Genomic DNA, 113,986 nt, shown 5'->3' with positions numbered 1-113,986 from the left:
CGGCTGGTCGGGGTCTACATGGCCGGGGGTAATACCGGGTTGGTAACTCCGGAAGACACCCGCTTCCCCTACAATCTGATCATCCGCAAGGAAGACAGCCGGGGGGCAAAAAACGGCGACGCGGTTTTGGCCGAGGTCACCTCCTTTGCCGCCGGGCAGCGCAACCTGGACGGCGTCATCCTTGAAGTGCTGGGCAACCCCAAGGATATCCAGGTGCAGACCGAGATGGTCATCCGCAAGTTCGACCTGCCTCATGCCTTTACCGAGGAGGTAACCACCCAGGTGGAGGGGCTGGACCCGGAGGTGAAAATGTCCGCCTCCCGCACCGACCTGCGGGGCGTGGTCCATGTGACCATCGATGGGGAAACGGCCCGCGATTTTGATGATGCCGTGGCCATCGAGCCGCTGAATAACGGCTTTCGCCTCTACGTCTCCATCGCCGATGTCAGCCATTATGTGCGGCCGCAAACCCCGGTGGATGTGGAGGCCTACCAGCGCGGCACCAGCGTCTATTTCCCCACCCGAGTCATCCCCATGCTGCCGGAGCGGCTGTCCAACAACCTCTGCAGCCTGGTGCCCAACGAGGACCGCTACACCTTCACCGCGGTGCTCGATTTCGACGAGCACGGCAACCGGCGGGCCAAGCGCTTCATGAAAACCATCATCCGCAGCAAATATCGCCTTACCTACACCATTGTCAAACAGATCCTGGTGGACAAGGATGCGGCGATGCGCAACCAATACGGTGACATGGTGGCGGATCTGGAACGCATGGGTAAGCTGGCCCTGAGCCTGGAAAAGCAGCGGATCAAGCGGGGAAGCATCGGCTTTGAACTCCCGGAACCCTTGGTGGTGCTGGGCGAGGACAACACCGTGCAGACCATCAAGCGGAGCGAGCGCAACCAAGCCCACAAGCTCATCGAGGAATTCATGCTCGCGGCCAACGAAGCGGTGGCCGAGGCCCTGGAGCAAGGCAAGATCGACAGCCTCTACCGGATCCACGAACCGCCCGACCCGCTCAAGGTGGCGGAATTCACCGAGTTTGCCCAAAGCATGGGGCTTGCGGTCGAGGACGGCGGCGGCTCGCCCCAGTGGTTCGGCAAGGTGCTGGCCATGGCGGCAGGCACCCCCCAGGAATACATCATCAGCAATCTTTTGCTGCGCACCATGCAGCAGGCCCGCTACTCCCCCCACAATCTCGGCCATTTCGGCCTGGCCGCCACCCACTACACCCATTTCACCTCCCCCATCCGCAGGTATCCCGACCTCATGGTCCACCGGGCCCTGGCTGCCAGCCTGCAGAAAAAGAGCCCAGCAAAGCCCGGCACCGAACCGGTGTCCAGCGAAGAGGCAGGCGGCTTTCTCTCCAAGCGGGAACGGGTGGCGGTGGAGGCGGACCGGGAGATGGTGGAGCGGCTCCAAGTTCACTTCATGGCCGACAAGATCGACGAAACCTTTGAGGCCATTATCTCCGGGGTCACTGCCTTCGGGTTGTTCGTCGAACTGACCGAGGTCTTTGTCAACGGCGCCGTGCCCATCACCGAGATGCGCGACGATTATTACGAACTGGAGGAGGGCCGCCACCGGCTCATCGGCCAGCGGACCAAAACCGTTTTCCAGATCGGCGATCTGGTGCGGGTGCGCCTTACCAGCGTGGAGATCCCCCGGCGGCGGATCAATTTCAGCGTGGAGGAAAAACTGGCCCGGGCCACGGACATCCTGGCCGCACCGAAGGCAGGCAAGCGCATACAGGGCGAGGCCAAGGGGAGCAAAAAAACCGCCCCAAGAACAAGAAAACGCCCTGTTTCTGGCAAATGAGCGAGGCCCGGCAAGATACAGTGCGGGAGTTGATGGCCCAGGCGGCCATCGTCCTGGTCTCCCCCAAGTTTGCCGAGAATATCGGCTCGGCGGCGAGAATCGCGGCAAACATGGGGATCGGGCAGCTCATTCTCGTCTGCCGGGAAATGCCCGACCGCGACAAGATGCTCCGGCTGGCCACCGCCAAGGCGGCCCCGCTCATCGACAATCTGGAACACCACCAGGAGCTGGGCGAGGCGCTGGCCCCCTTTGGCTGGGTGCTGGGCACCTCGGCCCGCCAGGGCAGGAAGCGAACCACGGTCAACAGCCCCAGACAACTCATGGGTGAAGTCCTGCCCCAGCTTGAAAACAACCGGGTCGCCCTGCTCTTCGGCCCGGAAGACCGGGGGTTGGCCAACGAGGAACTCCGCTACTGCAACCAGATCACCACCATTCCCACCGTGGATTTCTCCTCCCTCAACCTGGCCCAGGCCGTGGCCATCCTCTGCCACGAACTCCATTACAGCGTCCTGGACGCGGTGAGCAGAAGCACCTTTCCCCCATCGGTTCCCAGGCAGGGAAACAAACGGGAATTGGAGGCCCTGTTCACCCATGTGGAAGAGGCGCTCCGGACAACCGGCTTTTTCAAGAACGGGGATGATGATTACTGGATGAAAAGCATTCGCCAGTTTCTGGGGCGGATCGGCTTGAAAGCAAAGGAGATCAAGATCATCCGGGGGGTCTGCCAACAGCTGCTCTGGCGGAACGGCGAGCGCCCCCAGGAGCGACCTTAGCGGTTGCCTTTCCGCCCTACATCAGAACTTGCTATGGCGAGACAATCGTAGGTGAACCGGCCGTTTTGATAGGTAACCTTCCCCCGTTTGGCAACCCGCCATGCGCCAGCTTGGCATACCCCCTCGGCTTCGATCTTCTCCAGCAGTCCAGCTGCAGCCTCCAGGCTCTGCGCCAGGCCAGCGTTTTGGGTGAGCACAAGGTGCTTGACGCCTGGGGCGCCGACCAAGGTTACCGGCTCTACAATCAGGTTCGAGAGGTCCCCGGCAGGTAAGGCCTCCAGGGTTGGCCTGGCCTGAAGCCGGATCATCCTTGCCCGGCTGTCTGGCCCGACGGTTTCCTTGGTCGAAGTAATGAGGTCGAGCAGATGGTCACGGATTTCGTTCAGTTCCTTGGCCGCTCTCAATTTTTCCGCCCCGGGGTAGACGGCCAGCGCCTTTGCCAGCAAAGAAACCTCACGCAGGTAGTGATTGCGCTGATTCTCGGGTACCAAGTACATGGCAATAATAGACACCGGGATGCCATCCGGGGCGCCGTAGTTGATCCCCTGCGGACTCCAGCCGACAACGCAGATCAGGTCTTCGTCGAAAGGCATTCTGGCATCGGGGCAGGCCCACCCCATGCCCAGCGCGGTTTGGCTGGTCTGTTCCTTGGCCAAGATCAACCCGGCCACATCGGTCCCTGCCGGGAGCGACGGGATCGCCTCAATAATGTGGGCGAGAAACTGTAGGGCATCCATCTTATCGTTGTCGGGCAGTTCGATCAAGCGCCCTTCCTGCAAAGCATCCAGCAAGCTATCCATAGTTATTCACCTCCATAGCGATTGAAAAACCACGTTTTCACATAATGGGTCAGAACCGAATAGCACAGCAGGAAACCGGCAATCCACAGCCAATACACAGGGGGGAGCGGCACCATGCTCAAATCTTCGGCGAATGGCGAATAGGGGAGCCACACGGCAACACCCATGATGACCAACGTGGTCAGCGTCATGTGCCAGGAGGCCTGACTGCCGAAAAAGGGAATCCGCTTGGTTCGGATGATATGCACAATCAAGGTCTGGGTCAGCAGAGATTCCACAAACCAGCCGGTCTGGAAGAGCCGGGCCAACCCCTCCTTGGAGGCCGCCGCAACATGGGGGTCGCTGAAGGCGCTGCACCCGAAGAAAAACCACATCAAGGCAAAGGTGGCGTAATCGAAAATGGAACTGATCGGCCCGATAAAGACCATGAACCGCTTGATATTGGTGATGTCCCATTTCAGAGGTTTAGCGATCAATTCGGGGTCCACATTGTCCGTGGGGATACCGGTTTGCGAAAAATCATAGAGCAGGTTGTTGGTCAGGATCTGCACCGGCAGCATCGGCAAGAATGGAAACAGATAACTCGCGCCGATCACGCTGAACATGTTGCCGAAGTTGGAGCTGGCCCCCATTCGGATATATTTGACGATGTTGGCAAAGACCCGCCTGCCCTCGATGATCCCCTCTTCGAGCACCAAGAGGCTTTTTTCCAGCAGAATGATATCCGCGGCTTCCTTGGCCACATCCACCGCGGAATCCACGGAGATACCAACGTCGGCGGCCTTGAGGGCCGGGGCATCGTTGATGCCGTCTCCCATGAAGCCCACCACATGGCCGTTGCCGCGCAATTGCCGGACAATCTGTTCCTTCTGCGCCGGGCTGAGCTTGACGAAGACGTCCACCTCCTCAACCACCCGTTTGAAATCAAGATCTGACAACGCGGCCAGTTCTGCCCCAGTGACAATCTTCTCAACCGTAAAGTTTACGTCCCGGCAGACCTTCCGGGTGACCAAAGCGTTGTCGCCGGTAAGCACCTTGACCTTGACGCCGGCGTCGCGCAACTGGCCGATAGCCTCCAAGGCCGAAGTCTTGGGCGGGTCGTAGAAAGCGATGTAGCCCAAGAGAATCAGGTTGCGCTCGTCCGTGGTGGCAAAGGTCGTTTTTTCCCGGGGAAATTCCTGATAGGCCACCCCCAGCACGCGGAATCCGTCCTTATTGAGGCGATCCACCTCCTCGAAAAGGTTGTCGCGAATCATGGGGATGAGGGGGAAAACCTCATCGCCGATCTGGTAGTGGCCGCAACATTCGTAAATCTCCTCGACCGCACCCTTGCAGATCAAGACATGATCGTTCTCGTAGTCCACCACCACCGACATGCGGCGGCGCTGAAAATCAAAGGGCAACTCGTCCACCAGCCGGCAGTTAGCCTCGGCGTCCAGTACGGCAGAATCAAGCACCGCCCGGTCGATCAGGCTGCGCAGGCCGGTTTGGTAGTAGCTGTTCAAATAGACGTAGTTCAGAACATCTTCGCTGGTATGCCCGGTGATATCCAGGTGCTGCTCGAGAACAACCCGATCCTGGGTGAGGGTGCCGGTTTTATCCGTGCATAGGATATCGATGGCGCCGAGGTTCTGGATGGAGGGAAGACGCTTGACAATAACCTTCTTCCTGGCCATGGCCAGTGCGCCCTTGGCCAGATTCACGGTGACGATCATCGGCAGCATTTCCGGGGTGAGACCCACCGCGATGGACAGGCCGAAGAGCAGGGCCTCGGTCCAATTCCCCTTGGTCATTCCGACAATGAAAAACACGGCGGAGACCATGACCACCATGAATTTGATCATGAGCCAGGTGAAAGAACGCACTCCGTGGTCGAAGCTGGTCTCCTCACGCCGACCGACAAGGCTTTCAGAGATTGCCCCAAAGGCAGTCCGCATCCCGGTGTTGATCACCAAGCCGTGCGCCGTGCCACTGGTGACATTGGTGCCGTAAAAGCAGATATTGGCCAATTCCGTGGCGTTTTGTCCGTGAAACGTTTCAGCGGCAGCGGACTTTTCCACGGCCATGGATTCTCCGGTCAGCGCCGATTCGCTGACAAAAAAATCCTTGGCCGTGAGCAACCGCAGGTCAGCCGGAACGATGGAGCCAGCCTGGAGCAGGACTATGTCGCCGGGAACAATCTCCGAGATGGCGACCTCGGTTTTCTGGCCATCCCGGAGCACGATGCTGCGCGATTGCACCCGCTTGCCCAGCGTCTCCACGGCGCGACCGGAACGGCGGTCCAGGATGTAGGACAGGCCGATACTCAACACGATCATGGCGCTGACGATAAACGTCGATTTGAGTTCGCCGATCGCCCCCGAGATAGCGGCGATCAGGAACAATTGGACGTTCAGGGGGTTGCGCAGACGGCGGAAGATATCCGCCCAAAAACCCAAGCGCTCGGCGTAGGCCAGCTCATTCGGGCCGTATTCGTCCAGACGGCGAGCCGCCTCTTCCGAATCAAGTCCTTGGGCAGTGACACCGAGTCTTGCCGGCGCTTCCTGCGGGGAGAGTACGCAAATCTCGATGAGTCCGCGTTCGTCGTGGTTAACGGCGCGCGTATCTTTGGGGAGGGTTTTGGGGACCCCCTTGAGAAAGGCAGGGATTTTCATGGTTCACCTCATGAAGGCCGCGAGGAAAGCAGGCGGCTGAAGGCGAACCGTCGTTCAGATGAGCATGAGGAGGGAACGATTCGTCAAAACAGCCACGCAACTAAACAGCACGAGCCAGGGTCTTCGTCTTCGTTTTGAGCTACGGCTTGAGTCACAGTCGGACTACTACTGCCATCAGGGCTACTCATAATTCCTCCAAAATTTACCATCAAACAGGCGGACAGCTCCACCATTTACCTGCAACCTAATACCCTTTTATCCGAAATCTAACAATCACAAAAAAAAGACGAGGCAGGTATTTTTCTCCGGAGGGAAAAAGACCTGCTCGCCTTGGCTGGACGAATCGACAAGACCATCAATCAATAGTTAAACCGGTGCTTGAAATTCAGCATCCCTGTGGCCACATAGTCGGTGCCCAGCCCGTACAGGTTGACGTCTTCATAGAGGGGAAGGCCATAGCTGCCATTGAGGCTGAAATTTCCGCCAAAGGCTGAGAGAAACCGCCAACTGGCCACGCCGGTCAGCATCACCGCCCGCCCGCCGCTGTTCTGAACCTTGACCCCGAAGTTTTCATTCTTGCCGGTCTCGGTGGCGTCCAACTCCAACCCCAGCATCAGGTCGTAATTCGGGGTGTAATGCAGCGCCGCACCGAGCTTGGTGACATCGCCGAACTCATAGTCATCCCCGTTTTCTTGGTTGGCCAGATAGCTCGCTTCACCATGCAGCCAGAAATCACCAAACCGGACCGAACCCAGCAGGCCGCCGCCAAGATTGACGCTGCCTGTGCCCAGTTGCAGCCCCGGCTGAGTCCGAAAGGTGGTGTCAAACTCGCCGGTGGGCAGGGTCACATTGCCCATCACACTAAAAAACTTGCTGTAGTAATCGTCCCGCCACAGGTTATAGATCGCCTTCAGCTCAAGATCGGTGATCCCCTTGTGCTTGGTGACTCTCTCGGCGCTGCCGTTACGCATGGTCGAGGTCATGATCTTGTCGAGATCCGAGATCTTGGCGGTGGCCGACAACCGGTCCGTGAAAGCATAGTTGGCCATGAGCATGGGACCGGAGGCCTCCATCTTCTTGGGGATCATACTGACGGTGCTTGGTGTAGCTGCGAGAAACTGGGCCGTCGAGACCTTGTTTGAGCCCATCATCAAATCATCCTTGACCATGCCCATATAGCCGGCGCCCACGCCCACGGAGCCCTTTGGCGGCGGCACCGCCGAGTTGACCCGATTCGGCATGGTCATGCCCATGGGGGAAATCGCCAGCAGCGCCTGGGAAAAGGTCAGTGGTTGCCCGCCATGCTCGGAGATGAATTTCTTTGCCCCGTCCTGATCGGCAAAGGCGATGATATTGGGGATCATGTCCGGCACCATATCGCTGCCGATGACATAGGTGGCCTCGGCAGCCGCAATCTCCTTGCCGCTTGCCCAGTCGTGCACCACCACCGAGGCAAAGGATTCGATCCCGCCGGCATCGGAAACCAGCCGCAGCATATCGGCTCCGCCGCAGGTCTTTTCAACCCGGCCATCCTTGCTCGTAACAATGGCGCTGGTGCCCTGGTATTGATCGATGTACATGCCGCACAGGCGGCAGCCCTCGCGCTCTCCGGCCTGCGCCGTCGAGGCCAGCATGATCGTCGCGGCTAGAACTACTCCATATTTCTTCATTATTGCGCCCCTTCACTTTTTTTGTTTGCGGGTGGAAAAAATTGAAGGGGTCACCCTACCACAATGTGCTACGGGAACACATGCGACAAATTGTCGCAGGCGGAGGCCATGGGGAGGGCGGCAACGAGCAGTCAGGGGCGAAAAAATAAGGAAGTGACCAACGAGGAAAGAAAACAGGGCGGGGCAGTCTATTTGGAGCTATGGATGCACAAACGCCCCTTTTGCAGGGGCGCATTCGAAAACGGCGGTCGGAATGAGGCTCTTCCCGGACAACTCCGGGACAGACAGGAGGCGTTTTGTCTGCCCTTTTATGCCGGGCGACAGGCTATCCCCTTGCGTTCTTGCCTGTAGTACTACCGGCGCACACTGTCCTGCTTTTCCGACCGCCCGGACACGGGGCGGAACAAGTCCGCCCCGAAAAACCGTAAAACTCCGGCAATTAATTCGATCAGATTCCGGTTACCGCGCCAAACCAACTGGTGACGAGGGCGATGGGGCCGCCCGCCGCGATAACTCCGGCAACGAGACAACTTACCGACCAAGCGCCCACCAGGCCAGCGGCCATTGCCCCCAGGCCGACTACCGCGCCCTGCAAGATATCGGTGCCGACTCCGTCTGTTACCAACGCGCTGCTTCTTGTTCTGGTCTTGACCATCTGTCCATTTTTCATATCCGGCCTCCTGAAGTAAAAAAGTGGTGTTCTTACTTTTTACTATAAGGACTTTTAGCGCCTGGTCAAGATATTTTTTCACATAAAATCAAAGAGTTACATGCAAACCGCAAGGGTAAAGATTGACGTGAATATTTAGGGCAGGATATCCATAAACATCCTCTTCAGCTGATCATGACAATGGGAGTTTACAGGACAGGGTGACGACTAGAGACCTTGCAGGGGACAGGTGTCGCAGAGCGGGTTGGATTTCTTGCAGTATTCCTTGCCAAGGCGGACCAGAAGGGCGTGGTACTCGTTGAAGAGCTGCACCTCGGCGGGCAGCTTCCCCAGGAAGAGATCCTGGATATCCTCATACCCTGCGTCTTCACCAATGAGGTCATGCCGGAGCAGGATACGGTAGGTGTAGGCATCCACCACGAACACCGGCTTGCCGGCGGCATAGAGGGTGATGGAGTCGGCGGTTTCCGGGCCGACCCCCTTGACTCCCAGCAGCTTTTCCCGGAGGGTGTGGGTATCCTGATTGAAAAAATCCTCCAGGCTGCCGCTGTCTTCCCGGATGGCGGCAAAGAGGCCCTTAAGACGCTTGGCCTTCTGGTTGTAATACCCGGAAGGCCGAATTTTTTCGGCCAGCACCTCCAGGGGCAGAGCCTCCAAGGCCTCAAAGGAGAGAAGCCCGTCCTGCCGCAAGGCCTCAATGACCATGCTCACATTACGCCAACTGGTATTCTGGGTCAGCACCGCGCCGAGCATGATCTCAAAGGGAGTTTCGCCGGGCCACCAGTGCTGGGGGCCAAAATGGTCGAAAAGACGGGTATGGATGTCCTCAATCCGATTGGTCACGGTTGTTGCGCCCCAAGGCCGTTGCTCAAAATAACTGTTACAGGAAAGACGTGCTCGGCATAAGGAGCCGTAACGGAATAATAAGGAATGTAGCCGCTCTGCTTACGCTGTTGTTCGCGGCGATAGTTCTTTCGTAACGACTCCTGAAAAAATCAGTCGGAACGCATGAAAAGAAAATACACGGCAATGGCGAGGGCCCCAAGGAAGACCCCGGCCACGGGCAACACCTTGCCCAACTGGAGCTGGCCTCCCACCACCAACCCCTCCATGTAGCGGCTGCCGCTGAAGAGCCAGAGGCCGAAGCCAAGACCGGTTATAACCAGAGTGTTCATCGCCTGCTTGTAGAGGTTGTAGCAAATAAAGGCGATGAAGGGGACCAGGAACCAGGTGTTAGTGAAAAGACCCTTGGCGTCTACCTCGCGGAACTGTTGCGGCATATTGGTACTGTTGAGGAAATCGACAATCTGCCCCAGGAATTCGGTCATGCGGTGCGTCCTCCCTCTGTGGTGAATTACTTCTGCAATCGATCCGGCGCGGTGGCCTGCTTGTAGACCTTGATGGCGCAGTAGGAACCGCACATGCTACAGGCGTCGCCCTTGTAAGAACTCCCCTCCTCCCGGAAACGCCGGGCCTTTTCCGGATCGATGGACAGCTCGATCTGGCCTTTCCAATCCAGATTGTTGCGGCACTTGGCCATGGCGATGTCTTTGTCGATGGCGCCGGGCAATCCCTTGGCAATATCCGCGGCATGGGCGGCGATGCGGGAGGCCATGACCCCCTCATGCACATCCTCGGCGCTGGGCAGCTTGAGATGCTCGGCCGGGGTGACGTAGCAGAGAAAATCCGCCCCTGCCGCCCCGGCAATGGCGCCGCCGATGGCGCCGGTGATATGGTCGTAGCCCGGCGCGATGTCCGTGACCAGGGGACCCAAAACATAAAAGGGCGCCCCGTGGCAGAGCTGTTTCTGCAGCAAAATATTGGCCGTGATTTGGTTGAGCGGCATGTGGCCCGGCCCCTCGACCATCACCTGCACCCCGGCCTCCCAGGCGCGCTGGGTCAGCTCGCCCAGGTGGATCAATTCCTGGATCTGGCCCCGGTCGGTGGCATCGGCCAGGCATCCCGGCCGGATGCCGTCGCCCAGGCTCAGGGTGACCTCGTGCTCCTTGAGGATGGCCAGCAGGTCATCAAAATGTTCGTACATGGGGTTTTCTTTGTTGTTGTAGCTCATCCACTCGATGGTGAAGGAGCCGCCCCGGCTGACCACGCCCATGAGCCGCTTGTGGTTGCGGACCCGGTCCATGGTGCTTCGGGTGATCCCGGAGTGGATGGTCATGAAGTCGACGCCGTCCTGGGCCTGCTGCTCGATCACCTTGAACATGTGATCCACCGTGACCTCGCCGATCTTTTTCTTCTGCTTCTCCACCACCTCGGCAATGGACTGATAAATGGGCACGGTGCCCAGGGGGATGGGGCAGCTACCCAGGATCTCGCGGCGGATGGCGTCCAGCTCGCCGCCCATGGAAAGATCCATCACCGTGTCGGCCCCGGCCTTGAGGCAGACGCAAAGCTTTTGCAGCTCCTGGCTCACCTCGGGATAATCCTTGGAGGAGCCGATATTGGCGTTGACCTTGGTGGACAAACCCTTGCCCACACCCATAATCCGCTCGAACTTGTGGTTTTTGTTCTTGGGGATACAGATCGTCCCCTCGGCCACCCCCTGCATCAGGGCCTGAACCGTGAGGTTCTCGTTGGCGGCACAATTTTCAAAAAGAGGGGTAAGCGTGCCCCTGATCGCATCTTCTCGAATACTCATCACAGATTCTCCGGTAACCGGCGGCGCAAGCCGCCTGGTGTTGACAGTAAGAATAAAGGAAGTTTAAGACGCAAAAACATACCAGCGGCCTTTTTAGAATGCAATGTAAATGTATGGGAACCGAGGGGAGAAATGGCTATAACACCCCGTGTTCATGGAGAATTTTGAGGCCGATCCCGATGAGAACCAGGCCGCCGACAATCTCGGCCCGGGAGCCCAACCGCGAGGCCGCGCCAAGCAGACAGCCCAGCCGCAAACCCAGCGCGGTGAGGGCTGCGGCGACGAGGCCGATGATCAGGGCCGGGAGCCAGACGCTGATCTCCAGCACGGCAAAGCTCAAGCCCACGGCCAAGGAATCGATGCTCGTTGCCACCGAGAGGGTGACCAGCATCCGTCCCCGGGTCGGGTCCGTTCCCTCGCCCTCCTCCTTGGCCTCCCGGATCGCTTCCCAGATCATCTTGAGCCCCACAAAGGCGAGGAGGCCAAAGGCAAGCCAGTGGTCAAAGCTCTCGATCAACGCCCGGACCGTAAGCCCGCCCAGCCAGCCGAGGATGTTCATCCCGGCCTGGAAAAAACCGAAATGAAAGGCCAGACGAAATACCTGCCGCCTATCGACCTGGCAGAGGCTGACCCCGGCGGCCAGGGCCACGGCAAAAGCGTCCACGGCCAGGGCCAGGGCGATGAGCAGAATGGTGGAAAATTCCATGGAATGGACTGCGCGCATGAGGGTTATGGGGGGAACGGTTCGGGGTTGCGGTGCCAATTGACCATTTTTCCCAGGGGCTGGCAAGAAAAAAGCCCTCAACAAAAAAAGAGCGGAATTACCGCCAAGGTTTGGTATCATTACGCATAGTCATGGCCTTTCGGCTCTGACTTCGTAAAACAGCACCACCCAAAAAAGAGGTTGTGATGATTAAGATAATGCTGGTCGATGACCACGAGATGGTCAGAACGGGGCTGAAATCCCTGCTGGAAACCCAACCCGATTTTCAGGTGGTCGGCGAGGCGGGAAACGGGATCGAGGCTTTAAGCAGGGTTGGCGAGCTTGCCCCGGATGTGGTGGTGATGGATATCAGCATGCCGCTGATGGACGGCCTTGAGGCGACGAAAAAACTTATCGAACTGCATCCGGATTGCCTGGTCCTCGCCCTGACAGTGCATGAGGACAAACAGTATTTCTTCCAGATGCTCCAGGCCGGAGCCAAGGGCTATCTCACCAAAGAGGCCGCAGCCGACGAACTGGTGGCGGCCATCCGCTCCGTGGCGGCGGGCAATGTCTATCTGCTGCCGGCCCTGGCCCGCTGGCTTCTCGAAGATTACAACGAGCTGGCCAGCCAGGCCCAGGTTTCCTCGAAAGATACGGACCACACCGGCTTGGACGCCCTGACCATGCGGGAGCGGGAGGTGCTGGAGCTGGTGGCCGAAGGCAACACCACCCCACGGATCGGGGAGATTCTTACCTTAAGCCCCAAAACCATCTCCCGGCACCGGGAACGGATCATGAACAAGCTCAATCTGCACTCCACCGCGGAACTGGTGAAATTCGCCATCCGGACCGGCCTGGTGAAAGCGGGCTGAATCTTTAGGACTCCCCCCTTTCGCCATCATCCCCCTCTGTTTCCGGCGCACCCCTTAGGCAACAGCACCTGCCCTTCTGCCCCCGCCCCAGACACCGCTGGCAGCGGTCATCGCTGCACAGCTGACAGGAAAAGCAGTCCGGACAAGGGTGCTTTTGCCCACCGCCCTGCTTCTTTTCCGGGACGTAGACCTTGCCTGTTCCATCGGGGAGATCGACAAATGGCATTCGGGTCTCCTTGCCCTTGCCCGCCGGAAAAACGCGGCCCGCGCCCTCCGTTTAAACGGCAGCACCCTGCGGCTCACCGCTCTCAATGGGCAGGCTCGGGTCCCTGGACCACTCGTTCCAGGAGGCGAAATAGACCCGCAGCCGGGTAAAGCCGGCCAGCTTCAGCGCCACATAGGTATTGGCCGCCCGCGAGCCCTTGAAACAGAAGATGATGATGTCGCTGTCCGGATAGATTTGCTGGCTGGCGCAGAGGGCCCGGATTTCATGGGCGGGCCGAAAGGATGGGATCGCCGCCCTGCTCATGAAACTGTACCATTCAATCCACCGGGCGCCGGGAATCCTCCCCCGCCGGGGGGCAAAATCGAAACCGTAGGGCGAAGAGGTCTGGCCCAGCCATTCGTTGGCATCCCGGTTGTCGAGAAGAATGGTCCGCGGGTCGCCCAGGGCCTTGAGGACATCTTCCCTGGTGGCCATCAGGGCGTGGTTTGGCCGGGGGATAAACCTGCTGGGCACGGGCGGGATATCCGCGGTTTCTTCGGGCAACCCGTACTGCTGCCAGGCCCAGAAGCCGCCGTCCAGAATGCCGCAGTCCCGATGACCGAGATAGCAGGCCAGCCAGTATCCCCGACAGGACGCGCCGTAGCGGGTATCAAAGCTGTCTTCGTAAAAGATAACCTTCCGCTCGTGGGTAACGCCAACGCGGGAGAAACTCGCCGCAAAGGTGCTCTGCAAGGCGGCCAGCCCTTCCGGGCTGCTCTCGCTTAAAAAGGAAAAGATCTCCGGCAGGTTCACCGCCCCGGGGATGTGCCCCTGGGCAAAGGTGTCGGGATCGCGGATATCCACCAGCAGTACCGAGCCCTCTTCAAGGAGCGCCTGGGTTTCATGGAGGGTGTAGAGAATTTTTTCCGTCATGCCTGCCTGCCCTTAAGGTAAAGAAAATAGCCGCGCCGTGTCCTTTGCGCCCCCATTATAAAACCTTCGCGCCTGGACCGCCCGGAAAAATTCTTCGTCCTGCCCTCTCCGTGCCCCCTTTGCCTTTTCCTTTTTTCTCCGTTCTTGTCGAAACACTATTCTTCATCTATATTACAACATGGAGGTGGCACAATGGCTCTTGATCCGCAGATGAAGATTTTACTCGTTGAAGACGCCGGAACCATGCGCAAGATGGAAGCCCGGATTCTCGCCCAGGTTGGCTTTACCAACATCGTCGAGGCGGTGGACGGCAACGACGCCATGGAAAAGCTTGGTGCCGAATCGGACATTGCCCTGGTCATCAGCGACTGGTCCATGCCCAACTGCGACGGCTACCAGCTGTTGCAGTGGATGCGCGGGCAAGATGCCTTCAAGCAACTCCCCTTTCTCATGGCCACCGGCCACGGCGACAAGGCCTATGTGGCCAAGGCCAAGGAAGCCGGAGCCAACGGCGTGGTGGCCAAGCCTTTTACCCCGGACGAACTCAAGGTCCTCATCGATGAGATTTTCGGCCTGAAACAGGCGGTTGCCCCCAAAAAAGAGGAAGGCCCCAAGATCAGCGCCGAGGGCAAGGTCCATCTCAAGATGGCCCATATCCAGATCACCGACCATTTGGCCCTGGGCGTGCTCAAGCACCAGGTGGCCTCGGGCCAGAAGGCCCCGCAGCACTTCAGCCTGGACACCCTCTGTATGCCGGGCTGGAACCCGGTGCAGAACGCCCTGGAAAACGAAGAGGTGGACGGGGCCTTTATCCTGGCGCCCATGGCCATGGACCTGTTCAGCTACGGAGTGCCCATCAAGCTGGTGCTTTTCGCCCACCGCAACGGCAGCATCTGCGTGCGCAACAAGACCGGCAAGTATGTCAAACCGTACCAGCAGTTCTTCAAGCACAAAACCTTCTATATCCCCCACAAGATGTCGGTCCACAACATGCTGGCCCACATGTACTTCACCCAGATGGGCTTGCGGCCTGGGGTGGCGGGCAAGGAAGCGGTCAACGTGCTTTTTGACGTGGTGCCGCCGGTGGCCATGCCGGAATTCTTAAAGGAAAATCCCGAAGCCAGCGGTTTTCTCGTGGCAGAACCCATCGGCTCGCGGGCCATTACCGCAGGCATTGCCGAGCGACAGTTCCTCTCCAGCGAGGTCTGGCAGGATCACCCTTGCTGCGTGGTGGTCTTCCGGGAAGAGATTCTCCGCAAATACCCGGCGGCGGTACAGGAATTCACCACCATGCTGGTGGAAGCCGGCCTCTATATCCGGGATCATGTGGACGAGGCGGCGGAGATCGCCGTGACCTTTCTCGACCCGCAAAAAAAGATCGGCCTCGAACCCGCCCTGCTCCGCAACGTGCTCTCCGACCCCCAGGGAATCACCACGGACAACCTCTATCCGGTGCGCGAGGATCTGGAGGCCATCCAGGATTATATGACTAGCAAGATGGAGATCGGGCGGCGCATCAATTTGGCAGAATTTGTCGACACCCGCTTTGCCGATATCGCCTGCAAGAATCTGCCTGTTGCCGCAGGCACGGAACAGCGCGGCGCGGCCCGAAAGCTGGGCATCGACCAGAACCTTGCCTCCCGCGAGGGCAAATACCTGATCTTCACCCTGGGCAACGAGCGGTACGGCCTCGGCATCCTCGATGTCCGGGAAATCATCGGCCTGATGACCGTCCACGAGCTGCCGCAGATGCCGCCATTTTTCAAGGGGGTCATCAACCTGCGGGACAAGATCATCCCGGTCATGGACATGCGGGGCAAGTTCGGCATGGAGAGCGCGGAGTACGATACCCGCACCTGCATTATCGTGGTGGAGGTTTCCGGCCTCACCGGCTCCCGGCTCATCGGCATCATTGTCGATGCGGTGTCCGAGGTGGTGACCATCAAGGAGCAGGAGGTGGAAGATGCCCCCAAATTCGGCAGCGTGGTTGACAGCCAGTGCCTGCTGGGCATGGCCAAACTCGCCGAGGGCGTAACCATCCTGTTGGACATCGACCGCCTCATGCATATCCAGGAGGCGGTGCTGATCGGCGAAGCCGCTTAAGTAATGAAACCGCAGAGGGTGAGCCCTTCCTTGACCAGGGAAAGGCCGAAAAGGCAAAGCAGGAGGGCAAGGGTCCGGAGGATGTTTCGATAGGCTGCGCTGCTCAAAAACGTCAGCCGCCCGACCACGCAGGCAAGTAGCACCTTGCTCCCCACCAACAGCAGATAAAAACTCCCCAGAAAGGCAAGGGCTGCAGCCGGGCTCTGCCCCCAAGCCTTGAAAATCATGGGGCCGCCCACGCTCAGCCAGAAAAGATAGGGATAGGGACTGAGAACATTGACCAGAATCCCCCGGCGGAACGGGTGCGCTTCCTGCCTGGCCTCGACAACCACCGCCCCCGCCCCAGTGCTACGCAATTCCCCGATGCCCATCCATATCACCAAACCGCCGCCGAGCAGGGCTAGGATGCCGGGCAGCATACTGTGGTGAGCAATTTGCCCCAACCCCAGCAAGACAAGAGCGATGACGGGTAGATCGCTGACCAGTGGGGCCAGAGCCACCCTGATTCCGGCAGCCGTCCCGCGACGCAGGGACTCCGAAACGACCAGGGCCAGGAGTGGGCCAGGGGAAAGCCCGGCGCCAAGCCCGAGCAGGGCACCGGCGGCGAGATAATAAAACACAGGGGGCTCCGACCTACGCCGGACTAAAGACTGAACACGGCGACAGCATCCTGATACTTATCAACAAACTCTTCGATAATTAACCGCATATTGTTTTCAAAATTCGGCACCTCGGGCAGCTCCTCTTTCATGCTCTCGTAGGCCAGCACGTCAAAAAAGAAATCCCCGGCGCTGCCTCCATCGTATTCGGTAAGATGCACCAGATGATTGGCCAGATAGATGATTTTGGCCCCCAGCCTTTTTGACTGGGCCTGGGTCATGTCATGGTGCAGACCAACCGGCACGCAAACCGCCTCCGGCAGACCCCATTTTTCCAGCAGAGCCATACCCACCTCGGCGTGATCCGTATGCAGCAGGTTGCGTTCCACGGCCAGCAGTTCCGCCTGCCCGTCGTTTTCATCCCGGCTGTAGCTCGCCACCTGTAAGGGCCGATCCAGGATCACCTTGCCCACGTCATGGAGCAGACCCGCGGTGTAAATGGCGGAGGTGTCCCTGGCCTTGGCATAGCGGGCAATGATGTTGGCCAGAATGGCCACGGCAAAGGAGTGGCGCCAGAGTTCGCCCCGGCCCAGAGCATAGGCTTCCTGCGGCAACTTGAGCAACCCGACCGAAGCGCTGGTGATGGAGATGATCTTGACCGCGTCCACCCCCATGCGGACGATGATGTCCTTGACCGAGGTGATTTTTTTCATGTGGCCGAAGTAGGCGGAGTTGGCCATGTGCAGCATGTTGGCCGTGAGCCCCGGATCCTGCTCTATCTTTTCCGACAACTTCGGGATAGAACAATCCGGCGCATGGGCCATGGACAGGACGTCCAACGCCACCTCCGGACACGGAGCAATCTTTTCCACATCCCTGACATATTCTGCAGCTACATCCATCATCGCTTTTCCCGGTTCAAAAGGTCTGGGTCGATTCATGGCCCACAACGGGCAAATAAAACACGATACCAACGGGGCGATTATCACATATCCGGACGCAGTTGTAAATGTTTAGGAGCCATTCCGAAAACACTCTCGCCGTTAACCGCAGCAAACCACCATCTTCATGTTTCAGGTATTTATGCACCATGGCTTGCCGCAGCTTGACAGGGCCTTGGGGATGATTATTTTTGACGAAACTTGCCGTTTTCGGTAGCAAAAGAATCATTCCGGGCTGCGGACACAAACGCCTGCAATGCCCCAACGAATCCATTTCAGAGAGAGAAACAATGAGTCCCAAGAAAACCGCCAGCCAGACAGAGACCAAGGAATTTCAGGCCGAAGTAAAAAAAATGCTCGATATCGTGATCCATTCGCTCTACACGGAAAAGGAGATCTTCCTACGCGAATTGATCTCCAACGCCGCGGATGCCCTGGAAAAATTCCGGCACCAGAGCGTGGTGGAGGAGGAGGTTTTCGACAGCCATGTGCCCCTGGAGATCGTCATCGAGTTTGACGAGAAGGCAAACACCCTCACCATCACCGATTCCGGCATCGGCATGGACCGCGGCGAGCTGGAGGCCAACCTGGGCACCATCGCCCATTCCGGCTCCAAAACATTTTTCAGCAAGCTCTCCGAGACAGACCGCAAGGATGTGAACCTCATCGGCCAGTTCGGCGTGGGTTTTTACGCCGCCTTCATGGTCGCCAAGAAGGTCAGCGTCAAATCGCGCTCCTTCCGCATGGATGACATGGGCCATGAGTGGATATCCGACGGCGGCGGCACCTTCACCATCGCCATGTGCCCCGGCATCCGGCGCGGCACCAGCATCGTCCTGGAACTCACCGACGAGGCCAAGGAGTATGCCAACGAGGCTACCATCCGCAGGATTATCAAGCAGTATTCCAGCTTTGTTCCTTTCCCCATCAAGCTCAAGGGCGAGGCAATCAACACGGTGCAGGCCATCTGGACCCTGGGCAAGAGCGAGATCACCGAGGACGCCTACACCGAGTTTTACAAATTCATTGCCAATGCCTATGACGAGCCCCTGGCCCGACTCCATTTTTCCGCGGACGCCCCCCTGGCTATCAAGACCCTGCTCTTCATCCCCAAGGAAAATTTCGAGACCATGGGTTTCGGCCGCATGGAACCGGGGGTCAATCTCTACTGCCAGCGGGTATTGATCGAACAGCACAGCAAAACCATCCTCCCCGAGTGGCTGCGCTTCCTGCGCGGGGTCATCGACAGCGAAGACCTCCCCCTCAATATCTCCCGCCAGGCCTTGCAGGACAGCGCCCTGGTCGCCAAGATCAACAAGGTGGTGACCAAGCGGGTGCTCAAGTTCCTGGAAGAGCTGGCCAAGAGCGAGCCGGAGAAATACATCGAATTCTGGAAAAACTTCGGCATGTTCATCAAGGAAGGGGTGATCTCGGACTTTGCCTACCGCGAGGAGGCAGCCAAACTCCTGCGCTTCGAGTCCTCCAAAACCGAAGACGGCATTTTCACCTCCCTGGCCGAGTACGTGGAGCGCATGCCCGAGGGACAGAAGGAAATCTTCTACATCAACGGCCCCAGTCGCGAAGCCATTGAAAACGGCCCCTACATCGAGGCCTTCAAAAAGCGCAATATCGAGGTGATCTACACCCTGGAGCCCATCGATGATTTCGCCATGAGCCACCTCAGTATGTTTGCCGAGAAAAAACTGGTTTCCGCCGACCGCGGCGATCTCGATCTGCCCGAGGCCCCGGCAGAAACCGAGGCGGACAAGAAAAAAGCCCAGAGCGAGGCCATGGACGCCAAGGACTCCGAATCCCTTACCACATGGATGAAGGAGGTGCTGGGCGAACAGGTGAAAGAGGTCATCGCCTCAAAACGCCTCACCGACAGCCCGGCCATGGTGGTCAATCCCGACGGCTTTGTCACCAGCAGCATGGAACGGATCATGCGCGCCTCCGGCCAGGGGCTGCAGCAGTTCGGCGGCAAGAATCTCGAAATCAACACCACCCACCCCCTGATCAAGGGGCTGGCCGGACTGAAAGACAAGGATGGTGAGGTGGCTGCAAGCGTGGTGGAGCAGATCTTCGACAACGCCATGATCCAAGCCGGACTCATGGTGGAGCCGAGGAACATGGTGGCGCGGAGCTATAGGATTTTGGAGCGGCTGGTGGGAAAATAAACGCAAGCTGAAAAAGAAAAATGGGGCTGAAGAAAAATCTTCAGCCCCATTTTTGTTGTCTTTTCTGGGTGGCATCAGCCACCTTACTCCCTCAGTTATTGTTTTCCCGCTTGTCTTCCAGTGTTTCCCGGACGGCTGGCCGCGCTGCCGCAGGTGCCGTAGTAGTTGCCGCAGATTGCTTCTCACCAAGCCCCTGGCGCAACCCCTGCGTCTTTTCCTGGAACTTCTTGATATACTGCTCCAACACGTCGTCGGATTCGATCACGTAGGGGGTAATCATCACCAAAAGCTCGGTCTTGGCGTTGCTCTTTTTGCCGTACTTAAATAACCAACCCAACCCCGGGATATCGCCCAGCAGAGGAATCTTGCTTTCCACGTTATTGGAGCCTTTCTTGATCAAGCCGCCCATCATGATGGATTGGCCATTCTTCACCGCCAGCTTGGTCTTGAGCTCTCTGGTCGAGATGACCGGCGAATTTATGCTACCCTTATTGGTTGAATCATAAAACGGGTTTGGGACCGCCGTACTCACCTGCTGGTCAACATCGAGGATAATCAGCCCATCGTGGTTGATCCGTGGACGAACCTTCAAAAGAGTCCCCGTGTCCTTATACTGGACAGTGGAGGTCGGAAGATCCGTGGTAGTCTGGGCCAGGGATTGCGAGGTAATAATAGGCACCTGATCGCCCACGTTGACAAAGGCCTCTTCGTTGTTCAGCACCAGAATCTGTGGGGAAGAGAGCAGGGAAACATCTGTTTTAGAGGCTATAGCGTTGAGCAAGCCAACAACATCGTTGGCATTTCTAAAAACTGAATATGAGAAGCCGTATGCCGTGGCCGAAGGGTTGACAACCTTCTCAAAATTTGAGGAAAAAGTCTGGCCATACTTCGTACCATCGATCTTGAGCTGATTGTTTTTCAAGGCCCATTCAATACCGAATTCCCAGGAATCATCCAACGTCACCTCTGCCACCATCACCTCGATCAGCACCTGCGTGGGCAGATTGTCCAACTTTTCCAGCAGCTTGAGTACGCGGAGATAGTCCGCCCTCTCCGCCCGGATCAAAATAATATTGCGGCCATCATCGGCGAGCAGGCTTGGCTCACCGCCAAACTGAAGGCTGGCGAGGTTTTTGCCGCTCCGCTTGCCAGCGCCTGTCCGCGCAGCGCCAGTCGTCTTGCCAAAAGATTCCGACTTGCCAGCGCTCGCTGACGAACCCACCGTATCAGCCCCGGTGTCCGCCTTCAACCCGGAGGATGTCGGCCCGGTCAGGCTCTTGGCCTGGGTGTCCCCGCTGCCGCTGGACAACGTGGACTTGCTCAGCCCTGTGCCGGTTTCCCGCTCAAGACCTGATTTCATCTGCCCGGCAGCCGGAGCAGCTTCCCCCCCGGAGATAAAGGCGTTCACCAGGGCAGCCAGCTCCGAGGCCACCGAGTTGCGCACGTTATAGAAATAGACGGGGTCGCGGCCCTCGGCGGGAACAACATCCAACTCCTTGATCCAGCGGTCGGTGCTGTCCAGCAGTTGCTCGCTCTTGCTGATCAGGAGCAGGGAGTTGACCCGCTCCAGGGCGATGATGGAAACCGCCTCATGCTCCTTGGGGTTTACCGACAGGGCGGTGAGGATTTCCTGCAACTCGTCCCGCAGGGTGAAGAGCGGCGCGTTTTCCACCCGGATCATCCGCACCTTGAGCGCCGCAAGCGGCGAGATATCCAGGCGGGAGAGGACACTGACGATATCCAGCACCTTGCCTTCAAAATCGCGAACAATGAGGGTGTTCTGGCTGGCAAGATTGTCGATGGAGCCGATCTCGGAGAGATACGGCTCCACCAGTTTCTTGGCCTCGTCCGAGGCAAGATGCGCCACCGGAATGATCTGCACCACCAGCCGCGAGGAGGCCTTGAGGGAACCGGACTCGCCCGGCCCGTATATCTGCTGGGGCACCCCGCCCTTGGAGGGATGAATGGAGTAATAATCACCCTCGTTACGCACATCCAGCCCGTTGATATGCAGGATCTTCTGAAAAATTCCGAACAACTGGTCCTTGCCGATTTTCTGGGCGGAGTGAATGTTGACGGTGCCCTTGACCTTGGGATCGACGATGTAATTGATGCCAAGGGTTTCGGAGATAACCTGGATGAACTCGTAGATATCGGCATTGTCAAAGTTGAGCAAAATCCCGTCCGCCGGCTCGGCCTTGTGCGGCTTTACCCCGGCCTGATCCTTTGACCTCTCAGGCGCAGGGGTTGCGGAGACGCTCATATCCTTAATCCGGGTCGGTGGGGTAACGGCTTCCTTGCCCGGTTCCTGGGCCTGCTCTTTTGCCGGACCTCTCACGATCTGGTCGTTGATTTCCTTGAGATCAACCCAGGGCCGGGTGGCCGGGGGACTGCAGCCCTGGCCAAGGACGAGCAGCAGGAGAACAAGCAAGATATGGCTCTGGCGAGGCTTCATGGACGGATTCCCTTTTTTGTTCCGACGGTTATCATCATTCTGGTGGCGGCTCCGGGCGTTTCCGCAGCGGGTGTTTCCGCAGTTCTTCGTCGCTCGGTGGAGGCTGAAGCTGGAGCTTGGGCTTCAGCTGTTTTCGCGGCGCAGGAGCCGGCAACGGTTCCGCCATTTTTGCGGCTGGAGAAGGGGCGAGAATCCGCGGTGCATTCTGCCCTGGCGCCGGAGGAACAGGAGGAGCTGCGGGTATCGTCCCGCTCTGCTCACGGCCTGCCAGGGGTATCGGTTCCTGGCTCCGATCTTTTGCCTTATCATATAATAATTTCGTTATCTTTTGGCCATCCCGACTGAAGGTGATTTTTTCCGGCAGAATCTCCGTGACCTTATAGCCGTTCACCGTATCCCCGACCGTAACCCGCAAAAAGCCCTGTTTCTGCCCCCCACCCCCGCCGGCGGAGTCCGGCTGGCCGCCCAGCGCATAACTGAGCAGCGCCCTCGGGTTGGTGGCGGTGATGATGGAACCGCTGTAATGAATCTTGTCGATGGCCACGTTCGCGGCATTCTGGGCTTGGCCGCTTTTCCCGCCTCCACCGGCAAGGCTGCGCTCGGCATTGAAGATATAGCCCTGATTGAGATCAGGCACGTCGCCGGAGACCATCGGTTGCAAACTCTGCATTTTTCCGGGCAGCGCGGCCTGGGTCGGGCCCTCTTTTTTTCGCGTGGCCGTAAGACTCTGCAGAGGGTCATCCCGCCAGACCGAGACCAATCCCCAGGCCTGAGCCAACAGCACCAGCAGAAGCGCAACCGCCATGGCAAGCCGGGTCGTCATATCGCCTTGTCGACCTCCTTGCCGATTTTGTAGTACCCGCGAACATCCAGGGAAATCTTCAACTCTCCGGGCTTAAATGGCTTGATGGTGAGGCTTTCGATCCGAAAAAACTGCTTGCTGGCGTAGCGGCTGTGCAAAAATCGGCCAAGATCGTTGAGCGCGCCGGACATCCGGATCTTGATGGCGATCTCCCCGTGTTCCTTGCGATCGCCCCCGCCCCCTTCGCCTGCCCGCACCGGCTGGATGAACTCCGGCTCAAGCCCGGCGTTGCTGACCTCCGATTGCAGCATGATCTGCATGGCCGAGGCGACCTTCTCTTCGTTTTCGCCTTGGAAGAGAAAGGATTCCAACTGCTGCTGCCGGCGAGCCAGCAGGGCGACCCGATCCTCCAGCTCCGGCAAGCGCTGGACAGCCTCGCGGTATTGCGCCAGCATGGCCATGCGGTCTGCCAGTTCGGCCTGCCGGGAATCGAGATAGCCCAAGACCCAGCTGCCGAGATTGGCAACCAGCAGCACCGCCGCCACCCCAGCGAGGAGATGCCGCCGGTCGAACCGGTGGATGAACTCCATGATCTGGTTCACGGCAGGGTGATCTCCATCTGAAAATAATTTTTGTTGTTGCGGCGGCTGGTTGACTTGAGGCTCACCTCGCCCAGCCTCTGCAGGCTGGTGGACATCTCGCCCATGTCGTCCGCATACCCGTCGAGATAGAGGATGGCCGCCTCTTTCTTTTCCATCCGGAGCTGCTCAAGATAGGCCGAAGGCGGGAGCGTATTGGTCAGGTTGGTCAAAAGGACAAGAAGGTCGGGGTTTTTGCCGATCTCCTCCAGTCTGGCGATTTCTTTTTGGCTGCGGTTTTCCTTGCTGCCCAGTCCGTTGATCTTTTTCATGGTCGGCTGGAGCTTAGCGATCTCCGCCTCAACCCGGTTGCTGGTGGAGTGGAAGCGGTACTCCTTCATGCCAAGCAGCAGAAACAAAGAAAGCACATTGAGCAGCGCCAACCCGGCAATCAGGACTTTAAAATAATCGGGCCGCCGGTAGGAGGCGGGCAGCAGATTAAAGGCCTTGCCAATGGGCTCGTCGGCCAGCAGGGTGTCGGCATCGGCAAAGCCGCTGGCATCGGAAGCCCCGGGAAAATAGACGGTCTCGCAACCGCTCAGCTCCATGGCCTCGCCAACCGTGGGCAGGGATGGGCAGAGCAAACGCTGACGCAACCGGCCATTGGCAAAGGTCAGGAGGGTGGCCATGGTGCCGGGCAACAGCAAGGCCCATTTTTTCTTGGCCTGGCTGCGGCTTACGTAACGCTGGCTCAAGGGGAACAGGCCGACCAGACTGTGCCCGCCCTGGGCCAACTCCTGCAAATGGGGGGCAATACCCTCTTCCGGCACGGCATAGAGGGTAACGCTTGTTTCCTTATGCCGCCGCTCCGTTTCGTAGCTGGAAAAACAGGTGTCGGCCGGAAACGGCAGGAGCATCTCCAGCTGATAGCCGATGGCCTGCTTGATGCCGGAGCCCTTCACCGGCAGACTGAACTGTTTGCAGAAAAGCAGCTCCTCGGCAACATACACGGTTACGGCTGGACCAGCTTTCTGCTGGGGAAGTAGGCCGACCCTGGTCAGCAGCCGGGTGATCACAACCTCGACCGGATGCGGTTTTGCTTGTGGACCGCCCTCCAGACGGATGGCGCCTTGATCGGTGATGATCACCTCCGCCCCTCTCATGAGTAGCGCTCCTGCCAGGAAAGGATCTGATAGCCATTGGCCAGAATCCGGACCAGGGCATTGATGGTCAGACCGGGGCCTGCCTGCTTATCCCCACTGCCCACCGCAATAGCCTGCCCGGTGGCGGTGATGGTGTAATAGAGGCTTGATCTCCCTTCCTCGTAACGGAGAAACGGCTCAAGCTCGGAAAAACGGGCATCCCCGATAATCTGCCGAGTCATGGCGGCGTTGAGGGTGCCCTGGAGCTGACGGGCATCATGATAGGCCTGGATTCGGGCTTCATCGCCGTTCACGACAAAGCCGAGCATGGTCGGGGTGAGGCTGTTGACATTGATCCCTTTTTCCGGATTATGGACGGTAAAGACCTCCTCCGCCGGAAATTGCCCAGTCAGAAGGTTGGTGCCCCGGAGGAGAAAAAACTCCGCCGGGTCTTCGATTCTGCCGTTTCGCGGGATGTATGGTTCGGGCAGATGCATGTAATATTCCTGTTCAGCGCCGTTGAGCCGCAGCAGATTATCCGGATCCCGCCAGTCCTGCAGCGAGTCGAGGACAACGCTCGCCTGACCTATGGTCAGTTTCCGGTAGCGCAGAAAAAGCTCCAGCAGCCGCGGTTCGCCGGCATTGAGGTCTATCTTGCCGGACTCGTTGGCCGCATGATAGCGAACCTGCCCACCCTTCAGGGGATGGGTGTACTGGCGCCCGGGCACCAGCCGTCCGTATTCGCCTTCCGCCTCCAGGGCAATGGGCTTGTCCATGAGCCGAAACAACGCAATATTGAAACCTGCCTCGGCCAGGATGGCCGCCCGGTCGCGCGCCTTGGCATTGGCGGCCAGGCGTTGCTCGGTGCGCACGTCCAGGCTGAGCTGCGAGGCGAGAAAACTGGCCAACAGCAGCACCATGATGACGACCAACAGGGCAAAGCCCCGGTTATTGTCGGCAATCATCCCCTTGGGCAGGCGGCATTGGGTAATCGATACCATAGTCTTCAGCGCTTTTCAAGCCTCACGGTTTCCAACTGACCGTCTTTACTGCCAATTTTTTTCAAGACGAATTTCTGCCCCAGGACCAATACCTCCCCGGCGAGATCCGTGCCCCGCAGCTGCTGCTCAAGGGCCATGGCCTCCCGCAAATCGGTGGCGCGTCCCTTTTCCAGCCGGAAGATGTTGGCGTTGGACTGGGAAAAATTCTGCAAGACCGCCACATAGGCCAGGCTGAGAATGAGCACCGCGACCAACACCTCCAGCAGGGTAAAACCCAGCTGGGGACAATTACCCAAATCGTGGGGATGCACCCTTCCCATCCCTATTGCCCCCCGCCTGAAAAACTCGGGGTCACGCCGGGCGGCAGGCACTTGGGGGAAAAGGCGAACGCTTCCCCGCCTAAGCTTACGGTCACCCTGCTCTGCGCCGGCTCAAAGGCCAAAGTCACTGGCCGCTCCCCACCATACATCTTTACCATTTCGCTGAAATCGGGCAGATACTTCTCGCCATAGTCGGTGTTGAAATAATCCTTTTTTTCCAGGTAGTAGAGAGCCTGCTCGGCTGCATTGACCCGGTACACCGCGAGCACGGAGCCTGCATCCCGGTGCAGCAGGGGCTGGCGGGTGACGATGCGCAGCACCCCGTCGCCCCCGGAGATCTCCACCCTGCCAAAACGCAGGTCATACCAGGCCCCGTTCACCTGCCGCCGCAGGAGGCTGAGGAGATTCTTTTCCCTGCTCAGGGTCTCCAGGTGTTTGCCCCCCCTGGCGCTGAACGTGATCCCCACATTGAGCACCGAATAGATCATGGTGCTGACCATGCCCAAGAGCACCACGGCGATGAGCAGCTCAAACAGGGTGATCCCGCGCTGGCCACGCAGCTTTTTAGAAAACACCGTCGCCGACATCCTGCCCGTCATTGCTGCACCGGGATGCCGGTGAGCGGATCGATGCGAAACTCCTGAGAGCGGCGGCCGCTGCGGGACACCATCCTGCCCGGCGTTGCCAGCCCGTCCGGGTAAAACACCAGGGTTTCCGGCCGGAGTTCAAACTCCGCACCCGCCGGCATCTCGACCTCTTTTTTTTCCTCCACCGCGCCGCTGAAAGAGAGGCTATGGGATTGCCCATCAAACCGCATCGCCACCGGCCTGCCCTTGCCCACCGCCATAAGCCGGGCATAGCGGGTGCCTGCAACCAGGGCCGCGGTCTGCTGGCGAAAGTTCAGCCGGTCGAGAAACCGGCCGGTGGCCGGAGCCACCACCCCGGCCATGATGCCCAACAGGGCCAAAACCATGATCAGTTCCAGAAGGGAAAACCCCTGCCTGCCAAGGCTTTGCTCTGGTCTCCAAGGGCAGGCCATTGTCAGCCCGCGATATCGTTAATACTTAAAATAACCGAAAGCATGGAGATCACCACGTATCCTGCGACCACGGCGATGAGCAGGATGAAGATCGGCTCCACCATGGCGGTGAGCCGCTTGATCCGCTCCTTGAGTTCCTTTTCAAAATGGTCGGCGATCTGGCCGCACATCTCCCCCACCCTCCCCGATTCCTCGCCGATGGAGAGCAGCTCGGTGGCCAGTTCTGGAAAGAGCTTTTCCGCGCTCAACCGCTCGCCGATGCGGCGGCCTTCCTGGAGGGCGCGGGTGGCCTGGTTGAGCAACCGGCGGTATTCGGCGTTCACCGCCACGCCGCTACCGATCTTGAGCGCTGCGGCCAGATGGACGCCGTTGTTGACCAGGACCTCGATGGTCCGAAAGATGCGGGTGGTCTCCAGGTTGCGGACAAAGGAGGAGAGCACCGGAATCCGCAAGGCCCAGTGGTCCAGCCGGGCCTTGCCGTCCGCGCTTTTGAAATAGCGCCAGGCCGCCACCGGCGGCCCCACCAGCACCAACGCCGTCAACAGGGGGTGGCTGCCGATCCACTTGGCCGTGGCCATGAGCATCACCACATGGCCGGGCAGTTGCTGGCCCATACCCTCGAACAAAACCTCGAACCGGGGCAGGATGGTGGTCAGCAGAATGATGATGGCGAGAAAACCCACGGCCAGAAGGAAAAGCGGATAGATGGAGGCGGAAATCACATACTGCTGGAGTTCCTGAAAGGTCGCCTGGTAGCCGGCGATCTTCATCAGCATGGCGGGCAGGATGCCGCCCTCTTCCCCGGCCCGGACGATGTTGATGTACATGGGAGAAAAATGCGGATAATCGGCTAGGGCCTGGGAAAAGGATTTGCCTTCCTTGATTTTTTGCTCCAGCTCACCGACAAACTGCTGGAAAACGGGCTTATGGCTGTGCCGCTTCATCACCCGCAGCGCCTGGTCCAGGGCCAGGCCGCTTTTGAGCAGCAAGCCGATCTGGTTGGTGAAAAACTCGATATCCGCCCGATGCAATTTTTCCTGACGGAAACGCAAGCGCAAGGCAAAGCCTTGGGGCAGGCTGAAACCGCCTCCTTGACGACGGATGTTCAGGGGCCGCAACCCCTGGTGCATCAACCGTTTGGCCGCGCTTTCCTGATCCGGCGCATCAAGAACCCCGTCCTGGGTCTGGTTGTTGGCGTCCAGGGCTGTGTATTTAAATTGGCTCATCCGGGGATTCCAGGGAAATCCGACAAGAATTTAGAATTTAGTATGTTCATTTCTTTGCTTGCCCAAAGAAACGAACCAAAGAAAGGGCCCCCTGTGTCTCTTGTCCCGCCGTTGGCGGGATGCCCTGTGCTCCTCGATGCTGCCGGGGCTTTGCAAACTCGGCTTCGCCTCAAACAGTGCAAATCCCCTTTTCGGCAGCCTCTCCGGTGCTCGGCTGCGTGCCAATGGGAATCATCCCCCCATTTGTCCTGCCGCGCCTCGCAGAAGGGGGCGGGAAAAGACGCGGGAACTGTTTGAGGGCAAAGCCCGAGTTTTTCCGCGTCCCGCCCTCGTCGAGAAGCAAGGGAAGCCCGCAGGGCCAGGACTGGCTGGGGTGCCCTTTTCTTGTTTCTTCTTTTGGGCACGCAAAAGAAGAAAGAACGAACAACCGCAGAATTATCGCCATCTTCCCCAGAAAATTCGGACAAACCTTTAAATTGCCCCATTTTCAGTTCCCCTACAGACCCTGACCACCTCGCTGAAGGTGGTCAGCCCCTGCCGGACCTTGGCCAGGCCGTCGGTGAACATGGATTGAAACCCCTGTTCCTCGGCGATCTTTCGCAGCTCCATCAGGTCCAACCCCTTGGAAATCCCGCGGTTGACGGCCTCATCAACCACAAGCAGCTCATAGAGGCCGATCCGGCCGGTGTAGCCGGTACCGGAACAGCGGTCGCAGCCCTTGCCCTCGTAAATGGGGAAATCCTCGCCCGTCGGCTGGTAGCCGAACTCGCTGAGCATCCCCTGCTTCTCCTTGCAATGCGGGCAGATACAGCGCACCAGCCGCTGGGCCAGGACGCCGCGCAAGGAAGAGGAGATAAGAAACCGCTCCACCCCCAGGTCGGTCATCCGCACCACCGCTGAGATGGCGTCGTTGGTGTGCAGGGTGGAAAAAACCAGATGGCCGGTGAGCGAGGACTGCACCGCGATCTCGGCGGTTTCCAGGTCGCGGATCTCGCCGATCATGATCACGTCCGGGTCCTGGCGGACAATGGAGCGCAACCCCGAGGCAAAGGTCAACCCGATCTCGGAGCGGACCTGGATCTGGTTGATGCCGTGCAGCTGGTACTCCACCGGGTCTTCCACGGTGATGATCTTGTTGTCGCCGGTGTTGATCTGGTTGAGCGCGCAATAAAGCGAAGTGGTCTTGCCGCTGCCCGTGGGGCCGGTGACCAGGATGATCCCGTCGGGCATGGCGATGAGGCGGCGGAACTCCTCCTCGATCCGGCTGCCCATGCCCAGTTTGGCCAGCTCCAAGATGATGGAGGCCTTTTCCAGGATGCGGATCACCACGCCCTCGCCGAAGATGGTGGGCAGGGTGGAAACCCGCAGGTCGATCTCGCGGCCCGAGACCCGCATGGAGATCTTGCCGTCCTGGGGCAGCCTCCGCTCGGCAATATCGAGCCCGGCCAAGAGCTTGGTCCGGGAGATGATCGCGGGCTGCATGGCATGGGGCGGAATTTCGTAATCGTGGAGGATGCCGTCGATGCGCAGCCGAATCCGCAACCCGTCTGCAAAGGGTTCCAGGTGGATATCGCTGGCCCGGCGCGTCACCGCCGTATCGATCAGGTTGTTGACATACTTGATGACCGGCGCCTCGGAGGCCATGTCCTTGAGCTTATCGATATCCGCCTCGTCGATGAGCATGGCGGCGGCCTCGTTCTCCTGCTGGCCCAGTTGATAATGCTCGCGGATCAGATTTTTGAGCTGGGTCTCGCCGATGACCTGGATGGTAAAGGGCGAACCCAGGGTGATCCGGGCGGAGGCGAGGATATCGGGGTCCAAGGGGTCGCTGGTCAGGAGGAAAGGGCTGGAATCCCCTCTCCGGAAGAGAAGGAAGGGGTGGTCTTTCAAAAAAAGTTGGGAGATGGGCGGGGTGAGAAACTCGTCCGCTTCCTGGGGCACATACACGGCAAGGCCGAGCTGCTGGGCCAGGGCTGCGGCCAAATCCTCCTCGCTGACATAACCCAACGAGAGCAGGATTTCCCCCAGCCTGCGGGAGACGGTTTCCTGATGGGCCAGAGCCCGTTCCAGCTGGGCGGGTTGCAACCTGCCGTTGGTGACCAGCAGCGAACCGATCTTTTCTTTTTTACGAAAGAAGGCGGATTGCATAAGGGCGCAGGGGCCTTTGCCGGGAAAGGCTATTCCCAGCTGCCAATGTCGGCGTTTTCTTTTTCCCCGCCGGGCTGATTGTCCTGCCCGTAGGAATAGATATCCACCTCGCCATGCTCACCGGGGCTGCGGTAATGGTAGGGATTGCCCCACGGATCGTTGGGCACGGCCTTTTTCAGATAGGGTCCGTCCCATTTGTCCAGCCCCGCGCCGGTGCCAGGATTGGCCGCCAGGGCGGTCAACCCTTCCTGCTGGGTCGGGTAGCGGCCTACGTCGAGGCGAAAGGCGTCCATGGCCGACATGAGCATCTCGATCTGGGTCTTGGCCGTCTTCTGTTGGGCCTTGCCCAATTTGCCGAAGAGCTTGGGCCCGACCAGGGAGGCGATCAGCCCAAGAATGACCATGACGATCAACAGTTCCATCAGGGAAAAGCCGCGCTGTTTTTTCAGGTTTTGTTGTTTCATAAGGGTGCTTTCTGTCTGGCGAAGGTTACCCTTGCCCCGGCGCATTTCGGCCCGGAACAAGGCGACGAATCAGGAAAAGACTCCTTTGTGCTTACAATGGCGGGGGCGAATGTGTCAAGAAAAAATGGGGGATTGTACCCAAAGCGCAGAATCTGATTTTTCCAAAGGCAGAAAATCAGATTCTGCGGCGCACTTTGAGAAGACGGCCACCAACAATGGCCAGAAGGCCGCACCCTCCGCTGAACAAAGCGCCCATCTTGGCCGCCCCTTGGATGAGCGGATCGGTGAACGCCTCTCCCGCCACGAACAGAGCCACGGTCAGGCCAAGCCCCCCGATCATCCCGACCAGCAGCAGCTCCTTTTTCCCAACCTGCGCCGGCAGCGGATAACCGAGCTTCTTGCCCAGCAAACCCATGCTGAAGATGCCGCCGGTTTTGCCGATGGCCAGAGAGGCGAAGACCAGCCAGGTAGGAACGCCGATGGCGGCAAACTCCACCCCCGCATTGGCCAGACCGAACATGAACAGCCCGAGATCCACCACCACCTTCCATTCGTGCTCAAAACTGGCAAGGGGGGTGAGATTCCTGGGATCTTCCTCGAAGAGGTGCTTGTGTTCACTGGGGGGGCTCGGCAGGAAGGGGACAATAAAGACCAGGGCCAGGGCCGGGTGGATATGGGCCTTAAACAACCCGAGCCAGCTGAGCCCGCCGCCCAAGAGGAGGTAGGGCCAATAGCTGGCGACCTTGCGTCGCCGTAGCAGGAAGGCAATGGCCATGCCGCTTAAGGTAAGCCCCAGCCATTGCGGGGCAAGGGGATGCAGCGGGTCCGGGTAGAAAATCGCGATGATGCCGAGGCCGATGGCGTCATCGGCTATGGCCAGCAGCAGCAAAAAAGAGATGGCGGGATGGCGCCTGCCGAAAACCAGGCTGGCGACGAGCCAGGCCAGGGCAATGTCGGTGGCGGTGGGAATGCCCCAGCCCCTGCTGAGCGAAGGGGCGCCGATCAGGGTGTTGAGACTCAGGTAGACGAGTACCGGGCCGACCACCCCGCCCATCGTTGCCAGCAGGGGATTTATCGCCTTGCGCAGGGGATGGAGATCCCCGCCCGGCAGGCAGCTCTGGGTGATTTCCGCGGCAGCCATGCCGAAAAAAAGCACCATGAACAATTCATTGGTGAGGAAATGGAAGCTGAGCGGCCCGAGCATGGGCGCCTGATTGAAGCGGTGGTAGCCTTCCGGCGCCAGATTCGCCCAGATCAAGGCGACCACAACCCCGGAAAGCAAGGGGACCGAAAATTCCCGGAGCAGGTTAAAATGTCTTTTCACGAGGCATCCTTTGATGGACTGGCAACAACTAGGACTTTGCTTCAAGCTGGTGCTTCGACAGGGCACTCCTGAGCAAAGTCGAAGAACTCAGCACGAGCGGAAATCAATATGTTAAGAAAATATCCGCTCGCCCTGAGCCCTGTCGAAGGGCCGTTGTTACGAATCCATCAACCATACCAAAAACCTCTCCCCGGTCAAGGGGAATCGCCCTTCACTGAGCCCCGGCCTCGTTGATTCTGGCGATCAGTTCGCCGATGTCCACCGGCTTCATCAGATAATCGAACAACCCCCGCTGCATACCGATGATGCCGCTTTCCGTGGAGCCGTGCCCGGTGAGGATAATCACCTGGATCTTGGCGTCGTGCCGCTTGATCAGGTCCAGAGCGGCGAGGCCGTCCACCCCCGGCATCATCAGATCAAGGAGCACCACATCCGGCCGCCAGTCGGCAGCGAGCACCTCCATCGCTTCCTGGGCCCCACCCACGGCTTTGGCGGCAAAACCCCGCAACTCCAGACGCTCCGCCAGGGTTGTCCCAAAATCAAGCTCATCGTCAACAATCAAAATCCTATGCGCGGTCATCGCTTTCGCCCTCGCTGCCTTCGCTGTAAACCGGAAAGGTGATGATAAAGGTGGTGCCGACCCCGACCTCGCTGTTCACCTCGATCTTGCCGCCCATTTTCTGCACCAGGCCATAGGTGATGGACAGTCCCAGGCCGGTGCCCTTTTTCTCCTCGTTGCCCTTGGTGGTGAAAAACGGCTCAAAGATATTTTTCAGGACATCCGGGGCTATCCCCGGCCCGGTGTCGGAGATGGCCACCATGACCGTCTTCTGATTTTCCCGGCGCGAGGTGATATGGATCTCGCCATCACTGCGGATCGCATCGATGGCGTTGTTGATCACGTTCAAAAACACCTGCTGCAACTGGCCATGGTCCGCCCGGATGACCGGCAGGTTTTCCTGGAGTTGCAGGATAACATGGATGTTGCGGTAGGCTGCGTCTTTTTCCAGAAAACTCAAGACCTCCTGGAGAATCTCATTGAGCTGCACCAGGGTCAGGGAGGTTTCCATCCGCCGGGCAAAACCCAGGAGCCGGTGGGTAATGGTCCTCGCCCGCACCACTGCATTTTGCAGGGAAGCCAGCTGGGCAAGAAACTTCTCCCGGTGGCTAAAGTTCTGATCCAGGCCGACCAGATCCTGCATCAGCCCGGCCTTTTCCCCGATGATCGCCAGCGGGTTGTTGATCTCATGGGCAACGCCCGCAGCCAACCGGCCGATGGAGGCAAGCTTGTTGGAGTGTTCGGTTTCGCTCAAGATCGCGTCCCGCGTTTCATCGGCCTCCCGGAACTTGCCCGCCAGAAAACGGGAGAGCCAAACAACCATCCCGCCCGAGGCAAGAAAACAGAGGGTAAGGGTCAGCAGCAGCCGCCCCTTGAAGGAATGCCAGATCTTCCGCGCCTCGGCCCCCTGCTGGTCAAGGACCAACAGCCAGGGCGTGTTCGGGATTCGGCTCACGGCCCGGTAAAAGCCGCTGTCCCCGCGCATTTCCTCGAAGATGAGGATATCGTTCTGCTTGGGTTTGCGGGCGAGCTGAAAATCCTGCATGGCGCCGCCGTGGTAGCGGGAACCGCTTTGCAGGGTGCCGCTGTCGTTGATGAGAAAGATATCCTCCAGGGCCTCGGTGTCTGCCAAGGCCAGAAAGCGGTCCAGGGTTTCGGTGTCGATGCTCGCCCGGAACACCCAGTGCTGTCCCGAATAGGGGTCCTTCTTGCTGGCGGCCACCACGAAATGGGGAACATTGCGGAAACCGGTAAAAACCTCGCTGACATACATCCGCCGGGTCAGGGCCTTATGAAACCAGAGGCTGTCGCTATAGTCCTTGCCCACCAGGCCGCCGTAAGGGCCGACATAGGCGCTCTGAATGCCGTCCGGCCCGACCACACTCAGATCCACCAACCCCTGATGTTCCTTCTTGAGCTGCCTGAATATCTGCTCCAGCTTCTTGGTGTCGGAGAGATCCTCGAAGGTGTAGGTGTCAATGACCACGGTGATCGCCGCCTCCAGTTTTTCCAGATAGGCGTTGATGGTCGCCCTGGCGCTTTCCGCGTTCCAGCGGGCGTTGGCCTGGGAATCCTCGCGCAGGAGCTGCTGGTACTGGATAAAGTTGAGGCCCGAGGTGATTGAGAGGGGGATCAGGGTGATGGCCAGCATCACGATGAGCAGGCTGTTGCGCATACAACGGTACCGGGCCTTGGGAGAAAGATCCTTGCCGGACAGGCCGCAGAACAGCGGGCAATTGGACTTGCGGGCATGGTTATCACTCATGATGGTGCACTCCTCTCGGTTTCCGGCCGGACAATGGCCCCCGGTCGCAATTGTTTGGCCATAGCCAGATCGATGGCCTGGGCTGCCGGGCCGATGACCCTGTCGATCACCTCGATTTTTTTCCAGACCAGATACTGGTAATGCGCCTCCTCAATGCCGCCGCAGATCACCAGGGAGGCCTCTTCCCGGATGATCAGACTGCACAGCTCATCGCTCCCCGGCCCCGGCAGCAGGACCGTGCGCGGCTCCCCCGAGATCTTGCCCCGGACGATTTTGGCGATGAGCACCTCGGTGGCCAGATCGAAGCGCGGGGCAATATCGTTATTTTGCAGGGTTACCAGGATCTTCATGCCGTCTTACCCAAGCTCATATTCTCTCATCTTCCGCCACAGGGTGGTGCGTCCCCAGCCAAGGGCCTTTGCCGCTCCGGTGCGGCTGCCGCCGGTCTGCATGAGGGCGGTGAGGATATTCTTCTTTTCGATGGCGCTCCAGCTTGCAGCGTTGTCCGGAATCTCCTCCGCCGCCGTCACCGCCGTCTTTTTGCCGGATTGCCGTGGCCCTGCCGCAACCTTTGCACGGGGCATCTTGCCTGCGTCGGCAAGCACATAGGGGGGCAGATGCTCCACCTCGATGACCTCGCCCCGGCAGATATTGACCCCATATTCAATGATATTGCGCAGCTCGCGGACGTTGCCAGGGTAGTGATAGCTACCCAGCAAGCGCAAGGCCTGGGCGGAAAGCCTTTTCACGCCTTTGCCGAAACTGGTGGCAAACATCTGGAGAAAATGATCGATGAGCAACCGCACATCGCCATCCCGCTCGCGGAGCGCAGGCAGATGCACCCGCAGGACATTGAGGCGAAAAAACAGGTCTTCCCGAAACTTCCCTTCCTGAACCAACTGTTTCAGGTCGCGATGGGTGCCGGTTATCAGCCGCACATCGACCCGGACCTTTTTCTGACTACCCAGGGGAAAGAATTCCCGGTCATCGAGAACGGTGAGCAACTTTACCTGGAGCGGCAGGGGCAGATCGCCGATCTCGGTAAGAAAGATGGTGCCGCCCTGGGCAAGCTGGAACATGCCGTGCTTGTCGGCGTGCGCCCCGGTGAACGCCCCGCGCATATGGCCGAAGAGCTCGGATTCGAGCAGGCTCTCGGGCAACGCCCCGCAGTTTACCTTGATGAACGGATATTTGCTGCGTTTGGAGGCCTGGTGGACAGCCTCGGCCAGGATATCCTTGCCGGTGCCGGTCTCCCCGGTGATCAGCACCGACGAGTCGGTGTGGGCAAGAACCGGCAAGAGTTCGAAGATCTCCTGCATCTTCGGGCTGTGGCCGAGCAACCCCTTGGCCGGGCCCATCTCCTTCTTGCGGTCGATCTCCTGAAAGGCGGTGATGTCTTCCAGGACCAGAACCAACGCCTGTTGTCCCTGCCTGGGGTCCACGACCGGGGTGGCGGTGAAACGCATGGGGATCTTCTTCCGGTTCAGGCCGAGGATATCGCCCTCGGCGCTGCAAGGAACTCCGGTCTCCATGGCCTGGCGGAACACCTGGTCGTTTCTGGCAAAACTGCTGTGCAGCACATGGTCGCAGTATATGCCGCGGGCCTCCTCGCCGGAATACCCGGTAAGCGCCTCAAGAAAGCGGTTCATCATAATGATCCGGAGATCCTGGTCGACAAGGGCGATCCCGTGCGGCACCCCATTGAGGATATCAATAAGATCGGGACGGAAGGTCTTGGCTTCTTCGGTTGCGGACATTGATCTCGGACCATTGTCATTCATTTTAGGGACACAGGGCACAGGCCCCAAAGTGTTTCATATTGTCCCCACATGTTTCAGATACAACACCCTGGACCTGAACGTCAATCTTTTTTTTGCAGCCCCGACCATCGTCGTCTTTCCCAACGACACAGGCAAAGCGCCAAAAATTTCCGCCCGTCCGCCCTCCCCAAGGCCAGGGGAAAAGGCACCCCCGCAACGGTGCGGTTTCATCCACACCACCCTTAATGTTCCTTTTTGTTCCACAATGTTCTACCTGCCTGTTTCAGCCGAGGAACACATTCGGCCAACGTTCCGTTTTTACTATAAATTCATGGGTGGCACGATCCTTGTATTGCCACAAGACAACAGCGCACGACCGTTCCAATGCGCGGGAAACATCTCACACTTTGCGGAGGTTGCCATGAAAACATCACTCAACGCCTTTCAGAAATGGATGACTGCCATCACCTTTGCCGAGGCCGGTGAATGGGAAACTGCCAAAAACATGATGCCCGTCACCATTTGGAGCAGGACGATCAACCAATTCCAGAAAATCTTCATGGCGGCGGCCTTTGCCGAAGAGGGTCTCCATGCCGAGGCCATTGCTCTGGCCGAATGCCCCAACCTCCAAGCCCCAAGCGCCGATGATTTCCTCCAATCGCTGGGGTTGGGCGGAATCCGCATGACCTACGGCGTTTTCGCCACAGAGTCCACGCGATAAAGAAAGGCCCGGGGCCGGCCATGCAGACAACAGCGCTCATTGTTTCAAGCGACGCAGGCTTTGCGGAAACGATGAGGGGTCTCCTGCAAGGCTGGGGGATGACGGTTGCCCTGTCCGGAGAATCGACACCGGCACCGCTCCCCGGAACAGAGATTGTGCTGCTCGACATCCGGCAGGCCAGCAACGAGGGACCACACCCGCTCCTGGCCATCAGGGAAAAAATGCCTGCAGCCGAGGTCATTCTCATCAACAGGCCGGATAATATCCCGCTGTCCATCGCCGGGATGCAGGCCGGGGCGGCCGACGAACTCATCGCCCCGTTTGACACCAGCACCCTGAAAAACACCATTTCCGCCGCCCTCCGGCGGAGAAAAAAACGGCAGGGGAAAAAATCACTGTTCCAACGTTTCGGAGACGCCATGGCTGCCGCGACCTTTGCCCAGGCCGGCGAGTTTGACACCGCCCTCTCCATGCTGGACGACGATGAGAATAAAAACCTCCCCCCAGACCGGGAAAAACCATAGGGCAGCCCCACCGCCGCTACCCCCAACCGACCTTGAGGACATTATGGACGACATCAAAATTCTGCTGGTAGACGACGAAGAAGATTTCATCAGAACCTTATCAGAGCGTCTGGATCTGCGGGATCTCGGCAGCAAGACCGCACTCAACGGCGAACAGGCCCTGGGCTATGTGGGCGAGAAAGAGCCCGATGTCATGGTGCTTGACCTGAAGATGCCGGGCATCGACGGCATGGAGGTGCTGCGGCGGGTGCGCAAGATTTACCCCAACATCCAGGTCATTATCCAGACCGGGCACGGCAACGATCTGGACGAGGCAGAGGCGAGACGGCTCGGGGTGTTTGATTATCTGAAAAAACCCGTGGATATCGAGATCCTGGTGGAGCGGATCAAGGCGGCCCATCAGGCAAAAAAGAGCCTGCTGGACAGCTCCGCCACCGCCGCGGCCTTTGCCGAAGCGGGGGAATATGAAACCGCCCAAGATATGCTCAAACAATGATGCATTCGTAAAAGAGGAAAAAGGCCACAGGTCCGCAATACAAACTCAAAGGGTTACAAAGCAACCACCGTTGTAATCGCGCCTTTTTGCGATTTCAACAAACAATAGGGCCAGACAGCAATGCACAAACAGACCGCAGCCATCAACCGCCATTTCATCGTCAGCGGCGCAGGCATCGAGATCCGCCCCCTGGCTGACACCGGCTTATCCGAGGGGTATCCGCCGGAGGGCAGATTCCCAACCCTGCTGGAGGTGGAGCAGGAATACGTACAACGGGTGCTGGCCCATGTGGCGGGCAACAAATCGCGGGCCGCCCAGGTCCTGGGCATAGACCGGGTCTCCCTCTGGCGAAAGCTGAAAAGATTGGAAAGCCTCGCCCCCTCCGCCACGCCCCCGCTTAAGGAATATTCCGACCGGCCATGAAGATGTACACCGCCACCATCCCCGGCAGCGCCCTCAAGGTCCGCTCGCGTGAGTCATATTACGCGCGGCAGAAGCGGCTTTTTGTTGTGGTGGTTATTCTGGTGGCCATCATCCCCCTCCTGTTCATCAGCTGGACAGCCTCCCATTTTTACCAAAAATCATGGCTGGACAAGACCACCGTGGAGCTGACCAGCCTGGCAAACAGTCGCCGGGAGATCATCGACCTCTTCCTCGACAGCCAGGAAAATATCCTGGCCGGGTACGCGGAGCTCTATGACTTTGCCTGGCTGAGCACCCCCGGCAATCTCGAAAAACTTTTTAAAGCCATGAACCACCAGGGGGTCATTGTCGATCTGGGCCTCATCGCCAAGGATGGCAGCCACCGCAACTACACCGGCCCCTTTGTCGAGGATCTCAAGGACAAAAATTACGCCGAGGCCCGCTGGTTCGCGGAGGTCATGCAGAACGGCAGATACATCAGCGATGTGTTCACCGGTTATCGGGGCGTACCCCATTTCATCGTGGCGGTGACCGACCCCACCCGCTCCTGGGTTCTGCGAGCCACGATCAATTCCGAGCTGTTCAACGCCCTGCTGGCCAGCGCCGAGGTCGGGCCGGGAGGGGATGCCTTTATCCTCAATCGCCAGGGCGAGTTGCAGACGCCAAGCCGCCTGGGGCTCACCGCGCTGCCGGCTGACGAAAAGGGGCTTCTCGCCACCACCACAGGCGGCGACCTGACCATCCATCACTCCCAGGGCTCCCTGTACGCCACCACCGGCATGAAAAACAACGCCTGGACCCTGGTGCTGAAAACCGACATCGGAACCTCGCTCGCTGATTTTTACCGGGCCCGGCAGCGCGACCACCTGATCATCGCCTGCGCCGCCCTGCTCATCCTCGGTGTTGCCACCTTCCTGGTGCGCTCCATGATGAACAAGGTGGAAGGCGCGGACCAGCAGCGGATGCTGCTCTACGACCGCATCCGCTACTCGGAAAAAATGGCCCTGATCGGCAGGATGGCGGCCAATGTGGCCCATGAAATCAACAACCCCCTGCAGATCATCGGCGACCAGGCCGGCTGGCTGGACGAACTGCTGAGCGAGGAAAATCCGGCACAGCTGAAAAACACCGAGGAATACCGGACCGCCTTTGCCAAAATCCGGGCCCAGGTCAAGCGGGCCAGCACCATCACCCACCGGCTCCTCGGTTTTTCCCGCAGCACCGATGGCTTGAAATCACCGACCAACATCAACACCCTGGTGGAGGAGACCGTCTCTTTCCTGGAAAAAGAGGCGGCCAATCACCGGATCGCCATCCGCCGCAATCTGGGATCAGGTCTGCCGGAGATCACCACCGACACCACCCAATTGCAGCAGGTGTTTCTCAACATCTTAAACAACGCCTTCGACGCCATCGGCAACGACGGCGCAGTCACCATCAGCACCAGCTTGGGCGACAGGCAACTGGCGGTGGAGTTTGCCGACAGCGGACCGGGGTTGCCGGAAGAGGTTCTGAAAAAAGTTTTCGAGCCCTTCTTCACCACCAAAAAGGCAGGGAGCGGCACTGGGATCGGTCTGGCCATTTCCTACAGCATCGTCGAGCGACTCGGCGGCAGCATCGAGGTGCGAAACGGCAAGCAGGGCGGCTGCGTTTTCCGGGTCAATCTCCCGGTCGCCGCCTAATTACACCGGGAAAAAGGAGAACCGAGATGAACGAATTTTCCATCCTGGTTGTTGATGATGAAGAAGAGTTTGTCGCCACCCTGGTGCAACGGTTGCGCAAGCGGGGCTGGGCCAGCGAAGGGGTGCTGAGCGGCGGCGCGGCCATCGCCCGGGTCGCGGCCAGAGATTTTGCCGTGATCCTGCTGGATATGCGCCTCCCGGACATGGACGGCGGCCAGGTTCTCCAGGAGATAAAAAAGATCCGCCCCCAAAGCCGGGTGGTCATCTTGACCGGCCACGCCTCGGCCAGCGAGGGGGAAGAAGGCATCAAAAACGGGGCCTTCGACTACCTGCTCAAACCGGTGGAATTTGAAACCCTGCTGGAAAAACTTGAGGCAGCCAGGAACCGCGGCCCATAAGGCCAAACATCACGAACACTGTAACCGAGGGGAACCGAGGTGTTTTTATTATTCAATTAAGGAAGGAGGAGTACAATTATGAAGTTCTTCAGTCAATTGCACCAGTTCATGATGATGGGCGCCCGCGCTCAGGCAAAATGGGAACTGGACATCTCAAACACCATCCTGCATGACCGCAAGCGGCTGGCCATTCTCTGTCTGCTGCTCATCCCCATCCTCCTCGGCGGCATAGCCTTTGCCGATGAGATAGTAGGCAAGCTGCCCGGCATGATCGGCGGCAAAACCGCCTACGCCCCGGCCTTCTACACCCCCACCATCTTCTTCGCCTCCATCGGAGTCGGCATCGTCGCCGGCCTGATCACCGGCTGCATCGGCGCGGGCGGTGGCTTCATCATCGCCCCCGCCTTGATGAGCGCCGGGGTCAAGGGCATCCTCGCCGTGGGCACCGACCTGTTCCACATCTTTGCCAAGGCCATCATGGGCAGTGTGCTGCACCGCAAGCTGGGCAATGTTTCCGTGGCCCTGGCCGGGGTTTTCCTGCTCGGTTCCATCGGCGGCGCCACCCTGGGCGGCTGGGTCAACCGTACCCTGTACGAGATGAACCCGGTGCTGAGCGATGCCTTCATCACCACCATCTATGTTCTGATGCTGGGCTTTCTCTGCTCCTACGCGCTGCTTGATTTCTTCCGGCAAACCCGCAAGACCAAACCCGCCAAGGCCGGTTCCAGCAGCACCCCGGTCAACACCTCGGGAATGACCAACCTGGCCCAGACAATCCAAGGCATCAACCTGCCCCCCATGATCCAGTTTGACGAAGGCGTTACCCCGGGCGGACGCAAGATCTCCTGGTTGTTCCTGGTGCTCAGCGGCTTCATCGTCGGGTTGGCCGCGGCCATCATGGGCGTGGGCGGCGGCTTCCTTACCTTCCCCATCTTCGTCTACGTGCTGGGCGTTTCCTCGGCCACCACCGTGGGCACCGACATCTTCCAGATCATCTTCACCGCGGGCTATGCGGGCTTAAGCCAGTATGCAGTCTACGGCTTCATCTTCTACACCCTGGCCATGGGCATGCTCCTGGGTTCCTTGGTCGGCATCCAGGTCGGCTCCCTGATCACCAAGGTAGTCAGCGGCGCCACCATCTGCGGACTTTACGCCATCGCCACCTCCGCGGGTTTTGTCAACCGGGCCTTTGCCCTGCCCTCAAAATTGGCGAGCATGGAGATGATCTCCATGTCCAAGGAAACCGGCAAGCTTCTGGAAACCGTGGGCACCTATATCTTCTTTGTGGTGCTTGGCGCCTTTGCCCTCTGGGTTTTCTACATCTTTTTCACCAATATCCGCACCCTCAAGGGCGAAGGCCCGGTTTTGCATACCACCAAGGAGGTACAAGTATGATTGCCAATAAAAAAGAATTCAGCGGCGGCCTGGTGATGATGGCCGGTTTCTGGGTGGTTTTCGCCATCCTCCTCTCGCCCATTTTCCCAGGACAGGGCAAGAAGGTGAACATGCTGGATTACATGGACAGCATGTACAACTCCATTTCCAAAAAATCGGCCTACTATATTCCTGCGGCCAGGGAAAAGGCCGAAGCCTTCAAGGGAAATACCATTGCCCTGAATATCAAAACCGATGAGAGTCTTTCCGCGGACCGACTGACCACTCTCCTGCAAAAAGCCGGCGCCACCGTGCAGGCCGGGGATAAGGAGATCAAAATCAGCGGCGATCTCGGCGCAATCCTCACCGCGGTTCTCGCGGACGCGGACGCCATGTTCGCCAATGACGGGCAGGCGGTCAGCGCCAAGTACGGCGCCGAGGAAAAGCAGGTGATGTTTGATTGGTACAACGCCTTGAAATCCATGGAAAAAAGTCTGACCAAACAGGAAAAATTCAAGGAATCAAAAATCTTCTATCAGGTGCGGACCAAAACCGTTGAGCCTGCTTACAACTATTACGGGATCGAGGCACAAAGCATCAAGGACAAGGCGGTTCTGGTGATCGCCTCCCTGGTGGGCTATGTGATCTATACCATGTGGTTCGGGTTTTCCATCCTCTTCATGTTTGAAGGCTGGGGACTCAAGCTTGAGCATTAAAGGTCTGGACTGATCCTCTGCCCCCCTCCTTGCCTGGAGGGGGGCTTTTCCCTTAGGCAATTGCCGCAATTTTTTTATTCCCTCGCCGGGCCTGCTTCCATTATGCTGAAAAGCAACGACTTCTCTTCGCAGTCTCCAACGCAGGCGACCATGCCATGACCTTTCTTCTTGACCGGCTGACCTCTTTTTTCCATGGCAAGCCCAGGCTGACGCCCGCCGAATTGCAGGCCGCCTTTCGCGGCCATTACAAGGAATTCCGCGCCCTGCTCACCGCCAACAATAACGCCCTGGAACTGATGGCCGAGATGGAACAGGCCCTCGGGCCGGGCCATCCCTTTGGCATGACCTTTGTCCGGGGCAACTGCACCGCGCTTTCCGTCAATATCTATAAAATGATCCACCACCTAACCAGGCTGGCCGATGGCAGATATGCCGAGCTGGACCAGCCATTCCGGGCCATCACCAAACAGCTCGAACAAATCATCGCCAGCCGTCCCGCCAGCACGGAGGGCGCGGTTATCCTCGCCATGGCGGAGGTGGACGCCAGCATGGTGGACCAGGTGGGGGAAAAAATGGCCAATCTGGGCGAAGTCAAAAACCGGGTCGGACTCAGAACCCCGGATGGCTTTGTCATTACGGCAACCGCGTCCCGGCAATTCATCGAGGCCAATAATCTCCAGGTGGAGATCAATCGCCGTCTGAAAGGACTCGATCTTGACAACCTGGAAGAGCTTTACACGGTCAGCGCGGGGATCCAGGGCCTGATCAGCAATGCGCCGCTGCCTGCGGAACTGGAAGAGGCGATCCTGGCCCACCACCGGCAGCTCGACACCGACCCCCAGGCCGAGCTGCTGGTCGCCTTGCGTTCCAGCGCCTTAGGCGAAGACAGCAGCAATGTCTCCTTTGCCGGCCAGTACCGGACCCAGCTCAATGTCAGCCGCGAATTTGTCGGCCAGGCCTACAAGGAGATCGTGGCCGGCAAGTACAAAAGCCAGGCCATTGTCTACCGGCAACAGCGGGGCTACCGGAATCAGGATGTGCAGATGTGCGTCGGCTGCCTGCGCATGGTGGATGGTGCCATAAGCGGGGTGATGTATTCCCGCGCCCCGGATGATCCGCGCAGCCCGTTTGTCATTATCCAAGCGGCGCCCGGCCTTGCCAGCACGGTGGTGGATGGCAGCGGGGCCAGCGACCTGTTCCGGGTCAGCCGGGCCCAGCCCCACCCCATCCTGCTCCGGCAGACAGCTCAAAAAACTTCGGATTCCCGCCTGACCCTCACCGATGCCCAGGCGGCCGAACTGGCAGCAATGGGGGTACGGTTGGAAGAACATTTCGGCACTCCCCAGGATATCGAATGGTCCATCGACCAATCCGGCCTGCTCTACATCCTGCAATCCCGCCCCCTGGGCCGCCCTGCTCCCGGAGAGGTGCAGGAAACCAGCGAACCCAGCGCAACGGCGGATGGTTTGCCCTCCCCACTCCTGGCCGGAGGGGTGTGCGCCAGCCAGGGGGTCGGTTGCGGCCCGGTGTTCACGGTGCGCTCCAGCCTTGATCTCTTGCGCTTTCCCAAGGGCGCGGTCCTGGTCATCGAAACGCCGTATCCGGACTGGGCCAGCCTCCTCAACCGGGCCGTGGCAGTGGTCAGCGAAACCGGCCAGCAGGCCGCCCACCTTGCCACTGTGGCCCGCGAATTCGGGATACCGGCGATTTTCGGCATGAACCAGGCCTTGGCGACCCTGGAAAATGGCAGCCTGGTCACGGTGGATGCCACCGCAGGCAAGGTCTATGCAGGTCGGATGGAACCCCTGCTGGCCCTGGCCGCGCCCAAACCTAATCTCATGGCCGGCAGCCCGGTGTACAAGATCCTCACCCAGGCCCTGGTTCACATCACCCCGCTCAACCTGACCGACCCCACCTCCCCGTTTTTTAGGGCCGATGGTTGCCGGACTCTGCACGACCTCACCCGCTTCTGCCATGAAAAGGCGGTGGTGGAGATGTTCACCTTTGGCGAACGGTACGGCTTTAACGACAAGGCGGCGAAACAGCTGGTGGTGGAAAATTCGCCGGCCCAGTGGTGGGTGATCGACCTGGACGACGGCTTTACCCCGGATTTCGACCCGGAGAGCCGCTATATCCATCTCGGTCACATCACCTCCGTGCCCATGCAGGCCATTTGGCAGGGGATGACCGCCTTTCCCTGGGCAGGGCCGCCGCCGGTCAGCCTGGGGGGGTTCGGCTCCATCATCTTCCAGTCCACGAGAAACCCCAACCTCGACCCGGCGGTGCGCTCGGCCATGGCCGCCAAAAATTACTTTCTCATCTCCAAAAACTTCTGCAACCTGAGCGTCCGGCTCGGCTACCATTTTGCTCTGGTGGAGGCGAATCTGGGGGAGTTTCTCACGGAAAACTATGTGAGCTTCCAGTTCAAGGGCGGGGCAGCGGACCAGGACCGCCGCCTGCTGCGCATCCGGCTGATCAGCGAGATCCTGGGCGAATTCGGCTTTCGGGTGGAACAGAAGGTGGATGCCATGACCGCCCGGATCGAAAAGAAACCAGGCCCCTATCTCCTGGAACGGTTGAAGATTCTCGGCTACCTGCTGATCCACACCCGCCAGATCGACATGGTCATGGCGGACCAGGGTATGGCCGCAAGCTACCGGCAAAAAATCACGGCCGACCTGCACACCCTGATGGACACCCCAACGGAGGGATGAGATGACCCCGGAACTCAAGATCCTGCTCATTGACGATGAAATCGATTTCGTGGAAACCACGGGCAAGAGGCTGATCCGGAGGGGATACTTGGCAAAAACCGCCCTCACCTGCGCTGCGGGCCTGGAGATTATCGCCTCGGGCTGGCCCGAGGTGGTGGTGCTGGATGTGATGCTGCCGGACCGCGACGGCATGGACTGCCTGCGGGAGATCAAGGAAAAATGGCCGGCCCTGCCCGTCATCCTCTTGACCGGCCACGCCTCCATGGAGGCAGGGCTGCACGGCCTGGAATGCGGGGCCAGCGACTACTGCCTCAAGCCCATTGACCTGGAAACCCTGGTGGAAAAAATCGCCATCGCCCATCGGGAGAGCCGACCGCCTGGGGCCTGAAACAAAAAAAGCCACCCCGCCGCAAGGCAGGGTGGCTTTTTGCATCAGAGCCGATTTTTTCTAAATCAATGCCCGCTGACGGAAAGCACGCCGCTGGCAGCCAAGGTCAAAATAACCGCCTCAGCCATGGCCATAAATGCCATGGCTTTGTCTTTCCTGGCAAACAGCCCTGGGGTGATGACGATGTAGCAGAGAATGGTAACCCCGGACAGGATGGCCACCGGCAGGAAATTCAGAAAATCGCCATAACCGAGAAGGTGCATCCAGGACCAGCCGGTGGGAAGGTGATCCCAGTGGAGAAAATTGGTGTTGATGGCCACCAGATAGTCATGCACCGGCGTACTCCAATAGGTGGAGATCTCGTTCAACGGCACGACCGGCGGCAAAACGCCCAACACATACAAGGCAAAAGCGATGATCATGAGGGCCAGGCCTGCGAACATGCCTTTTTCAAGAATGGCGGCGTACTGCACCTGCTCTTCGGTTGCTTGGGTATTATGATGTGACATGATACAATCCTCCGTGAAATAGCTTAGTGGCCGTTACCAGCTGCATAAGCGGCGCGGCTGCTGTTTTTCCCATCCAAATAACGACATTATTGGGGTGCAAACGGCCTAGCAAAAGTTAAACAGGTTTATGCCCATGGTGCTCAAGCCCTTTTGCACAGCCTTCAGACCGGCAAAGAGGAGAATGACGATAACCATCCAGCGGATAAAGGTCGGCTTGGCAACTTTGAGCAAGCGAACCCCAACAAACGAACCCAGCATGATGCCGATGAGCGAAGGCACAACGATCATGGGAATCAAGCAGCCCTTGTTCAGGTAAATCCAGGCCGCGGAGGTATCGGTGATGGAGAGCAGGAACTTGGAGGTGGCCACGCTGATCTTCAGCGGCGCGCCCATCATGAGATTTAACACCGGCACGTTGGCCCAACCGGCGCCCAGACCGAACATACCCGCCATGAACCCGATGATGATGAAGGTCAGCAGGCCGGGAATGGTGCGATGGATCTTCCAGTTGATCTCTTCCTTGGAGGTCGGCTCATAAAAAACACCGGTGATCCGCAGGGCGGTGGAAAGCGCATCCGCCTGGGGAACAACCGGAACCGTTGATTTCTTGGCCGTGAGCATGATGGCCACGATGCCGAGGATGGTGCCGCCCAAGGCAAGCTGAACAATGTGGGTGGGCAGAGCCAACCCGACCATGGCTCCGACAATGGCCATGGTGGAGGCGATGAGCGCCACCGGCAGGGCCAGACGCAGGCTGGCGAGGTTGGCCTTCAGCAGGCCAGGGCCTGCGGCAAGGGACCCACACAGAGCGACCAACAGACCGGCGCCGCGGACAAAATCAAGGTGGAACGGGAAAAACCCGCCGATGATGGGTACGAACAACACCCCGCCGCCAACGCCGCCAAGCACCGCGATGATGCCCATGACAAAAGTGACAAACAACAAAATCACCGGCCATTTCCACCAGCCCGGATCACCTGCCGCCGGAACCTGGGCCATCTCAACCGCTTCGCTTGCCAGAGCCCAAGCCGGGCTCAACATGATGGCACACATGAGGGAGACGAACAGCATCCCCACCTTCTCCTTGATGTTTCCTTGCATCCTTGTTTCCTCCTTGTCTTAACCTAAAGCCAAAAAAGTAAAAATATATATGAAAAATGAACCAGCACTGTGAACGCTTGCATGCAATCGGGGGACAATCTTCGTTGGACCCAGCAGACAGCCATCTTCCCTGCTTCCTGACGGTGGCTATTTCTTAAAATTTTCGGTATGCTTACTGCTCCCTAAAAGTGCTGTCAAGAAAAAACTGTTCCTCTTTGAAACATGGCTATTGCAATGTGCATCATTCATAAAAAATGATGCGCGAACGCTTTTTCTCGCTGCATAGTGCAACATTTTCCCCGGACCAAATGATGCAATTTTCAATAGCAAAAGTTTTGCAAATACTCAGCAAAGAGGTCGCCGGGTATGCCGTGCCCATTGTCGATCTCATTGCCGTGCAAACCAACGACCCATATAAGATTCTGGTGGCCACCATCCTCTCGGCCCGGACCAAGGACGAAACCACGGCCAAGGCTGCGGCCAGACTGTTCAAGGAGGCGCCCAACCTGACTGCCCTGGCGGGCTTGAGCGAAGAGCGGCTAGCCAAGCTGATCTTCCCGGTGGGCTTTTACAAGAACAAGGCCGGGTTTCTCGCCCGGCTGCCCGGCGTGCTGGCCAGCGAGTTCGGCAACCGGATTCCCGACGAAGTAGAGCCCCTCACCCGACTGCCCGGCGTGGGCCGGAAAACCGCCAATCTGGTGGTGGCGGTGGCCTTCAAGAAACCGGCGATCTGCGTGGACACCCATGTGCACCGGATCATGAACATTTGGGGCTATGTAGCCACCAAAACCCCACTGGAAACCGAGATGGCGCTCAGGGAAAAGCTGCCGCCCCAGTACTGGCTGACCATCAACTCCACCCTGGTGGCCTTTGGCCAGGGCACCTGCAAACCGGTGGCCCCCCACTGCGACCGTTGCGTCATCGCCCAGTATTGCCCGCAGATCGGGGTGAAGCCGAGAAGGGTGCCGGGCACAAGCAAAAAAACAACCGGGGAGGCCATGAAACGCTTCGTCTCCTGGAATGTCAACGGTCTGCGGGCCGTGGAGAAAAAGGGCTTTGTCGAGATCATCGCCGGATTGGATGCCGATCTGGTGGCGCTCCAGGAGATCAAGGCGTTGCCCGAACAGTTGTCGGAATCGATCCAAAACATCCCCGGTTACACGGCCTACTGGTTTTCCGCCCAGAAAAAAGGCTACGCCGGAGTGGCGACCTACAGCAGAGAGCAACCCCTCTCGGTGCTCTACGGCATCGACCACAAGGACCACGATTACGAGGGGAGGGTGCTGACCCTGGAGTTTGGAGACTTCTTCTTCGTAAACGCCTATTTCCCCAACTCCCAGCACGGCCTGCTGCGCATGGATTACAAGCTCCAGTTCAACCGCGATCTGCTGGCCTTTGCCAACACCCTGGCCGCCAAAAAATCGGTGGTGATCTGCGGGGATTTCAACGTGGCGCACAAGGAGATCGACCTGACCAACCCCAAGCAGAACGAAAAGAATCCGGGCTATGCCCCGGAGGAACGGGCCTGGATGGATCAGTTTCTCGAAGCAGGGTTCGTGGACACCTTCCGGATGTTCCACCAGGAGCCGGGCCAGTACACCTGGTGGAGCTACCGCTTCAACGCCAGGGCCAGGAACATCGGGTGGCGGATCGACTACTTCTGTGTGGATCAAAAGAGTAAAAACCGAGTGGCCGAGGCTGCTATTTTAAGTGATATAATGGGATCGGATCACTGCCCGATTCTCCTCGGATTCCGCTAACAACTTCTTGTTATTACATGGCCAACCGTCTGTCTTTGCCGGAGAGTTTTTTCTTCTGACCAGTAGCGGATATGATATCACTAATCGTAGTACTCCTTTGATGACTCCTTGACGCGGGAAATGGCATGGGCAATCTCAAGGTGGTGGAAATCGGTGGCTGGGCCGTCTCCAATAATCCTGAAGATATATTGCGCACCTATTCCCTTGGCTCCTGCGTTGCTTTGATCCTGCACCATCCGAGGACAAACACCATGGGGCTTGCCCATATTGCCCTGCCGGATCCACTTTGCCATGCTGGGAAAAAGCACGGGGAAGGATATTATGCCACTTCGGCAGTCCCGTTGCTGCTGAACGAAGTGAGTGCCGCCGCAGGCCTTTATTCCGCGGATAATTCGGGGATTGTGGCAAAATTGGTCGGTGGGGCCGCTGTCATAAAAATCAAGAATCCTTTTCACCTCGGAAAAAGGCTTGTCATAGAAATAGAGAAGACTCTGCAACGCCGGCGTACACCTGTAGTGAAACAGGATACGGGTGGCACGGTTCCCCGCACCGTAACGTTATATATTGAGAGCGGCCATGTTTCGGTCAAATCACCGGGTAGGCAGGAAAGACCCTTGTAGTCCGTGCACTGAAGGAGAAAACAATGGTTGAGCCAGTGGACATGAATCTCAAAATACGCGTGTTGGTCGTTGATGATGAGCCCACTTCCCGCGAGGTTATCCGGCTGGGGCTGGAAAGACAGAACTGCGAAACCATGACCGCCCATGATGCGGCCTCGGCCATCGCGCTTTTGCGTGAGCAGCAATTCCATGCCGTGGTGACGGACAAAAACATGCCCGGCACCGAGCATCCGAGGGAGGGGGGCCTCGATGTCATCAAATTCGCCAAGGAGTCCAACCCGGCCTGTGCCGTTATCATGGTAACCGCCTATACCACGGTGGAGTCGGCCATCGAGGCCATGCGCCTCGGCGCCTTTGATTATTTGGCCAAGCCGGTTCGGACTGAGGAGATCAAGGTAAAACTGGAACGGATTCTCTCCTATCAGCAGACCTTGAACCCCGCAAACACCATCTCCTCCCATAACAAATTCCGGGCAAAATTCCTCAATATCATCGAGGAACAGGAAGGAGTGAGCAAATGCCTCAGCTCCGAAACCAAAGCCGCGCTTTTGCAGGTGGCACAGGACAGCATCGATTCCTTTTTTCATGAGCGGCGGGCCTGGGAAAATATCATCCTGGAACAGCGTGATGCCTTGAGTCAAATTGCCGGTTGGGCCGAGCAGATGAAAGAGACGGCGCCGCAGGGGAGTACAGAAGAGGATTTTCTGGATAAAATTATTACCGAATCCAGCCGGAGGCTGTGATGGGCTTATCATGGTTGGTTTTAGGCGATCAGAGAAAATGAAGGCCGACCACGGAAAAATTGAAAGGAAATGTCCCCTATTTTTTCAGGTGGTGACTTTGGATTTTGCGTGAAGGGTTCTGCGGCCTGACCGGTTTTTGATTGCTTACACACCTTGATTCAGCATAGAATTAAGGATGCAGCATTTACCGAGCTTCATAGCTTCATCTTGGCTCCTTCTGCCTAATCACTGTCCTACCCCATAGAGGAAGACCCTGTGCCCATAGCGTTCAACAATGCCTTCTACATCAAGCTCGGCCGCGCAGGCTGTTGGGAGGCTGACTCAATCCAAAACTCCCGGTTGCGCCTGGGTTGGCGGAACCAATCACTCGCAGACATAAATTCAGGCCGGTGGCCAGTTATAGCCGAGCAACTGCGGCGTGAGCAGCCCGATAAGCCGCAAGTCGCAACAACAGATCTTAATCGGTTGCAGGACATTACTCTTTCGACTCCCGAAGACGTTTGGATAACCTTTCATGGCGCTAAGCTTTGGTGGGCGCGTCTTGCACTTGGGCCGATTGAAGAAGACCACATCTCCAAATACCGCGTTACGCTTGATGGCTGGCAAGACCTATCGCAAAGCGGGAGACTTCTAATCGCGAACGAACTTCCGGGGAAAATTGCCCAGTTGCAAGGTTTTCGCGGCACAGTCTGCCGCGTTCGGGAAAAGCAGCTCCTTTGCCGCGTACTTGAAGGTACCCGAAGCGATTTGGCATCACAAATTGCTGCTGAACGTGCAGGGCTGTGTAGCCAACTCGAAAAGGCGATTCGCGAGCTTCATTGGAAGGACTATGAAACCCTAGTTGACCTTGTATTCCGGCATGCTGGGTGGCTACGTGTAAGCGTCTTGGGACAACATGCAAAGACCTATGACCTTGAGCTGCGTGAGGCGATTACGGGTGACAGGTATGTCGTTCAGGTCAAATCGCAAGCAACTCGTGCTGACCTCGACAAAACGATTCAAGACTTCTCCGAAGCCGACTATCGAAAGGTTTTCTTCGTTGTTCACTCTCCAACAGCCGATCTTGCAAACGCAACAGATATTCCAATTCACGTTGAACTTGTGGCCCCGTCGCATCTAGCCGCGCTCGCACTTAATGCCGGCCTGTCACATTGGCTCGAAGAGAAGGTTGCCTAGCAATGGGGACGCCCCCCACAATTAACCTCAGATATAGAAAATGCAGAGAAACTTGATGTCCAACTCTAACAACCGTGTCAATTCGACGCATAACAACAGTGTGTCAAGGAGGTCATCATGAAGGTACTCATCGTCTATTACTCAATGTACGGCCACATCTACAAAATGGCGCAGGCTGTCGCGGAAGGAGTTCGTTTGGTTGAGGGTGCCGAGGTCGAGCTGCGCCGGGTTCCGGAAACGCTCCCCGAGGCGGTATTGGAGAAGATGGGCGCAACAGCACCGCAGAAGCAACAGGCGCAGGTGCCCATTTGCACGGTGGAGGAGCTGGGTACAGCCGATGCGGTCATCTTCGGCACCCCCACCCGTTTTGGCAACATGTGCGGGCAGATGCGGCAGTTTCTCGATGCCACCGGAGGCCTGTGGGTAAAGGGCGCCCTGGTGGGAAAAGCGGGCAGCGTGTTCACCAGCTCCAATACCCAGCACGGCGGACAGGAATCCACGATCCTGAGCTTCCACAACACCCTGCTCCATCAGGGCATGGTCATCGTCGGCCTGCCTTACACCTTCCAAGGGCAGATGACATCGACTGAGATCAGCGGCTGTTCCCCCTACGGCGCCTCCACCATCGCCGGGGGTGACGGGAGCCGCAGCCCAAGTGAAAATGAGCTTGCGGGCGCGCGCTTCCAGGGCCAACACGTTGCCACAATCGCCAAGAAGCTGGCGACTTGAGACCATAACCTGAAAAACTAAAAAGAGCCCCTCGACACCATGCCTGACGACCTGTGGCAAACCATGATCCTGACCGGTGAGCTTGGCCGCCACCCTGTCCAGTTTTTCGACTGCACCGGTTCAACCAACGACCTTGCTCTAGCCTTGAGCAATACCGGAGCGCCTGACGGTACCCTGATCGTGGCCGACAGTCAGAGTGCGGGCCGGGGTCGTCTTGAGGGCAGGACTTGGCTTTCGCCGCCCGGAACCGGGCTCTATTTTTCACTGATCCTCCGCCCGCGTCTTGCCCCGGCGGACTTTCCCAAGCTCACTCTGGCCGCAGGCCTTGCTCTGTGCAAGGCGCTGGAAAGCCACAGCCATTGCCAGCCTGGGCTGAAATGGCCCAACGATCTTTTCCTGCACGGCAAGAAATGCGGCGGCATCCTCACCGAAACCCAGGCCGTGGCGGGAGCCGGGCAGACCGCGGTGGTGATTGGCATCGGCCTCAATGTGAATACCCCGGCGGCGGCATTTTCCGGGGGGTTGCGCGCCAAGGCCACCTCACTGCTCGCTGAGACAGGCGTCCCCCACGAACGCGGCCCTCTGCTTGCGGCCATTCTCGGCGAACTGGACCTGGTGGTAGCCCGGCTGGAAAAAGAAGATTTCCCCGGTATCTTGGCCGAGTGGCGGCAACGGGATATCCACGCCGGACTCCAGGTCTCCTGGCTGAACACCCAAGGCCGCATCGTCACCGGCATTTCCCTTGGCCCGGACGAAGAGGGGTTCCTCCATATCCGGGATGGTCAGGGCCAAGTCCATTCCGTTATCTCCGGGGACATCTCCCTGGCGCAGGAAGTAAATCTCCCATGATTCCTCGCCCGATCCAGCGGTTGCTGCTGGCCACGCTCTATGACGCCTTTGCCGAGTGGGCCAACACGTTCGCCTTTGCCTGCCGCAAGGGGTGCGCCACCTGCTGCACCCGAAGTGTCACCATGACCAGCCTGGAAGGGGATGGGATCATGGCGTTTCTGGCCGAGGGGGATCGCCTGTCCGAGCTGGCTGCATCTGCATTTCAGCCTGCGGCAAACCGGATGTTCCAGTGCACCACCAATACCTTTGTCGCCGCCCATCTCAGGGGTGAATCCGTGGAAGAAGCAGAAAGCTGGGACCTGCGGCCCTGCCCGTTTCTCAAGGAGGAGAGCTGTTCCATCTACCCGGTGCGGCCCTTCGGCTGTCGACTCTTTGCCTCCCTGGACTCCTGCGCCGCAAGCGGGGTGGCGGATATGCCGCCGGGGTATCTCACCGGTGCAACCGCCCTGCTGCAATACATCGAGCATCTGGATAACGGCGGACGCTGGGGTACCATGGTGGAACTGCTGGCAGGCCTGAACACCGGACAGGCGGAAAGCTATGGAGAAGCCACCGCACCCATTCCCGGCTTCCTCATCGCCCCGGACGAACTCGCCCTTGTCGAACCGCTCCTCCAAGGCTTGCTCGCCAAGGAGGTCAAGGGCCAGACCTTTGCCCAGTGGCTTCAAGCCTCGCGGCCATCCATAACCCAACCAGGACAGTAGAGGAAAATTCCCATTGGCAGCACGCAGCCGAGCACCGCAGAGGCTGCCGAAAAGGGGATTTGCACTGTTTGAGGCGCAGCCGAGTTTGCAAAGCCCCGGCAGCATCGAGGAGTACCCCATGCGGGGCATAAACTCCGGGTATCCCGCCCGCGGCGGGACAAGGGACACGGGTGCCTTTTTCTTGTTTCTTCTTTTGGGCAAGCAAAAGAAGAAAGAGAAAACCGTAGAAAGCCTTCCCAAAAAAAAGGGGCGCCGGAAACCCGGCACCCCCTGTCACACATCTTGTTTTCAACAATAACAATGTAACTGTTCAGCAGTGCCGCAGATGCGCGAAATAGGCCTGCGAGCTATAGCCCCGCTATGCGAACAGGACTATGACAAAGCAGATGCGGTGCTGCTGGACAGTTACAAATCAATACCGGTAATGGTCTGCCTTATAAGGCCCACCAACCGGCACATCGATATACGCAGCCTGTACCTTGGAAAGCTCTGTAAGATGCACGCCGAGCTTCTTGAGATGGAGGCGGGCCACCTTCTCATCCAGCACCTTGGGCAGCACGTAGACCTTTTTCTGGTACTTCTTGGCGTTGGCAAACAGCTCGATCTGGGCCAGCACCTGATTGGTGAAGGAGGCGGACATCACGAAGCTCGGGTGGCCGGTGGCGCAACCCAGATTCACCAGACGGCCTTCGGCCAGCAGGGTGATCTTCTTGCCGTCGGGGAAAACAATGTGATCCACCTGAGGCTTGATGTTCTCCCATTTGTACTTGCGCAGGGAGGCGACATCGATCTCGGAATCGAAATGGCCGATATTGCAGACAATGGCCTCGTCCTTCATGGCCTTCATGTGGGCGTGGTTGATGACCTTCTCGTTGCCGGTGGCGGTGACGAAGATATCGCCATGGGCTGCCGCTTCGTCCATGGTCATCACCCGGTAGCCTTCCATGGCCGCCTGAAGCGCACAGATCGGGTCGATTTCCGTAACCCATACCTGAGCCCCTAAACCACGGAAGGCCTGGGCGCAGCCCTTGCCCACGTCGCCGTAGCCGAGGATCACCGCGAGCTTGCCGGCCACCATCACGTCGGTGGCGCGCTTGATGCCGTCCATCAGCGATTCGCGGCAGCCGTAGAGGTTGTCGAACTTGGATTTGGTCACCGAATCATTGACGTTCATGGCCGGGAAGAGCAGAGAACCACCCTTCTCCATCTGGTAGAGGCGATGCACCCCGGTGGTGGTTTCCTCGGTCACGCCGCGGATGGCCTTGGCGGCGTTGGTCCATTTCTTCTTGTCCGCGGCGAAGTCCTGCTTGAGCACAGCCAGCACGGCCTGCCACTCCTCGTTGTCACTCTTCTTGGCCGCAGGCACCTTGCCCGCCTTCTCGAACTCGGCCCCCTTATGCACCAGCAGGGTCGCGTCGCCGCCATCGTCCAGGATCATGTTGGGCGGATTGCCGTCGGGCCAGGTCAGGGCCTTTTCCGTACACCACCAGTATTCCTCAATGCTCTCGCCTTTCCAGGCATAGACCGGGATACCTGCTGCGGCAATGGCAGCAGCGGCGTGGTCCTGGGTGGAAAAGATGTTGCAGGAGGCCCAACGCACCTGGGCGCCCAGGGCAACCAGGGTCTCGATCAGCACCGCGGTCTGAATGGTCATGTGCAGGGACCCGGAAATCCGCGCGCCCTTGAGGGGCTTCTTCTTGCCAAACTCCTCGCGCAGAGCCATGAGGCCGGGCATCTCGGTTTCGGCGATCTTGATTTCCATGCGGCCCCAATCGGCCAAACTCATATCCGCAACCTTGAAATCGCCCTGTTTCTTTGCCGGAGCTTTTTTGGCAGGGGCCTTCTTTACTGGTGCTTTTTTTGCTGGTGCCTTCATCGTTGTTTTCTCCTGAGTGCGCCTTGGCGCGGCGCGGGTCGTGATTATTTATTTGATTCCGGCATCATTCCGCAAGGCCTCGGCCTTGTCGGTCCGCTCCCAGGTGAAATCTTCCCGCTCCCGGCCAAAGTGGCCGTAGGCTGCGGTCTTTTTGTAGATCGGCCGCAGGAGGTCAAGGTGCTGGATGATGGCCTTGGGCCGCAGGTCAAAATGCGCATCAATGAGCTGCCTGATCCGCTCATCGCTGATCTTGCCGGTGCCAAACGAGTTGACATTGATGGAAACCGGCTTGGAAATGCCGATGGCATAGGCGATCTGCACCTCCAGCTCGGTGGCGATCCCGGCGGCCACCAGGTTCTTGGCCACATAACGGCCCATATAAGAAGAAGAACGGTCTACCTTGGAAGGATCCTTGCCGGAAAAAGCGCCGCCGCCGTGGGAACCCATGCCGCCGTAAGTGTCAACAATGATCTTCCGGCCGGTCACCCCGCAGTCGCCCACCGGCCCGCCGATGACAAAACGTCCGGTGGGGTTGATGAAGTACTTGGTGTTGCTGTCCACCATCTCGGCAGGGATGATGGGTTTGATGATCTCCTCCATGACGCCGGCCTTGAGATCTTCGTAGTCAACGTCCGGGGAGTGCTGGGTGGAGAGGACAATGGCCTCTACCCGTTTGGGCTTCTTGTTTTCATATTCAATGGTGACCTGGCTCTTGGCATCGGGGCGTAGCCAGGGCAGAAGGCCTGCCTTGCGTACCTCGGCCTGCCGCTTCATGAGCCGGTGGGCATAGGTGATGGGCATGGGCATCAAAACCTTGGTTTCCGTACAGGCATAACCGAACATCAACCCCTGGTCGCCGGCGCCCTGATCAAGATCAAGGCCGGAGCCTTCGTTGACGCCTTGGGCAATGTCCGGAGATTGCTTGCCGATGCTGGTGAGCACGGCACAGGATTGCCAGTCAAACCCCATCTCGGAAGAGTTATAGCCGATCTCCCGCACAGTCTCCCGCACCACGGTGGGCATGTCCACCCAGGCGGTGGTGGTGATCTCGCCGGCAATAAGAGCCATACCGGTGGTTACCAAGGTTTCACAGGCAACCCTGGCCTTGGGGTCCTGGGCAAGGATGGCGTCGAGGACCGCATCCGAGATCTGGTCGGCAACCTTGTCCGGATGGCCTTCTGAAACAGACTCCGAGGTAAAGAGATAATTTGACATTCCAACTCCTCATGATTTTCATGATGAAAAAACAGACTGCGCGGCAGCCAGGAAACTTAGCATTTTTATTACAATACAGGAAGTTGTCAAGAAGAATCACAAGAAAAACACAGCAAAAGGCTTCCTTTATCCCGGCAGATAGCTTTTTTCCAACCCCTTTACCGCGGCAAAAAGTTCTGCATTGACCGGCGCCGGAATACCAAGCAGCCTGGCCTCATTCAGCACGGCGCCGTTGATGGCCTCGATTTCGGTTTGCCTCTTGCCCCGCACATCCTGGAGCATGGAGGAAATATTGGCCGCGGTGGCCTGGCAGACCGCGATGGTCCGGGCTACCGGCTCCGGGGCAATACCAATCCCCTTGGCCTGGGCAACGCTGGCCGCTTCCAGCACGGCAGCCCGCAGCAAGGCGAGCGCCTCGCCATTACGAAGAAGCGCACCGTTTTCGCAATTATGGATGGCGGTCAGGGCATTGATCCCCACATTGACCAGCAGCTTGTTCCAGACCTGGGCCAGGATGTCCGATTCAACCCGCACCTCCAGCCCCGCCAGCCGAAAAAGCTCCGCTGCCCCTTGCAAGGCCAACCGCGCTTCCGGCGAAGCTTCGCCAAGAAATCCGAGGCTGGTTGCGCCAGCCCCCCCGAAACGAACCCGCCCCGGCCCCACCAGATGGGCGCCCAGGGAGGTGACCGCCAGGGCCACAGAACCGGGAAGCTCTGCCCCGGCGAGGACCGGCAGATGACCGATGCCGTTTTGCCAGGCAAGCAACAGGGTCTTTTCCGTGAGTAGGGGAAGAAGAGAAGGGAGGGTTTGGCCAAGGGCCGGAGATTTCACGCAGAGCAGTACCAGGCCAGCCGGCCCGATCCACCGAGCATCGGCAGTGGCCTGAATTGGGAAATGTTCGATACGACCGGCACACTCAAGGGTAAGGCCCGAGTGCTGGAGCAGTCCAGCCCGTTGGCTGTCATGGTCCAGCACCCAGATGTCCTCCCCACTGATCCGACAGAGGGCAGAGGCCAGCAGACAGCCCAGGGCTCCCGGTCCGACGATGGCGACCCTCGTGGGGGGGTTGTCCCGCATGGTTGACGATTAACGGGTAACGGTCACGTCTTCAACAATGACCGCATATTTGTACCCGGCGCCAAAATCCTTGTCCGCGGCCAGCACGCCTTCCACGGTGACGATATCACCCTTTTCCGCCTTGCCCGTCGTGGTCACCACCAGATCATGGGTATTCTTCAAGGGGTCGCCGGTGCCATCCTGGAGATGCAGCCAGTTTTTTCCCATAATCTCAGGGGAAAACTTGACCACCTGCGCCTTGATTTTCACTTTTTTGCCATTCAGGCTTGCGGCTTTGCCAAAAATATCCGCAACGGTGTAGCCGTTCTCGCCACTGGCCTTGGCAACCTTCAGTTCCACAAAAGGCACCACGGCCTTGCCACTGCCCGGAGCCGTTTCGCCGGAAGCGGCAGGCGCGGAAGCCGCGGGTGTCGCAGCGCCGCCTTCCTTCTGCATGGCTGCGCCAAAAGCCCCGGCAGGCGCTGCAGCTCCAGCCGGACCAGATTTTGTGGCGGCAGGGGCTACGGCAGCTTCGCCACCATGGGCGTCACCGCCTATCTCCGATTTTTTGCCTTCAATACCCGGGGAAAAAACAATCTCGGCAAAGGTCCGGTTCAGGCTCTTGCTCGGGAAATTCTGCATAACCTGCCCTTCGGCAATGGTACATGCCTCACCCACCGCAACCTTGGTCTCCGGCACCGCCACCCAGGTTTCTCCCTTTTCGGTGGCAAGAAGCACATAGGTAAACCCACCGCCGGAAAGAACCTCCTTGGCCTTGCCCTTGATGGGGCCGGCTGGGTTCGCCGCCTGTTGGACTCCGCCCTCCGCCCCAGCCTGCTCAGCACCCTTGGTCTCGGGCTTTTGCTTATTGCAGGCAACAAGCGCCATCAGACACAGCCCGCTCACCAGAAAATTCCGCCACTTCATTGCATCGCCCATACGCTCAACGCTCCTCCCTCTGCTCGTTCTTTCTGGATATGAAAACAGCGCACCGCAGCCTCTCTGCCGTGCGCCAACCCTTTTTTCAAGACAACTCCCCTGAAAAAAAGTTCGCGTTAGCCGTTATAATAATAAAATAATGTCACCATTTGGATGACCAAAACGGCATAACAAGCCGTAACAAAAGGATAAAGAAAGCACAGGTTATTTCGTAACGGCTCCTAATTTTCGGCGGGCAGCCTTGCGAGGGTTCTCTTCCTTGATTGACTTGCCTCTACCCTCGTACAGGTAGGTCAGCCTGTTCCCCTTGACCCCGATCCGCACACTGCCCCCCTTGACCAAGCGGCCAAAGAGCAGCTCTTCGGTCAAGGCATCCCCCACCTCTTGCAGGATAAGGCGCCTGAGCGGTCGCGCCCCGAATTCCGGCGCATAGCCCTTGGCTGCCAGCCAGGTCCGGGCACCGGGGCTGAGGCTGATCGTCACCTTCCGTTCCGCGAGCTGCGCTTGCAACTCCACGATCATCTTGTCCACGATCCGTTCCATGAGTCCGGCATCCAGGGAATTGAAAGTGATGATCGCGTCCAACCGGTTTCTAAACTCCGGGGAGAAGAGATTCTTCACCGCCCGATCATTTTTCCCCCTGCTGTCCCCGGTAAAGCCGATGGTCCGCTCGCTCAACTCGCGGGCCCCGGCATTGGTGGTCATAATCAGGATCACATTGCGGAAATCCGCCTTGCGTCCGGCATTGTCCGTGAGGGTCGAGTGATCCATGACCTGGAGCAGGATGCTGAACAGGTCCGGGTGGGCCTTTTCAATCTCGTCAAGCAGAAGCACACTGTACGGATGCTTGCGGATGGCATCGGTGAGAAGCCCGCCCTGGTCGAAGCCGACATAGCCGGGAGGCGCGCCGATGAGCCGGGAAACCGCATGTTTTTCCATGTACTCGCTCATGTCAAAGCGCTCAAAATGGACGGACATCGCCGCAGCCAGCTGTTTGGCCACCTCGGTCTTGCCGACCCCAGTGGGTCCGGCAAAGAGGAAGGAGCCGGTGGGTCCCTCCGTCTGCTTGAGGCCCGCACGGGAGCGCTTCACCGCGGTGACCAGAGCGCTGATCGCCTGGTCCTGACCAAAAATATTCTTTTTTAGAACCGTGTCCAGCTCCCGGAGATGGGTCAGATCGGAGCCGCTGAGGCTTCTTGCCGGGATCCGGGCCAGACGGGAGACCACCTTTTCCACATCGCGCACCGTCACCGTCCGCCGCTTGTCCGTTGGGGTTGCGGCCAAACGGAAGGCGGCGCCGATCTCGTCCAGCACGTCAATGGCCTTGTCCGGCAAAAACCGATCGCTGATGTAACGGCTGGCCAGTTCCGCCGTGGCCTTTACCGCCGCAGCCGAATAGGTGATCCCATGATGCTCCTCATAGCGGGGCAGCAACCCCTGCAGGATGGCGCAGGTCTCGGCCACGCTGGGCTCTTCGATATCTATCTTCTGAAAGCGCCGGGCCAGGGCGCGGTCCTTTTCGATGTAGTTCTTATATTCCTCATAGGTTGTCGAACCGATGCAGCGCAGGGTTCCGGCCTGGAGGGCGGGTTTGAGCAGATTGGAGGCGTCCATGCTGCCGCCGCTGGTTGACCCGGCCCCGACAATGGTATGGATCTCGTCGATGAAGAGGATGATATGCGGCTCTTTTTCCACTGCGGAGATCACCGCCTTGAGCCGCTGCTCAAAATCACCCCGGTACTTGGTGCCGGAAAGCAGCCCGCCCATATCAAGGAGGCGGATTTCCACCCCCTGCAACAAATCCGGCACCTTGCCGTCGTGCACCTGGAGAGCCAGCCCTTCGGCAATGGCGGTTTTCCCTACGCCCGGCTCACCCACCAGCAGCGGATTGTTCTTCCGCCTGCGGCACAGGGTCTGCATCACCCGCTTCAATTCAGCGGTCCGGCCGATCAGGGGATCAATCAACCCCTGGGCAGCCCGCTCACTGAAATTGACGGTGTATTTTTCCAGCGCCTCGTTTTCCTTGGTTTTTTCAGTGCTCTTCTCCTCCGGCTTCTTTTCCTCCTGGGGCGCTTCCTCCCGCTCCAGGCCATGGGAGAGATATTCCGTCACATCCAGCTTGCTGATCCCCTCGGAATGGAGAAAATAGACGGCAAAAGACTCGGCCTCGGCAAAGATGGCGGCCAACACATCCCCGGCATCCACCTCTTTTTTCCCGCAACTCTGCACATGGGCAATGGCCCGCTGCAAAACCCGGTTAAAACCGAGGGTCTGGATGGGGTCGTGGGGAAGCCCTTCCTTGACCATGGGCAGGTTGGAGGCAAAAAATTCCTCCAACCGTTTCTTCATCCCCTCGGGATCCCCGCCGCAGACCACAATGGCCCTGGCGGCAAGCTCGTCATCCAGCAGGCCGTACAGGATATGCTCAACGGTGACATGTTCGTGCCTGCGAATCTTTGCCTCCCGGATGGCACGCACCAGGGCTATTTCCAACTTTGCATTTATCATCTCGCGCTCCTCACGGGAAACCCGTTACGCCTTTTCAAGAGAACATTTCAAGGGGTATTCGTTCTTGCGGGCCAGGTCGTACACCAAGATTACCTTGGTTTCCGCCACATCACGCGGGTAGACTCCGGCCACCCCCCGGCCCTGCTCATGGACATTGAGCATAATCCGGTTGGCCTCTTCCATACTTTTATGAAAAACCGTTTCCAGCACCATCACCACGAAATCCATGGTGGTATAGTCGTCATTGTGCAACAGCACCTTGTACATGGAAGGGTGCTTGGTCTGCTGCTTTTTTTCGGTGACAACCGAACCTTCCCTCTCCCTGCCCGCACCGCCCATGCTTCCTCTGCCCCCATACAATCAATATCGGCCATTTCTTTTTGATAACAATAATCATCTTTTTTTGTTCCGCATGCCCCTCGCGCATTTTTTACAATGGCAAACCCTATCCGCCCACACCGCCTTGTCTGGGCCGTTCCCGAACCTGCAAGACGGAAAAAAGAAAATTCTCCAAAATCAAATATTCCGGGAGCCCCGAGCCTTTCAGCCGGTATTCCGCTTCGAGCAGGTCGGTGCGGGCCTGGTTCAAGACCGCCAGGGTAAACCGCTCTGCCTGCTGAAAACTCTTGTAGACGGCAAAGGGATGTCCGGCCAGCGCCTTCTGCTGCGGGCCAAGACTCTCTTGCAGTTGCGGCAGCAAACCCTTTTGAAAGGCGGCATAGGAGATGGACTCGGGATATGCGTAGGAAGGATGCTCGATGATAGCCCGCACCAGCAGCAGCTTGCGCAGGAAATTACGCAGCCCCGCCACCACGATGAGTGGATGCACCCCGTTTTCCTGCAACCTTTGGCAGATGGTCAGCGAAGCACCCAGATCATGGTTGCCAAAAGCCTCGTTCAGCTCGTACAAGGCCTCTTCCCGGGTCCGACCGACCATGGCGTTGAGATCATCCATGGTGATGGTCTCCGCCTCGCCCACGGAGAGGGCCAGTTTTTCCGCCTCCATGGCCACGGCCACCGGATGAAAGCCCACCCGCTCGAGCAGCACCGGCAAGGCCCGCGGTTCCAGCCTCTTGCCCAACCGGGCCAGGCTCTGCTGGACAATATCCTTGAGCAGTCCGTCCTGATCCTTGCGCGCCGCGGAACTGGCCCCGGTATCCACGGAGAGATCAACCACCACGCAATTTTTTTCCAGATACTTGAAGAGCTTCTTGCGCTTGTCCGCCGCTTCGGCCATCAGAATCAGGGTATTGCCCGGTGGAATCCCTGTCTCCAGGGCCGCCATGAGCAGCTCCGCTCCATCCGCCTTGGGCGCGGCCACGGAAGCCGCCCCATCACTTGCGGCACAGGCCTCCTGCACCCAGGCAAGATCATCGGGCTTGGCAAAACCGAACAGCTCCTGCCAACGGCCGGGGGTGCAGGCTGCCATCTCTTCTTTCTCCCAATCCGGTGGAGCCAGCTCGGCCAGGGCCAGCATCTGGGTCAGGAAACGCAAGGCCTTCTTCGGCTCTTTTGCCTCCCAACCCTTGCGCGCCTTGTCCCAGAGGGCACTGGCCACAACCTTGGAAAAGAGAATCTGAGAGTCCATCACCCGGATAACCTGCCTGGTACCGAACAGGCTGTAGGTCTTGAGCATATTGACCGTGGCGCCCACCTCTTCCTGGTCGCCATCGATGACCTTGAGGCTCGCCTGGCGGCGGGACTCATCGGGCAGCAGACGGCAGACGAGATCGTTGGCGATCTCCTGGCAGAGATAGCGTTCGCCGAAGAGCAGATAGACCGGCGCGGTTTCCCCTCGCTCCACAGCCTTGAGCAGCGTATGCACTTCCTGTCGCTTATAAACCGCCATCCCTTTTCCCTTACACGCCATAGCCGAATGCGCTTGCTGTTGACTGATGAGACCCTTGTTGCTACTCTCAATAGTAAGTAATGTGTCTCGTTGCCCTTGTCACTGAAAAAATCCCTGACAAACCGGGCAGCCTTCACCAACAAACGATCCCCACAAAGACCCCATATGACGCCATCCGTATCTGAAAAAACAGGAGTGCTCCTCGGCGGCTCGGGCCTGATCGGCGGCACCCTGCTCTATTACTTCAAAACCCAGGCCGAGGGGAGGATCAACATCCTTGCCCCCAACAGCAAAAAGCTCAGCCTGCGGGACCCAGACGACATCCGCCGTTATTTTGAAAGGGCCAAACCCGCTTTTATCATCAACTGCGCCATTGCTGCCATCGACAGCGACCCGCAGCTTGCCTACGAGACCAACTATCTGGGCACGGTCTATCTGGCCAAGGCAGCCCAGGAGCTGGGCATCCCCTACATCCACCTGAGTTCGGCCGCAGTCATGCCAAATGGCCAAAATCTGGACGAAGAAGAGCGGTTGTCTCTGCACCCGGATCTGCCCAACTACACCAAGGCCAAACTCATGGGTGAGTTGACCCTCGAACACCTGCACCGCACCATGGGCCTTGACTACACCTGTATCCGGCTCGGCATCGTTTATGGCGCCCACGACCACAAAATCCAGGGCTTCCACCGGTTGTTTTTCGCCATTATCGACCGCTCCATGCCGGTGCTCTTTACCCGGCAGGGGGCCATGCACTCCTATTCCAACGCCCGGAAGCTGCCCTATTTCATCTCCCAGATGCTGGACAACCGGGCCGAGTTTTCCGGCCAGACCTACAACTTTGTCGACCCGAACCCCGTCTCCTTAAGCCAGCTCATCCTCACCATCAAGTCCTACCTGGAGCTGAAAACCCCGCGGGAGATCTACCTGCCTTTCCCGGTGGCGAAATTCGGCATGGGGATCATGGCCCGGCTGGTACGGCTGATAACCCGGCTCGGCATCGAAGCGCGGATGCCGGCCGAGCTGATGTTTTTAAAAAATTTCTACGAAACCCAGACGCTGTCCGCCGCCAAATTGCGCCGGTCAAGCTTCCGCGATCCCGACCCGGAGGCGACGATCTTCACCGAACTCCCTGTCCTTATTGAATATTATGTGACCCGGTGGGAGCACCTGAACCTCATTGAGCCGTTCAACAAGGAGTTTTTTGACCCCCGCAGACGGGCCGAGGAATTCCTGCATACCCCGGCCCAGCTCCTCCAGGAAATCCACGGGGAAAGCGACCAACCCTTTCTCAAACAATGCGCCCTGGTGGACCAGGCTCTGGAGGTGAAACAGTAGCGAGTACTGGGGGAATGCGGGGTGGAGGTACTGCACAAAAAGGGTGCCTCTGCAGACAAAACATCTCAGATGCTCAGGGTCCATTCCGCGCCAAGTTTTTTGAGAGCCGCATGGTTGGTGAGGTCAAGGTGCAGCGGGGTGATGGAGACATACCCGGCGAGAATGGCCTGGGCATCGGTGTCTTCGCCTTCGTCCCAAAACGGGGTCCCGCCGCCGATCCAGTAATGCTGGCGGCCCCACGGATCAAAGGTTTCCTTGATCGCCCCATCATAGACCCGCCGCCCCTGCCTGGTAAAGCGCACCCCCTCTATCTCTTCCGGCCTGCGGTTGGGAACATTGACATTGAGGAGGGTGTCCTTGGGCAAACCCTTATCGAGGATGGTCCGGGCCAGCTTGACGGCAAAGGCGGCAGCGGTTTCAAAACAAAAGGGCTCTTCCCCGGCCAGGGAAATTGCCAGGGAGGGTACGCCGAGCATGGTGCCCTCCACGGCGGCGGAGACCGTGCCGGAGTAGCTGACATCGTCGCCCAGGTTCGGCCCGGGATTGATGCCGGAAACAACCAGATGGGGCTTGCGCTCCAGAATCTTGCCCAGGGCCAGGGTCACGCAATCGGTGGGGGTGCCGTCCACGGAATACCGATGCTGACCCAGGTCTTTCACCCTCAGCGGCCGCTTCATGGTGAGCGAGTGGCTGGCCGCGCTGTTGTCCTGATCCGGGGCGACAATCACGGTCTGACCGATCCCCTGTAAAGCCTGGGCGAGGATGGCAAGGCCCGGGGCACGAACCCCGTCATCGTTGGTTACAAGTATCAGTGGCGTCATTTTCCCCCCATCGCTTTAGCCCTCAATCTAGCCATATTTGGAAAAAAGCGGGAGTTTTTCTTGAACCGTGCCTGCAAAAAGCACGTTCCCACGAATGGCCCCACTCTCTTTCTTCATTTTTCATGACTTGTGCGGTATATTGGCAAAAACCTTCCCCGGTCGGGGAGCAGCCGAAATACAAAAATGAGGTATCGCCATGCCGTATGTAAGCATCCGCCTTGCGGGCACGCTGACCAGAGAGCAGAAAGAGGAGATGTGCGCCGGAGTAACCAAGGTGATCGCCGAGGTAACCAAAAAACCGGAGGATTCCATCCTGATTTTTGTGGACGAGGAACAGCACGACAACATCGCCAAGGGCGGCAAGCTCCTCAAAAAACCCGCCTGATGGCCCAGCTCTCCTTGCTGAACATCTCCGGCAAAGACGCGGTCCGGCAACGGCTGCAGGCCCTGCGGCAGGAGCTGAATTTCCATGCCCACCGCTATTACGTGCTGGATGACCCCATCCTTGCCGACGCGGAGTACGACCACCTTTTCCAGGAACTGGTGGCCCTGGAGCAGCAGCATCCCGAGCTGATCACCCCCGATTCGCCCAGCCAGCGGGTGGGCGCAGCGGTGCTGGCCCAGTTTGCCACGGTACCGCATACCGTGCCCATGCTGAGCCTGGAAAACGCCTTTGCTCCCGATGACCTCGTGGATTTTGAAGAACGTCTCTTCCGGTTTTTGCAGAGCAGGGCGCCGATCTCCTATGTGACCGAACCCAAGCTCGATGGACTGGCCGTTGAACTTGTCTACGAAGAGGGGCTCTTTGCCCTTGGCTCCACCCGCGGGGATGGCCTGATCGGCGAGGAGATCACCCAAAACCTGAAAACCATCCCCACCATCCCCCTGCGGTTTTTGTCCCGAAAGGGGGAGGCTGCCCCCAAGCGGCTGGAGGTGCGGGGCGAGGTCTTCATCGGCCTGGCGGATTTCAAACGGCTCAATGAACAACGCGGTCTGGCAGGGGAACCCCTTTTTGCCAACCCCAGGAATGCCGCAGCTGGCTCCCTGCGCCAGCTTGACCCCAAGATAACCGCGACCCGCCCCCTTGATTTTTACGTCTATGGGGTGAGCGATCCCACCGCCCTGCCTTGCACAACCCAACACGAGCTGCTCGAGTACCTCGGCAGCCTGGGCTTCAAGGTCAATCCCCTGGTCCATCTCTGCCACAGCATTGCGGAGGTGATCAGCCAGTTCACCGAGCTCCAGGAGCAACGGTCGGCACTGGCCTATGATATCGACGGCATGGTGGTCAAGGTCAACGACTTTGCCCTGCAAGAGCGGTTGGGGGCCAAGGCCCGCAGCCCGCGCTGGGCCATCGCCGCCAAGTTTCCCGCCTCCCAGGCCACCACCCGCTTGCTCGCGGTGAAATTCGGGGTGGGCCGGACCGGGGCGATCACCCCGGTGGCCATCCTGGAACCGGTGCGGGTCGGCGGGGTCACGGTGAGCCGGGCCACCCTGCACAACGAAGACGAGCTGCGCCGGAAAGGGCTGATGCTCGGCGACACCGTCTTGGTGCAGCGGGCAGGCGATGTTATCCCGGAAGTGGTCAAACCGGTGATCGAAAATCGAACCGGCCGGGAGCAGCCGATCACCATGCCCACAACCTGCCCGGAATGCGGCGTCGCGCTGGTTCGGGCCGGACAGGAGGCGATAACCCGCTGCCCCAATCCCGACTGCCCTGCCCAGCGGGTCCGGGGTCTGATCCACTTCACCGGCAAGAGCGGCATGGACATCGAGGGGTTGGGAAAGAAGGCGGTGGAGCAGCTTGTCAGCCAAGGGCTTATCCAGGATATCCCCGACATCTATCAAATTAAGGCGGAGACCCTGGCCGCCCTTGATGGCTGGGGCGACAAATCGGCGGAAAATGCCGTGCGCGCCATTGAGGCCAGCAAAAATCCCACCCTGGCCAAATTTCTTGCCGCCCTCGGCATCCGGCATGTGGGCGAAGTAACCGCCCAGCTTCTGGCCCACCATTTCGCCTCCCTTGCCCGCCTTGTGCTGGCCGGAGAAGCTGATTTTTTACACATCGAAGGCATCGGCGAACAGGTGGCCACCAGCCTGGTGGATTACTTTCAGGACCCGACGGTCCAAGAGATGCTGGCCCGGCTTGAGGCCTTGGGAGTCCAGGTGCAGGAGGAAAAACAGGACGCCGAAGCCGACGGCGCCCAGGCAGGCAGCGTTTTTCTCTTTACCGGGGCGCTGGCCCACCTTTCCCGCCATGAGGCCAAGGCCCGGATCAAGGAGCTGGGCGGCCAGGTGGCCTCTGGGATCAGCCGCAAGGTAACCCATGTGGTCCTGGGGGATAACCCCGGAAGCAAGTTGACAAAAGCCAGGGAATTGGGCTTGACTGTGATCACCGAGGATGAATTTCTGCGGCTCATTGGCCGCTGACCATGATCTCATCGTTGGTAAAGGCAAGAGAGGAGCAGTAATGGCAAGAAAACGGGTGGTGACCAGGGTTGCAGGGTTGGTGCAGGGCGTCTATTTTCGTGATTATGCCCAAAAGGAAGCCCGAGCCCTTGAGCTGAGCGGTTGGGTGCGGAACCGACCGGACGGCACAGTGGAGGTCGTGCTGGAGGGCGAGACAGAAAAGGTCGAGGCCATGATCGCCTGGCTGCACACCGGCCCGCCCCAGGCCGAGGTCAAGGAGGTGCAGGTGACGGAGGAACAGCCCCTGGGCGACAAGACCGCCTTTGCCATCCGGTATAACTGAGACAGGGCCACCCACGCCGGTGCCCCACCGTCCAGCGGTCATCGTAATGGCGGAAATTTCCGCCAAATCCTCTGCTCTCAAAGCAGTAAAATTCCCATTGGCACGCAGCCGAGCACCGGAGAGGCTGCCGAAAAGGGGATTTGCACTGTCTGAGGCGCAGCCGAGTTTGCAAAGCCCCGGCAGCATCGAGGAGCACAGGGAATCCCGCCCGCGGCGGGACAAGAGACACAGGGGGCCCTTTCTTTGGTTCGTTTCTTTGGGCAAGCAAAGAAATGAACAGAAAATAACGCGCATTCCTCTGGCGGCTCAAATCGCCTGGCAATCAGAAAAGTTTTGCCCCAACAAGCTCTAAATTGACATTTCCCACCATCTGCCGTAGAATCCGCCCTTTTATCATAAGGGAACAATCTCCCTTTTTTCTGGCGAGGAATGGCATGGAAACCGAAATGGAAACCCCCCGCAGGGTTCCCCCCAAAAGCCGGGCGCGCATCCGATGCCCGCACTGCGGCAATGATACCGATTTCTTTGAGATCGCCGACGGGGTTGTCCTGACTACCCGTTATCTCCAGAATGAAGATGGCAGCTTTATCCAAGAAGGCGACGAGTCCCAGGTTTTAGGGGAGATCAAGTTCTTTTGCGGCGAGTGCAACCAGGATCTTTCCGAGTATCACAACCACTTTCTGGAAATGCTTTTCTAAAGGGGTATTTTCAGGGGGTCCGTTTGACTGGGCCGGGAGGATGGGGCGATTTTTGGGCGAAAAAAAAGGAGAAGGCAAATGCCTTCTCCTTTTTTCATTCAATCCTGAACGAATCGACTGGTGTGGTAATTACACACAACCGGTCGGTTTCGGCAGACCTGCCATCTTGCAGGCGCCCTTGCCGGGACCGGAAGGGAACAGCTCGTAAATCCGCTTCAGCGGGAAGCCGGTGGTCTTGGAAAGGATCCGAACCATCGGAGCGATACCGTTCTTCTTGTAGTAGTCGCGGAGGGTGTCGATAACCTTGTGATGCTCGTCGGTCATTTCGCCGATACCTTCAACACCCTTTACGTAGTCAACCCAGTTCTGGTCCCAGGCATCCATGTTGCCGGTGAGGAAGCCATCTTCGTCAACGGTGAAGACGGAACCTTTATGCTCGATTGTAGGCATATCTATTCTCCTTCAGTAAAATTTGAACTAAATTATTATGAAATGTAACGAATTCACTAATTCAGGATGCCACTTATTACTATATGCTTCCCCCTTTGTCAAGCAGAGGGTTTTATTTTTTTCTCCTCCCCGGTCGTGCCGCAAAACATCCTGATTTAACACTATTTTTTCAAAATGGCCGCAGCCGCCTCAGGCAACCAGGGCAGCCAGGCGGGAAAATATTTCCGGAGCAAAACCCTGCTCTTTTTCATACAGGACATCAAGGGTAGTCCGGGGATTGAAATTCTGCAGGGTGAGCCGCGCTCGGGTACGATCAAACTGCTTGGCCCAGGCAACGATGTCTTCCTCCGTATGCAGGCTGGGAGCAGCGGTCATCCGGAACTCATGGGGGATACCGCTTTGGCGCAACAGAGCGATGCTTTTTCGGATCGCCCCCAGATCCACCGGACCGCCTGCGCAACGCTCATATTTATCCTGCACCAGCACCGTCTTGACATCCATGGCCACCATATCCAGGAGGTTGTCACCAAGCAGCTGCGCCAACACCTCCGGCCTGCTGCCATTGGTATCGAGCTTGATCGCCCAGCCCTCTGCCTTGAGCCGGGCGATCATCTTGGGAAGACCAGGGGACAGGGTCGGTTCGCCGCCGGAGATGCAGACCCCTTGCAACCAGTTTTTCCGGGCTGCCAGACGGCTCATGACCTCCTCGAAGGCAATGGTTTCCATGCCTTCCGGGGCGAGGACCAGCGGGTGATTGTGGCAGAAGGGGCAGCGGAAGTTGCAGCCGCCCACAAAGAGGATGGCGCACAGCTTGCCGGGCCAATCGATAAAGGAGGTTTCCAGAAACCCCTTGATCGGCGGCAGGCAAGCTGCGGAACCGCATGAGCCGGAGACTGCCTGAGACTGCTGCACACCAGCTCCCACGACAAGACTACTGCAGGGCGCAGCTGCCGGACTCGCAGCCTGCCTGTTGGCCTGAATGCCTGGCTGCTACCCCGCAACGGGCGGCGCGATCCAGCAAATGGCTTTCGATGTGGCCAAACTCATGCAGGGCGGAAGAATCGTCCAGCACCAGAATGGGCAGGGCTTTCCTCGCCTTTTCCACCAAGCCGTGCCAGGCAAGGTGGGCCAGGGCTCCGGCATCGTTGTTGCCAAGCACCTCCACATGCACATCCATGGCGGAGAGATCAAATTGGTTTTTCAGCTGGGCGCAGAGTACGCAGTCATCCTTGGTAAACAGTGTCATAGGTTCTCCCCCCTTTTATTGATTAAAGCGGTCGATGTTCCGGTAGCGGTCGTGCAGCTCGCCGAGTTTGCCCTTGTTCCAGCTGGAGATCTTGGTGAAATACCCGGTGATCCGGGTGATTCCGTCCACCTCTTTGGACTCACAGTAGGGGCAGGTCTCGCTCAACCCCCGGCTCGTCTTGCCGCAGGCAAGGCAGGCGGTGAACTCCGGAGAAAAAGCGATCTGGTCGTTCTGGGTGTACTTGAAAACATTGATCACAAAGCTGGCCAGGGCCTCCTTGTCCGGCTGGGCCTCGCCCAACCAGATATGGGTGATGGACCCCGCCTCGATGAGCGGATGGAACAGCCCCTCCTTCTCCACCCTGGCGATGGGACTCATGGTGGCGCCCACATTGAACAGGGTGGAATTGCTGTAGTAGACCTCCCCCTTTTCCCGATTGCCCTGAACAACCTTCTCCGCCTCCGTGGCAAAATGGGCAAGATCCAGCTTGGCAAAACGGAAGGAGGTGGACTCGGCCGGGGTTTGCTCCAAAACGAACTTCATGTCCATGGACTCGGCCAGTTTGTTGCAGACAATGTTCATATGGGCAATGACCTTGAGCCCGAACTTGATGGAGGCATCCGAGTCGTGCAGCTCCTGACCCAGATGCACCCGGATCAGCTCGTTCAACCCCACCATGCCGATGAGATAGGAGCACTTATGCAGCTTGAGGTAGGGCTCACCGTCAAGATCCATGGCAAGCAGGGAGAGAGGCCCGCCCTTGCCCAGGCTCATCAAGCGCTCGATAAACTTCCTCTTCTGGCCATGGGCCTTGGCCGCAAGCTGAATTTTTTCGGTGAGCAGGGCAAAGAGCTTGGTGTCATCGCCCTGGGCCTTGAAGGCAAGACGCGGCAGATTGATGGTGACGTTTTGCAGGGCCGAGTACCGCATCTTCCAGGGCTGCTTGGCGTCTTCCAGGTCCGAGGCCTCCAGCTTGAAACTCAACCGGCAGCATTCGGAGATCTTGGCCGTATCGCCCCGGTCAAAGACGAAATAGGTGTTGCCCTTCACCGAGGCCACTTCGCAGATATGGTGCAGGAAGTCCATGTGGCCGTCGGTTTTGAAGAACTTCTCGGTGATGTGCACCAACGGTTTGGGGAAGAAGAAAGGCCGTCCCGCCGCATCGCCCTCTTTATAGACCTCGAACAGCGCCCAGGCAAACCGCTGCGCCTGCTTTTCGTATTCACCGTAGGTCTTGCCGGTGTAGACTCCACCCGGCCCGATGGCGGGCACGTCCACAAAATGCTTGGGCACCTCCCAGTAGATGTTGACGTCGGAAAAAATCGCCTGCCCGCCCCTGGCCACGGCCTGCTGGGAGAATTCGTAGATCATCATCTGGGCCAGCTGCTTGACCCCGTCATCGGAAAGCTCTTCCAGATAGGGGGCGTAGAAGAGGTTGATGGCGTCCCAACCGATGGCCCCGGCAAAATGGCTCTGCAGGGAGGCGGCGAATTTGACCATGTGGGCGAGGAGTACCTCGGCATGCTTGGCCGGCTTGGCCATGGACAGGGCGTGGGGCAGATTGAGGCCGAATTTCTTGATGTATTCCAGCGACTGCCCGGAACAGTACGGCCGGTCGATAAAGCCCAGGTCATGCAGGTGCAGATCCCCGCCCAGATGGGCGTCCGCCACATCCGGAGAAAAAACATGGAGCAGGGCGTACTCCTTCTTGATCCCCTCAGCCAGGGTGAGGTTGGTGGCCTCCGGCCCGTGGGGGACATTGGCGTTTTCCTTGTTATGCTGGACCAGCAGCTGATCCACGTCGTAGAGCGGCACCCCGAGACGGGTGTGCATGCGCCGCGCCTCCTCCAACCCCATCTCCAGAAGCTTGGCATTGACCATTTCCCGGATCAGCGGACCGGTGATGGTTTTCACCTTGCCGGCCTGGATGGTCACCTCGATATCCCGGCTGATCTTCTCCGCGGTGTCGCGGTCGATAAAGGTCTCGCGCAACAGGGCATCGACGATGCGCTGCCGGTTCCAGCCGGTCATGTCATCCTGAGAGGAACGGACAAAAAGGGCAATATCGGTGCTGTCCTCGTTCACTACCCGTTGTGTTCTGGCCTGGGCGGTCTCGGCATTGAGTGGCATCACAACTCCCATACCCTTACTCCTCTTGATGATTAAGAAATTAATTAAAGCCTTCCTCTCCGGTTCCCCTTAAAACACGACAGGTTGTGTTTCGGAAGCCATTATCGCACTACCGGTAGTATACATGCAAGCAAAAATGGACCGAAAAAGAAGAAAAATTGATGGGGGTTTTTGCGCGGAAAATCAAGGGAATGCGAAGCGAAAGCGCTTAACGAAAAACTTACGTTTTGAGGGGTTTTGCGTTGCGGAGGGTGGAGTTACGACGCCTATCCGGCTAGTTGCTGCTACCGAGAGGAGGCCGGGCCAGATTAGCCGTCCTGCCGCTGGAGGATGGTGTCCTTTTTCCAGTGTGCATCGTCGGGCTGAGGGAAATCCACCAAATAATGGAGGCCGCGGGATTCCTTGCGGATGCAGGCGCAGCGCACGATGAGCTCGGCAACCTGGGCGATGTTGCGCAATTCGATGAGGTCCGGGGTCAAGATATAGTCGTGATAATGTTGGTTCACCTCACCCACGATAACCCGGAGCCGTTCCTGCACCAGGGCAAGGCGCTTCTCGGTACGGACAATGCCGACATAGTTCCACATCAAACGCCGGATCTGGTCCCAGTTATGGCTGACCAGAACATTCTCCTCGATGCGCTGGGCCGCACCGGCAAACCATTCCGCCACCTCAGGCAGGGCGGCTTCGCGCAGCTCTGGCCACTCCCGCTCACACTCCAAAAAGGCCTGATGGGCAAAGACCACGGCCTCGAGCAACGAATTGCTGGCCAACCGATTGCCGCCGTGCAACCCGGTACAGGCGGTTTCGCCAAAGGCGAAAAGACCTTCGATATTGGTTCTGCCCCACTGGTCCGTGACCACCCCGCCGCACATGTAGTGGGCCGCAGGCACCACCGGGATGGGCTCTTTGGTCATGTCGATCCCCAGGGACAGGCATTTATTATAGATGGTGGGGAACCTGTTTTTAAGAAACTCCGCGGGCTGGTGGGTGATGTCCAGATACACGCAATCATCGCCGCTCGCCTTCATCTCGCTGTCAATGGCCCTGGCCACCGTGTCGCGGGTGGCCAGATCCCCCCGGACATCGTACTTGTGCATGAATGCCTGGCCGCGCTGGTCGATGAGCCGCCCGCCTTCGCCGCGCACCGCTTCGGAGATCAGGAAGTTCTTCACCTGGGGGTGGTAGAGACAGGTGGGGTGAAACTGGACAAACTCCAGGTTCCCGACCCTGCCCCCGGCCCGGTAGGCCATGGCAATGCCGTCGCCGGTGGCGATATCGGGATTGGTGGTATAGAGATAGACCTTGCCGGTGCCGCCGGTGCAGAGCACCGTCACCTTGGCCTGGTAGGTGTCGATCCGCCCGGTCTCCCGGTCAAAGACATAGGCGCCCAGGCACTGGTCGCTGAAGCTGTCGTGGGGCTGGTACGGGGTGCCGGTCTTGGAACTGACCAGCAGATCCACGGCCAGATGATTTTCCAGCACCGTGATCCTGGGGTTGGCCGCCACCTGGGCCAGGAGCCCCTCTTCGATCTTGCGGCCGGTGAGATCCATGGCATGGGCGATGCGACGGGCCGAGTGCCCCCCCTCCTTGCCCAAATCAAGATGAGTGGGGTCGCCAGCCTCGCTCTGAAACTGGACCCCGAGGCGGATCAGCTCCTCGATCCGCGCCGGCCCGGTTTCCACCACCAGTCGAACGATGTCCTCATGGCAGAGCCCGGCTCCGGAGCGCAGGGTGTCCTCGATGTGCAGGGCGAAAGAATCATCCGGCGACAACACGGCGGCGATGCCGCCCTGGGCCAGATTGGTGGCGGTGTCCACCTTGGCCTTTTTGGTGACAATGGTCACCGATCCCAAGCGCGCAGCCTTGATGGCAAAGGAAAGCCCGGAGATGCCGCTGCCAATCACAAGAAAATCGGTGCTCTGTTTCATGGCCACCCCGTGCGGTTAACAGCTTGACATCTTCCAAAGATATTCTGTAAAGATGAGGCTCATTCGCGCAGCAACCAAATGCAACCTTATCTGCCCCGCGCCCTGATTCGCCTCGTCCTGGTAAAGGATTTTACATAGCGCGGACCAGGCAGGATGGCAAGGATTCTTCACCATGACTCCCTTAAAACTCGTCGTGTTTGACTGCGATGGCGTGATGTTCGACTCCAAAAACGCCAACCGGGTCTACTACAATCATATCCGCGAAACCTTCGGTCGCCCGGTCATGGACGAGGAGGAGCTGGAATACGTCCACATGCACCATGTGATGGATTCCATCCGCCATCTTTTCCGGGCTTATCCGGCGGACCTGGCACAGGCCGAGGCCTATCGCCAGTCCCTCGATTACACCCCCTACCTGCAATACATGGTCATGGAGCCGGATCTCCTCGAATTTCTCGATTTCCTCCGGCCCGATTACAAAACCGCGATCAGCACCAACCGGACCTCCACCATGGGCCCGGTACTACAGATGTTTTCCCTGGCAGACCGGTTCGACAAGGTGGTCACCGCCTTTGATGTGGCCAAGCCCAAGCCCGACCCCGAAGCGCTGGAGCAGATCCTGACCCATTTCGGCTTCGCGGTGGACGAGGCGGTGTACATCGGCGACTCCATGGTGGATCGGGAGCATACCGCCGCCCTGGGCATGCGGCTCATCGCCTTCAAAAGCCCGGACCTGCCAGCGGAATACCATGTGCGGAGCTTCATGGAGATTACCCGGCTGCCGATATTTGGCAAGGTTGGAAAAGGGGGAAAATGAAACTAGAAATAACCCACAAAATCCTGGCCATGGAGCCGGACTTTGAAAAAAGTTCCGCCCATGTCCTGCGCTTTCTCGACCACACCACCCTGGTGCAGTACGATGCGGTGCGGATTGTGGCGGCAGAGTCTTGCTCAGCAACGGACCCACGCTTCTGGCCCTGGCTGGAACAGGGATTGGCAGCCAACCGGCAGGTGCTGACACAGTTAACCGGGGAGTTACGGGCCGCAGGCACCAAGGAGTTCAGCGACCTGTTGGCCATGCCGCAGGGCTTCCAAAGTAAGATCTTCCACACCATGGCCCATCTGCTCGACGGCTTTTTCGGCATCGACAGCCAGTTCTACAGCCTGCCCGATGATTCCCACTGGCTGGATGCAAGCCTGCGCCGACAGATTGAAACAGACCCGGAGGACTTCTGGCTGATCACGGTGAAGGCCACCCTGGAATCCTTGAAGCACCAAGCCATTGCCGGCCTGCGCTCCTTTGAGAAATAGGCTCCATCGGCCTCCTGCAAAGCGCTTCAAAGTTCCCTCCCCCCTGGCGGGGGAGGGTTAGGGAGAGGGGGAATAACGAGCGCGGCAGGCTGCAACTTCACCCTCCCCCTGCCCCCTCCCGTCGAGGGAGGGGGAATCAATCTGAAGACCTTTGGCAAAAAACTCAATCGTGATGGTGGTGATGATCGTGATCGTGGTGATGGCCTGCGCCTGGGCCCCCGATCTCAGCCAGCACCTTTTTCAAAATGCCATCGGTCTCACCCATGCTGGCCACGGCCTTATCTAAAAGCTCCGCCAACGGACCTTGCCCCTCAGCCCGCGCCAGGGCCACCCATTTCTTGAACTCGGTTTCGTGGTTATGATTATGCTCAATCCAGTGGGGCAGAAGAATCTGCAGCTTTTCCATCGTGGTTTTCTGGTCCATCTCAGACGGTTCCTTTTGTTTTTGTCACGATTACCTTGCCATGGAGAAAATCAATGGCGCGCACTGACGCTTGGAGGATGAGTTTCGGTTCTTCAAACAAAGCGGAAACCCTCACCCCATCATCGACAACCTCAAGCAGCGAGGCGTTTTCCAAAATCACCTCTTCCTTGCCGTTCTGCTCAAGAACTATGCTCATCTGGCACATGCTCTGCCTCATTGGTTGTGTTTTTTCGCTTTGCCGCAAGTAAAAATCCAATATAATACGTTTTCCCTGCTTTATCATGCAGATTTGCAGAACCACGAACCCATAGCGCGAGATACCCGCATGCTCCTTGATAATCTTCCCGCCATACACAAGCTGCTCAGCACCGCCAAAACCATCGCAGTGGTCGGCCTCTCCCCCAAAGATTCCCGCCCCAGCAACATGGTGGCCCGCTACCTGATCGAGGCGGGTTACACCGTAATCCCGGTCAATCCCGGCCAGGAAGAAATCCTCGGCCTGCCCTGCTACCCAGACCTTGGCTCAATCCCCGTTCCGGTGGATATTGTGAATATCTTCCGCCGCTCCGAGGATGTGCCACCCATCGTGGCCGAGGCCATTGCCATCGGCGCCAAGGCGGTCTGGATGCAGGAAGGGGTGATCCACGCCGAAGCGACCCGGACTGCGAAGGCGGCGGGCCTGTTGGTCGTGATGGACCGCTGTCTCAAGACGGCGCACCATGACTTGGGCCACGAGCGGCGGTGAACAAGGGACAGAAAATGGTTTTCCGAAAATTCCGAGAAAAGTGGCCAGGTACGGGCCACAATTTGCGTAATCAGCAGGAAAAAGCTGAAACTGTTTGACAATAAAGCGGGTTCTGGCAAAATAATGGAGCTGGACGCAGGCGCAGACAGAAAAAACCTGTCCCAGGACAGCTAAACCGGAAAGCCAAATTGGAAGCGACGAAAAAATCCAATCGCCTTCATTCGGCGAACCCTTACAAAACGTGTTTTTCTACAGACTCGTTGACGTCTTATAAACCATGCCATATTTCAACGAACGAATCTTTCTCGACTACCTCGACCACCAGACAGGAGCCGAAAGGTCTCTTTGTGTTCGGTTTGCGAAAAAAGATTTAAATCTCAAATTTGATGTTTTGGCGTTCCCAAATGCTCAGTTTTTCGTGGCGGCACCCGCAATCGCCAAATGCCATGATTCCGCTTTTCTGCTCGGACAATATGATGTTCTTTGGGCAACAAACCGGCTCAAGTATGTTCTTGATCCACGGTATAATGGATGCTTTTCATCCTATGTAGAAAATCGGGTAAGAAAGCTCCAGAGTAAGTTCCATACCGACACACTGACAACACACTTCGAGCATGTCGGCTACATGTCCCCACACTGGCACGCTTTTTTCAACGGGTATCTTCGAAATAAAGTAGGCATTACATCTCCACACGAGCCACGTATTAAAAGTGGGGATGCTTGCTTTCGCGAAGAAACACGGTCTGCTTTGCTGAATGATGATTTCTCTGCTTATCTTTTCTCCAACACATCCGCGAATACCAATCATATACTTAGGGTTGTGGATGAGAAATCGTCCGATGAGTGCGATCTGTTTCAGCGAGAGGCGCTCGTTCGTGACATTCAAATGGAGAACGCGATCGAGCCCAAGGTGGTTGCAATTTTGTGCCACGAATTAAATAATTCATTTTCAAGGGCAAATGCTATTGCCGTAGATTGCATACGACCGCACGATGTATTTGGCGTTAACGGTCCCAGACTCTCTCTTCTTGCCAGGCACATATGGGTCACACCTCGAATGAACCTTTTTGACCTCGTATCACACCTTTCTCACTCACAGGTAGTGGAACTGTCTCAACAATCGGAGTGGCGGTGCCTCATCTCACTTATTAACAACGAAATTCAAAACAAATACTTGGAGGCAAAAGCTAATCACTATCTGATAAACAGGCATGTAATTTCAATGCTGCCATCCCGCTACTTCGGATGGCTACAGGAAGTCGCAACCATGATAATTGCATTCATTCTTTCTCCGTTTTGGGGTAGCGGGGCTGCTTCGCGATATGTTGGAAGCATATTCACTAACACGCCGTCATTGATGCTGCGCAATTTAACGTTTTTAGCAAACAAGCCACTAACTACTGCTGTCTTGAATCTTATTGAGAAAGCAAAAAGTTTTTCGATTGATGCACGGCTTTCTCGCGAACAGATACTTATGAAATATGGTCTAACGTATCTTTCAGACAGCGGGTTTGTACCGCTTGCCGAAGCGCCTACGGCGCGGCAGGTAACAGAACGACATACGCTTGGAATTTCAGGGAAACCCAAGGGACAGCATACTTACTTAATCTGATGCAAACTTCGTCCCCTACGAGCGGTGATAGAAAAGCCGCTTGACAAAGAACCCTTCAAGGCGTACGATTTGGCGTACGAGGAGGACTGGCAATGACAACACTTTCAGCAACAGAAGCAAGAAAATGCCTGTATAGCCTTGTTGATGACGTAGCCGAATCCCATGATCCGATTCAAATTGTGGGCAAGCGACATTCTGCGTTTCTTGTCTCGGAAAATGATTGGCGGGCAATCCAGGAAACCTTGTACCTCACATCAATCCCTGGCATGCGCGAATCAATTCAGGACGGAGTCAAGAGCCCCATTGAAGAGTGCAACGAGAAGCTTGAATGGTAAACTGGCGTTTGGTTTTTACCAAACAGGCTCAAAAAGATGCGAAAAAAATCGCACAATCCGGATTAAAACCGCAAGCTGAACGGCTGCTCGAACTCCTCACAGAAAATCCGTACAAAAACCCACCACCATACGAAAAACTCATCGGCGATCTTTCCGGTGCATATTCCCGAAGGATCAACATCCAGCACAGGTTGGTGTACCAAATCATCGATGATATCCAGACCGTCAAAGTCATCCGGATGTGGCCCCACTATGAATAGCGGGCGTGTTCGCCACCTGATTTTCTGGGACAAAAAACCTGAGGCGCCTCCTCGATTTTTCCCTCGGGGATACTGAACAATGTGGTACATTCGGATTGATAGGGTGACGGAAGACTGGATGGTTCACATTGGGGGGCTACCGCACGGACCCTTTTGTGTGCGGAGATATCAAGAGCCCACATAATAAGTTGCTACCCAACAAAGAAAGGCACGCTCTATTTCAAGCATAGAAAGAGGGTATTTATGAAAACTGCAAAGTCACAGAACAAGCAAACCGTACTATTATCCGAGATCAACAGAAGAGCCAAAGAAATACATGCTGATGCATATCCGATGTCCATTGGCGAGATCATGAGTATTTATCGAGATAATGAACTAGACATTCACCCTGAATTCCAGCGCGTCTTTAGATGGACACCACTACAAAAAACAAAATTCATAGAATCAATACTATTAGGGATACCCATTCCGTCTATTTTTGTATCACAACGTGATGATGGAATTTGGGATGTTGTTGATGGTGTACAACGTCTTTCAACGATATTTCAATTCACAGGTATTTTAAAAGACGAAGAAAATCAACCCATAGCGCCTAATAAATTATTAAGTACTGAATACCTTCCGTCTCTTGAAGGAATGTCATGGGATGACAAAGAGATCCCTAACAATTCCTTCCCAGACAATTTGCGAATGGATTTCAAGAGACAAAAATTAGATATTAAAATCGTCAAAAAGGAAAGCGACCCCAACACCAAATACGATCTTTTCGAACGATTAAACACCCTCGGTTCTCATTTATCTGATCAGGAAATGAGAAACTGCTTGTTGGTGATGATAAACCCAGACCTCCATACTTGGCTAGAGTCGCTGGCAAATGAGGAGAGCTTTAAAGAAACAACGTCCTTATCAGAGAAACTTGTAGACGAAAAGTACAATATGGAGCTCGTTCTGAGGTTCCTAATATTCTCGAATGCAGAAGACAAAGAACTCAGAGGAATCGGTGACGTTGGCGACTTCATAACGAAAAAAATGCGCGCCATGGCAATGGATACAAGCTACGATATGAAGAGGGCTGGGACTGCTTTCAGCATTACATTTAATGCAATATACCAAGCTTTGGGGCCAGACTGTTTTAGGCGATCTGATGGGCAGAAAGGCCGTGGTGGCTTTCTTATCTCAGTATTCGAAGTTTTAGCGGTTGGGCTTGGCAGCAATATAGTTCGATCAAAAAAGCCAAAACCCGACATTGCGAAAATAAAGAAGGCCATTTCACAACTATGGATTGACACCGTTTTCGAAAACTATTCACGTAGTGGCCGTTCAGCAACAAGCCGAATTCCGAAGCTAATACCTCTAGGACGCTCTCTGTTTGATGTAGCATGAAAGCACGCGACCTTAACGGACTCCTCGACTCGCTTGACAGGGAATTTGCATGGCGCTTCAAGGAATTGACGACGATCAATTCAAACATTAAAGCAAGCCCCCCATTGGCAAAACCGATGTTAATCAGGTGTGCAACGGCACTTTTATACGCCCACTGGGAAGGTTTTATTAAAAATGCAGCCGAGGCTTATCTGCATTATGTCTCAATCAGAAAATTGCGGTATTATGAGCTCAGCAAAGCATTTATTGCTCTTTCAATTAGATCAAAATTACTAAATCTTGAGGCTAACACCCTTTCTGAAAAACACCAAAGTATTGTTGAATTTCTTCTTGCTGATCTCAGCGATACAGCAAATATCCCGGTGCAGGGCATTATAAAAACCAAGTCAAATTTAAATTCTATTCTATTCAGAGATATCGTGTTTACGCTCGGACTCGATTATTCTAACTATGAACTCAAGGAACAATTGATCGATGCGCAATTATTAGCTTCGCGAAACAGCATCGCACATGGTCAATGGCTTTATCTAAAAGAAACTGACTTTGATATATTGTTTCACGAGATGCTTAAAATCATCAGAAACTTCAAGGACCAAGTGTCCAACGCTGCAGCGCTAAAATTGTATCGTAGGGAAAGATTACCAAACAATCTCTAAGTTAACACCCTCCCAAGCCGCACAAAAAAGGCCTGCCTGGAAAACCCAGGCAGGCCAAAAATCTCATTTTCGCTTCACTCCCGGTGAAGGGCTAGCTCAACCTCAACACCCCTTGCCACCGCCACCGATAGCGCAAGCCGCACCCTCTTTTCCATCGCCGCCTTCCATGGCCGCAACCGAGCCCAAAATATAGGGGCGGGCTATCTTCACCCGTACGTTGTCAGCGATCTCAAGGGTCGCCACCCGGTCGGTCAACCCGGTGATCTTGCCCTGGAGGCCGCCGCTGGTAAGAACCTCATCACCCTTCTTGAGATTGGTGATAAATTCCTGATGCTCCTTGGCCTTTTTCTGCTGGGGACGGATCAGGAGAAAGTAGAACACAACAAAGATCAACACCAGCGGCAAAAAACTCATCAACCCTTGCGCCCCACCAGCACCGGCCGCAGCGTCTGCGGCATAAGCTACACTAACCATAATCCCCTCCGATTCAAATTAAGTTTTCCCGGCAAGCCAAAATCCGCTTGCCTCCCTTTTACTCTACCGCCCGCTTGGCATAAAACTCCTGCCGGAACTGGCTGAAACGATCTTCTTCAATGGCCTTGCGGATCCGGGCCATGAGCCCCACATAATAATGCAGGTTGTGGATGGTGTTCAATTGCGAGGAGAGAATCTCCTTGGCCATGAAAAGATGCCGCAGATAGGCCCGAGAATAATTGCGGCAGGTGTAGCAGTCGCACTCCTCATCCACGGGCCGGTGGTCATCCTGATGGCGAGCGTTTTTTATAACAAGCCTGCCGCTTGAAGTAAAGAGCATTCCGTTTCTGGCATTTCGCGTGGGCATGACGCAATCGAACATGTCGATGCCGCGATACACCGCCTCCACCAGGTTTTCCGGGGTGCCAACGCCCATGAGGTAGCGGGGGTAATCCACGGGCATCAGGGCCGCGATTTCTTCGGTGATCTCCATCATCAGCTCGGCGGGTTCGCCCACGCTCAGGCCCCCCAAGGCATAGCCGTCAAAGCCGATCTCCACCAGCTCCTCCACCGCCTTGGCCCTCAGGTCTGGGTACATGCCACCCTGGATGATGCCGAACAACAGCTGCCCCCGTTCCTTATGGGCGGCGCGGGAACGTCTGGCCCAGCGACCGGTGAGATCGGTGGAGGCAATGGCCTCCTCGCGGGTGGCAGGGTAGGGGATGCAAGTGTCCAGACACATCATGATGTCAGAACCCAACGCCTCCTGCACGGCCACGGCATCCTCGGGGCTCAAAAAAAGCTTGCTGCCGTCGTGATGGGATTTGAAGGCGGCGCCTTCCTCGGTGATCTTGGTGAGATCCTTGAGGCTGAAGATCTGAAAACCGCCGCTGTCGGTGAGGATGGGCCGGTCCCAGTTCATAAATTTATGCAAGCCGCCGAAGCTGCGGATCAGCTCATGGCCGGGTCGGATGTAGAGATGGTAGGTGTTGCCGAGGATGATCTGGGCACCCAGCTCCTTGAGATTCTCCGGGGTCACGCCCTTGACCGTGGCCTGGGTGCCCACCGGCATGAAGACCGGAGTCTGCACCGTGCCGTGCAGGGTGCGCACCTCACCGCGCCGGGCCGCGCAGTCACTGGATTTACTGTGCAGGGTATAAGGGGATGTCATCACAGGGCCCACAGGGTAAACAACTCATCGATGCCCTTACGGGCCAGGGCTGCCATGCGGATGAAATCCTCGGGGCTGAAGGGCTTGCCTTCAGCGGTGCACTGGGTTTCCACCCAGCGGCCATCCCCGGTCATGACAAAGTTGGCATCCACCTCGGCATTGGAATCTTCCAGATAATTGAGATCAAGTAAGGCCTCGCCGTCCACCATGCCCACGCTGATCGCCGCAACCGGCAGGATTTCCGGCATAGTGGCCAAAACCCCCTCCCGGAGCATGCGCTCCAGGGCATCGCGCATGGCAATGGCCGCGCCGGTGATGGAGGCGGTCCGGGTGCCGCCGTCGGCCTTGAGCACGTCGCAGTCCACTCGGAGGGTCACTTCGCCCAACAGGCTAAGATCAACCATGATCCGCAGCGAGCGGCCCAAGAGCCGCTGGATCTCATAGGTACGACCCGATCTGCCCTTGGCCGCCTCCCGCTGCATGCGGCTGCTGGTCGAACAGGGCAGCATGCCGTACTCCGCCGTGATCCAGCCCTGGCCGGTGCCCCGCAAAAATGGCGGAACGCTGGTCTCCATGGTGATGGCGCAACACACCTGGGTGCCGCCCATGGTGATCAAGACAGAGGCATAGGCCTGGGGCTGAAAGCCCTTTTCAATAGTTACCGGCCGCAGCGCATCCGCGGCCCGTTGATCGTTTCGCATCATAATGAATTTCCTGAAAATTATTGAAAAGAGTGCTTGTTAAAAAAACAAGATTTTTCTGATTACCAAGCAATCTCAGCAGTCAGTGGAATACGCGTTATCCGTCTGTTCATTTCTTTGCTTGCCCAAAGAAACGAACCAAAGAAAGGGCCCCCTGTGTCTCTTGTCCCGCCGAAGGCGGGATGCCCTGCGCTCCTCGATGCTGCCGGGGCTTTGCAAACTCGGCTTTCGCCTCAAACAGTGCAAATCCCCTTTTCGGCAGCCTCTCCGGTGCTCGGCGGCGGCCAATGGGATTTTAACTGCGATGAAAGCAAAGGACTTGACTGAGATTGCTTGGTAAGCAGAAGGATTTTAAAGATCAAGAAAGGTGGTATCCCGATTCAACACCCTACACCCGTCTTCTTCAATCACCGCCATGTTCTCCAACCGAATCCCGCCCCAATCCGGGATATACACCCCCGGCTCCACCGTGACCACCATCCCGGCGGCAAGGGGCTTGCGATTCCGGTAGTTGAGCGAAGGGCCTTCATGAACGTTCAACCCCACCCCATGGCCCAGGCCGTGGCCGAACCGCTCGCCTAAGCCCGCCCGCTCGATGACGCTACGGGCGATCTTGTCCACCGTCATGCCGCTGATCCCGGCCCGCAGGCTATTGAGCCCGGCCAATTGCGCCTTGCGCACCAAGCGGAACAACGCCACTGTTTTGGCGTCCGGGGTGCCCAGGACCACGGTGCGGGTCATGTCCGAACAGTAGCCGTCCAAAACCAGGCCCATGTCGATGACAATGGTTTCGCCTTCGGCCAACGGCCGGTCGGAGGGAGTCGCGTGGGGCAGGGCCGCATTGGGACCGGAAGCAACGATGGTCTCGAAACTCGGCCGCTCCGCGCCCTTGCGCCGCATGGTGTTTTCGATGGCTTGGGCCACCTCTTTCTCGGTCTGGCCAGGGCGCAGGGTGGGATAGATCTCCTGAAACACCGCTTCGTTGAGGAGAACCGCCTGTTCGATCTTGGCCAGTTCCGCCGCATCCTTTTCCAGCCTCAGCTCCTCGATAAAGCCGGTGAGCGGCGTCAGCTCCAGCTTAAGGTCTTCCGCCAGCTTGGCCAGGGTCTGGGAGGTGGAATGGAGGAAATAATGGCTCTCAAAGGCCAGCCTGGTGATGCGGTGCCGCTTGAGCAGCAAGCGCAGCAGGGGGAACAGCCCCCGGGGATAGAGCTTGACCCGAAAACCAGCGGCCTCTTGTTCCGCCTGCAAGTGAAAGCGGGAGTCGGTGAGCAGATAGGGCTCGCCTTCGCACGGGATGAGCAAAACGCCCGCGCTTTCGTTGATCGCATGGTCCCTGGCCGTGTAGCCGCTGAGATAGCGGCGGTTTTCCGGCTGGGTCACCAGAATGGCGTCAAGCTGGCGCCGCTTGAGGCTGCGCCGAATCCGATCGAGGGCTCCCTGCATCCGCTTGGCCATCAATGCATGAAGTGGACGAAGACCTTGACCCCGAACCGGTAGAGCTTGCTATGCAACCCCTGGATGGCCTGGGTAAGATCGGCCTGGCCAAAATCCACCTGATAGCGAAACGGCTTCAACACGGTGAGGAAGGTGAAGCACGGCTTGTTGTAGCGCGCCTCCGCCCCGGTCGCGTACCAATCCTTGAACCTTTTTTCAATCTCGGGCAGATCCTTGGGATCGGCCTCTTCCACATCGAGCCAGATTTCTGCTTCCATGCCTCTCTCCTTTCCTGAACTGCCCCTCGATTACGGAGCAATCTCCATGACCAGATGGTTTTCAACCAAATCTTTCAGCTGTTTCAGGGCCTGGCCGTACTGTTCGTTGAGCTGGCCTTGAATCCTGGCCCATTCCTCCTGAAACTTGGGATGCTGGGAGGGTTGCAGCTTCATGGCCTGTCCGGTCTGCTTGGCCAGGTTCTGCTCCATCAAAGCCATCTGCTGACTGAACTGGGCTTCCAGCTGTTCTTTGAGCTGTTCGCCATGTTGCCGGTAGCCGTCGAGTATTTTTTTCATTTCCGCCAGGATCTGGAGCAGCTCCCCATCCCCCTGGCCGACCTCAATCAGGCCGTGCATGGCTTTTTCAGCGAGCTCCTGTTTTTCCGGTTCGCGGGCCAGGAAGATATTGCGCAGCAGGGACTGCACCGCCCCTTTCCGCACCGGGCCTAATTCCTTGGGCGGCAAAGCGCTGAGCTTTTCCGCCAGGCCCCCTTCCCCACGCATGTAAGCGGCGCCGAGGCGCATGCCCTCTTTGAGCTGCTCTTCGCCGAGATAGTCGCCTTCCCCAGCTTCTTCGGCAGCCATCCGGGCCGCCCGCTCCATCACCATGTCCATGGTGCTCTTTATTTCCGCCATGGAAAACAGCCTCCTTGGGTTTTCGTTTTTTTACGCATTTCTTGGGGCAAACATACACCAAGGGTTGCGCCATTTCCAGCCCTGTCTTTTTTTTACCGGGGGAAGGCGGCCATGATCCCGCCATCCACCGGCAGGGTGGCGCCGGTGGTGGGGGTCTGTTCGCTGGCGAAAAAAACCACCGCGTTGCCGACATGGTCGGCGTGCACCGTGGTTTTCAGCAGATTGCGCTGGCGGTAATAGTCCTTGAGCCCTTCCGGATCGAGGTTGCGGGAGCGCATCCGCTCGGGACCCACCACATCCCAGAGACCGGAGGAAACCCCGGCGTCATCGAAGATCGCATCGGCATTGATCATGTTGACCCGCACCCCAAACTCGGCCAGCTCCAGGGCGGCAATCTTGCCCAGCTGGTGCGCCCCGGCCTTGGAAGCGCTGTAGGCGCCAAAGGAGGCGCCCGGGGCAAAAACATTTTTCGAGCTGTTGATCACGATGGAGCCGCCGGAGCCCTGCCGCTTGAAAATCGGGATCGCCCCTTTGATCACCTGAAACACCCCCATGCAGTTGACATCCATGACCTGCCTTAAAGCCGCCTCGCTGAGGTCGGCAAGCTTTGCCACATGGGCGATGCCGGCATTGGGCACCAGGATGTCCAGGCCACCGCACTGCATGATGAGCTGCTCCAGACCGAGCCGCACCGATTCTTCGCTGGTCACATCCATAAGAAGCGGAGAAACCATCCGGCTGCCAAAGGTGTCGGCCAGATTATGGCAGACGGTTTCCAGCCGCTCCTGGTTGATGTCGGTCATGAAGACTCGGGCGCCAGCCTCCAGGAGCTTGCGGCCGATGCCCATGGCAATGGCCCCGCCCCCGCCGGTCACCAGGGCGGTCCGACCCTCCAGGGGCTTGGGCTTTGCCTTGCCCAACTTGGCCTGCTCCAGAGCCCAGTATTCCATATCGAAAATCGAGTCCTGGCCGAGCTCGCGGTACGGGCCAAGGGGTGCGCCCTGCAGCTTGGCCGCGATGGTATGCTCGGCGATATCCGCGGCGATCCCGGCATCCTTTTCGGTGAAACCGGCCGCCACCAACCCCAAGCCCGGCACCAGCACCACACGGGGCATGGAATCGAGCTTGGTGCGGCTGACCTTTTTCGTTGCCACCTGGGCGGCGAAGTACTGATCATACTCCTCCTGGTATCTGGCCAGTCCGCTCTGCACCGCGGCCAGAGTCGCGTCCTCGTCCAGATCCGCCACCGCAAGCCACAGGGGGTAATTCTTGGTGCGGATCACATGGTCCGGGGTGAGCACTCCGCCCACAAAAAGCTCTTTGGCATCCGGTCGGGCAAGGGCGGCGAGGATTTCCCCGCTCTGACGAACAGCCAGCTGCATGGTCCGCCGGCGGCCAGATCCCTCGACAAAACTCAAGGCCCCCCGCAGGATGGGCAGCACCACCGAGGGTTGCACCAGCCCCGGATCGACACCAGGGCTTGAAGTTGCCACGGCGGTGCATTTGGCGAGATACGCCTCGGCCCGGCTCACAGAGTCGATCATCCTGTCGTAGGCGGTTTTCGCCTCATCGCCAAAGGTGAAGATGCCATGATTTTTGAGAATGATGCAGTCGATCCCGGGGTTGCTTTCGTAAAGCTCTGCCATGGCCAGGGCCAGAGGCAGACCCGGCATGATGAAGGGCAGGATCCCGATATTTTCACCCAGGGCCGCGTGGAGATGCTTTTCAGCCTCTGCCCGGTTGGTCAGGGTGACAATGGCGTCGGCATGGGTATGGTCGATGAACCTCTGCGGCAAAAAGGCATGCACCAGGGTTTCGATGGAGGGATTGGGCGAACCGGCGTCCAAAAGATGGGTGCGGAACTGATTGACCATCTCCGCATCGCTTAACTCCCCGACCTGCCGCAGCTTGCGGAGATAGGCCAGATCCAGGCCGGGAAAGCCCTGGGGCGCGATAACCCCCAGATCCCAGCCGCTGCCCTTGATATAGAGAATCTCCTGCTCTTCCCCCACCAGATTGGTGATGACGCACTTCACCGAGGTGTTGCCGCCGCCGTGCAAAACAAGATCTTCTTCCGCACCCAGGAGCCGCGAGGTATAGACCCTGAGGCCAAGTTCCGGCGGGCACTGGGGATAGGCCCCGACAAAGGATTGGGCCTCTTTTTCATCGTAACGGTTCTTCAATGTAACAGCCTCTCTTAAAAAAATATGGCCGTGCGCCGAAAAAAAGCGCTCAAGGGTTTAATTATTTAATAAAATCTTTACGCCAAAAACAACCTAAAAAGTTGACTTTTCTACGTTTTTTCCTTGACACACCCCCCAGATGGGTTACACAGAAAGTGGCTGTTATCATACAACAGTTGTTGCGAATCTTGCACCTTTCCTTTTGCAGTAAGGAGTCTTTTTGACGGTATGGCTGTATATCAAGGGGAAGATACAGTCCAGCTCATCAAGGACGCCGCAGACATCGCCGAGATCATCGGCGAACATGTCTCGCTCAAGCGCGCCGGCACCAACCTCAAGGGGCTCTGCCCCTTTCATTCCGAAAAAACGCCCTCCTTCACCGTCAACCCAGAGCGTAAAACATACCACTGCTTTGGTTGCGGCGAAGGGGGGGATGCCATCAGCTTCATGATGAACTTCCACCGCCTGAGCTTTGCCGAGGCGCTGAAGGAACTGGCCCGCAAATACCAGATCGCCCTGCCGGAAAAGCCGCTCAACCCGCAGGAGCTGGAAAAAGCCCAGAAGCGGGAGGCGTTGCAGAATGCCAACGAAAAGGCGGCCGAACTCTTCCATCAGCTCCTCCTGTCCGACCCGGGCGCGCAAAAGGCCCGCGAGTATCTTGACAAACGGGGCATCCCCGAGGAAATCACCAAGGAATTCCGCCTGGGGTTTGCCCCGGACAGCTGGAATTTTTTGGTCAACGCTCTGCCCAAGCAGAAAATCGCCACCGAGGCGGCCAAGGAGGCCGGCCTGATCGTCCCCCGGGATAACGGCGGCTTTTATGACCGCTTCCGCAACCGGGTCATGTTTCCCATTGTCGGTCTGACCGGCAGGGTCGTCGCCTTTGGCGGTCGCATTCTCGACGATGGCCAGCCCAAGTACATGAACTCGCCGGAATCCCCGGTCTTTGACAAAAGCCGGACCCTGTTCGGCCTCTACCAGAACCGGGAGCACATCCGCCAGGCGAAAAACTGCCTGGTGGTGGAAGGCAACTTCGACCTGTTGTCCCTGGTCGTGCACGGGGTGCGCAATGTGGTCGCCCCCCTGGGCACCGCCCTGACCCAGGCCCATGTCCGTTCCCTCAAGGGCTACACCGACGAGGTGATCCTTCTTTTTGACGGCGACCAGGCAGGACTCAAGGCTGCCATGCGCTCGGTCCCGCTTTTTTTGAGCGAACAGGTCACGGCCAGAATCGCGGTGCTGCCCGAGGCCCATGATCCGGACACCTTTGTCCGGGAGTTTGGCCCGGAGGGGTTACGAAAACACCTGGAAAGCGCCATGCCACTGCCGGAGTTTGTTTTCGACAAGCTCGTGGCCCAATACGGCCAGAGCGTGGCCGGCAAGACCAAGATTGTGGCCGAGCTGCAGGAGTTGATCAAGGCCATTGGCGATCAGCATCTCCAGCGCACCCTCTTTGTCTCCCATTTCGCCAAAAAACTTGGCCTTACTCCGCAACAGCTCATGGAAGGGGTCGTTCCCGCCGCCGGCAGCCAGGCGCCAAAACCCACGACCTCGCAGCAGCAGCAAGGGAAAGACGAGGCGCAGCTTCCCATGAAACAGCGGCAGCTGCTTGAATTCCTGCTGGCCTATCCCGAGTATCTGCCCGCCTTTCTGGATGCGGGTCTCGAAGAGATTATCATGAATCCGTTCGGCCTGGCCATTCTCGCTCTGCTCAAAAAACAGCCGGACCTCTCCGGCGGGTCGGAACAACTCCTTGAGCTTGCCACCGGCCCGGAACGATCTTTTATTTCCAGATTGCTCATCTCCACGCCCTCGCATTCCAAAGAGATGCGAGAACAGATTGCCCAGGGGATGCTCAGCTGGCTTACATCAACCAGCCTGAAGGCAAAAAGGGAACACCTCATGCAGCAAATTCGCGAGGCCCAGCACAGCCAAAATCAACAGCTTCTGACCGAGCTGATAACCAAAAAAATACAGATGGACGAGGCGTTGCATTCTTAGGACCAGAAGTTCGATCGACAGCTTTTGTTAAGTTAAAGAGGTGGGGCGAATTAACTTAGGAGGGTGAAAAAGCTATGGCGAGGCACGAGAAAGGATCCAAACAACCACAAATAACCGCAGCCAAGGAAATTACCAGCGTCCTGCTGGCCGAGGATGCCTTACTGGAAAGTGGGGGGGAAGAGGAAAGCAGCTGGTCGGTGGAGCGGCCGAGTAACCTGACGGCCATTTTTGATCTGGATCTGGACAGCGAAGTCGATCTGGAGGAAAGCTTGCATCCGGTCGGTCAGGAGGATGACAACCATGGCGGTGGCCTGATTTCAAAGGCCCGGGATCTTTCCGGAAACCAGTTGGATCCGGTCAAGGCATACCTTCAGGAAATGGGCTCCGTCGGCCTGCTTTCCTCGGACGAAGAAACCGAGATCGCCAAAAAGATCGAAGACGGGGAAAAACTTATCCAGGACACCCTGCTGACCACGCCGCTGGCCGTGGAATACCTGCGCGAGGTGGCGGACAAAATGCTCGCCGGAAAACGGACCATCGCCGATATTCTCCGCGGCCTGGATGAAGCCGAAACCCAAATCAATGAAGAAAAAAAGGAGCACTTTCTCTGGCAGATCAGCGAAGCGCACCGGCTCAACGAAGAGCTCTCGGCCTTCCGTCTCGACCTGCTTGATCCCGCCATTACCAAGGGAGAGGCCCAGAAAATCAGAATCCGGGTCAAACGCAACACCAAGGCGATCGCCAAACTTTTTGAACACGATCGCATCAGCGCCAAACATCTCTCCGCCATCATCACCCGGCTGCGCAAACAAGGGGCCAAACTTACCCCGCCCGCCCAGATACTGGAAGACCCGGTCAAATATCCCCTCTTTCTGCAGGGCTGCGTCAAGGCGCATGGCATCGATCCTGAATCCCTCGCCACCCTGCTTGCCGAAATCACCGATGGGGAAAAAGTCAGCCGTGAATCAAAAAATGCCTTGGTGCAGGCCAATCTGCGTCTCGTGGTCAGCGTGGCGAAAAAATACGCCAATCGGGGGCTGCAGCTGCTCGACCTTATCCAGGAAGGCAACATCGGCCTGATGAAGGCGGTGGAAAAATTCGAATACCGCAGGGGCTACAAGTTCAGCACCTACGCCACTTGGTGGATCAGGCAGGCGATCACCCGGGCCATTGCCGATCAGGGCCGCACCATCCGCATCCCCGTGCACATGATCGACACCATCAACCGCCTCCTCAAGGGCGCCAAGGATTTCTTGCGGGAAACAGGCCGTGAACCCACCCCCGAGGAAATGGCCGAACGGCTCGATGTTGACTTGAGCAAGGTCAAAAATATCCTGAAGATCGCCAAGGAACCGCTGTCCCTGGACACCCCCATCGGCAGCAGCGAAGACAGCTATCTTTCCGATTTCATCGAAGATGTGAACTCCCTGTCGCCGGACGAGGCAACCGCCATGGAAAGCCTGCGGGAAAATCTCCGCAATGTCTTGCGCACCCTCTCCCCCCGGGAGGAACTGGTCTTGCGCATGCGTTTCGGCATCGACACCTCGATTGATCTGACTCTGGAGGAGGTTGGCGACAATTTTGCCGTGACCAGGGAGCGGATCCGCCAGATCGAAGCCAAGGCATTGAAAAAACTCAAGCACCCCACCCGGCGCAATCTGCTGTTTGCCTTTTATAACGATTAGCCGGTTTGTAGGCTGAAGATAGGGCCGCCATTTCAGGCGGACCTATCTTCAGCGCCCATGCCTGACAAGGGCTTTTCCCTAAACAACAGAGACGGCCCGCCCCCTTCCCTCCCTCTTTTTCTTGCGGTCTTGCTGATATGGACATCAGACACCAGTGGCTCTCCCTTGCCTTTACCCCAGGGCTTGGCCCCGCCACCCTCAAAAAACTTGTCGAACGGTTCGGGTCCGCCCACCAAATTCTCGCGGCGAGCCGCAAGGGGCTTGAGGAATGTATTTTTCTGCGCAAAGACAGCCTCGCTGCCTTGTGCGATCAAAAGACAACTGCCGAGGCTGCGGCGGAAAAGGAGCTTCGCCTGGCGGAAAAAGCCGGCATTACCCTGCTCTGCTGGGACGATCCGCTCTTTCCTCCCCTGCTCAAGGAAATAAGCGACCCGCCGATCGTTCTCTATGTCTTGGGCTCCCCCCAACTGCTCAGCGCGCCAGGCATCGCCATGGTCGGGGCGCGGGCCGCCTCCTCGTACGGGTTGCAGGTGGCGGAACGGTTGGCCATGGAACTGGCCCGCCACGATCTTGTCATCACCAGCGGCCTTGCCCTGGGGATAGACACCGCCGCCCACCGGGGGGCCTTGGCAACAGGCGGCAAGACCATCGCGGTCATGGGTTGCGGCCTGGACATTATCTATCCCAGCCAGAACCAGAAAATCCACGCGCAGATTGCCGCGCACGGGGCGATAATCAGCGAAAGCCCTCTGGGAACCCTACCGGAGAGTTTCCGCTTCCCCGCCCGAAATCGGATTATCAGCGGTCTCTCTTTGGGCGTCGTGGTTGTCGAAGCCGCCCACCGTTCCGGCACCCTGATCACCGCCCATCAGGCCCTGGAGCAGGGACGGGATGTTTTTGCCATCCCCGGCAGGATCGATTCTCCGAAAAGCGAGGGCTGCCACCGCCTGATCCAGGAAGGCGCCAAGCTCGTGCACAGCGCCGCCGATATCCTTGAGGAACTGGCCCTGACCCGTGCTTGCCCTCCGGAGGCAAGGGTGCAACCGCCTCCGCTGCCAGAGGAAGAGGGGAAGGTCTTCTCCCTGCTGGAGGTCTACCCCAGAAACATCGAAGAGATTATCCAGGCGGCTCAGTTGCCCGCCCAGAGGATAACCGAAATCCTCCTTCACCTGGAACTCCAGGGGTTGGTGGCCTCTTTACCGGGCAAACAGTACCAAAGGCTTGCAGAACCACATTCGTCCAGTGTATAAGGCCCCTAGAGAAAGAGTCGCAGCTGCGCCAGCTTAACAAAAACGCACAGGACACCATGTCACAATCGCTCATCATTGTTGAATCTCCGGCCAAAGCCCGGACCTTGCAGAAATATCTCGGCAAAACCTTTACCGTCAAGGCTTCGGTCGGCCATATCATCGATCTGCCGGTGAAAACCCTGGGCGTTGATATTGCCAACGATTTTGCCCCCCAATACGTCACCATCCGGGGCAAAGGGAAAATCATCAGCGACCTGAAAAGCGCGGCGGAAAAAGCGGACAAGATCTACCTGGCCCCTGATCCGGACCGCGAGGGGGAGGCCATTGCCCACCATATCGCCGAATTTTTACAATCCACGCACAAGCCCATCCAACGGGTGCTCTTCCATGAGCTCACCAAAAAGGCCATCCTCGCGGCCATCGATCAGGCAAGCGAGGTCAACCAGCAGCGCTTCGAGGCCCAGCAAACCCGCCGCATCCTGGACCGGCTGGTGGGCTACCAGATCTCTCCCCTGCTCTGGGACAAGGTCCGCCGGGGTTTAAGCGCCGGGAGGGTGCAGTCCGTCGCGGTACGCATGGTTTGTGAGCGCGAGCAGGCCATCGAGGCCTTTGTCTCGGAAGAGTACTGGTCCATCCACACCACCCTGGAAGGAAAAACACCTCCGCCCTTTGTCGCCCAGCTCGACCAGGCATACGGCAAAAAAATCGATCTCAAGAAAAATAAAATTGGCACCGACGCCGAGGCCCAAGCCATTGTCGAAGCGGTGCGGGACGCTTCTTTCCTGGTGGAAAGCCTGGAAAAGAAGAAGAAGAAACGCAACCCCAGCCCGCCCTTCATCACCAGTACCATGCAGATGGACGCCAACCGCAAGCTCCGCTTTTCCGCGAAAAAGACCATGACCCTGGCCCAGAAGCTTTACGAGGGAATCGAGTTGGGCGACGAGGGCCCCACCGGCCTGATCACCTACATGCGGACCGACTCCACCCGGATCAGCAACGACGCCATCGAAGAGGCCCGGCAGTATATCACCGGAGCCTTTGGCGAACAGTTCCTCCCTGCCAAGCCGAACATCTTCAAAACCAGCAAATCCGCCCAGGACGCCCACGAAGCCATCCGTCCCACCGATGTGCGCAACACCCCGGAAAAACTCGCGCCTTTTCTGGAAAAGGACATGCTGGCTCTCTATTCGCTGATCTGGAAACGCTTTCTCGCCTGCCAGATGGCCCCGGCGGAGTATGACCAGACCACCATCACCCTGGTGGCGGCCAAAGACTTTGTTTTCAAGACCGTGGGCTCCATCATGCGTTTTCAGGGCTTTATGGCCCTGTATGAAGAGGCGGTGGATGAAACAACAGGGGATGGCGCGGAAGGCGACAATGCCGCCCTGCCGGACTTGAAAAAAGGCGACACCGTCTCTCTGTTGGCCATTGAGCCGAAACAGCATTTCACCCAGCCGCCTCCCCGGTACACGGAAGCGACCCTGGTGAAGGCGCTGGAAGAAAACGGCGTAGGCCGCCCTTCCACCTATGCCTCCATCCTTTCCACCATCCAGGATAAGGAATACGCCCTTCTGGTCCAGCGCAAATTCATGCCCACCGACCTAGGCAAACTGGTCAACGAACTGCTGGTTGCCCATTTTCCCGATATTCTGGACATAGAATTCACCGCCTCCATGGAAGAAAAGCTCGACGAGGTCGAGGCTGGCAACACCCAGTGGCTCAAAGTCCTGCAGGATTTTTACGGCCCCTTCAGCAAGACCCTGGATGCCGCCAAGGAGGAGATGAAATCGGTCAAAAAAACCGCCATCCCCACCGAACTTCCCTGTCCGCTCTGTGATGGAAAGATGGTGATCAAGTGGGGGAAAAACGGCGAATTTCTGGCCTGCGAAAAATATCCGGAGTGCAAACACACCCAGGATTTCACCAGAAACGACGAGGGCAAGATTGTGCCCGTTGACAGGGAGCAGCCAGCCGAATCGGGCGAGCTCTGTGAAAAATGCGGCAAGCCCATGGTCTTTAAAAATGGCCGCTATGGCAAATTCCTGGCCTGTTCCGGCTATCCGGCCTGCAAAAACATCCGCGCCACCACCACCGGGGTTCCCTGTCCGGAAGAGGGGTGCACCGGAGAACTCATCCAGAAGATCTCCAAGCGCGGCAAGGTCTTTTACAGCTGCAACCGCTATCCAAAATGCAGCTTCGCCCTGTGGGACAGGCCGGTCAATGAACCGTGTCCGCAGTGCGGGTCGGCGTATCTTCTCGAACGGGAGACGAAAAAAAGCGGCCTGCAGCTGCATTGTCCGAACAAGGACTGCGGGTATACCAAAAAGATCGGCGAGGACGAATAAGGGAAGGTTACAGATTGCCCCGAATCAAGTAGGCGGTGTAGCCGACAAGCTCATAAAGCATGCCGTAGGTATCCTCCAGGCCATCGCCGGAAGGGACGAAACTTTCCCGGGTAATGGGGGTATTATCCCTGGAAACTGACAACAGATCCGGAGTCAAGCCCTGCTTGCGAAAAAGCGCCGCCGCCCTCCGCATATGGTTAGCCGAGGTAATGAGCAGGATCCGCTTGATTCCCTTGCTCTCGCAATATGCCCTAACGCTTTTTGCCTCGGCCAAGGTATTGCGAACTTTGCCGTGGACTGCAATCTTTTGTGGGTCAATTCCCTGCTTTTCCAGAAGATCGAGGAGAATTCTCGTCTCATTCACGCCTTTGATACTCACATCGCTGAGAAGCAAGGTCTCGGCCAGGCCGCTTTTTACCGCAGCGACTCCCGTCAATATCCGCGCAGAACTCTGCCCCAGCTGCTGGTAGTCGGAGACATATTTGAAGATCTCTTCTTCATTCTCCGCCGCGTGCCGCACATACCAATTGTAATCAACTATCCCCCCCAACACCACGGCGGCATCATACCTGCTGTGCCGGTCCACCGTATCCGCCACCCACCATTTGGCCATGACAATCTGTGAAGTATAGGGGATACTGACGCCATAGAGGTAGGCCAGAAGCAGCAGCAGGCCGAGGCGGGTGCGCTCCTTCTTGAGCAACAGGATCAGGCCGATAAAAAATGCCGGGAAGAGCGGATTGAGAAAAAACCGGGCCACATCTTGGGCGGTATAAAAAGGCATAACAACCCCTCATCTGCATCATCAGAGAAAACCATTATAATAAATAGATCGGCCTTCTGGTTGGCAAAACGGCAGCAGCACCCGCCGCATTCCTGTTAGATATACCTGCAAAACCGTGCCATTACCACCGACAAAAATAAAGCTGCTTGCCAAAAAGACCGATAAGGAAATATGATAGGGCATACTTCGCGCAAAGATACTAGGAGGCAACCCCATGATTTCCGGCATCCATTCGGCACTTTCCGGCCTGACCGCCATCCAGAAAAAAATTGGATCAAACGCCAATAATGTGGCCAACGTCAATACGGATGGCTACAAGAAAACACGGGTTACCCTGCACGAACAGGAACCTCAGGGCATAGAGGCTGTGGTACAGCAGATGCAAACGCCCGGGCCCATGGTGTATGAACAAACATCCGCGGGAGAGACTCTGGTTGAAAAATCAAACGTGGAACTGGACGAAGAGTTACCCAGCATGATGCTAAGCCGCCGCTTTTTTCAAGCCAATCTGAAAACCGTGCAGGTCCAGGATGAAATGCTTGGCAACCTGCTGGACATCAAGAGCTGAAGGTTTCCTGCCAGGTTATCCTGCCTTCCAGGATGGTTAACACCGCCTTTCCCTGCAATTCCCAGCCAAGAAAGGGAGAATTCCTGCTCTTGGATTGAATGCACTCCTCGGTAAAAACAAACCGCTTCTCTGGATCAATAACCGCTATATCCGCCGGCGCGCCCACAGAAAGCGTCCCGCCTGGAACTCCGAGAATCCTGGCCGGATTCACCGAAAGCAGCTCCACCATCCTCCGGGCATCAAACTGATTTTCCCGCACAAGCTGCAGGGTTAACGGCACCGCTGTTTCCAGGCCGATTATGCCGTTGGCGGCCAGATCAAACTCCATATCCTTGTCAAGCTCGCCATGCGGCGCATGATCCGTGGCAATGGCGTCAAGGGTTCCGTCCCGCAAGGCCTCCCGGACGGCGGCGACATCCGCCTCGGTTCGCAGGGGAGGATTCATTTTCGCCAGGGTGTTATAGCCAGCCACCGCCTTTTCAGTAAGGGTAAAATAATGCGGCGCTGTTTCCGCGGTAACGGCCACGCCTTTCTCCTTGGCCCTTTTGATCAGAGCCAGCGACTCCCGCGTACTGACGTGGGCGATATGGATGGGCCGCCCGGTAAATTCCGCCAAGGCCAGATCGCGATACACCATAATTTCTTCGGCCACAGGGGGAATGCCCCGCAGGCCGAGCCGGGTGGCCAGCGCTCCATGGTGCATCGCCCCGCCGTGACTGAGCGACAGCTCCTCGGCATGGGAGATAACCAGCAAATCGTGGTTGCCGGAATACTCGAGGGCGCGAAGCATGAGCTGACTGTTGCCCACCGGCAAACCATCATCGGTTACGGCAACCGCCCCGGCCTGACGCAGCTCGCCAAACTCCGCAAGATGCTCCCCGTTACTGCCGCGACTGATCGCGCCCACCGGGTAGACCCTGGCAAAACCGGCTTCCGCTGCCTTTGCCAGGATGAATAGGGTCACGGTCTGATTGTCATTGACCGGCTTGGTGTTCGGCATGGCTGCCACGGCGGTAAAGCCCCCGGCCGCAGCGGCCCGGGTTCCGCTGGCGATGGTTTCCTTGTACTCCTGGCCTGGCTCACGCAGGTGGACATGCATGTCGATCAGCCCCGGCACCACCCACTTTCCCGCCAGGTCATACACAATACCCCCTGTCTGCTCGGAAAGGGTGCCTGGCTGGGCCACGGCGCTTATCTTGCCGCCTGCGATCAACACGTCTTGGATCTGATCAATGCCGTTCACCGGATCAATCACGCGCCCATTCTTTAACAAGATAAGTCCGGGCATGTTAATCGCCTCCCATTATCAGATAGAGCAAGGCCATCCGCACAGCCACCCCGTTGGTAACCTGCTCCAGAATCACCGAACGGCTGCCATCGGCAAGCTTGGGATCAAGCTCAACCCCCCGGTTTATCGGACCTGGGTGCATGATGATCGCCTCTGGCTTGGCGGCGTCGGCCACCTTTTGAGAAACTCCAAAAAATTTCGCATATTCCCGCAGGGACGGGAATAATGGGTCCTGCTGGCGCTCTTTTTGAATCCGCAGGGCCATGATCACGTCGGCCCCATCAACCGCGTCCAGCACGGTCCGGCTGACCTGGGCGCCCAAATCCTCGATGCCAGGAGGGATCAGCGTCGCCGGGCCGCTCACCGTCACGGTCGCCCCCATTTTGGAAAAACCGATGATATTGGAGTGCGCCACCCGGCTGTGGGCTATATCGCCAATAATGGCGATCTTGAGCCCCGCGATCCCGCCCTTGGCTTCCCGGACCGTCATCAGGTCGAGGAGACCCTGACTTGGATGCTCGTGGGTTCCGTCCCCGGCATTGATCACGGAGGCGTCGATATGATCGGCCAGCAGACGAGCCGAGCCTGAACGGGGATGCCGGAGGATAATGCAGTCCGGATTCATGGCGGCGAGATTCCGCGCGGTATCAATGAGGGTTTCCCCCTTCACCGTGCTACTCCCCGAATTGGAGATGTTGAAGGTGTCCGCGCTCATGCGCTTTGCGGCGACCTCAAAAGAAAGACGGGTCCGGGTGCTTGGCTCGAAGAAAAAATTGATGATGGTTTTACCGCGGAGGGTCGGGACTTTCTTTATGGCTCGGGAAGAAATTTCCTTGAACGATTCTGCGGTCTGCAAAACGGTCTGAATATCTTCCGCGGAAAAATCGGCAAGTCCAAGGACATGTTTGTGGCTGAATCGGTACTCGGGATTCATACGATTCTTTCCGTGCAAATATGAGATTGACGCCGCATCAATTCAGAATAGAAAAAACGGTCGCCTTTGGTCCAGAACTTTTTTTAAGAACCGTTAGGAAATAACTATTACTTTTCCCATCGCCGTTAACAGCAGCGTAAGCAGCGCTGCTGTTTTTTGCACAACGCTTAAGGAATTATTTTGCCGAGCCGGCTCCAGCGCACCGTAAAATTCGCACTGTCCCATGACCAGTACAGCATAAAAGCCTTGCCCCTGATGGCCTTGAGATCAACAAATCCCCAGAATCGGCTGTCGTGGCTGTTATCACGGTTATCCCCCATGACAAAAACGGAGCCGGACGGCACGGTGATCGGGGCCATATTGTCTCTGGGAGAAGGCAGAATCTCCGTATCCAGGTTCACGGCGTTTGGCTCCACAAAAGGTTCTCCGTTGACAAAGACCTTTTTGCGCACAACTTCAACCCGGTCCCCGGCAACCCCCACAACCCGCTTGATAAAATCCTGGGAAGGGTTTTGCGGATACTTGAAAACAATGACATCGTGCCGTTGGGGATCTCCCACGGTGATCCAGGCAGCCCCGCTCAGGGGGTTTTTCACACCATAGCCGAATTTGTTAACCAGGATGTGATCACCAACCAGTAAAGTTGGAATCATGGAACCGGAGGGAATTTTGAAAGCCTGCACCACAAAGGTTCTGATGAGAAATGCGAGCAGCAAGGCAATAATGATTGCCTCAGCATATTCACGCAAAACAGATTTTTCCATGCCCGGAGTCTTCTTCAACACGTTTAATCCTCGTCTCACAATTTGTTCATCCAGGAGATACAAGAGCCGTCAAGCGGCAGGACCGTCACCTGGAAAGGTTGCCACAAAATAAGCGAAGACCGAAATAAATACAAGGGGCGGAATACATCTGGCCAAGAAATCCTCTGAATTCCGGCCAAGAATAATCCTGAGTTATTCCCAGAGGTACGAACCACATGTAGTGGCCGCCATTTATGGCAAACACAACATATCGGTATTTTTAAGTTTTTTCGGCCAACCATCACCCTGGCCATCACTTCAATTACCTAATTTTATGAGAAAAATCCACAATCTATCGCTTACTTTATTCTTGACACCATGTTTCTTTTGTGTCTCTAATGCAATTAAATAGCTGAAATTATAATCAACTAGCGCAGTTAGAAAGTATTCCGCGCGGCAACCAAATAGTCGGCCTGCGGATGTGTACCGCCAGAAAATCTTGGTCACGGGGAGCTCATGGGCAAATCCGGTCTCAAAAAATTACAATTACCATCCTTGCATCTCCCTTTTCTCAAAAGGCAAACCCTTTCCATCGGCCTTGATATTGGCTCCCATGCCGTGAAAATCTGTGAACTGGCGGAAAAGGGCAACGGCTATGAACTCGTGGCCTTGGGCAGTGCCCTGCTCCCCCCCGATTCTCTTGAGGACGGCGCCTTGCAGGATCCGGCGGCCGTGGGCAAGGTCATCACCTCTCTGATCAACAACCTGAAAATAAAGAACAAAAAAGTCGCCATCTCCATCTCAGGGTACTCTGTCATCGTCAAAAAAATAAATCTGGCCGTGATGACCGAAGAGGAACTTGAAAAACATATCGAATCAGAGGCGGAGCAGTATATTCCCTTTGATATTGAAGACGTCTATCTGGATTTCCAGGATTTAAAAACAAACACCACGATGGAAGACCGCACGGATGTGATGCTGGTTGCGGCCAAACGTGATGTCGTGGACGGATATCTCAACATGTTGCGGGCGGCGGGCCTCCAGCCGGTTGTTGTTGACGTGGATGCCTTTGCCCTGGAAAATGCCTTTGAGGCAAATTTTAGCCTGGCGGACAATGTCGCCCTGGTGGATATTGGCGCCTCAAAAATGAACATCAATATCATCTCCCATGGCTCCTCAATTCTGGCCCGGGATGTTGTCCTCGGCAGTCGGCAGTTGACCGAACAGATAGAAAATCTTTTCGGAGTCAGCTTTGAAGAGGCAGAAGCCTTGAAAACAGGAGAGATCGTCTCTCAAGGAAAACAGGGGGAACTTGAAACCCTTTTTGCAAATACCTGTAGTCAGTGGGTAACAGAGGTAAAACGCGCCATTGATTTTTATTATTCCAATCATCCGGACGAAAGGATTTCGAAAATTGTCCTGAGCGGTGGCGGCGCAAAAATACAAGGTCTTACCGAATTCTTTGAAAAAGAGACCGATATCCCTGTGGAAATTTTCAACCCCTTCAAGCAAGCATCAGTGGATAGCAGAACCATTGATCCTTCCTATCTCAAAAGCATTGCTCCTGAAATGACTCTTGCTGCCGGTCTGGCAACAAGGCCGGTGGAGGTTTAACCCCCATGATCCGCATCAACCTCCTGCCGATCAGGCAGCTGAAAAAAAGAGCGCGCCTGAAAACCGAGCTGCTGGGGTTTTCCGCCGTCTTTGCGCTGGTATTGCTCGTTCTTGTTGTCGGCTGGTTTGCCTTATCCGGAAAAATTGCCAACCTACAGGAAGAGCTTGTTGCGCTTGACAAGAAAAAGCAGTCCTACCAGCCCATCATAAAACAAATTGACACCCTGAAAAAAGAAAAACAGATGGTGGAGCAGAAGCTGGACTCCATAAAAAAACTCCAGGCTGGCGCTCAGGTTACGGTGCGCGTCCTTGATGAGGTAGCCTCACGCACCCCGACAAGCCGCATGTGGCTCAGCTCCCTGCAACAGTCCGCCGGACGCTTGCAGCTGCAAGGCATTGCTCTGGATAACGAAACCATTGCTCAGTACATGCAACAACTGGAAGCCTCTGAATATTTTGAAAAGACGGAATTGACCAGCTCGGCGCAAACCGATGTTGCCAAACAGAAACTGAAATCTTTTTCTCTTACAATAAATGTTGTCGCACCGAACAGTTAACACTTTGGGCGGGAGAAGGCATGGCGCTTGACATAAAAACAATCCAGGCCGGAATCGAGAAATTTCTCGACAGCAAGGCAAGTCGGCTTGACATGAAGCAAAAGATGCTGATCGCCGCAGCAGCCTGCATTCTGCCCTGCGTGGCCTTCTTTTTTCTTGCCTATTCCCCGAAAACCAACGAAATAAAAAACCTTGAAACACAAAAGGCCGGGATCGAAGAGGAAATTCGGAAAGTAGAAAAAATCGCCAACGACCTCGACAAGCACAAGGCTGAAATGGCGGAGGTTCAACGGCAGTTTGCCGAGGCATCCCTGTTGTTGCCCGATGAAAAAGAAATCCCCTCGCTCCTGGCCACCATTTCCGGACAGGCCACCGCTTCGGGCCTTGAGGTTCTTTCCTTCAAGCCGCTTGCAGAAAAACCGCAGCAATTTTTCGCGGAAATCCCTGTGGATATCGGGGTGCAGGGCCCATACCATAATGTGGGCGTTTTTCTTGACAAGATCAGCAAGCTCCCCCGTGTCGTCTCCGTGAACAACATTAAGATGGATTCCCCCAAGCAGACGGGCGGAGAAATGATCCTGAATTCAACATTTCAACTTGTTACCTACCGCTTTCTCGACCCCGCTGAAATTGATGCCAACGCGAAGAAAGATGCAAAAGGGAAAAAGTAACGACGAGAACCACTCATCATGATGAACAGCGTGTACCCAAAAAATAATTTCCTCGCGGTTGTCCTTGCCACATGCGTGTGCTGTCTGGCCGCTTGGGGTGTTGCTTTTGCCCAGACCGAAACCGTCCCGCCTGGCGGCGACGCTGCTCCCGCCAGTACGGACCCACAGGCCTTGGAAGCAACCCTGGCAAGCGGGCAGACGCCGCCTTTTGTGTATAACAGAGAAAGACCAGATCCCTTTTTCCCGTTTCTCACCCAAGAAATCATGAAGGCCGAGGCCAAGGCCAAAGCCGAACTGACTGGAACACAAAAATTTGAACCAGCTCAGTTGACCCTGGTCGCCATCGTTTCCGGCAAACGCGGCTTCCTGGCCATGGTGCAGGATGCCTCCGGCATCGGCTATGTGCTCCGAAAAGGCACAAAAATTGGAGAAACAGGCGAAGTTCTCCAAATAACGCCAGACAAGGTAATCATCGAGCAAGTAAAAAATGTGACCGGTGAACGCACATCCCGCAAAATTGAAATGACCTTAAGCAAAGAGGGAGAAAAATAATGACACCCCTTATTACCCGCCTGAAATGTATCTCTGCCGGGCTGATGATATTCTGTTTTCTTGTAACCGGGACAACTTTTGCTCAAAAACCCGGCGCCCAGACAAAAACGGCCTACACCATATCAGGCATTACCCTTGACCAAACTGCCGATGGCTTGCAACTGGTTGTTCAGGGGAAAACCCCACCCACCTACACGATGTACGAACTCTTCGATCCCCTGCGGATCGTACTGGACATTGCCGATGCAAAGCTCCTGGACTCTACGGTGATTCCGGTCAATCTGCCGCAAGGGCCGGTGCAGGATATTAAAAATATCGCCTTAACCGATCAGGAACCGGCCATCGCCCGGCTGGAGATATACCTCTCCGACGACCCAGCCTATACCATCGAAAGAAAGGGGAACAATATCGTCGTCAGTTTTGCAAAGACAATGCCTCTGCCCCCCCAAATCGTGCAGGCGGCAACCGAAGCCGAAGCGGAACCGCAACCCGCCATCATTACCAACCCGTCGGCACGCCCGGCATCAATGCTTCAGGACATTGAGATTGACACCACCAACCCGGCTGAAACCCAAGTCTTTATCAAAACGAACGGCCCCATCGCTAGTTTTCAAAAAGCCCATCTCGTTAAAAGCGGTGGCCGCCCGGACAGAATGTATATCGACATTGCCAACCTCGCGCTCCCTCGCGGAAACACCTTGCAACACACGGTCGGGACAGCCCTGGCAAAAATCCGCGCGGGACAGCGTAAGTCTGCGGTGCGCATTGTTTTTGATTCCGGCCTCAAGGAGTTGTTCACCTATGAGGTGGAAAACAGGCCCGATGGCTTGCTGGTGAAAATCGCCGAGCCTTCGGCGTCCGTTGCCGCGCCCATCGTGGCCGGCATCATCAAGCAGGAGGCGGCCAAACAACCAGAACCCCAGCGCATTACAACCAAAATGCTTCCTTCGCAGCCGGAACCTCCTCCAGCCCTGCCTGCGGAGGTTGCACTTCCGGAGGTGACAGCAGGCCCGGCCCCAGAGGCAATCGCCCAGGAGTTGATCGTTCCCAAGTTCACCAGCGCACAGGCGAAACCAAAAACCGTTGCACCCAAAACGGCCCAGGCGCCCAAGATAGCCAAGGCTGCTGCGACCGCACCTACCCAGAAGGCTTCAGAGAAAACCAGCAAAGCAGATTCCTTTGCGTTTGCCGGATATGAAAAACAAAAAATCACTGTGGATTTCTTTAAAATTGATCTCCACAATGTGTTCAGGCTGTTCGGTGAAATAAGCGGACAAAATATTGTTGTGGACGAAGGAGTCACCGGAACCCTGACGCTTGCGCTCAACGATATTCCTTGGGACTTTGCCCTGGACATCATTCTCAACCTCAAAGAACTGCAAAAAGAGGAACGGTTCAACACCATCGTCATCTCGCCGAAAGCCAAACAGTTCCAATGGCCGAAAGCCGCCACGGAAGCAGTTGCCATCAAAGGAGGCGAAAGGATTGAGGCCATCTCCGTAAAGCAGCGCCTGGAGACGCCTAAAGGGGTTGTCGAAGCAAAAACCCTCATCCAGCAAGCCACTGCCGCTGAAAAAAATGGCCAGCTCGAGAAGGCTTTGTCTCTCTATGAAGCAGCCTTCAACAAATGGCCGGAAAACGCCCAACTTGCAAGCCGCATCGCCTCGCTCTGCCTCACCCAACTCGGGCTGAATGCCAAGGCCGTGCACTATGCCAAGGCAACGCTGACCCTTGAACCCGCCAACGCCGAAGCCGCCCTGCAGGCAGCCATTGGCTCGGCCAACATGAAGAAAACCGAAGCGGCCAAAACATATTTTGACTTGGCCATCAGCGGGGAAACGCCGGCCAGCGAAGCGCTGATCAGCTACGCTTCCTTTGCCGAAGAGTACCAGAGTTATAATGGCGCCCTGGCCCTCCTTGCCAGACACGAAGCCCTGTTTGGCGATACTCTGGACACCCTGGTGGCCAAGGCCCGCATTCTTGACAAACTTGGCCATTCCGCCCAGGCTGTGGCGGCATACAATGCTGTTCTCCTTTCCGGGTACACGATACCGGAAGATTTGCAGCAGTTCATCAAAGGAAGGATTGCCGCGGCAAATTGACATACAGGTTGAGGCGTTTTCGGTTTTTACCTGAAATTTGATGGTCTCGTAAAAAGGGGACGATGACACAGGTCCGTAACATAATTGAAAAAGTTACAGAGCGACCACTGTTGTAAGCGCGGCTTTTTTTGCGATTTCAACAAATTTCTTTCACCTCAAAAAAAGTATAAAGACTGCCATCATGAAAAAGAAAACTCAAAGCGTTGTTACCTTATTTGTCTGGGCTGCGGTCTGCCTGCTGCTCAATACCGCCTGCGCCCCAGCCGCCAAAACCGCGGCAACGCAAGATCCGCTTGCGGCAAAGTCTTCGGCGGCAGCAAAACAGGCTAAGAATCTGGAAGCAGGCCAGTTGCCGGTCCGCTTCCAGAAACCGGCGTATATGCTGGGAGAATCTTCCACCCAAAATATTGGGACGGGGGGTACCGAAGGCCTTACTATCCCGGTTGGCGCCGATATTTCCTCCAATACCGGTCCGGTGGCGTTGCGCGACATCATGAAACGGCTGGCTGCCCTGAAGGGCATGAACATCAGCTGGGCAAGCGACGTTGACCAGATGGCCGTGGTGGATGTGGATATCCGGGCGGAGGATGATTTTTTCAAATCACTGGAAAATATCCTCCGGCAAAAAGATTATTTCCACGAAGTTCAGGGCAATACCATCGTGGTCAAGTACCGAGAAACCAGAAAATTCCATGTGGCCATGCCTTTTCTCAAGTCCACCTACAACACCGGAGTCGGTGGCGATGTCCTGGGAAGCAGCGCAACGACCACTACTTCCAGCAGTGTTAAAGGCAACATCCAGCTTACCAGTAGTGACAACCAATTTGATATCTGGGACAATATCAAAAAAAATCTCGACCAGATGCTGGAAATCTGGGAGGAAACTACTCCTCCGCCTGCTCCTGCTGCAGCAGGCTCTGCACCCCAGGCTGGCGCTGCTTCCCCTGCCCCAGCAGGGACCAAACGCAATGTGCAGGCAGGGAAGGGGTATTACAGCATCGACAAGCCCATTGGCCTGATCACCGTGACCGCTCCACGCCCCCTTGTTGAGAAGATTGCCACCTATATTGATAATCTCAAATCAGAAATCTACCGACAGATTTCCATCGAGGCTAAAATCGTTGAGGTTGGCATCGATGATACCTCCACCCGGGGCATTGACTGGAGCCAGTTCCTCTCCGGCAAGGTGCTTGATGTCACTCTATTCGGCGCCCCATCTTTAGGAATTGCTTCCACTACTAACGGGATTATCTATGATCCAAACCGTGATCTGCGAGGTCGAGGGGTGAGCCAAGTTTCCATTGGCCCCAATCCCTTCTCTCTGGCCCTTGATTTTCTGGACAAACAAGGCCCCTCCAAGGTGCTGGCCAATCCAAAATTAAGCGTGATGAACGGCCAACCAGCCCTGATCTCTGCGGGTGATAGTATTAAATATATCGACAAAGTAGAATCACGCACCGACGGCACGACTGGCGCTGTAACCTACAGCGCGACAACAGCAACCCTCATGTCTGGCCTTGGTATGTCGGTGATTGCAGTCATCATGGATAACGACGAGATTATCCTCACTTTGACCCCGGTCACCTCAAAACTCGAAGGCAATACCGTGCTTTACGAACCTATTGGACCGGCATCTGGAAGCGCAGGCAGAGTCGGTGTTCCAAGAATCAAGCTCCGGGAGATGAACACCACCGTTCGTATCAAGAGCGGGGAGGTTCTGGTTATAGGGGGGCTAATCGACAATGCCGAAACCGAGGATAGTAAGAAAGTTCCGTTCTTGGGCGATATCCCTGGGCTTGGCAATCTCTTCTCCCATTCAGCCAAAATTACCAAGAAAAACGAACTGGTTATCATGCTGCAACCAAAAATTCTTTAGATTTTCCAGCTAGAATTACACACAAAAAAAGCCCGGCAAATGCCGGGCTTTTTTTATTCCTCAACTCTCCAGAACATCTATTGCTGTTCCGCCGCCTTCTGCTTTTTTGAATTTTCATACAGGGCATGAAAATTGATCGGCTCCATGAGAAAAGGGATAAACCCGCCATCCACCGAAACCTGGCTGATTATCTGTCGAGTAAACGGGAAGAGCAGCGCCGCGCATTCCACCGACAAGACCGGCGCCATATGCTCCTCCGGGATATTTTTCAGCAAAAACACCCCAGCATGCTCGACCTCGATGATAAAAAGCGTTTTCTCGGTCTGACTGTTGGTCACCTTGGCGGTAATAGCCAGGGTGACCTCATAATGGTCTTCCGTTTCCAACTTCCGGTGCTTCAAGCCCAGGTTCACATCAACCTTGGGTTCGCCTTTGGCAAGAAAAACATCCGGAGCCTCGGGATTTTCAAAGGATAAATCCTTGAGATACATTTTCTGCAACCGGAAAATTGGTGGTTGCGGAGCCTGAGCGTCCTCTTTATTCTCTTCTGCCATGATTCGCAATTCCTTGTCTGAGTTTCTGTATGGCAACCGCCACGTTTCAACCTGCTTAGTATACCGCACTCCATTCTTTATAATGAAATATGCCGAAACTTCAACGGGTCTTTTTAATTTTCCGCCGAATCGCCGGAAGCTTCCTCAGGTGACTAGGTTTGGACTTTTCGCATTAAGACTCTAAACCCTTTCTACCAGAATCTTCTTGAGAAAGTATCCAGTGTACGATTCCTCAACCCGGGCCACCTCCTCGGGGGTGCCCTGGGCGACAATGGCACCGCCTTGATCCCCGCCCTCCGGGCCGAGGTCGATGAGATGATCGGCAGTTTTGATCACATCGAGATTGTGTTCGATGATGACCACGGTGTTGCCGCTTTCCACCAGCCGGTTCAGCACATGGAGCAGATGCTGGATGTCCGCCGGATGAAGCCCGGTTGTCGGTTCATCCATGATGTACAGGGTTCTGCCGGTGCTTCTTTTGCTCAGCTCCTTGGCCAGCTTTATCCGCTGCGCCTCGCCCCCGGACAGGGTCACGGAGGACTGGCCCAGGGCAAGATACGACAGCCCCACCTCCAGCAAGGTTTGCAGCTTGCCCTTGATCTGGGGGACCTTGGCGAAAAAGGCCAGGGCCTCCTCCACGTTCATGGCCAGGATCTCGGCGATATTCTTACCCCGATAGGTAATGTCCAGGGTGTCGGGGTTGTAGCGTTTGCCGCCGCAGGCCTCGCAGGTCACATAGATGTCCGGCAGAAAATGCATGGCGATCTTGATCACCCCCTCGCCCTCACAGGCCTCGCACCTCCCCCCCTTCAGGTTAAAGCTGAAGCGGCCCGGCTGATAGCCCCGAGCCCGCGCCTCGGGCAACCGGGCCAGAAGCTCGCGCACCGGGGTAAGCAACCCGGTATAGGTGGCGGGATTAGAGCGGGGTGTACGGCCGATGGGGCTCTGGTCGATGTCGATCACCTTGTCGACCTGCTCCAAACCCTCAAAGGCACAGCCTTTGCCGGATTGCCCCTCGGGGTGCGCGAGAAAATTGACCGCTCCCTTGAACAGGGTCTCGATCACCAGCGAACTCTTGCCCGAGCCGGAAACCCCGGTGACGCAGGTCATCAGGCCAATGGGGATGCGGACATCGATCTTTTGCAGGTTGTTGGCCGTGGCCTGCCGGATGGTGAGCCAGGCTTTTTTCGAACCGGGCCGCCGCCGCTTTTTGGGAATCGGGATGGACAAGCGCCCGGAGAGATAACCGCCGGTGATGGATGCTTCGTGACGCAACAGCCCCGCCACCTCGCCGTTGTAGACCACCTCCCCCCCATGCACCCCGGCACCCGGGCCCATGTCCAGCACATGATCCGCCGCCCGGATGGTATCCTCGTCGTGCTCCACCACCAGCACGGTATTGCCCAGATCCCGCAGCCGGGTCAGGGTGTTGATGAGCCGGGCATTGTCCCGCTGGTGCAGACCGATGCTCGGCTCATCGAGAATGTACAAGACCCCGGCCAGCCGCGAACCGATCTGGGAGGCGAGCCGGATCCGCTGGGCCTCGCCGCCGGAGAGGGTTGCCGCCTTGCGGGCCAGCGAGATGTAGCCCAAGCCCACATCATGCAAAAAGGAAAGCCGATCCAAAATCTCTTTCAGTATCCGCTCGGCGATGAACAGCTCCTGCTCCGTCCAGGCAAGGGATGGCAGGATTTCCATGAGCCCCCCGATACTCTGGCTGGTCAGCCCATGGATATTCCACTCCCCGATCCGGACGGCCAGGGCCTCGGGCCTGAGCCTCGCCCCATGACAGGCCGGGCAGTCCTGCTCGTTCATGTACTGTTCCAGCTCTTCCCGCACCGAGCCGGAGCCGGTCTCCAGATACCGCCGGGCCAGCTGCGGGAGAATCCCTCCAAAGGGCTTGCGGTGGGTATGCAGCCGGCGAAAACGCACATAGTCGAAGGATACATCCTCAAAGCCACTCCCGTGCAGAATAACCTCCTTGGCCCGTGCGGGCAGATCGGCAAACGGGGTGTCCAGGGAGAAACCGTATCGTTGAGCAAGCCCTGCCATGAGCTCTTGCGTATAGGTGGAGGGCGAGTTGGACTGCCAGGGAAGAATGGCCCCCTGGTTGAGGCTGAGACGCGGGTTGGGCACCACCAGCTCGGGATCGAAAAACTGCTTCACCCCCAGACCCCCGCATTCCGGGCAGGCGCCCTTGGGGTTGTTGAAGGAAAAGAGCTGGGTGGTCAGTTCGGGCAGGCTCTTGCCGCAGCGGACGCAGGCGGCATGCTCGCTGTAGAGGATCTCCTTGCCGGCCTCCGGCAACTGCACCAACAAAAAACCCTGGCCCAACTGCACGGTGGTGGCCACGGAATCGGACAACCGCCTGGCAACCGAGGGCTTGATCACCAGCCGGTCCACCACCGCCTGGATGGTATGACGCTTGTTCTTTTCCAGGACGATCTCCTCGGCCAGATCGCGGACCTCCCCGTCGATCCGCGCCCGGACATACCCCTCCCGCCGGAGTTTTTGCAGCACCGCCTGGTGCTCGCCCTTTTTCCCGTCCAACAGCGGGGCCAGCAGGACGATCTTGGTCCCCTCCGCAAGGGCAAGCAGGCTTGCCACCATGTCCTGCACGGACTGGGGCCGGATCTCCTCGCCGCACTCCGGGCAATAAGGCCTGCCCACCCTGGCAAAGAGCAAGCGCAGATGATCGTAGATTTCGGTGATGGTCCCCACCGTGGAGCGGGGGTTCCGGCTGGTGGTCCGCTGCTCGATGGACACCGCCGGAGAAAGCCCCTCCAGCGAATCCACCTCTGGCTTTTCCATCTGCCCCAGAAACTGCCGGGCATAGGTGGAGAGCGATTCCACATAGCGGCGCTGTCCTTCGGCATAGAGGGTGTCAAAGGCCAGCGAAGATTTGCCCGAACCGCTCAAGCCGGTGAAAACCACCAGCCTATTGCGGGGCAGATCCACGCTGATATTTTTCAGGTTGTGCATCCGCGCACCACGGATGCTGATGTATTTCGGTTCCATGGAACACCAATTGGCAGTTCACAACGAATGGCGCTGTTTTTTGCGCGCCGTAATAACTCACATTAATCATCAATCGTGAGAGCACAATAACGAGCTATCCCTTTCTCACCATTCTGGCCGCGAAAAAACCATCCAGCCCCTGCTCGGGGGTGGTTTTTAAAAAACCCTTCCCATCGCAGAAGCCCCTGGCCGCTTCGGGCAGATATTCCTGCGCCGGGGTAATTGAGAATCCGGAATGTCCGTCTATAAAGGCACCAATCACCTCGTCATTTTCCTTAGGATCAATGCTGCAGGTCGCATAGACGAGCACGCCTCCTTTTTCGACAAGCCCTGCCGCAGCTCCCAGCAACTCCCGTTGCCTATTCTGATAGCCCTGCAATGCCTCCAGCGATCGCTGCCAGCGGATATCAGGCTGCCGCCGGATAACGCCAAGCCCGGAACAGGGGGCATCAACGAGAACGCCGGCAAAGCCGCCCTGACGCTGTTCGGAAAAATCTTGGAGCGTTCCCCCGTGAATTTCTATTTCCGGCCCACCAAGGCGATGTAAATTGTCTCTAAGCAGGGCCTGACGTTTCAGACTGGGCTCCACCGCCACCACCGTGGCGCTGTCCGGCACCAGCTGCGCCAGATGCAGGGTCTTGCCGCCAAGCCCTGCACAGCCGTCAAGATATCTGGCGTTGGAAAACGGAGCCAGTAATTGGCTGACCAGCTGGGCCGCCTCATCCTGCACCACAAAAAAGCCTTCCCCATAACCGGGCAGGGCGGTAACCGAGCCCTGAAAATTATTGATCCGCACCGCATCCTGGGCAAAAAGGCCGCGCTCGCATTCAATCGCATTTTCCCGCAGAAGGGCCAGCCAATCGTCTGTGGTAATGCGGCGACTGTTCACCCGCACCACCAACGGTGGCGAGGTATTGTTTATCCAGCAGATTTGCCGGGTACGTTCCGGGCCGAACAGCGCTTCCCAACGCGCCACCAGCCAGGCCGGATGGCTCAACACCGCCGCCGCCTCGTCGGGCGCGGGCAAGGATGCTCTCTGTCTGACCATGGCACGGAGCACCCCGTTGACAAAGCCGGTGAGCCATTTCGGCTGCCGGGCCAATTTCAAGGCCTGCACCGTTTCATTGATCGCCGCCGATTCCGGTATCCGATCCAAAAAAACCAACTGATACAGGCCGACCCGCAGGGCCGTTACGGTGAGAGGCTTCATGGTCCGCAGGGGATGGCTGGAAAATTTCTGGATAATTGCATCCAGATAGCCTTGCCAGCGGACAACCCCATAGACCAGGGCCATGACTAGTTGCCTGTCACGCGGGTCGTCCAGGGTCTCGCTGGACAACATGCTTTCCAGCACCTGATCCAGGGGCTCCTGCGATTTCTCCCAGGCAAGGAGTGTATCCATCGCTATTGTGCGGGAATTGATCATAAAATCTGTTTCACCTGCTTCATTTTGATCTCCGTGCTTCTGGGCCAATCTTATGCATCCCGATTACCGAAGCAAAGCGTCCGGTAACCCCTTCACGGCGGTAGGAGAAATAATTCCCATCGCAAACCGTGCAACACCCGGCGATCTCAATCTGTTCGATACGCACCCCTGTGTCGCGGAGCTGATCACGGCTGATGGCCCAAAAATCAAAATGATTGGGTTGTGCCTGATAGCCATGAAAGGCCGGTGGCAGTTCTTGTTGGTAGTTGACAAACTCCCCGCAGCATGGCCCAAGGGAGGGGCTGATAGCGGCAAATAAGCTGGCTGGCCGTGTGCCATATGCAACGGTCATGGCAGTCACGGTTTTGGCAATGATATTTGCCACGCTGCCCCGCCAGCCGGAATGGATGTTGGCCACGGCCCCGTGTTCCGGATCATAGAGCATGACCGCCTGGCAATCGGCCTGCTGGATCATCAGGCCGACTTCGGGGATATTTGTCATCAGGGCGTCATGGCCCGCATGCTCCACGTCCGCATCCGGTAGCCAGTCCACATTCAAAATACTGTCCCCATGCACCTGCTTGGCCGAAACCAGGCGCACCAGCCCAAGCTCTTCCTTGATCAACGCTCTGTTTTGCAGAACCCGCTCCTCTTCATCGCCAACATGCAGGCCGATATTGCGCGAATGATAGGGGGCCTCACTCGCACCCCCATGACGCGAAAACGTGGCGCTGGAAACTGCCGAGAGATGGGAGAAAAAAATCACGGAGGGCCTAGTTGTTGGGCTTGAAAAATAACTGGGGCGAGTTGCCCGCAAAAAAGTATGGGGAAGTCTGCTCACTGCAGCTGCTGACATATGTGAGCAGACGCAACATTTGATCAATATAAGCGGGTGCAGAATTTTTACAATCTCAAACAAAAAGAGGGAAGGGCTTGCGCCCTTCCCTCTTTTAGATATTACAAGAACAACAGGTACTACACAAGAGACCGGATTAAAAAGATGCCTCGAAGGTCAGGTACACCTGATTCATTGAATCAATGGGGGTGTAGAACTGAGCCATCATAGGATCGCTCTTCAAGTCTTCGATCTTGTGGGGCTCGCCCAACCAGAAGCCACTGCCGCTGTAGTTATACTCGTAATGCTGAACGCCAAGACGCATCCAGGCCTTGCCGTACTTGGAGACGGCCTCGCCACCTGGGATGTCGTAGATGCCGTACACCTCGTACACGTCACCGCGAGTAGCCAGCTTGGAGACATACATGTCGTCATGGCCAGGGGTCATGGCGATCCAGTACTTGGAACCGTGGTTGTACTCAGCCCCGACCTTCAGGCCGAGATCGTTCATGTCGTAGCGTACGCCGACATGAGCATTGTAGCCGTTGTGATTTTCCGGCTCATTCCACCACTCACCCAACAGGCTGGTACCCATCTCGTCCATGCCCTGGGCATCGGTGCGGCTCCAGGCTGCGCCAAGAAAGTAGTTCAGGTTCTGGAACTTGTCCGAGTACACGCCGGAGGTGTGGTAGATGTTACCCAGATTGGCACGGCCCAGCATCAAGTCTTTATCAGATTGCAACGGATTGTACTGGGTATTGTCAAGCTCCCAGGCAGCAAACTCCAGCGGATTGGCAAACTTGACGTTGTCCGGCACGTTGAAGATGTTGAAGGCGCCGAAGGACTGGAGGTAGAGGAAGCGGTTGCCCTTCTTGAAGACATCCCAGCTCACCCCGGCAAAATCCGTATCGTTGAGGGTACGGTTTTGGTCACTGTCCGGACCGGACTCAAAGCCACGACCGTAGCAGACCCGAACCCGGCCAG

At 57.3% G+C, this 113,986-nt stretch carries 107 protein-coding genes (2 of these 107 only partly in view); 46 read left to right on the top strand and 61 right to left on the bottom strand.

The window, feature by feature from the left end; translation table 11 throughout:
* Positions 1-1,818, top strand: the 3' portion of a protein-coding gene (gene rnr, locus ACZ46D_RS12410; protein WP_464927752.1) for a ribonuclease R. 501 nt of this gene lie to the left of the window's left edge; the window shows 1,818 of its 2,319 coding nt (coding positions 502-2,319); the start codon falls outside the window, past its left edge; its stop codon occupies positions 1,816-1,818.
* Positions 1,815-2,591, top strand: coding sequence for an RNA methyltransferase (locus tag ACZ46D_RS12405; RefSeq protein ID WP_464927751.1), 777 nt, complete (start codon positions 1,815-1,817; stop codon positions 2,589-2,591). Before rnr ends, ACZ46D_RS12405 begins: the two co-directional genes overlap by 4 nt.
* Here ACZ46D_RS12405 and ACZ46D_RS12400 read toward each other — a convergent pair.
* From ACZ46D_RS12400 to ACZ46D_RS12365, 8 genes are all read right to left on the bottom strand, one after another.
* Positions 2,588-3,391, bottom strand: a complete 804-nt coding sequence (locus ACZ46D_RS12400) for a PTS sugar transporter subunit IIA (RefSeq protein ID WP_464927750.1) — start codon at positions 3,389-3,391, stop codon at positions 2,588-2,590. The two genes, ACZ46D_RS12405 and ACZ46D_RS12400, sit on opposite strands and share 4 nt — an antisense overlap.
* A gap of 2 nt (positions 3,392-3,393) precedes the next feature.
* Complete coding sequence (mgtA, locus tag ACZ46D_RS12395) at positions 3,394-6,045, bottom strand: magnesium-translocating P-type ATPase (RefSeq protein WP_464927749.1); 2,652 nt, start codon at positions 6,043-6,045, stop codon at positions 3,394-3,396.
* 359 nt (positions 6,046-6,404) lie between these two features.
* Positions 6,405-7,715 (bottom strand): nitrous oxide reductase accessory protein NosL, encoded by a 1,311-nt coding sequence (locus tag ACZ46D_RS12390; RefSeq protein WP_464927748.1) that lies wholly within the window; start codon positions 7,713-7,715, stop codon positions 6,405-6,407.
* A gap of 448 nt (positions 7,716-8,163) precedes the next feature.
* Entirely contained in the window at positions 8,164-8,385 is a 222-nt protein-coding gene (locus tag ACZ46D_RS12385; protein ID WP_464927747.1) for a hypothetical protein, read from the bottom strand.
* Between the two features lie 207 nt (positions 8,386-8,592).
* On the bottom strand, positions 8,593-9,228 hold the full coding sequence (locus ACZ46D_RS12380) for an endonuclease III domain-containing protein (RefSeq protein ID WP_464927746.1): 636 nt from the start codon (positions 9,226-9,228) through the stop codon (positions 8,593-8,595).
* 152 nt (positions 9,229-9,380) lie between these two features.
* The gene (locus ACZ46D_RS12375; RefSeq protein ID WP_464927745.1) at positions 9,381-9,713 is read right to left on the bottom strand and encodes a hypothetical protein; all 333 of its coding nucleotides are present in this window, start codon (positions 9,711-9,713) and stop codon (positions 9,381-9,383) included.
* Between the two features lie 26 nt (positions 9,714-9,739).
* A complete protein-coding gene (gene thiC / locus ACZ46D_RS12370; RefSeq protein WP_464927744.1) occupies positions 9,740-11,041 on the bottom strand; it encodes a phosphomethylpyrimidine synthase ThiC in 1,302 nt (433 codons plus the stop codon).
* 136 nt (positions 11,042-11,177) lie between these two features.
* Entirely contained in the window at positions 11,178-11,747 is a 570-nt protein-coding gene (locus ACZ46D_RS12365; protein ID WP_464927743.1) for a manganese efflux pump MntP, read from the bottom strand.
* A gap of 203 nt (positions 11,748-11,950) precedes the next feature.
* On the opposite strand from ACZ46D_RS12365, the gene ACZ46D_RS12360 reads away from it, so the two are divergent.
* Positions 11,951-12,619 (top strand): response regulator, encoded by a 669-nt coding sequence (locus tag ACZ46D_RS12360; protein ID WP_464927742.1) that lies wholly within the window; start codon positions 11,951-11,953, stop codon positions 12,617-12,619.
* Between the two features lie 277 nt (positions 12,620-12,896).
* On the opposite strand, the gene ACZ46D_RS12355 is transcribed toward ACZ46D_RS12360, so the two are convergent.
* Positions 12,897-13,757: a sulfurtransferase gene (locus ACZ46D_RS12355; protein ID WP_464927741.1), complete on the bottom strand. Its 861-nt coding sequence runs from the start codon at positions 13,755-13,757 to the stop codon at positions 12,897-12,899.
* A gap of 192 nt (positions 13,758-13,949) precedes the next feature.
* Between ACZ46D_RS12355 and ACZ46D_RS12350 the strand changes: the two genes are divergently transcribed.
* On the top strand, positions 13,950-15,860 hold the full coding sequence (locus ACZ46D_RS12350; protein ID WP_464927740.1) for a chemotaxis protein CheW: 1,911 nt from the start codon (positions 13,950-13,952) through the stop codon (positions 15,858-15,860).
* Here ACZ46D_RS12350 and ACZ46D_RS12345 read toward each other — a convergent pair.
* Positions 15,857-16,480 (bottom strand): LysE family transporter, encoded by a 624-nt coding sequence (locus tag ACZ46D_RS12345; protein ID WP_464927739.1) that lies wholly within the window; start codon positions 16,478-16,480, stop codon positions 15,857-15,859. The two genes, ACZ46D_RS12350 and ACZ46D_RS12345, sit on opposite strands and share 4 nt — an antisense overlap.
* 23 nt (positions 16,481-16,503) lie before the next feature.
* Positions 16,504-17,364: an HDOD domain-containing protein gene (locus ACZ46D_RS12340; RefSeq protein WP_464927738.1), complete on the bottom strand. Its 861-nt coding sequence runs from the start codon at positions 17,362-17,364 to the stop codon at positions 16,504-16,506.
* 326 nt (positions 17,365-17,690) lie between these two features.
* Here ACZ46D_RS12340 and htpG point away from each other — a divergent pair, with 326 nt between their 5' ends.
* Positions 17,691-19,577 carry a molecular chaperone HtpG gene (gene htpG, locus ACZ46D_RS12335; RefSeq protein ID WP_464927737.1) on the top strand — a complete coding sequence of 629 codons (1,887 nt, stop codon included), beginning with the start codon at positions 17,691-17,693 and terminating at the stop codon, positions 19,575-19,577.
* Positions 19,578-19,668: 91 nt separating this feature from the next.
* Here the strand turns inward: htpG and gspD are convergent, their stop codons facing one another.
* The 16 genes from gspD to ACZ46D_RS12255 form a co-directional block, all read right to left on the bottom strand.
* The gene (gene gspD, locus ACZ46D_RS12330) at positions 19,669-22,032 is read right to left on the bottom strand and encodes a type II secretion system secretin GspD (RefSeq protein WP_464927736.1); all 2,364 of its coding nucleotides are present in this window, start codon (positions 22,030-22,032) and stop codon (positions 19,669-19,671) included.
* Between the two features lie 34 nt (positions 22,033-22,066).
* Positions 22,067-22,855, bottom strand: a complete 789-nt coding sequence (locus ACZ46D_RS12325; protein ID WP_464927735.1) for a hypothetical protein — start codon at positions 22,853-22,855, stop codon at positions 22,067-22,069.
* Positions 22,852-23,436 (bottom strand): type II secretion system protein GspM, encoded by a 585-nt coding sequence (gspM, locus tag ACZ46D_RS12320; RefSeq protein ID WP_464927734.1) that lies wholly within the window; start codon positions 23,434-23,436, stop codon positions 22,852-22,854. Before gspM ends, ACZ46D_RS12325 begins: the two co-directional genes overlap by 4 nt.
* The gene (locus ACZ46D_RS12315; protein WP_464927733.1) at positions 23,433-24,575 is read right to left on the bottom strand and encodes a hypothetical protein; all 1,143 of its coding nucleotides are present in this window, start codon (positions 24,573-24,575) and stop codon (positions 23,433-23,435) included. The genes gspM and ACZ46D_RS12315 overlap by 4 nt, the downstream gene beginning before the upstream one ends.
* The gene (locus ACZ46D_RS12310) at positions 24,572-25,555 is read right to left on the bottom strand and encodes a type II secretion system minor pseudopilin (RefSeq protein ID WP_464927732.1); all 984 of its coding nucleotides are present in this window, start codon (positions 25,553-25,555) and stop codon (positions 24,572-24,574) included. The genes ACZ46D_RS12315 and ACZ46D_RS12310 overlap by 4 nt, the downstream gene beginning before the upstream one ends.
* A gap of 5 nt (positions 25,556-25,560) precedes the next feature.
* Positions 25,561-25,875: a type IV pilus modification PilV family protein gene (locus ACZ46D_RS12305; protein WP_464927731.1), complete on the bottom strand. Its 315-nt coding sequence runs from the start codon at positions 25,873-25,875 to the stop codon at positions 25,561-25,563.
* A gap of 2 nt (positions 25,876-25,877) precedes the next feature.
* A complete protein-coding gene (locus ACZ46D_RS12300) occupies positions 25,878-26,450 on the bottom strand; it encodes a PulJ/GspJ family protein (protein WP_464927730.1) in 573 nt (190 codons plus the stop codon).
* Positions 26,451-26,470: 20 nt separating this feature from the next.
* The gene (locus ACZ46D_RS12295) at positions 26,471-26,914 is read right to left on the bottom strand and encodes a GspH/FimT family pseudopilin (RefSeq protein WP_464927729.1); all 444 of its coding nucleotides are present in this window, start codon (positions 26,912-26,914) and stop codon (positions 26,471-26,473) included.
* Positions 26,915-26,916: 2 nt separating this feature from the next.
* Positions 26,917-28,140 (bottom strand): type II secretion system F family protein, encoded by a 1,224-nt coding sequence (locus ACZ46D_RS12290; protein ID WP_464927728.1) that lies wholly within the window; start codon positions 28,138-28,140, stop codon positions 26,917-26,919.
* 471 nt (positions 28,141-28,611) lie between these two features.
* Positions 28,612-30,288 carry a GspE/PulE family protein gene (locus ACZ46D_RS12285; RefSeq protein ID WP_464927727.1) on the bottom strand — a complete coding sequence of 559 codons (1,677 nt, stop codon included), beginning with the start codon at positions 30,286-30,288 and terminating at the stop codon, positions 28,612-28,614.
* A gap of 29 nt (positions 30,289-30,317) precedes the next feature.
* Positions 30,318-30,752 carry a type II secretion system major pseudopilin GspG gene (gene gspG / locus ACZ46D_RS12280; RefSeq protein ID WP_464927726.1) on the bottom strand — a complete coding sequence of 145 codons (435 nt, stop codon included), beginning with the start codon at positions 30,750-30,752 and terminating at the stop codon, positions 30,318-30,320.
* A 175-nt stretch (positions 30,753-30,927) separates the two neighbouring features.
* Positions 30,928-32,076, bottom strand: coding sequence for a Na+/H+ antiporter NhaA (locus ACZ46D_RS12275; protein ID WP_464927725.1), 1,149 nt, complete (start codon positions 32,074-32,076; stop codon positions 30,928-30,930).
* A 211-nt stretch (positions 32,077-32,287) separates the two neighbouring features.
* Positions 32,288-32,656, bottom strand: a complete 369-nt coding sequence (locus tag ACZ46D_RS12270) for a response regulator (RefSeq protein ID WP_464927724.1) — start codon at positions 32,654-32,656, stop codon at positions 32,288-32,290.
* On the bottom strand, positions 32,643-34,400 hold the full coding sequence (locus ACZ46D_RS12265) for a sensor histidine kinase (protein ID WP_464927723.1): 1,758 nt from the start codon (positions 34,398-34,400) through the stop codon (positions 32,643-32,645). The genes ACZ46D_RS12270 and ACZ46D_RS12265 overlap by 14 nt, the downstream gene beginning before the upstream one ends.
* On the bottom strand, positions 34,397-34,750 hold the full coding sequence (locus ACZ46D_RS12260; protein ID WP_464927722.1) for a NifB/NifX family molybdenum-iron cluster-binding protein: 354 nt from the start codon (positions 34,748-34,750) through the stop codon (positions 34,397-34,399). The genes ACZ46D_RS12265 and ACZ46D_RS12260 overlap by 4 nt, the downstream gene beginning before the upstream one ends.
* Before the next feature lie 6 nt (positions 34,751-34,756).
* Positions 34,757-36,157, bottom strand: coding sequence for a sigma-54 interaction domain-containing protein (locus ACZ46D_RS12255; RefSeq protein WP_464927721.1), 1,401 nt, complete (start codon positions 36,155-36,157; stop codon positions 34,757-34,759).
* Positions 36,158-36,581: 424 nt separating this feature from the next.
* Between ACZ46D_RS12255 and ACZ46D_RS12250 the strand changes: the two genes are divergently transcribed.
* The 10 genes from ACZ46D_RS12250 (at position 36,582) to ACZ46D_RS12205 (ending at position 45,596) form a co-directional block, all read left to right on the top strand.
* The gene (locus ACZ46D_RS12250; RefSeq protein ID WP_464927720.1) at positions 36,582-36,881 is read left to right on the top strand and encodes a hypothetical protein; all 300 of its coding nucleotides are present in this window, start codon (positions 36,582-36,584) and stop codon (positions 36,879-36,881) included.
* 20 nt (positions 36,882-36,901) lie between these two features.
* A complete protein-coding gene (locus tag ACZ46D_RS12245; RefSeq protein WP_464927719.1) occupies positions 36,902-37,405 on the top strand; it encodes a hypothetical protein in 504 nt (167 codons plus the stop codon).
* Positions 37,406-37,448: 43 nt separating this feature from the next.
* On the top strand, positions 37,449-37,901 hold the full coding sequence (locus tag ACZ46D_RS12240) for a response regulator (RefSeq protein ID WP_464927718.1): 453 nt from the start codon (positions 37,449-37,451) through the stop codon (positions 37,899-37,901).
* Positions 37,902-38,021: 120 nt separating this feature from the next.
* On the top strand, positions 38,022-38,324 hold the full coding sequence (locus tag ACZ46D_RS12235; protein WP_464927717.1) for a helix-turn-helix domain-containing protein: 303 nt from the start codon (positions 38,022-38,024) through the stop codon (positions 38,322-38,324).
* The gene (locus ACZ46D_RS12230; RefSeq protein WP_464927716.1) at positions 38,321-40,006 is read left to right on the top strand and encodes a sensor histidine kinase; all 1,686 of its coding nucleotides are present in this window, start codon (positions 38,321-38,323) and stop codon (positions 40,004-40,006) included. Before ACZ46D_RS12235 ends, ACZ46D_RS12230 begins: the two co-directional genes overlap by 4 nt.
* Before the next feature lie 26 nt (positions 40,007-40,032).
* Positions 40,033-40,404, top strand: coding sequence for a response regulator (locus tag ACZ46D_RS12225; protein ID WP_464927715.1), 372 nt, complete (start codon positions 40,033-40,035; stop codon positions 40,402-40,404).
* 78 nt (positions 40,405-40,482) lie between these two features.
* Complete coding sequence (locus ACZ46D_RS12220; RefSeq protein WP_464927714.1) at positions 40,483-41,799, top strand: sulfite exporter TauE/SafE family protein; 1,317 nt, start codon at positions 40,483-40,485, stop codon at positions 41,797-41,799.
* Positions 41,796-42,494 (top strand): hypothetical protein, encoded by a 699-nt coding sequence (locus ACZ46D_RS12215; protein WP_464927713.1) that lies wholly within the window; start codon positions 41,796-41,798, stop codon positions 42,492-42,494. Before ACZ46D_RS12220 ends, ACZ46D_RS12215 begins: the two co-directional genes overlap by 4 nt.
* A gap of 155 nt (positions 42,495-42,649) precedes the next feature.
* Positions 42,650-45,208 (top strand): PEP/pyruvate-binding domain-containing protein, encoded by a 2,559-nt coding sequence (locus ACZ46D_RS12210; protein WP_464927712.1) that lies wholly within the window; start codon positions 42,650-42,652, stop codon positions 45,206-45,208.
* A 1-nt stretch (position 45,209) separates the two neighbouring features.
* On the top strand, positions 45,210-45,596 hold the full coding sequence (locus tag ACZ46D_RS12205; RefSeq protein WP_464927711.1) for a response regulator: 387 nt from the start codon (positions 45,210-45,212) through the stop codon (positions 45,594-45,596).
* A 65-nt stretch (positions 45,597-45,661) separates the two neighbouring features.
* Here the strand turns inward: ACZ46D_RS12205 and ACZ46D_RS12200 are convergent, their stop codons facing one another.
* Together ACZ46D_RS12200 and ACZ46D_RS12195 are read right to left on the bottom strand one after the other, a co-directional pair.
* The gene (locus tag ACZ46D_RS12200; RefSeq protein ID WP_464927710.1) at positions 45,662-46,105 is read right to left on the bottom strand and encodes a DUF1634 domain-containing protein; all 444 of its coding nucleotides are present in this window, start codon (positions 46,103-46,105) and stop codon (positions 45,662-45,664) included.
* A 105-nt stretch (positions 46,106-46,210) separates the two neighbouring features.
* Entirely contained in the window at positions 46,211-47,206 is a 996-nt protein-coding gene (locus ACZ46D_RS12195) for a sulfite exporter TauE/SafE family protein (RefSeq protein ID WP_464927709.1), read from the bottom strand.
* Between the two features lie 335 nt (positions 47,207-47,541).
* Between ACZ46D_RS12195 and ACZ46D_RS12190 the strand changes: the two genes are divergently transcribed.
* The 7 genes from ACZ46D_RS12190 (at position 47,542) to ACZ46D_RS12160 (ending at position 53,787) form a co-directional block, all read left to right on the top strand.
* Positions 47,542-48,966: an exodeoxyribonuclease III gene (locus ACZ46D_RS12190; protein ID WP_464927708.1), complete on the top strand. Its 1,425-nt coding sequence runs from the start codon at positions 47,542-47,544 to the stop codon at positions 48,964-48,966.
* A 125-nt stretch (positions 48,967-49,091) separates the two neighbouring features.
* Complete coding sequence (locus ACZ46D_RS12185) at positions 49,092-49,586, top strand: chemotaxis protein CheD (RefSeq protein WP_464927707.1); 495 nt, start codon at positions 49,092-49,094, stop codon at positions 49,584-49,586.
* A 23-nt stretch (positions 49,587-49,609) separates the two neighbouring features.
* On the top strand, positions 49,610-50,329 hold the full coding sequence (locus ACZ46D_RS12180; protein ID WP_464927706.1) for a response regulator: 720 nt from the start codon (positions 49,610-49,612) through the stop codon (positions 50,327-50,329).
* Between the two features lie 255 nt (positions 50,330-50,584).
* Positions 50,585-51,505 (top strand): restriction endonuclease, encoded by a 921-nt coding sequence (locus ACZ46D_RS12175; RefSeq protein ID WP_464927705.1) that lies wholly within the window; start codon positions 50,585-50,587, stop codon positions 51,503-51,505.
* Positions 51,506-51,622: 117 nt separating this feature from the next.
* A complete protein-coding gene (gene wrbA, locus ACZ46D_RS12170; protein ID WP_464927704.1) occupies positions 51,623-52,234 on the top strand; it encodes an NAD(P)H:quinone oxidoreductase in 612 nt (203 codons plus the stop codon).
* Positions 52,235-52,273: 39 nt separating this feature from the next.
* On the top strand, positions 52,274-53,083 hold the full coding sequence (locus ACZ46D_RS12165; RefSeq protein ID WP_464927703.1) for a biotin--[acetyl-CoA-carboxylase] ligase: 810 nt from the start codon (positions 52,274-52,276) through the stop codon (positions 53,081-53,083).
* The gene (locus ACZ46D_RS12160) at positions 53,080-53,787 is read left to right on the top strand and encodes a YkgJ family cysteine cluster protein (RefSeq protein ID WP_464927702.1); all 708 of its coding nucleotides are present in this window, start codon (positions 53,080-53,082) and stop codon (positions 53,785-53,787) included. The genes ACZ46D_RS12165 and ACZ46D_RS12160 overlap by 4 nt, the downstream gene beginning before the upstream one ends.
* A 412-nt stretch (positions 53,788-54,199) precedes the next feature.
* On the opposite strand, the gene ahcY is transcribed toward ACZ46D_RS12160, so the two are convergent.
* From ahcY to holA, 7 genes are all read right to left on the bottom strand, one after another.
* Positions 54,200-55,573 carry an adenosylhomocysteinase gene (ahcY, locus tag ACZ46D_RS12155; protein WP_464929286.1) on the bottom strand — a complete coding sequence of 458 codons (1,374 nt, stop codon included), beginning with the start codon at positions 55,571-55,573 and terminating at the stop codon, positions 54,200-54,202.
* A 138-nt stretch (positions 55,574-55,711) separates the two neighbouring features.
* The gene (gene metK, locus ACZ46D_RS12150; RefSeq protein WP_464927701.1) at positions 55,712-56,878 is read right to left on the bottom strand and encodes a methionine adenosyltransferase; all 1,167 of its coding nucleotides are present in this window, start codon (positions 56,876-56,878) and stop codon (positions 55,712-55,714) included.
* Between the two features lie 126 nt (positions 56,879-57,004).
* Positions 57,005-57,955 (bottom strand): ketopantoate reductase family protein, encoded by a 951-nt coding sequence (locus tag ACZ46D_RS12145; RefSeq protein WP_464927700.1) that lies wholly within the window; start codon positions 57,953-57,955, stop codon positions 57,005-57,007.
* Positions 57,956-57,964: 9 nt separating this feature from the next.
* Positions 57,965-58,873 carry a DNA-binding protein gene (locus tag ACZ46D_RS12140; RefSeq protein ID WP_464927699.1) on the bottom strand — a complete coding sequence of 303 codons (909 nt, stop codon included), beginning with the start codon at positions 58,871-58,873 and terminating at the stop codon, positions 57,965-57,967.
* A gap of 204 nt (positions 58,874-59,077) precedes the next feature.
* Entirely contained in the window at positions 59,078-61,381 is a 2,304-nt protein-coding gene (gene clpA, locus ACZ46D_RS12135; protein ID WP_464927698.1) for an ATP-dependent Clp protease ATP-binding subunit ClpA, read from the bottom strand.
* Between the two features lie 24 nt (positions 61,382-61,405).
* The gene (gene clpS, locus ACZ46D_RS12130; RefSeq protein WP_464927697.1) at positions 61,406-61,720 is read right to left on the bottom strand and encodes an ATP-dependent Clp protease adapter ClpS; all 315 of its coding nucleotides are present in this window, start codon (positions 61,718-61,720) and stop codon (positions 61,406-61,408) included.
* 106 nt (positions 61,721-61,826) lie between these two features.
* Positions 61,827-63,230: a DNA polymerase III subunit delta gene (holA, locus tag ACZ46D_RS12125; protein ID WP_464927696.1), complete on the bottom strand. Its 1,404-nt coding sequence runs from the start codon at positions 63,228-63,230 to the stop codon at positions 61,827-61,829.
* Positions 63,231-63,395: 165 nt separating this feature from the next.
* Here holA and ACZ46D_RS12120 point away from each other — a divergent pair, with 165 nt between their 5' ends.
* Positions 63,396-64,565 (top strand): NAD-dependent epimerase/dehydratase family protein, encoded by a 1,170-nt coding sequence (locus tag ACZ46D_RS12120; RefSeq protein ID WP_464927695.1) that lies wholly within the window; start codon positions 63,396-63,398, stop codon positions 64,563-64,565.
* 65 nt (positions 64,566-64,630) lie between these two features.
* Here the strand turns inward: ACZ46D_RS12120 and surE are convergent, their stop codons facing one another.
* A complete protein-coding gene (surE, locus tag ACZ46D_RS12115; RefSeq protein WP_464927694.1) occupies positions 64,631-65,386 on the bottom strand; it encodes a 5'/3'-nucleotidase SurE in 756 nt (251 codons plus the stop codon).
* A 196-nt stretch (positions 65,387-65,582) separates the two neighbouring features.
* On the opposite strand from surE, the gene ACZ46D_RS12110 reads away from it, so the two are divergent.
* The 4 genes from ACZ46D_RS12110 (at position 65,583) to ACZ46D_RS12095 (ending at position 68,836) form a co-directional block, all read left to right on the top strand.
* On the top strand, positions 65,583-65,771 hold the full coding sequence (locus ACZ46D_RS12110; protein ID WP_464927693.1) for a tautomerase family protein: 189 nt from the start codon (positions 65,583-65,585) through the stop codon (positions 65,769-65,771).
* Positions 65,771-67,816 (top strand): NAD-dependent DNA ligase LigA, encoded by a 2,046-nt coding sequence (gene ligA / locus ACZ46D_RS12105; RefSeq protein ID WP_464927692.1) that lies wholly within the window; start codon positions 65,771-65,773, stop codon positions 67,814-67,816. The genes ACZ46D_RS12110 and ligA overlap by 1 nt, the downstream gene beginning before the upstream one ends.
* 40 nt (positions 67,817-67,856) lie before the next feature.
* Entirely contained in the window at positions 67,857-68,138 is a 282-nt protein-coding gene (locus ACZ46D_RS12100) for an acylphosphatase (RefSeq protein WP_464927691.1), read from the top strand.
* A gap of 434 nt (positions 68,139-68,572) precedes the next feature.
* Positions 68,573-68,836: a hypothetical protein gene (locus ACZ46D_RS12095; protein WP_464927690.1), complete on the top strand. Its 264-nt coding sequence runs from the start codon at positions 68,573-68,575 to the stop codon at positions 68,834-68,836.
* Positions 68,837-68,965: 129 nt separating this feature from the next.
* Here the strand turns inward: ACZ46D_RS12095 and ACZ46D_RS12090 are convergent, their stop codons facing one another.
* From ACZ46D_RS12090 to nadB, 5 genes are all read right to left on the bottom strand, one after another.
* Positions 68,966-69,286 carry a TusE/DsrC/DsvC family sulfur relay protein gene (locus ACZ46D_RS12090; RefSeq protein ID WP_464927689.1) on the bottom strand — a complete coding sequence of 107 codons (321 nt, stop codon included), beginning with the start codon at positions 69,284-69,286 and terminating at the stop codon, positions 68,966-68,968.
* A gap of 189 nt (positions 69,287-69,475) precedes the next feature.
* Complete coding sequence (locus ACZ46D_RS12085; RefSeq protein ID WP_464927688.1) at positions 69,476-70,198, bottom strand: anaerobic ribonucleoside-triphosphate reductase activating protein; 723 nt, start codon at positions 70,196-70,198, stop codon at positions 69,476-69,478.
* 19 nt (positions 70,199-70,217) lie between these two features.
* On the bottom strand, positions 70,218-70,532 hold the full coding sequence (locus ACZ46D_RS12080; RefSeq protein ID WP_464927687.1) for a hypothetical protein: 315 nt from the start codon (positions 70,530-70,532) through the stop codon (positions 70,218-70,220).
* A gap of 15 nt (positions 70,533-70,547) precedes the next feature.
* Positions 70,548-72,674 carry an anaerobic ribonucleoside-triphosphate reductase gene (nrdD, locus tag ACZ46D_RS12075; protein ID WP_464927686.1) on the bottom strand — a complete coding sequence of 709 codons (2,127 nt, stop codon included), beginning with the start codon at positions 72,672-72,674 and terminating at the stop codon, positions 70,548-70,550.
* Between the two features lie 296 nt (positions 72,675-72,970).
* A complete protein-coding gene (gene nadB, locus ACZ46D_RS12070) occupies positions 72,971-74,593 on the bottom strand; it encodes an L-aspartate oxidase (RefSeq protein ID WP_464927685.1) in 1,623 nt (540 codons plus the stop codon).
* Between the two features lie 172 nt (positions 74,594-74,765).
* Between nadB and ACZ46D_RS12065 the strand changes: the two genes are divergently transcribed.
* Together ACZ46D_RS12065 and ACZ46D_RS12060 are read left to right on the top strand one after the other, a co-directional pair.
* Positions 74,766-75,410 (top strand): HAD family hydrolase, encoded by a 645-nt coding sequence (locus tag ACZ46D_RS12065; protein ID WP_464927684.1) that lies wholly within the window; start codon positions 74,766-74,768, stop codon positions 75,408-75,410.
* Complete coding sequence (locus ACZ46D_RS12060; protein WP_464927683.1) at positions 75,407-75,904, top strand: hypothetical protein; 498 nt, start codon at positions 75,407-75,409, stop codon at positions 75,902-75,904. The genes ACZ46D_RS12065 and ACZ46D_RS12060 overlap by 4 nt, the downstream gene beginning before the upstream one ends.
* A 163-nt stretch (positions 75,905-76,067) precedes the next feature.
* Here ACZ46D_RS12060 and ACZ46D_RS12055 read toward each other — a convergent pair whose 3' ends face one another.
* Both ACZ46D_RS12055 and ACZ46D_RS12050 read right to left on the bottom strand, forming a co-directional pair.
* A complete protein-coding gene (locus tag ACZ46D_RS12055; protein ID WP_464927682.1) occupies positions 76,068-76,328 on the bottom strand; it encodes a DUF8180 domain-containing protein in 261 nt (86 codons plus the stop codon).
* A gap of 1 nt (position 76,329) precedes the next feature.
* A complete protein-coding gene (locus ACZ46D_RS12050) occupies positions 76,330-76,524 on the bottom strand; it encodes a CooT family nickel-binding protein (RefSeq protein ID WP_464927681.1) in 195 nt (64 codons plus the stop codon).
* A 129-nt stretch (positions 76,525-76,653) separates the two neighbouring features.
* Between ACZ46D_RS12050 and ACZ46D_RS12045 the strand changes: the two genes are divergently transcribed.
* The 6 genes from ACZ46D_RS12045 to ACZ46D_RS12020 all read left to right on the top strand — a co-directional run bounded on the left by ACZ46D_RS12045 (position 76,654) and on the right by ACZ46D_RS12020 (position 81,319).
* Positions 76,654-77,073 carry a CoA-binding protein gene (locus tag ACZ46D_RS12045; protein WP_464927680.1) on the top strand — a complete coding sequence of 140 codons (420 nt, stop codon included), beginning with the start codon at positions 76,654-76,656 and terminating at the stop codon, positions 77,071-77,073.
* Between the two features lie 277 nt (positions 77,074-77,350).
* Positions 77,351-78,685: a hypothetical protein gene (locus ACZ46D_RS12040; RefSeq protein ID WP_464927679.1), complete on the top strand. Its 1,335-nt coding sequence runs from the start codon at positions 77,351-77,353 to the stop codon at positions 78,683-78,685.
* Positions 78,686-78,777: 92 nt separating this feature from the next.
* Entirely contained in the window at positions 78,778-79,020 is a 243-nt protein-coding gene (locus ACZ46D_RS12035) for a type II toxin-antitoxin system Phd/YefM family antitoxin (RefSeq protein WP_464927678.1), read from the top strand.
* The gene (locus tag ACZ46D_RS12030; protein WP_464927677.1) at positions 79,014-79,280 is read left to right on the top strand and encodes a Txe/YoeB family addiction module toxin; all 267 of its coding nucleotides are present in this window, start codon (positions 79,014-79,016) and stop codon (positions 79,278-79,280) included. The genes ACZ46D_RS12035 and ACZ46D_RS12030 overlap by 7 nt, the downstream gene beginning before the upstream one ends.
* A gap of 243 nt (positions 79,281-79,523) precedes the next feature.
* The gene (locus tag ACZ46D_RS12025; RefSeq protein WP_464927676.1) at positions 79,524-80,663 is read left to right on the top strand and encodes a GmrSD restriction endonuclease domain-containing protein; all 1,140 of its coding nucleotides are present in this window, start codon (positions 79,524-79,526) and stop codon (positions 80,661-80,663) included.
* Positions 80,660-81,319 carry an MAE_28990/MAE_18760 family HEPN-like nuclease gene (locus ACZ46D_RS12020; protein WP_464927675.1) on the top strand — a complete coding sequence of 220 codons (660 nt, stop codon included), beginning with the start codon at positions 80,660-80,662 and terminating at the stop codon, positions 81,317-81,319. Before ACZ46D_RS12025 ends, ACZ46D_RS12020 begins: the two co-directional genes overlap by 4 nt.
* A 102-nt stretch (positions 81,320-81,421) precedes the next feature.
* On the opposite strand, the gene yajC is transcribed toward ACZ46D_RS12020, so the two are convergent.
* The 7 genes from yajC to ACZ46D_RS11985 form a co-directional block, all read right to left on the bottom strand.
* Positions 81,422-81,793, bottom strand: a complete 372-nt coding sequence (gene yajC, locus ACZ46D_RS12015; RefSeq protein ID WP_464927674.1) for a preprotein translocase subunit YajC — start codon at positions 81,791-81,793, stop codon at positions 81,422-81,424.
* 58 nt (positions 81,794-81,851) lie between these two features.
* Positions 81,852-82,964 carry a tRNA guanosine(34) transglycosylase Tgt gene (gene tgt / locus ACZ46D_RS12010; protein ID WP_464927673.1) on the bottom strand — a complete coding sequence of 371 codons (1,113 nt, stop codon included), beginning with the start codon at positions 82,962-82,964 and terminating at the stop codon, positions 81,852-81,854.
* Complete coding sequence (gene rph / locus ACZ46D_RS12005) at positions 82,964-83,665, bottom strand: ribonuclease PH (protein WP_464929285.1); 702 nt, start codon at positions 83,663-83,665, stop codon at positions 82,964-82,966. Before rph ends, tgt begins: the two co-directional genes overlap by 1 nt.
* 351 nt (positions 83,666-84,016) lie before the next feature.
* The gene (locus ACZ46D_RS12000; RefSeq protein ID WP_464927672.1) at positions 84,017-85,123 is read right to left on the bottom strand and encodes a M24 family metallopeptidase; all 1,107 of its coding nucleotides are present in this window, start codon (positions 85,121-85,123) and stop codon (positions 84,017-84,019) included.
* A complete protein-coding gene (locus ACZ46D_RS11995) occupies positions 85,123-85,380 on the bottom strand; it encodes a hypothetical protein (protein ID WP_464927671.1) in 258 nt (85 codons plus the stop codon). The genes ACZ46D_RS12000 and ACZ46D_RS11995 overlap by 1 nt, the downstream gene beginning before the upstream one ends.
* Positions 85,381-85,410: 30 nt before the next feature.
* On the bottom strand, positions 85,411-86,016 hold the full coding sequence (locus tag ACZ46D_RS11990) for a DUF6657 family protein (RefSeq protein ID WP_464927670.1): 606 nt from the start codon (positions 86,014-86,016) through the stop codon (positions 85,411-85,413).
* A 92-nt stretch (positions 86,017-86,108) separates the two neighbouring features.
* Positions 86,109-88,199, bottom strand: coding sequence for a bifunctional aldolase/short-chain dehydrogenase (locus ACZ46D_RS11985; protein ID WP_464927669.1), 2,091 nt, complete (start codon positions 88,197-88,199; stop codon positions 86,109-86,111).
* 228 nt (positions 88,200-88,427) lie between these two features.
* Between ACZ46D_RS11985 and dnaG the strand changes: the two genes are divergently transcribed.
* From dnaG to topA, 4 genes are all read left to right on the top strand, one after another.
* A complete protein-coding gene (gene dnaG / locus ACZ46D_RS11980) occupies positions 88,428-90,200 on the top strand; it encodes a DNA primase (RefSeq protein WP_464927668.1) in 1,773 nt (590 codons plus the stop codon).
* A 74-nt stretch (positions 90,201-90,274) separates the two neighbouring features.
* Positions 90,275-91,885, top strand: a complete 1,611-nt coding sequence (gene rpoD / locus ACZ46D_RS11975) for an RNA polymerase sigma factor RpoD (protein ID WP_464927667.1) — start codon at positions 90,275-90,277, stop codon at positions 91,883-91,885.
* Between the two features lie 137 nt (positions 91,886-92,022).
* Entirely contained in the window at positions 92,023-93,135 is a 1,113-nt protein-coding gene (gene dprA / locus ACZ46D_RS11970; protein ID WP_464927666.1) for a DNA-processing protein DprA, read from the top strand.
* A gap of 56 nt (positions 93,136-93,191) precedes the next feature.
* Complete coding sequence (topA, locus tag ACZ46D_RS11965) at positions 93,192-95,480, top strand: type I DNA topoisomerase (protein ID WP_464927665.1); 2,289 nt, start codon at positions 93,192-93,194, stop codon at positions 95,478-95,480.
* A gap of 7 nt (positions 95,481-95,487) precedes the next feature.
* On the opposite strand, the gene ACZ46D_RS11960 is transcribed toward topA, so the two are convergent.
* The gene (locus tag ACZ46D_RS11960; RefSeq protein ID WP_464927664.1) at positions 95,488-96,264 is read right to left on the bottom strand and encodes a YdcF family protein; all 777 of its coding nucleotides are present in this window, start codon (positions 96,262-96,264) and stop codon (positions 95,488-95,490) included.
* A 21-nt stretch (positions 96,265-96,285) separates the two neighbouring features.
* Positions 96,286-96,492, bottom strand: a complete 207-nt coding sequence (locus tag ACZ46D_RS11955; protein ID WP_464927663.1) for a hypothetical protein — start codon at positions 96,490-96,492, stop codon at positions 96,286-96,288.
* On the opposite strand from ACZ46D_RS11955, the gene ACZ46D_RS11950 reads away from it, so the two are divergent.
* Positions 96,479-96,832, top strand: a complete 354-nt coding sequence (locus ACZ46D_RS11950) for a flagellar basal body rod C-terminal domain-containing protein (RefSeq protein ID WP_464927662.1) — start codon at positions 96,479-96,481, stop codon at positions 96,830-96,832. The two genes, ACZ46D_RS11955 and ACZ46D_RS11950, sit on opposite strands and share 14 nt — an antisense overlap.
* Here ACZ46D_RS11950 and ACZ46D_RS11945 read toward each other — a convergent pair.
* The 3 genes from ACZ46D_RS11945 to lepB all read right to left on the bottom strand — a co-directional run bounded on the left by ACZ46D_RS11945 (position 96,822) and on the right by lepB (position 99,818).
* The gene (locus ACZ46D_RS11945; protein WP_464927661.1) at positions 96,822-98,120 is read right to left on the bottom strand and encodes a dihydroorotase; all 1,299 of its coding nucleotides are present in this window, start codon (positions 98,118-98,120) and stop codon (positions 96,822-96,824) included. The genes ACZ46D_RS11950 and ACZ46D_RS11945 overlap by 11 nt on opposite strands.
* A gap of 1 nt (position 98,121) precedes the next feature.
* A complete protein-coding gene (locus ACZ46D_RS11940; RefSeq protein WP_464927660.1) occupies positions 98,122-99,054 on the bottom strand; it encodes an aspartate carbamoyltransferase catalytic subunit in 933 nt (310 codons plus the stop codon).
* A 167-nt stretch (positions 99,055-99,221) separates the two neighbouring features.
* Positions 99,222-99,818 (bottom strand): signal peptidase I, encoded by a 597-nt coding sequence (lepB, locus tag ACZ46D_RS11935; protein ID WP_464927659.1) that lies wholly within the window; start codon positions 99,816-99,818, stop codon positions 99,222-99,224.
* Positions 99,819-100,313: 495 nt separating this feature from the next.
* Here lepB and pilM point away from each other — a divergent pair, with 495 nt between their 5' ends.
* From pilM to mshL, 6 genes are all read left to right on the top strand, one after another.
* Complete coding sequence (gene pilM, locus ACZ46D_RS11930) at positions 100,314-101,411, top strand: type IV pilus assembly protein PilM (protein ID WP_464927658.1); 1,098 nt, start codon at positions 100,314-100,316, stop codon at positions 101,409-101,411.
* Positions 101,412-101,416: 5 nt separating this feature from the next.
* Complete coding sequence (locus ACZ46D_RS11925; RefSeq protein WP_464927657.1) at positions 101,417-101,968, top strand: PilN domain-containing protein; 552 nt, start codon at positions 101,417-101,419, stop codon at positions 101,966-101,968.
* A gap of 20 nt (positions 101,969-101,988) precedes the next feature.
* On the top strand, positions 101,989-102,639 hold the full coding sequence (locus tag ACZ46D_RS11920; protein WP_464927656.1) for a type IV pilus inner membrane component PilO: 651 nt from the start codon (positions 101,989-101,991) through the stop codon (positions 102,637-102,639).
* 171 nt (positions 102,640-102,810) lie between these two features.
* Complete coding sequence (locus ACZ46D_RS11915) at positions 102,811-103,191, top strand: hypothetical protein (RefSeq protein ID WP_464927655.1); 381 nt, start codon at positions 102,811-102,813, stop codon at positions 103,189-103,191.
* The gene (locus ACZ46D_RS11910; protein WP_464927654.1) at positions 103,191-105,293 is read left to right on the top strand and encodes an AMIN domain-containing protein; all 2,103 of its coding nucleotides are present in this window, start codon (positions 103,191-103,193) and stop codon (positions 105,291-105,293) included. The genes ACZ46D_RS11915 and ACZ46D_RS11910 overlap by 1 nt, the downstream gene beginning before the upstream one ends.
* Positions 105,294-105,474: 181 nt before the next feature.
* The gene (mshL, locus tag ACZ46D_RS11905; protein ID WP_464927653.1) at positions 105,475-107,169 is read left to right on the top strand and encodes a pilus (MSHA type) biogenesis protein MshL; all 1,695 of its coding nucleotides are present in this window, start codon (positions 105,475-105,477) and stop codon (positions 107,167-107,169) included.
* Between the two features lie 77 nt (positions 107,170-107,246).
* On the opposite strand, the gene secB is transcribed toward mshL, so the two are convergent.
* The 5 genes from secB to ACZ46D_RS11880 all read right to left on the bottom strand — a co-directional run.
* The gene (secB, locus tag ACZ46D_RS11900; RefSeq protein WP_464927652.1) at positions 107,247-107,723 is read right to left on the bottom strand and encodes a protein-export chaperone SecB; all 477 of its coding nucleotides are present in this window, start codon (positions 107,721-107,723) and stop codon (positions 107,247-107,249) included.
* A 180-nt stretch (positions 107,724-107,903) separates the two neighbouring features.
* A complete protein-coding gene (gene uvrA, locus ACZ46D_RS11895) occupies positions 107,904-110,741 on the bottom strand; it encodes an excinuclease ABC subunit UvrA (protein ID WP_464927651.1) in 2,838 nt (945 codons plus the stop codon).
* A gap of 94 nt (positions 110,742-110,835) precedes the next feature.
* Positions 110,836-112,167: a 16S rRNA (cytosine(967)-C(5))-methyltransferase RsmB gene (gene rsmB, locus ACZ46D_RS11890; protein WP_464927650.1), complete on the bottom strand. Its 1,332-nt coding sequence runs from the start codon at positions 112,165-112,167 to the stop codon at positions 110,836-110,838.
* A 19-nt stretch (positions 112,168-112,186) separates the two neighbouring features.
* Entirely contained in the window at positions 112,187-112,933 is a 747-nt protein-coding gene (gene pgeF / locus ACZ46D_RS11885) for a peptidoglycan editing factor PgeF (protein ID WP_464927649.1), read from the bottom strand.
* A gap of 226 nt (positions 112,934-113,159) precedes the next feature.
* Positions 113,160-113,986, bottom strand: partial view of a DUF3373 family protein gene (locus ACZ46D_RS11880; RefSeq protein ID WP_464927648.1) — the final stretch only. Its footprint extends 1,135 nt past the window's final position; the window shows 827 of its 1,962 coding nt (coding positions 1,136-1,962); its start codon lies off the right edge, out of view; its stop codon occupies positions 113,160-113,162.

This window comes from Thiovibrio sp. Mzg5, from assembly GCF_055379285.1.
The sequence above is the reverse complement of the archived record's forward strand: the minus strand, read 5'-3'. Positions and strand labels throughout refer to the sequence as shown.

Bases quoted from the DNA above. Each gene is read 5' to 3' on its own strand.
- ACZ46D_RS12405 (WP_464927751.1), top strand. From the start codon at position 1,815: ATGAGCGAGGCCCGGCAAGATACAGTGCGGGAGTTGATGGCCCAGGCG.
- ACZ46D_RS12400 (WP_464927750.1), bottom strand. From the start codon at position 3,391: ATGGATAGCTTGCTGGATGCTTTGCAGGAAGGGCGCTTGATCGAACTG.
- mgtA (WP_464927749.1), bottom strand. From the start codon at position 6,045: ATGAAAATCCCTGCCTTTCTCAAGGGGGTCCCCAAAACCCTCCCCAAA.
- ACZ46D_RS12390 (WP_464927748.1), bottom strand. From the start codon at position 7,715: ATGAAGAAATATGGAGTAGTTCTAGCCGCGACGATCATGCTGGCCTCG.
- ACZ46D_RS12385 (WP_464927747.1), bottom strand. From the start codon at position 8,385: ATGAAAAATGGACAGATGGTCAAGACCAGAACAAGAAGCAGCGCGTTG.
- ACZ46D_RS12375 (WP_464927745.1), bottom strand. From the start codon at position 9,713: ATGACCGAATTCCTGGGGCAGATTGTCGATTTCCTCAACAGTACCAAT.
- thiC (WP_464927744.1), bottom strand. From the start codon at position 11,041: ATGAGTATTCGAGAAGATGCGATCAGGGGCACGCTTACCCCTCTTTTT.
- ACZ46D_RS12365 (WP_464927743.1), bottom strand. From the start codon at position 11,747: ATGGAATTTTCCACCATTCTGCTCATCGCCCTGGCCCTGGCCGTGGAC.
- ACZ46D_RS12360 (WP_464927742.1), top strand. From the start codon at position 11,951: ATGATTAAGATAATGCTGGTCGATGACCACGAGATGGTCAGAACGGGG.
- ACZ46D_RS12355 (WP_464927741.1), bottom strand. From the start codon at position 13,757: ATGACGGAAAAAATTCTCTACACCCTCCATGAAACCCAGGCGCTCCTT.
- ACZ46D_RS12350 (WP_464927740.1), top strand. From the start codon at position 13,950: ATGGCTCTTGATCCGCAGATGAAGATTTTACTCGTTGAAGACGCCGGA.
- ACZ46D_RS12340 (WP_464927738.1), bottom strand. From the start codon at position 17,364: ATGATGGATGTAGCTGCAGAATATGTCAGGGATGTGGAAAAGATTGCT.
- htpG (WP_464927737.1), top strand. From the start codon at position 17,691: ATGAGTCCCAAGAAAACCGCCAGCCAGACAGAGACCAAGGAATTTCAG.
- gspD (WP_464927736.1), bottom strand. From the start codon at position 22,032: ATGAAGCCTCGCCAGAGCCATATCTTGCTTGTTCTCCTGCTGCTCGTC.
- ACZ46D_RS12325 (WP_464927735.1), bottom strand. From the start codon at position 22,855: ATGACGACCCGGCTTGCCATGGCGGTTGCGCTTCTGCTGGTGCTGTTG.
- ACZ46D_RS12315 (WP_464927733.1), bottom strand. From the start codon at position 24,575: ATGAGAGGGGCGGAGGTGATCATCACCGATCAAGGCGCCATCCGTCTG.
- ACZ46D_RS12310 (WP_464927732.1), bottom strand. From the start codon at position 25,555: ATGGTATCGATTACCCAATGCCGCCTGCCCAAGGGGATGATTGCCGAC.
- ACZ46D_RS12305 (WP_464927731.1), bottom strand. From the start codon at position 25,875: ATGGGAAGGGTGCATCCCCACGATTTGGGTAATTGTCCCCAGCTGGGT.
- ACZ46D_RS12295 (WP_464927729.1), bottom strand. From the start codon at position 26,914: ATGGCCTGCCCTTGGAGACCAGAGCAAAGCCTTGGCAGGCAGGGGTTT.
- ACZ46D_RS12290 (WP_464927728.1), bottom strand. From the start codon at position 28,140: ATGAGCCAATTTAAATACACAGCCCTGGACGCCAACAACCAGACCCAG.
- ACZ46D_RS12285 (WP_464927727.1), bottom strand. From the start codon at position 30,288: ATGCAATCCGCCTTCTTTCGTAAAAAAGAAAAGATCGGTTCGCTGCTG.
- gspG (WP_464927726.1), bottom strand. From the start codon at position 30,752: ATGAAACAACAAAACCTGAAAAAACAGCGCGGCTTTTCCCTGATGGAA.
- ACZ46D_RS12270 (WP_464927724.1), bottom strand. From the start codon at position 32,656: ATGACCGCGCATAGGATTTTGATTGTTGACGATGAGCTTGATTTTGGG.
- ACZ46D_RS12265 (WP_464927723.1), bottom strand. From the start codon at position 34,400: ATGAGTGATAACCATGCCCGCAAGTCCAATTGCCCGCTGTTCTGCGGC.
- ACZ46D_RS12260 (WP_464927722.1), bottom strand. From the start codon at position 34,750: ATGAAGATCCTGGTAACCCTGCAAAATAACGATATTGCCCCGCGCTTC.
- ACZ46D_RS12255 (WP_464927721.1), bottom strand. From the start codon at position 36,157: ATGTCCGCAACCGAAGAAGCCAAGACCTTCCGTCCCGATCTTATTGAT.
- ACZ46D_RS12250 (WP_464927720.1), top strand. From the start codon at position 36,582: ATGAAAACATCACTCAACGCCTTTCAGAAATGGATGACTGCCATCACC.
- ACZ46D_RS12245 (WP_464927719.1), top strand. From the start codon at position 36,902: ATGCAGACAACAGCGCTCATTGTTTCAAGCGACGCAGGCTTTGCGGAA.
- ACZ46D_RS12240 (WP_464927718.1), top strand. From the start codon at position 37,449: ATGGACGACATCAAAATTCTGCTGGTAGACGACGAAGAAGATTTCATC.
- ACZ46D_RS12235 (WP_464927717.1), top strand. From the start codon at position 38,022: ATGCACAAACAGACCGCAGCCATCAACCGCCATTTCATCGTCAGCGGC.
- ACZ46D_RS12230 (WP_464927716.1), top strand. From the start codon at position 38,321: ATGAAGATGTACACCGCCACCATCCCCGGCAGCGCCCTCAAGGTCCGC.
- ACZ46D_RS12225 (WP_464927715.1), top strand. From the start codon at position 40,033: ATGAACGAATTTTCCATCCTGGTTGTTGATGATGAAGAAGAGTTTGTC.
- ACZ46D_RS12220 (WP_464927714.1), top strand. From the start codon at position 40,483: ATGAAGTTCTTCAGTCAATTGCACCAGTTCATGATGATGGGCGCCCGC.
- ACZ46D_RS12215 (WP_464927713.1), top strand. From the start codon at position 41,796: ATGATTGCCAATAAAAAAGAATTCAGCGGCGGCCTGGTGATGATGGCC.
- ACZ46D_RS12210 (WP_464927712.1), top strand. From the start codon at position 42,650: ATGACCTTTCTTCTTGACCGGCTGACCTCTTTTTTCCATGGCAAGCCC.
- ACZ46D_RS12205 (WP_464927711.1), top strand. From the start codon at position 45,210: ATGACCCCGGAACTCAAGATCCTGCTCATTGACGATGAAATCGATTTC.
- ACZ46D_RS12200 (WP_464927710.1), bottom strand. From the start codon at position 46,105: ATGTCACATCATAATACCCAAGCAACCGAAGAGCAGGTGCAGTACGCC.
- ACZ46D_RS12195 (WP_464927709.1), bottom strand. From the start codon at position 47,206: ATGCAAGGAAACATCAAGGAGAAGGTGGGGATGCTGTTCGTCTCCCTC.
- ACZ46D_RS12185 (WP_464927707.1), top strand. From the start codon at position 49,092: ATGGGCAATCTCAAGGTGGTGGAAATCGGTGGCTGGGCCGTCTCCAAT.
- ACZ46D_RS12180 (WP_464927706.1), top strand. From the start codon at position 49,610: ATGGTTGAGCCAGTGGACATGAATCTCAAAATACGCGTGTTGGTCGTT.
- wrbA (WP_464927704.1), top strand. From the start codon at position 51,623: ATGAAGGTACTCATCGTCTATTACTCAATGTACGGCCACATCTACAAA.
- ACZ46D_RS12165 (WP_464927703.1), top strand. From the start codon at position 52,274: ATGCCTGACGACCTGTGGCAAACCATGATCCTGACCGGTGAGCTTGGC.
- ACZ46D_RS12160 (WP_464927702.1), top strand. From the start codon at position 53,080: ATGATTCCTCGCCCGATCCAGCGGTTGCTGCTGGCCACGCTCTATGAC.
- ahcY (WP_464929286.1), bottom strand. From the start codon at position 55,573: ATGAGTTTGGCCGATTGGGGCCGCATGGAAATCAAGATCGCCGAAACC.
- metK (WP_464927701.1), bottom strand. From the start codon at position 56,878: ATGTCAAATTATCTCTTTACCTCGGAGTCTGTTTCAGAAGGCCATCCG.
- ACZ46D_RS12145 (WP_464927700.1), bottom strand. From the start codon at position 57,955: ATGCGGGACAACCCCCCCACGAGGGTCGCCATCGTCGGACCGGGAGCC.
- ACZ46D_RS12140 (WP_464927699.1), bottom strand. From the start codon at position 58,873: ATGGGCGATGCAATGAAGTGGCGGAATTTTCTGGTGAGCGGGCTGTGT.
- clpA (WP_464927698.1), bottom strand. From the start codon at position 61,381: ATGATAAATGCAAAGTTGGAAATAGCCCTGGTGCGTGCCATCCGGGAG.
- clpS (WP_464927697.1), bottom strand. From the start codon at position 61,720: ATGGGCGGTGCGGGCAGGGAGAGGGAAGGTTCGGTTGTCACCGAAAAA.
- holA (WP_464927696.1), bottom strand. From the start codon at position 63,230: ATGGCGGTTTATAAGCGACAGGAAGTGCATACGCTGCTCAAGGCTGTG.
- ACZ46D_RS12120 (WP_464927695.1), top strand. From the start codon at position 63,396: ATGACGCCATCCGTATCTGAAAAAACAGGAGTGCTCCTCGGCGGCTCG.
- surE (WP_464927694.1), bottom strand. From the start codon at position 65,386: ATGACGCCACTGATACTTGTAACCAACGATGACGGGGTTCGTGCCCCG.
- ACZ46D_RS12110 (WP_464927693.1), top strand. From the start codon at position 65,583: ATGCCGTATGTAAGCATCCGCCTTGCGGGCACGCTGACCAGAGAGCAG.
- ligA (WP_464927692.1), top strand. From the start codon at position 65,771: ATGGCCCAGCTCTCCTTGCTGAACATCTCCGGCAAAGACGCGGTCCGG.
- ACZ46D_RS12100 (WP_464927691.1), top strand. From the start codon at position 67,857: ATGGCAAGAAAACGGGTGGTGACCAGGGTTGCAGGGTTGGTGCAGGGC.
- ACZ46D_RS12095 (WP_464927690.1), top strand. From the start codon at position 68,573: ATGGAAACCGAAATGGAAACCCCCCGCAGGGTTCCCCCCAAAAGCCGG.
- ACZ46D_RS12090 (WP_464927689.1), bottom strand. From the start codon at position 69,286: ATGCCTACAATCGAGCATAAAGGTTCCGTCTTCACCGTTGACGAAGAT.
- ACZ46D_RS12080 (WP_464927687.1), bottom strand. From the start codon at position 70,532: ATGACACTGTTTACCAAGGATGACTGCGTACTCTGCGCCCAGCTGAAA.
- nrdD (WP_464927686.1), bottom strand. From the start codon at position 72,674: ATGGGAGTTGTGATGCCACTCAATGCCGAGACCGCCCAGGCCAGAACA.
- nadB (WP_464927685.1), bottom strand. From the start codon at position 74,593: ATGAAACAGAGCACCGATTTTCTTGTGATTGGCAGCGGCATCTCCGGG.
- ACZ46D_RS12065 (WP_464927684.1), top strand. From the start codon at position 74,766: ATGACTCCCTTAAAACTCGTCGTGTTTGACTGCGATGGCGTGATGTTC.
- ACZ46D_RS12060 (WP_464927683.1), top strand. From the start codon at position 75,407: ATGAAACTAGAAATAACCCACAAAATCCTGGCCATGGAGCCGGACTTT.
- ACZ46D_RS12055 (WP_464927682.1), bottom strand. From the start codon at position 76,328: ATGGACCAGAAAACCACGATGGAAAAGCTGCAGATTCTTCTGCCCCAC.
- ACZ46D_RS12050 (WP_464927681.1), bottom strand. From the start codon at position 76,524: ATGAGCATAGTTCTTGAGCAGAACGGCAAGGAAGAGGTGATTTTGGAA.
- ACZ46D_RS12045 (WP_464927680.1), top strand. From the start codon at position 76,654: ATGCTCCTTGATAATCTTCCCGCCATACACAAGCTGCTCAGCACCGCC.
- ACZ46D_RS12040 (WP_464927679.1), top strand. From the start codon at position 77,351: ATGCCATATTTCAACGAACGAATCTTTCTCGACTACCTCGACCACCAG.
- ACZ46D_RS12035 (WP_464927678.1), top strand. From the start codon at position 78,778: ATGACAACACTTTCAGCAACAGAAGCAAGAAAATGCCTGTATAGCCTT.
- ACZ46D_RS12030 (WP_464927677.1), top strand. From the start codon at position 79,014: ATGGTAAACTGGCGTTTGGTTTTTACCAAACAGGCTCAAAAAGATGCG.
- ACZ46D_RS12025 (WP_464927676.1), top strand. From the start codon at position 79,524: ATGAAAACTGCAAAGTCACAGAACAAGCAAACCGTACTATTATCCGAG.
- ACZ46D_RS12020 (WP_464927675.1), top strand. From the start codon at position 80,660: ATGAAAGCACGCGACCTTAACGGACTCCTCGACTCGCTTGACAGGGAA.
- yajC (WP_464927674.1), bottom strand. From the start codon at position 81,793: ATGGTTAGTGTAGCTTATGCCGCAGACGCTGCGGCCGGTGCTGGTGGG.
- tgt (WP_464927673.1), bottom strand. From the start codon at position 82,964: ATGACATCCCCTTATACCCTGCACAGTAAATCCAGTGACTGCGCGGCC.
- rph (WP_464929285.1), bottom strand. From the start codon at position 83,665: ATGCGAAACGATCAACGGGCCGCGGATGCGCTGCGGCCGGTAACTATT.
- ACZ46D_RS12000 (WP_464927672.1), bottom strand. From the start codon at position 85,123: ATGGCCAAGCGGATGCAGGGAGCCCTCGATCGGATTCGGCGCAGCCTC.
- ACZ46D_RS11995 (WP_464927671.1), bottom strand. From the start codon at position 85,380: ATGGAAGCAGAAATCTGGCTCGATGTGGAAGAGGCCGATCCCAAGGAT.
- ACZ46D_RS11990 (WP_464927670.1), bottom strand. From the start codon at position 86,016: ATGGCGGAAATAAAGAGCACCATGGACATGGTGATGGAGCGGGCGGCC.
- dnaG (WP_464927668.1), top strand. From the start codon at position 88,428: ATGGCTGTATATCAAGGGGAAGATACAGTCCAGCTCATCAAGGACGCC.
- rpoD (WP_464927667.1), top strand. From the start codon at position 90,275: ATGGCGAGGCACGAGAAAGGATCCAAACAACCACAAATAACCGCAGCC.
- dprA (WP_464927666.1), top strand. From the start codon at position 92,023: ATGGACATCAGACACCAGTGGCTCTCCCTTGCCTTTACCCCAGGGCTT.
- topA (WP_464927665.1), top strand. From the start codon at position 93,192: ATGTCACAATCGCTCATCATTGTTGAATCTCCGGCCAAAGCCCGGACC.
- ACZ46D_RS11960 (WP_464927664.1), bottom strand. From the start codon at position 96,264: ATGCCTTTTTATACCGCCCAAGATGTGGCCCGGTTTTTTCTCAATCCG.
- ACZ46D_RS11950 (WP_464927662.1), top strand. From the start codon at position 96,479: ATGATTTCCGGCATCCATTCGGCACTTTCCGGCCTGACCGCCATCCAG.
- ACZ46D_RS11955 (WP_464927663.1), bottom strand. From the start codon at position 96,492: ATGCCGGAAATCATGGGGTTGCCTCCTAGTATCTTTGCGCGAAGTATG.
- ACZ46D_RS11945 (WP_464927661.1), bottom strand. From the start codon at position 98,120: ATGCCCGGACTTATCTTGTTAAAGAATGGGCGCGTGATTGATCCGGTG.
- ACZ46D_RS11940 (WP_464927660.1), bottom strand. From the start codon at position 99,054: ATGAATCCCGAGTACCGATTCAGCCACAAACATGTCCTTGGACTTGCC.
- lepB (WP_464927659.1), bottom strand. From the start codon at position 99,818: ATGGAAAAATCTGTTTTGCGTGAATATGCTGAGGCAATCATTATTGCC.
- pilM (WP_464927658.1), top strand. From the start codon at position 100,314: ATGGGCAAATCCGGTCTCAAAAAATTACAATTACCATCCTTGCATCTC.
- ACZ46D_RS11925 (WP_464927657.1), top strand. From the start codon at position 101,417: ATGATCCGCATCAACCTCCTGCCGATCAGGCAGCTGAAAAAAAGAGCG.
- ACZ46D_RS11920 (WP_464927656.1), top strand. From the start codon at position 101,989: ATGGCGCTTGACATAAAAACAATCCAGGCCGGAATCGAGAAATTTCTC.
- ACZ46D_RS11910 (WP_464927654.1), top strand. From the start codon at position 103,191: ATGACACCCCTTATTACCCGCCTGAAATGTATCTCTGCCGGGCTGATG.
- mshL (WP_464927653.1), top strand. From the start codon at position 105,475: ATGAAAAAGAAAACTCAAAGCGTTGTTACCTTATTTGTCTGGGCTGCG.
- secB (WP_464927652.1), bottom strand. From the start codon at position 107,723: ATGGCAGAAGAGAATAAAGAGGACGCTCAGGCTCCGCAACCACCAATT.
- uvrA (WP_464927651.1), bottom strand. From the start codon at position 110,741: ATGGAACCGAAATACATCAGCATCCGTGGTGCGCGGATGCACAACCTG.
- rsmB (WP_464927650.1), bottom strand. From the start codon at position 112,167: ATGATCAATTCCCGCACAATAGCGATGGATACACTCCTTGCCTGGGAG.